The sequence below is a fragment of the Flavobacterium turcicum genome (assembly GCF_011365745.1).
GTDB lineage: Bacteria > Bacteroidota > Bacteroidia > Flavobacteriales > Flavobacteriaceae > Flavobacterium > Flavobacterium turcicum.
The window spans coordinates 1-115,343 of sequence record NZ_JAAOBY010000003.1 but is presented as its reverse complement, the minus strand read 5'-3'; the positions used below and the strand labels follow the sequence as shown (position 1 = coordinate 115,343).

107 protein-coding genes (1 of these 107 running past the window's edge) are annotated in these 115,343 nt (G+C 35.3%); 63 read left to right on the top strand and 44 right to left on the bottom strand.

What is annotated here, in order from left to right:
• From G9Q29_RS07310 to G9Q29_RS07290, 5 genes are all read left to right on the top strand, one after another.
• Positions 1 to 403: the end of a hypothetical protein gene (locus G9Q29_RS07310; RefSeq protein WP_166135002.1), read on the top strand. The gene continues 629 nt to the left of window position 1, outside the view; only the last 403 of its 1,032 coding nucleotides appear in the window; its start codon lies off the left edge, out of view; the stop codon is at positions 401 to 403.
• A 45-nt stretch (positions 404 to 448) separates the two neighbouring features.
• On the top strand, positions 449 to 2,026 hold the full coding sequence (locus G9Q29_RS07305) for an OmpP1/FadL family transporter (protein WP_166134999.1): 1,578 nt from the start codon (positions 449 to 451) through the stop codon (positions 2,024 to 2,026).
• 190 nt (positions 2,027 to 2,216) lie between these two features.
• Complete coding sequence (rimO, locus tag G9Q29_RS07300; protein WP_166134996.1) at positions 2,217 to 3,530, top strand: 30S ribosomal protein S12 methylthiotransferase RimO; 1,314 nt, start codon at positions 2,217 to 2,219, stop codon at positions 3,528 to 3,530.
• A 25-nt stretch (positions 3,531 to 3,555) separates the two neighbouring features.
• Positions 3,556 to 4,026, top strand: a complete 471-nt coding sequence (locus G9Q29_RS07295) for a hypothetical protein (protein WP_166134990.1) — start codon at positions 3,556 to 3,558, stop codon at positions 4,024 to 4,026.
• 30 nt (positions 4,027 to 4,056) lie between these two features.
• Positions 4,057 to 4,959, top strand: a complete 903-nt coding sequence (locus G9Q29_RS07290; RefSeq protein WP_166134988.1) for an N-acetylmuramoyl-L-alanine amidase — start codon at positions 4,057 to 4,059, stop codon at positions 4,957 to 4,959.
• Positions 4,960 to 5,036: 77 nt separating this feature from the next.
• Here the strand turns inward: G9Q29_RS07290 and G9Q29_RS07285 are convergent, their stop codons facing one another.
• A complete protein-coding gene (locus tag G9Q29_RS07285) occupies positions 5,037 to 6,086 on the bottom strand; it encodes an outer membrane beta-barrel protein (protein WP_166134986.1) in 1,050 nt (349 codons plus the stop codon).
• Between the two features lie 557 nt (positions 6,087 to 6,643).
• On the opposite strand from G9Q29_RS07285, the gene G9Q29_RS07280 reads away from it, so the two are divergent.
• Together G9Q29_RS07280 and G9Q29_RS07275 are read left to right on the top strand one after the other, a co-directional pair.
• Positions 6,644 to 6,973 carry a hypothetical protein gene (locus G9Q29_RS07280; protein ID WP_166134983.1) on the top strand — a complete coding sequence of 110 codons (330 nt, stop codon included), beginning with the start codon at positions 6,644 to 6,646 and terminating at the stop codon, positions 6,971 to 6,973.
• 18 nt (positions 6,974 to 6,991) lie between these two features.
• Entirely contained in the window at positions 6,992 to 7,471 is a 480-nt protein-coding gene (locus G9Q29_RS07275; RefSeq protein ID WP_166134980.1) for a YdgH/BhsA/McbA family protein, read from the top strand.
• Between the two features lie 88 nt (positions 7,472 to 7,559).
• Here G9Q29_RS07275 and G9Q29_RS07270 read toward each other — a convergent pair whose 3' ends face one another.
• From G9Q29_RS07270 to G9Q29_RS07240, 7 genes are all read right to left on the bottom strand, one after another.
• Positions 7,560 to 8,912, bottom strand: coding sequence for an NAD-dependent succinate-semialdehyde dehydrogenase (locus tag G9Q29_RS07270; RefSeq protein WP_166134977.1), 1,353 nt, complete (start codon positions 8,910 to 8,912; stop codon positions 7,560 to 7,562).
• An 85-nt stretch (positions 8,913 to 8,997) separates the two neighbouring features.
• Positions 8,998 to 11,121, bottom strand: coding sequence for an ATP-binding protein (locus G9Q29_RS07265; protein WP_166134968.1), 2,124 nt, complete (start codon positions 11,119 to 11,121; stop codon positions 8,998 to 9,000).
• Positions 11,122 to 11,439: 318 nt separating this feature from the next.
• Complete coding sequence (locus tag G9Q29_RS07260; protein WP_166134965.1) at positions 11,440 to 12,981, bottom strand: acyl-CoA carboxylase subunit beta; 1,542 nt, start codon at positions 12,979 to 12,981, stop codon at positions 11,440 to 11,442.
• A 53-nt stretch (positions 12,982 to 13,034) separates the two neighbouring features.
• The gene (accC, locus tag G9Q29_RS07255) at positions 13,035 to 14,474 is read right to left on the bottom strand and encodes an acetyl-CoA carboxylase biotin carboxylase subunit (RefSeq protein WP_166134963.1); all 1,440 of its coding nucleotides are present in this window, start codon (positions 14,472 to 14,474) and stop codon (positions 13,035 to 13,037) included.
• A gap of 96 nt (positions 14,475 to 14,570) precedes the next feature.
• Positions 14,571 to 15,056: an acetyl-CoA carboxylase biotin carboxyl carrier protein subunit gene (locus tag G9Q29_RS07250; RefSeq protein WP_166134961.1), complete on the bottom strand. Its 486-nt coding sequence runs from the start codon at positions 15,054 to 15,056 to the stop codon at positions 14,571 to 14,573.
• Positions 15,057 to 15,149: 93 nt separating this feature from the next.
• Positions 15,150 to 17,351: a B12-binding domain-containing radical SAM protein gene (locus G9Q29_RS07245; RefSeq protein ID WP_166134958.1), complete on the bottom strand. Its 2,202-nt coding sequence runs from the start codon at positions 17,349 to 17,351 to the stop codon at positions 15,150 to 15,152.
• Positions 17,352 to 17,556: 205 nt separating this feature from the next.
• Complete coding sequence (locus G9Q29_RS07240) at positions 17,557 to 18,831, bottom strand: MFS transporter (protein ID WP_166134955.1); 1,275 nt, start codon at positions 18,829 to 18,831, stop codon at positions 17,557 to 17,559.
• A gap of 112 nt (positions 18,832 to 18,943) precedes the next feature.
• Here G9Q29_RS07240 and bshC point away from each other — a divergent pair, with 112 nt between their 5' ends.
• Positions 18,944 to 20,533 carry a bacillithiol biosynthesis cysteine-adding enzyme BshC gene (gene bshC, locus G9Q29_RS07235; RefSeq protein ID WP_166134952.1) on the top strand — a complete coding sequence of 530 codons (1,590 nt, stop codon included), beginning with the start codon at positions 18,944 to 18,946 and terminating at the stop codon, positions 20,531 to 20,533.
• An 86-nt stretch (positions 20,534 to 20,619) separates the two neighbouring features.
• Positions 20,620 to 21,039 carry a nucleoside-diphosphate kinase gene (locus G9Q29_RS07230; protein WP_166134949.1) on the top strand — a complete coding sequence of 140 codons (420 nt, stop codon included), beginning with the start codon at positions 20,620 to 20,622 and terminating at the stop codon, positions 21,037 to 21,039.
• A 116-nt stretch (positions 21,040 to 21,155) separates the two neighbouring features.
• Here the strand turns inward: G9Q29_RS07230 and G9Q29_RS07225 are convergent, their stop codons facing one another.
• From G9Q29_RS07225 to G9Q29_RS07170, 12 genes are all read right to left on the bottom strand, one after another.
• Positions 21,156 to 21,452, bottom strand: a complete 297-nt coding sequence (locus G9Q29_RS07225) for a DUF721 domain-containing protein (protein WP_166134946.1) — start codon at positions 21,450 to 21,452, stop codon at positions 21,156 to 21,158.
• Positions 21,433 to 21,873: a hypothetical protein gene (locus G9Q29_RS07220; RefSeq protein WP_166134943.1), complete on the bottom strand. Its 441-nt coding sequence runs from the start codon at positions 21,871 to 21,873 to the stop codon at positions 21,433 to 21,435. Before G9Q29_RS07220 ends, G9Q29_RS07225 begins: the two co-directional genes overlap by 20 nt.
• Before the next feature lie 446 nt (positions 21,874 to 22,319).
• Complete coding sequence (gene ftsY, locus G9Q29_RS07215) at positions 22,320 to 23,300, bottom strand: signal recognition particle-docking protein FtsY (protein WP_166134940.1); 981 nt, start codon at positions 23,298 to 23,300, stop codon at positions 22,320 to 22,322.
• A gap of 128 nt (positions 23,301 to 23,428) precedes the next feature.
• The gene (locus G9Q29_RS07210) at positions 23,429 to 23,581 is read right to left on the bottom strand and encodes a DUF4295 domain-containing protein (protein ID WP_073370281.1); all 153 of its coding nucleotides are present in this window, start codon (positions 23,579 to 23,581) and stop codon (positions 23,429 to 23,431) included.
• Positions 23,582 to 23,676: 95 nt separating this feature from the next.
• Positions 23,677 to 23,859, bottom strand: a complete 183-nt coding sequence (gene rpmG / locus G9Q29_RS07205) for a 50S ribosomal protein L33 (RefSeq protein WP_007805817.1) — start codon at positions 23,857 to 23,859, stop codon at positions 23,677 to 23,679.
• Between the two features lie 27 nt (positions 23,860 to 23,886).
• Complete coding sequence (gene rpmB / locus G9Q29_RS07200) at positions 23,887 to 24,123, bottom strand: 50S ribosomal protein L28 (RefSeq protein ID WP_024980263.1); 237 nt, start codon at positions 24,121 to 24,123, stop codon at positions 23,887 to 23,889.
• A gap of 72 nt (positions 24,124 to 24,195) precedes the next feature.
• Complete coding sequence (locus tag G9Q29_RS07195; protein ID WP_166134937.1) at positions 24,196 to 25,449, bottom strand: CinA family nicotinamide mononucleotide deamidase-related protein; 1,254 nt, start codon at positions 25,447 to 25,449, stop codon at positions 24,196 to 24,198.
• Positions 25,450 to 25,665: 216 nt separating this feature from the next.
• Positions 25,666 to 26,010 (bottom strand): Hpt domain-containing protein, encoded by a 345-nt coding sequence (locus tag G9Q29_RS07190; protein ID WP_166134934.1) that lies wholly within the window; start codon positions 26,008 to 26,010, stop codon positions 25,666 to 25,668.
• On the bottom strand, positions 26,010 to 26,621 hold the full coding sequence (locus tag G9Q29_RS07185) for a fumarylacetoacetate hydrolase family protein (RefSeq protein WP_166134931.1): 612 nt from the start codon (positions 26,619 to 26,621) through the stop codon (positions 26,010 to 26,012). Before G9Q29_RS07185 ends, G9Q29_RS07190 begins: the two co-directional genes overlap by 1 nt.
• A gap of 39 nt (positions 26,622 to 26,660) precedes the next feature.
• A complete protein-coding gene (locus G9Q29_RS07180) occupies positions 26,661 to 27,437 on the bottom strand; it encodes a 3'-5' exonuclease (RefSeq protein ID WP_166134928.1) in 777 nt (258 codons plus the stop codon).
• 142 nt (positions 27,438 to 27,579) lie between these two features.
• Complete coding sequence (locus G9Q29_RS07175) at positions 27,580 to 28,881, bottom strand: dihydrolipoamide acetyltransferase family protein (protein WP_166134925.1); 1,302 nt, start codon at positions 28,879 to 28,881, stop codon at positions 27,580 to 27,582.
• A gap of 84 nt (positions 28,882 to 28,965) precedes the next feature.
• On the bottom strand, positions 28,966 to 30,153 hold the full coding sequence (locus tag G9Q29_RS07170; protein WP_166134922.1) for a glycosyltransferase family 2 protein: 1,188 nt from the start codon (positions 30,151 to 30,153) through the stop codon (positions 28,966 to 28,968).
• Between the two features lie 229 nt (positions 30,154 to 30,382).
• Here G9Q29_RS07170 and G9Q29_RS07165 point away from each other — a divergent pair, with 229 nt between their 5' ends.
• From G9Q29_RS07165 to G9Q29_RS07155, 3 genes are all read left to right on the top strand, one after another.
• Positions 30,383 to 32,245: an ABC-F family ATP-binding cassette domain-containing protein gene (locus G9Q29_RS07165; protein WP_166134919.1), complete on the top strand. Its 1,863-nt coding sequence runs from the start codon at positions 30,383 to 30,385 to the stop codon at positions 32,243 to 32,245.
• Positions 32,246 to 32,402: 157 nt separating this feature from the next.
• On the top strand, positions 32,403 to 32,801 hold the full coding sequence (locus G9Q29_RS07160; protein WP_166134916.1) for an NUDIX hydrolase: 399 nt from the start codon (positions 32,403 to 32,405) through the stop codon (positions 32,799 to 32,801).
• 90 nt (positions 32,802 to 32,891) lie between these two features.
• A complete protein-coding gene (locus G9Q29_RS07155) occupies positions 32,892 to 33,677 on the top strand; it encodes an O-methyltransferase (protein WP_166134913.1) in 786 nt (261 codons plus the stop codon).
• A gap of 65 nt (positions 33,678 to 33,742) precedes the next feature.
• Here the strand turns inward: G9Q29_RS07155 and G9Q29_RS07150 are convergent, their stop codons facing one another.
• Positions 33,743 to 34,414, bottom strand: coding sequence for a DUF6565 domain-containing protein (locus tag G9Q29_RS07150; RefSeq protein WP_166134910.1), 672 nt, complete (start codon positions 34,412 to 34,414; stop codon positions 33,743 to 33,745).
• Positions 34,415 to 34,750: 336 nt separating this feature from the next.
• Between G9Q29_RS07150 and G9Q29_RS07145 the strand changes: the two genes are divergently transcribed.
• From G9Q29_RS07145 to G9Q29_RS07035, 23 genes are all read left to right on the top strand, one after another.
• Positions 34,751 to 35,437, top strand: coding sequence for an ABC transporter ATP-binding protein (locus G9Q29_RS07145; RefSeq protein WP_166134907.1), 687 nt, complete (start codon positions 34,751 to 34,753; stop codon positions 35,435 to 35,437).
• 158 nt (positions 35,438 to 35,595) lie between these two features.
• Positions 35,596 to 36,453: an ATP-grasp domain-containing protein gene (locus tag G9Q29_RS07140; RefSeq protein WP_166134902.1), complete on the top strand. Its 858-nt coding sequence runs from the start codon at positions 35,596 to 35,598 to the stop codon at positions 36,451 to 36,453.
• A gap of 33 nt (positions 36,454 to 36,486) precedes the next feature.
• Positions 36,487 to 37,056 carry a cob(I)yrinic acid a,c-diamide adenosyltransferase gene (locus G9Q29_RS07135; protein WP_166134897.1) on the top strand — a complete coding sequence of 190 codons (570 nt, stop codon included), beginning with the start codon at positions 36,487 to 36,489 and terminating at the stop codon, positions 37,054 to 37,056.
• 162 nt (positions 37,057 to 37,218) lie between these two features.
• Positions 37,219 to 37,440, top strand: coding sequence for a DUF2795 domain-containing protein (locus G9Q29_RS07130; protein WP_007138072.1), 222 nt, complete (start codon positions 37,219 to 37,221; stop codon positions 37,438 to 37,440).
• Between the two features lie 85 nt (positions 37,441 to 37,525).
• Positions 37,526 to 40,867 carry a preprotein translocase subunit SecA gene (gene secA, locus G9Q29_RS07125; protein ID WP_166134894.1) on the top strand — a complete coding sequence of 1,114 codons (3,342 nt, stop codon included), beginning with the start codon at positions 37,526 to 37,528 and terminating at the stop codon, positions 40,865 to 40,867.
• 404 nt (positions 40,868 to 41,271) lie between these two features.
• Positions 41,272 to 41,400, top strand: coding sequence for a DUF4241 domain-containing protein (locus G9Q29_RS07120; protein WP_317164734.1), 129 nt, complete (start codon positions 41,272 to 41,274; stop codon positions 41,398 to 41,400).
• A 76-nt stretch (positions 41,401 to 41,476) separates the two neighbouring features.
• Positions 41,477 to 42,169: a DUF1003 domain-containing protein gene (locus tag G9Q29_RS07115; protein WP_166134888.1), complete on the top strand. Its 693-nt coding sequence runs from the start codon at positions 41,477 to 41,479 to the stop codon at positions 42,167 to 42,169.
• A gap of 25 nt (positions 42,170 to 42,194) precedes the next feature.
• Positions 42,195 to 42,893 carry a hypothetical protein gene (locus tag G9Q29_RS07110; RefSeq protein WP_166134884.1) on the top strand — a complete coding sequence of 233 codons (699 nt, stop codon included), beginning with the start codon at positions 42,195 to 42,197 and terminating at the stop codon, positions 42,891 to 42,893.
• A gap of 223 nt (positions 42,894 to 43,116) precedes the next feature.
• Positions 43,117 to 43,782: a hypothetical protein gene (locus G9Q29_RS07105; protein WP_166134881.1), complete on the top strand. Its 666-nt coding sequence runs from the start codon at positions 43,117 to 43,119 to the stop codon at positions 43,780 to 43,782.
• A gap of 188 nt (positions 43,783 to 43,970) precedes the next feature.
• The gene (locus tag G9Q29_RS07100; RefSeq protein ID WP_166134878.1) at positions 43,971 to 44,543 is read left to right on the top strand and encodes a Crp/Fnr family transcriptional regulator; all 573 of its coding nucleotides are present in this window, start codon (positions 43,971 to 43,973) and stop codon (positions 44,541 to 44,543) included.
• Between the two features lie 74 nt (positions 44,544 to 44,617).
• Positions 44,618 to 45,385: an MBL fold metallo-hydrolase gene (locus G9Q29_RS07095; RefSeq protein ID WP_166134875.1), complete on the top strand. Its 768-nt coding sequence runs from the start codon at positions 44,618 to 44,620 to the stop codon at positions 45,383 to 45,385.
• 170 nt (positions 45,386 to 45,555) lie between these two features.
• Positions 45,556 to 46,131, top strand: a complete 576-nt coding sequence (locus tag G9Q29_RS07090; protein WP_225872907.1) for a Crp/Fnr family transcriptional regulator — start codon at positions 45,556 to 45,558, stop codon at positions 46,129 to 46,131.
• Between the two features lie 76 nt (positions 46,132 to 46,207).
• Positions 46,208 to 46,816: a short chain dehydrogenase gene (locus G9Q29_RS07085; RefSeq protein WP_166134872.1), complete on the top strand. Its 609-nt coding sequence runs from the start codon at positions 46,208 to 46,210 to the stop codon at positions 46,814 to 46,816.
• 76 nt (positions 46,817 to 46,892) lie between these two features.
• Positions 46,893 to 47,414, top strand: a complete 522-nt coding sequence (locus G9Q29_RS07080) for a GNAT family N-acetyltransferase (protein WP_166134869.1) — start codon at positions 46,893 to 46,895, stop codon at positions 47,412 to 47,414.
• A gap of 203 nt (positions 47,415 to 47,617) precedes the next feature.
• On the top strand, positions 47,618 to 48,241 hold the full coding sequence (locus tag G9Q29_RS07075) for a CatB-related O-acetyltransferase (RefSeq protein ID WP_166134867.1): 624 nt from the start codon (positions 47,618 to 47,620) through the stop codon (positions 48,239 to 48,241).
• Between the two features lie 550 nt (positions 48,242 to 48,791).
• Positions 48,792 to 49,241: a MarR family winged helix-turn-helix transcriptional regulator gene (locus G9Q29_RS07070; RefSeq protein WP_166134864.1), complete on the top strand. Its 450-nt coding sequence runs from the start codon at positions 48,792 to 48,794 to the stop codon at positions 49,239 to 49,241.
• Positions 49,231 to 50,562 carry a serine hydrolase domain-containing protein gene (locus G9Q29_RS07065; RefSeq protein WP_166134861.1) on the top strand — a complete coding sequence of 444 codons (1,332 nt, stop codon included), beginning with the start codon at positions 49,231 to 49,233 and terminating at the stop codon, positions 50,560 to 50,562. Before G9Q29_RS07070 ends, G9Q29_RS07065 begins: the two co-directional genes overlap by 11 nt.
• Positions 50,563 to 50,865: 303 nt before the next feature.
• Positions 50,866 to 51,357, top strand: coding sequence for a hypothetical protein (locus G9Q29_RS07060; RefSeq protein WP_166134858.1), 492 nt, complete (start codon positions 50,866 to 50,868; stop codon positions 51,355 to 51,357).
• A gap of 2 nt (positions 51,358 to 51,359) precedes the next feature.
• A complete protein-coding gene (locus tag G9Q29_RS07055) occupies positions 51,360 to 52,088 on the top strand; it encodes an LVIVD repeat-containing protein (protein ID WP_166134855.1) in 729 nt (242 codons plus the stop codon).
• A gap of 151 nt (positions 52,089 to 52,239) precedes the next feature.
• Positions 52,240 to 52,734, top strand: a complete 495-nt coding sequence (locus G9Q29_RS07050; protein ID WP_166134852.1) for a hypothetical protein — start codon at positions 52,240 to 52,242, stop codon at positions 52,732 to 52,734.
• Positions 52,735 to 53,016: 282 nt separating this feature from the next.
• Positions 53,017 to 54,093 carry an AmmeMemoRadiSam system protein B gene (amrB, locus tag G9Q29_RS07045; RefSeq protein ID WP_166134849.1) on the top strand — a complete coding sequence of 359 codons (1,077 nt, stop codon included), beginning with the start codon at positions 53,017 to 53,019 and terminating at the stop codon, positions 54,091 to 54,093.
• 241 nt (positions 54,094 to 54,334) lie between these two features.
• Complete coding sequence (locus G9Q29_RS07040) at positions 54,335 to 55,372, top strand: aldo/keto reductase (protein ID WP_166134846.1); 1,038 nt, start codon at positions 54,335 to 54,337, stop codon at positions 55,370 to 55,372.
• A 53-nt stretch (positions 55,373 to 55,425) separates the two neighbouring features.
• Positions 55,426 to 56,340: a helix-turn-helix domain-containing protein gene (locus G9Q29_RS07035; RefSeq protein WP_166134843.1), complete on the top strand. Its 915-nt coding sequence runs from the start codon at positions 55,426 to 55,428 to the stop codon at positions 56,338 to 56,340.
• Positions 56,341 to 56,422: 82 nt separating this feature from the next.
• Here the strand turns inward: G9Q29_RS07035 and G9Q29_RS07030 are convergent, their stop codons facing one another.
• A complete protein-coding gene (locus tag G9Q29_RS07030; protein ID WP_166134840.1) occupies positions 56,423 to 57,085 on the bottom strand; it encodes a TrmH family RNA methyltransferase in 663 nt (220 codons plus the stop codon).
• Positions 57,086 to 57,307: 222 nt separating this feature from the next.
• Here G9Q29_RS07030 and G9Q29_RS07025 point away from each other — a divergent pair, with 222 nt between their 5' ends.
• The 3 genes from G9Q29_RS07025 (at position 57,308) to G9Q29_RS07015 (ending at position 61,789) form a co-directional block, all read left to right on the top strand.
• Positions 57,308 to 58,003, top strand: coding sequence for an SIR2 family NAD-dependent protein deacylase (locus tag G9Q29_RS07025; protein ID WP_166134837.1), 696 nt, complete (start codon positions 57,308 to 57,310; stop codon positions 58,001 to 58,003).
• Positions 58,004 to 58,118: 115 nt separating this feature from the next.
• Positions 58,119 to 59,465: an adenylosuccinate lyase gene (purB, locus tag G9Q29_RS07020; RefSeq protein ID WP_166134834.1), complete on the top strand. Its 1,347-nt coding sequence runs from the start codon at positions 58,119 to 58,121 to the stop codon at positions 59,463 to 59,465.
• A gap of 89 nt (positions 59,466 to 59,554) precedes the next feature.
• Positions 59,555 to 61,789 (top strand): cation:proton antiporter domain-containing protein, encoded by a 2,235-nt coding sequence (locus tag G9Q29_RS07015; protein ID WP_166134831.1) that lies wholly within the window; start codon positions 59,555 to 59,557, stop codon positions 61,787 to 61,789.
• Between the two features lie 143 nt (positions 61,790 to 61,932).
• On the opposite strand, the gene guaB is transcribed toward G9Q29_RS07015, so the two are convergent.
• The 5 genes from guaB to G9Q29_RS06990 form a co-directional block, all read right to left on the bottom strand.
• Positions 61,933 to 63,405, bottom strand: coding sequence for an IMP dehydrogenase (gene guaB / locus G9Q29_RS07010; protein WP_166134828.1), 1,473 nt, complete (start codon positions 63,403 to 63,405; stop codon positions 61,933 to 61,935).
• Positions 63,406 to 63,641: 236 nt separating this feature from the next.
• A complete protein-coding gene (locus G9Q29_RS07005) occupies positions 63,642 to 65,030 on the bottom strand; it encodes a DUF5723 family protein (protein ID WP_166134824.1) in 1,389 nt (462 codons plus the stop codon).
• Positions 65,027 to 65,578 carry a hypothetical protein gene (locus G9Q29_RS07000; protein WP_166134821.1) on the bottom strand — a complete coding sequence of 184 codons (552 nt, stop codon included), beginning with the start codon at positions 65,576 to 65,578 and terminating at the stop codon, positions 65,027 to 65,029. The genes G9Q29_RS07005 and G9Q29_RS07000 overlap by 4 nt, the downstream gene beginning before the upstream one ends.
• Positions 65,579 to 65,661: 83 nt before the next feature.
• Positions 65,662 to 66,525, bottom strand: coding sequence for a hydroxymethylglutaryl-CoA lyase (locus G9Q29_RS06995; RefSeq protein ID WP_166134818.1), 864 nt, complete (start codon positions 66,523 to 66,525; stop codon positions 65,662 to 65,664).
• Positions 66,526 to 66,588: 63 nt separating this feature from the next.
• The gene (locus tag G9Q29_RS06990; protein WP_166134815.1) at positions 66,589 to 67,608 is read right to left on the bottom strand and encodes a quinone-dependent dihydroorotate dehydrogenase; all 1,020 of its coding nucleotides are present in this window, start codon (positions 67,606 to 67,608) and stop codon (positions 66,589 to 66,591) included.
• A 283-nt stretch (positions 67,609 to 67,891) separates the two neighbouring features.
• Here G9Q29_RS06990 and G9Q29_RS06985 point away from each other — a divergent pair, with 283 nt between their 5' ends.
• From G9Q29_RS06985 to G9Q29_RS06975, 3 genes are all read left to right on the top strand, one after another.
• Positions 67,892 to 68,410 (top strand): hypothetical protein, encoded by a 519-nt coding sequence (locus G9Q29_RS06985; protein ID WP_166134812.1) that lies wholly within the window; start codon positions 67,892 to 67,894, stop codon positions 68,408 to 68,410.
• Between the two features lie 157 nt (positions 68,411 to 68,567).
• Positions 68,568 to 69,806, top strand: a complete 1,239-nt coding sequence (gene pepT / locus G9Q29_RS06980) for a peptidase T (RefSeq protein ID WP_166134809.1) — start codon at positions 68,568 to 68,570, stop codon at positions 69,804 to 69,806.
• A 207-nt stretch (positions 69,807 to 70,013) separates the two neighbouring features.
• The gene (locus G9Q29_RS06975; protein WP_166134806.1) at positions 70,014 to 70,493 is read left to right on the top strand and encodes a hypothetical protein; all 480 of its coding nucleotides are present in this window, start codon (positions 70,014 to 70,016) and stop codon (positions 70,491 to 70,493) included.
• 74 nt (positions 70,494 to 70,567) lie between these two features.
• Here the strand turns inward: G9Q29_RS06975 and yajC are convergent, their stop codons facing one another.
• The 3 genes from yajC to G9Q29_RS06960 all read right to left on the bottom strand — a co-directional run bounded on the left by yajC (position 70,568) and on the right by G9Q29_RS06960 (position 73,063).
• Positions 70,568 to 70,840, bottom strand: a complete 273-nt coding sequence (gene yajC, locus G9Q29_RS06970) for a preprotein translocase subunit YajC (RefSeq protein ID WP_166134803.1) — start codon at positions 70,838 to 70,840, stop codon at positions 70,568 to 70,570.
• Positions 70,841 to 70,866: 26 nt separating this feature from the next.
• Positions 70,867 to 71,778 (bottom strand): transcription antitermination factor NusB, encoded by a 912-nt coding sequence (nusB, locus tag G9Q29_RS06965; RefSeq protein ID WP_166134800.1) that lies wholly within the window; start codon positions 71,776 to 71,778, stop codon positions 70,867 to 70,869.
• 178 nt (positions 71,779 to 71,956) lie between these two features.
• Complete coding sequence (locus tag G9Q29_RS06960) at positions 71,957 to 73,063, bottom strand: Glu/Leu/Phe/Val family dehydrogenase (protein WP_166134797.1); 1,107 nt, start codon at positions 73,061 to 73,063, stop codon at positions 71,957 to 71,959.
• 203 nt (positions 73,064 to 73,266) lie between these two features.
• Between G9Q29_RS06960 and G9Q29_RS06955 the strand changes: the two genes are divergently transcribed.
• The 3 genes from G9Q29_RS06955 to G9Q29_RS06945 all read left to right on the top strand — a co-directional run bounded on the left by G9Q29_RS06955 (position 73,267) and on the right by G9Q29_RS06945 (position 76,391).
• Entirely contained in the window at positions 73,267 to 75,027 is a 1,761-nt protein-coding gene (locus tag G9Q29_RS06955) for an ABC transporter ATP-binding protein (protein ID WP_166134793.1), read from the top strand.
• A gap of 71 nt (positions 75,028 to 75,098) precedes the next feature.
• Positions 75,099 to 75,479: a PUR family DNA/RNA-binding protein gene (locus G9Q29_RS06950; RefSeq protein WP_166134790.1), complete on the top strand. Its 381-nt coding sequence runs from the start codon at positions 75,099 to 75,101 to the stop codon at positions 75,477 to 75,479.
• A 90-nt stretch (positions 75,480 to 75,569) separates the two neighbouring features.
• Positions 75,570 to 76,391: a sulfurtransferase gene (locus G9Q29_RS06945; protein ID WP_166134787.1), complete on the top strand. Its 822-nt coding sequence runs from the start codon at positions 75,570 to 75,572 to the stop codon at positions 76,389 to 76,391.
• A 6-nt stretch (positions 76,392 to 76,397) separates the two neighbouring features.
• Here G9Q29_RS06945 and G9Q29_RS06940 read toward each other — a convergent pair whose 3' ends face one another.
• Positions 76,398 to 76,736: a tRNA-binding protein gene (locus G9Q29_RS06940; protein ID WP_166134784.1), complete on the bottom strand. Its 339-nt coding sequence runs from the start codon at positions 76,734 to 76,736 to the stop codon at positions 76,398 to 76,400.
• A 141-nt stretch (positions 76,737 to 76,877) separates the two neighbouring features.
• Here G9Q29_RS06940 and G9Q29_RS06935 point away from each other — a divergent pair, with 141 nt between their 5' ends.
• Positions 76,878 to 77,756, top strand: coding sequence for an alpha/beta fold hydrolase (locus G9Q29_RS06935; protein WP_166134780.1), 879 nt, complete (start codon positions 76,878 to 76,880; stop codon positions 77,754 to 77,756).
• A gap of 110 nt (positions 77,757 to 77,866) precedes the next feature.
• On the opposite strand, the gene G9Q29_RS06930 is transcribed toward G9Q29_RS06935, so the two are convergent.
• From G9Q29_RS06930 to G9Q29_RS06895, 8 genes are all read right to left on the bottom strand, one after another.
• Positions 77,867 to 78,799 carry a peptidylprolyl isomerase gene (locus G9Q29_RS06930; RefSeq protein ID WP_166134777.1) on the bottom strand — a complete coding sequence of 311 codons (933 nt, stop codon included), beginning with the start codon at positions 78,797 to 78,799 and terminating at the stop codon, positions 77,867 to 77,869.
• 151 nt (positions 78,800 to 78,950) lie between these two features.
• Positions 78,951 to 79,313 carry an iron chaperone gene (locus G9Q29_RS06925; RefSeq protein WP_166134774.1) on the bottom strand — a complete coding sequence of 121 codons (363 nt, stop codon included), beginning with the start codon at positions 79,311 to 79,313 and terminating at the stop codon, positions 78,951 to 78,953.
• A gap of 237 nt (positions 79,314 to 79,550) precedes the next feature.
• Complete coding sequence (locus G9Q29_RS06920) at positions 79,551 to 80,042, bottom strand: hypothetical protein (protein WP_166134771.1); 492 nt, start codon at positions 80,040 to 80,042, stop codon at positions 79,551 to 79,553.
• 138 nt (positions 80,043 to 80,180) lie between these two features.
• Positions 80,181 to 81,047: a S41 family peptidase gene (locus tag G9Q29_RS06915; protein WP_166134768.1), complete on the bottom strand. Its 867-nt coding sequence runs from the start codon at positions 81,045 to 81,047 to the stop codon at positions 80,181 to 80,183.
• Positions 81,048 to 81,180: 133 nt separating this feature from the next.
• Positions 81,181 to 81,795, bottom strand: coding sequence for a hypothetical protein (locus G9Q29_RS06910; RefSeq protein ID WP_166134765.1), 615 nt, complete (start codon positions 81,793 to 81,795; stop codon positions 81,181 to 81,183).
• 96 nt (positions 81,796 to 81,891) lie between these two features.
• The gene (locus tag G9Q29_RS06905) at positions 81,892 to 82,512 is read right to left on the bottom strand and encodes an FEKKY domain-containing protein (protein ID WP_166134762.1); all 621 of its coding nucleotides are present in this window, start codon (positions 82,510 to 82,512) and stop codon (positions 81,892 to 81,894) included.
• A gap of 439 nt (positions 82,513 to 82,951) precedes the next feature.
• Positions 82,952 to 83,320, bottom strand: coding sequence for an AbiV family abortive infection protein (locus G9Q29_RS06900; RefSeq protein ID WP_166134759.1), 369 nt, complete (start codon positions 83,318 to 83,320; stop codon positions 82,952 to 82,954).
• Positions 83,321 to 84,065: 745 nt separating this feature from the next.
• On the bottom strand, positions 84,066 to 84,626 hold the full coding sequence (locus G9Q29_RS06895) for a tetratricopeptide repeat protein (protein WP_166134756.1): 561 nt from the start codon (positions 84,624 to 84,626) through the stop codon (positions 84,066 to 84,068).
• A gap of 389 nt (positions 84,627 to 85,015) precedes the next feature.
• Here G9Q29_RS06895 and trmD point away from each other — a divergent pair, with 389 nt between their 5' ends.
• The 8 genes from trmD (at position 85,016) to G9Q29_RS06855 (ending at position 94,250) form a co-directional block, all read left to right on the top strand.
• Entirely contained in the window at positions 85,016 to 85,693 is a 678-nt protein-coding gene (gene trmD, locus G9Q29_RS06890; protein WP_166134753.1) for a tRNA (guanosine(37)-N1)-methyltransferase TrmD, read from the top strand.
• A 238-nt stretch (positions 85,694 to 85,931) separates the two neighbouring features.
• On the top strand, positions 85,932 to 86,300 hold the full coding sequence (locus tag G9Q29_RS06885) for a four helix bundle protein (protein ID WP_166134750.1): 369 nt from the start codon (positions 85,932 to 85,934) through the stop codon (positions 86,298 to 86,300).
• Positions 86,301 to 86,631: 331 nt separating this feature from the next.
• Positions 86,632 to 86,982 (top strand): 50S ribosomal protein L19, encoded by a 351-nt coding sequence (gene rplS, locus G9Q29_RS06880; RefSeq protein WP_166134748.1) that lies wholly within the window; start codon positions 86,632 to 86,634, stop codon positions 86,980 to 86,982.
• A 266-nt stretch (positions 86,983 to 87,248) separates the two neighbouring features.
• A complete protein-coding gene (locus G9Q29_RS06875; protein ID WP_166134745.1) occupies positions 87,249 to 89,471 on the top strand; it encodes an NADP-dependent isocitrate dehydrogenase in 2,223 nt (740 codons plus the stop codon).
• 153 nt (positions 89,472 to 89,624) lie between these two features.
• A complete protein-coding gene (locus G9Q29_RS06870) occupies positions 89,625 to 91,997 on the top strand; it encodes a TonB-dependent receptor (RefSeq protein ID WP_394367679.1) in 2,373 nt (790 codons plus the stop codon).
• A 15-nt stretch (positions 91,998 to 92,012) separates the two neighbouring features.
• On the top strand, positions 92,013 to 92,855 hold the full coding sequence (locus G9Q29_RS06865; RefSeq protein ID WP_166134739.1) for a DUF4249 domain-containing protein: 843 nt from the start codon (positions 92,013 to 92,015) through the stop codon (positions 92,853 to 92,855).
• Positions 92,856 to 93,066: 211 nt separating this feature from the next.
• On the top strand, positions 93,067 to 93,729 hold the full coding sequence (locus G9Q29_RS06860) for a thiamine diphosphokinase (protein ID WP_166134736.1): 663 nt from the start codon (positions 93,067 to 93,069) through the stop codon (positions 93,727 to 93,729).
• A 29-nt stretch (positions 93,730 to 93,758) separates the two neighbouring features.
• A complete protein-coding gene (locus tag G9Q29_RS06855) occupies positions 93,759 to 94,250 on the top strand; it encodes a hypothetical protein (RefSeq protein WP_166134733.1) in 492 nt (163 codons plus the stop codon).
• Positions 94,251 to 94,374: 124 nt separating this feature from the next.
• Here the strand turns inward: G9Q29_RS06855 and G9Q29_RS06850 are convergent, their stop codons facing one another.
• Positions 94,375 to 95,238, bottom strand: coding sequence for an alpha/beta fold hydrolase (locus G9Q29_RS06850; RefSeq protein ID WP_166134730.1), 864 nt, complete (start codon positions 95,236 to 95,238; stop codon positions 94,375 to 94,377).
• Between the two features lie 153 nt (positions 95,239 to 95,391).
• Here G9Q29_RS06850 and rlmF point away from each other — a divergent pair, with 153 nt between their 5' ends.
• On the top strand, positions 95,392 to 96,336 hold the full coding sequence (rlmF, locus tag G9Q29_RS06845; protein WP_166134727.1) for a 23S rRNA (adenine(1618)-N(6))-methyltransferase RlmF: 945 nt from the start codon (positions 95,392 to 95,394) through the stop codon (positions 96,334 to 96,336).
• A gap of 58 nt (positions 96,337 to 96,394) precedes the next feature.
• Entirely contained in the window at positions 96,395 to 98,386 is a 1,992-nt protein-coding gene (gene uvrB, locus G9Q29_RS06840; protein WP_166134724.1) for an excinuclease ABC subunit UvrB, read from the top strand.
• Here uvrB and G9Q29_RS06835 read toward each other — a convergent pair.
• On the bottom strand, positions 98,383 to 98,784 hold the full coding sequence (locus G9Q29_RS06835) for a TerB family tellurite resistance protein (protein WP_166134721.1): 402 nt from the start codon (positions 98,782 to 98,784) through the stop codon (positions 98,383 to 98,385). The two genes, uvrB and G9Q29_RS06835, sit on opposite strands and share 4 nt — an antisense overlap.
• Positions 98,785 to 98,842: 58 nt before the next feature.
• Here G9Q29_RS06835 and G9Q29_RS06830 point away from each other — a divergent pair, with 58 nt between their 5' ends.
• From G9Q29_RS06830 to G9Q29_RS06810, 5 genes are read left to right on the top strand one after another with little or no spacing between them, the layout of a single operon-like run.
• Positions 98,843 to 99,646 (top strand): alpha/beta hydrolase, encoded by an 804-nt coding sequence (locus G9Q29_RS06830; protein ID WP_166134718.1) that lies wholly within the window; start codon positions 98,843 to 98,845, stop codon positions 99,644 to 99,646.
• Between the two features lie 21 nt (positions 99,647 to 99,667).
• Positions 99,668 to 100,729, top strand: a complete 1,062-nt coding sequence (locus G9Q29_RS06825) for a dipeptide epimerase (RefSeq protein WP_166134715.1) — start codon at positions 99,668 to 99,670, stop codon at positions 100,727 to 100,729.
• Positions 100,730 to 100,756: 27 nt separating this feature from the next.
• On the top strand, positions 100,757 to 101,221 hold the full coding sequence (locus tag G9Q29_RS06820) for a DUF1456 family protein (protein ID WP_166134712.1): 465 nt from the start codon (positions 100,757 to 100,759) through the stop codon (positions 101,219 to 101,221).
• A gap of 5 nt (positions 101,222 to 101,226) precedes the next feature.
• Positions 101,227 to 101,883: an NAD(P)H-binding protein gene (locus G9Q29_RS06815; RefSeq protein ID WP_166134709.1), complete on the top strand. Its 657-nt coding sequence runs from the start codon at positions 101,227 to 101,229 to the stop codon at positions 101,881 to 101,883.
• Positions 101,884 to 101,940: 57 nt separating this feature from the next.
• On the top strand, positions 101,941 to 102,456 hold the full coding sequence (locus G9Q29_RS06810) for a hypothetical protein (protein WP_166134706.1): 516 nt from the start codon (positions 101,941 to 101,943) through the stop codon (positions 102,454 to 102,456).
• 30 nt (positions 102,457 to 102,486) lie between these two features.
• On the opposite strand, the gene G9Q29_RS06805 is transcribed toward G9Q29_RS06810, so the two are convergent.
• Complete coding sequence (locus G9Q29_RS06805) at positions 102,487 to 104,052, bottom strand: protein adenylyltransferase SelO (protein ID WP_166134703.1); 1,566 nt, start codon at positions 104,050 to 104,052, stop codon at positions 102,487 to 102,489.
• A gap of 152 nt (positions 104,053 to 104,204) precedes the next feature.
• Complete coding sequence (gene sucC, locus G9Q29_RS06800) at positions 104,205 to 105,398, bottom strand: ADP-forming succinate--CoA ligase subunit beta (protein WP_166134700.1); 1,194 nt, start codon at positions 105,396 to 105,398, stop codon at positions 104,205 to 104,207.
• Positions 105,399 to 105,800: 402 nt separating this feature from the next.
• Between sucC and gltB the strand changes: the two genes are divergently transcribed.
• From gltB to lysA, 3 genes are all read left to right on the top strand, one after another.
• Positions 105,801 to 110,318 (top strand): glutamate synthase large subunit, encoded by a 4,518-nt coding sequence (gltB, locus tag G9Q29_RS06795; RefSeq protein ID WP_166134697.1) that lies wholly within the window; start codon positions 105,801 to 105,803, stop codon positions 110,316 to 110,318.
• Positions 110,319 to 110,320: 2 nt separating this feature from the next.
• Positions 110,321 to 111,775 carry a glutamate synthase subunit beta gene (locus G9Q29_RS06790; RefSeq protein ID WP_166134694.1) on the top strand — a complete coding sequence of 485 codons (1,455 nt, stop codon included), beginning with the start codon at positions 110,321 to 110,323 and terminating at the stop codon, positions 111,773 to 111,775.
• Between the two features lie 305 nt (positions 111,776 to 112,080).
• Entirely contained in the window at positions 112,081 to 113,301 is a 1,221-nt protein-coding gene (gene lysA / locus G9Q29_RS06785) for a diaminopimelate decarboxylase (RefSeq protein ID WP_166134691.1), read from the top strand.
• Positions 113,302 to 113,362: 61 nt separating this feature from the next.
• On the opposite strand, the gene pafA is transcribed toward lysA, so the two are convergent.
• Complete coding sequence (gene pafA, locus G9Q29_RS06780) at positions 113,363 to 114,976, bottom strand: alkaline phosphatase PafA (protein ID WP_166134688.1); 1,614 nt, start codon at positions 114,974 to 114,976, stop codon at positions 113,363 to 113,365.
• Between the last annotated feature and the right edge of the window lie 367 nt (positions 114,977 to 115,343).

The window sequence follows — 115,343 nt, the reverse complement described above, 5'->3', positions numbered from 1 at the left end:
TTATACCACTACCTCTAATAATTCTGGCCGAAGTGTAAACGCTTACAACCGAAGTGCTACTATCAATAATGGACGAAGAAGCGGTGAAACTTTCAACAGAAATGGCGAAACTTTAAATAGAAACAATACCACTAATTTTGGCCGAGGTTCAGCAACAAGATTTAGCAGAACAAACCAAACTGCTACACAAAGTGAATCTCGAAACAATACAGGAACCAATCGTAGAGGCTCCTATAATACTCAAAACCAAAGCGAAACAAGAACATATACACCGTCTAGAACCGAAAATAGTAGTCGATCTTACACTCCTAGCTCAAGCTCTTCAAGAGGTGGAGGTGGCAGCTACGGCGGTGGAGGAGGCGGAAGATCTACTGGAGGCGGAGGTCGTGGTGGTCGTGGTTAAAATGTGTAATGAAACAAAATAGATAAAAACAAATCTTTGATTTAGATGAAAAAATATTTTTTAGTAGCAGTTTTTGGTCTCACCGCAATTGCTACGCAGGCACAAGAAGTAGGAGATGCATTGCGCTACTCTCAAGACAATCTTACAGGAACAGCTCGATTTAGAGCGATGAGCGGAGCATTTGGAGCACTAGGAGGTGATTTATCTTCCTTAAATGTGAATCCTGCTGGGTCAGCAATATTTGCGAATAATCAAATGACTGTAACACTAAGCAACTTCAATAGCAAAAATAATTCTACGTATTTTGGCCAAACCAACTCCGAGAACACCAATACTTTCGACTTGAATCAAGCTGGAGCGGTTTTTATTTTTGGATCAAAAAATAATGACAATTGGAAAAAAATTGCATTGGGTGTTAATTACGAAAATACAAATAATTTTGACAATGGTGTTTTTTCAGCTGGAACCAATCCAACCAATTCGATAGATCAATATTTCTTAGCCTTTGCCAACAGAGGCAACAATGGAGCTCCTGTACCACAGCAATTTGTTAACAGAGAGCCAGGTGAAACAATAAGTGATTTGTACTCTTTTCTAGGAAGCAACTTACCGAACAATCAATTTCCTGGACTAAATGGTTTTGATGCACAACAAGCATTTCTTGGTTTCCAGGGTTTTTTATTGGATGCCGTTGATGAAAACAATGAAAATTCCGCTTATGTATCAAACGTTCCTGGAGGTGGAAATTATTTCCAAACCAACGAAGTATACAGTACTGGATACAATGGTAAATTATCTTTTAATTTATCCACCTCTTACAAAGATAAATTCTATTTTGGATTGAATCTGAATTCACACTTTACAGATTACACCAGATCATCCTCATTTACAGAAAGTAACAATGCACCTTTATCTAGTAATTATACCGTTTCAAGATTACGCTTCAACAACGACTTAAATACCTATGGAACTGGATTTTCATTTCAACTTGGAGCCATAGCAAAACTGAGCAACGAGGTTCGTGTAGGGCTATCATACGAATCTTCTACGTGGTATAATTTAACTGATGAATTATCTCAAAGTTTAACGGTAGTAAGCGCAAATACAAGTGGTGAATTGCCTGCTGACATTATTGCACCGCAAGTGATCAATGTATACGAACCTTATAAATTGCAAACTCCAAGTAAACTAACTGGTAGTTTCGCCTATGTATTTGGTAAAAAAGGGTTAATCAGTATTGATTATGCCTTAAAAAGCTATTGTACAGCCAAATTTAAACCTGCCAATGATTTATTTTTTAATTCATTAAATAACGAAATCAGCAATACACTTGACACTAGTGGAGAACTCCGTATTGGAGGCGAGTACAAAATAGAACGTTTGAGCGTAAGAGGTGGTTATCGTTACGAACAAAGTCCTTATGTTGACAATACTACTATTGGTAACCTTAATGGATTTTCGGGTGGTTTAGGATATAATTTCGGATCAACTAAAGTCGATTTATCTTATGCTTACGCCAAAAGAAATACACAGCAAGGTTTTTTCAACCAAGGGTTTACAGATGGTGCTAGTGTAGATGGGATAAACAATACCGTTTCGCTAACATTATTATTCGAATTATAAAAAAGATCTATTTTATAAATGAAATCTGTTTCAGTTACTGAAACGGATTTTTTTTTTAAACCAAACATAATCGTAATGAGATCCTTGTTTTTAGGATAACATCTAAAAATGAAAAAAACAGTAAAAAATAGCTGTTTGAATAAAAAAGTGTAATTTTGCAAAATTCCTAAAATATCAGGATTCTAATGTTATGAGAACGAAATCTTTAAAAAAGAACAAAATAAACGTAATTACCCTTGGGTGTTCAAAAAATGTGTATGATAGTGAAGTCCTTATGGGGCAACTTCGCGCTAATGGAAAAGAAGTAACACATGAGGCTACAGCAGCCGACGAAGGCAATATTATCGTGATTAACACTTGTGGTTTTATTGATAATGCAAAAGCAGAATCAGTTAATATGATTTTGGAGTATGCCGATAAAAAAGAAAAAGGATTGGTAGACAAGGTATTTGTAACCGGATGTCTTTCTGAAAGATACCGCCCTGATTTAGAAAAAGAAATCCCAAATGTGGATCAATTTTTTGGAACAACGGAACTGCCTCAATTACTTAAAGCACTTGGCGCCGATTACAAACATGAATTACTTGGAGAACGATTAACTACTACTCCAAAAAATTATGCCTATTTAAAAATTTCAGAAGGATGTGATAGACCTTGTAGTTTTTGCGCTATTCCATTAATGCGCGGAAAAAATGTTTCACAAACCATTGAAAAACTAGTTAAAGAAGCAGAAGGATTGGCTAGAGACGGCGTTAAAGAATTGATTTTAATAGCACAAGATTTAACTTATTACGGTCTAGATTTATACAAAAAAAGAGCTTTAGGCGATTTACTTGAAGCGCTTGTTAAAGTAGAAGGAATTGAGTGGATTCGTTTGCATTACGCCTTCCCTACCGGATTTCCGATGGAAGTTTTGGAAATTATGAAACGAGAACCAAAAATTTGTAACTACATTGATATTCCTTTGCAGCATATCGCAGATTCGGTTTTAAAGTCAATGCGAAGAGGAACTACACGAGAAAAAACTACTAAATTACTAAAAGACTTTCGTGCAGCCGTGCCAGGAATGGCTATCAGAACAACATTAATTGTAGGATATCCTGGAGAAACTCAAGAAGACTTTAATGTTTTGAAAGAATTTGTTCAAGAAATGAAATTTGACAGAATGGGTTGTTTTGCTTATTCACATGAAGAGAACACACACGCCTACTTACTTGAGGATGACGTTCCTGATCAAGTAAAACAAGATCGTGCTAACGAAATTATGGAATTACAATCGCAAATTTCTTGGGACTTAAATCAGGAAAAAATCGGTCAAACTTACAAATGTATTATTGACAGAAAAGAAGGCGCTCACTTTGTAGGCCGAACTGAATTTGACAGTCCTGATGTAGATAACGAAGTATTAATTGATGCATCTAAACACTATTTAAAAACAGGGGAATTCGCGATGATAAAAATCACCGATGCCACTGAATTTGATTTATATGGCGAACCAGCATAATGTTTATCTATTAAAAACAACTTATATGAAAGCAGTCTTTTACGGAATCGCATTAGTTACAACCTTATTGTTTTCGAACGAAATTTCAGCCCAATACGGGTACGGAAATGGGTATGGAAACGGCTACGGCATGAACAGACGTATGGCCGGTGGGATGGACCAACCCAGACAACCAGACAAACCGAAAGAAATCCCTGTGGAGGTTACCGTATCAAAAATCATGGAACGTTTAACTCCAGATCTTTCATTAGATGAGCTGCAAGCAATTGCTATAAGCAACATCGTTACCGAAAGCATAAAAGAACAAGGTGTTTTGCTTAAAGCTGAAGTTTCACAAGAAGAGAAAGCAAACAACATTAAGGTTCTTTCTGAAACTACTAATCGAAAAATAAACGACTTACTTAACGCTGACCAAAAAGAAAAATTTAAAGCGCTAAACAGTCAGCCTCAAGGCGCAAAAAAAGCCAAAAATAAAAAGAAAGCAGAGCAAAATTAATACTGCAATCTATCAATAAGTTTGTTCAACATGAAAATTACCCTGTATCATTTCCTTTTGTTAGTGCTATTTTTTTCTTGTGCACCGAAACCTTTTCCTGCCAACGAAAAAACATATGACACAAACTTAACTGCTCTAAAGGAAACAATTTCAAATAAAGAACCGCAGCCGTTGCCCGTGATTCCTTTTGTACCAATTCCGATTGATACACTATACACGCAGCAACTTCATACTTACAAGGATACTCTGTTTAAAATGAATGCAGCTAATTTGCAAAATGGCATTAATACAGAATGGATTAGCTCGGTAAACTTTAATCTGCGCAAACCTAATTTTGTAATTATTCATCATACGGCACAAGATTCGCTGCCGCAAACAATTAAAACTTTTACAAAAACTACTACACAAGTAAGTGCACATTATGTAATTGGAGACGACGGAAAAGTGGTTCAAATGCTTAATGATTATTTAAGAGCGTGGCATGCCGGAAATGGCTCTTGGGGCAAGAACACCGATTTAAACTCTTGTTCAATTGGCATTGAACTAGACAATAACGGTACAGAACCTTTCTCTGAGATGCAAATCAATAGTTTACTAGCGCTATTGACCAAACTAAAAAAAGACTATAACATACCGCAACAAAATTTTATTGGTCATGCCGATATAGCACCCACTCGAAAAAAAGATCCTAGCGCTTTGTTTCCATGGAGAATTTTAGCTGAAAAAGGTTTTGGGTTATGGCCAGATGAGTTTTTAATGACAGCTCCAATTGATTTCAATCCTGAATTAGGACTACGATTAATAGGATATGATACTAAAAATTTGGCCGCCGCAGTAGCAGCGTTTAAATTGCATTACATACAAAACGAAGTCAATAACTTTTTGGATCCAAAAACAATAAACACCATCTACTCCATCTACAAGCAACAATAAAAAGGAAATCGTGTTTTTTTAACACAAAAAAAACTGCCAAGAATAGTTGTTCCTTGGCAGTTTAAAAAAAAAAAAAATTAGAACGTATAAGTTGTAGCTAGCAGAGCGTATGCTGTAAGTCCCTTTGGAGCAGCAGCACTATTTGTAAATATATCTTCTGATGCAGTATCTACTCTAAACTCAGGAATAATAGTTAAGTTACCTACTTTGTAATTCAGCGATAAAGTATTCCCAACTACTGAAGTACCTGATAATAATCCTAGTGCCGGCGTAGCATCCTTTGCATCTAAATACTCCAATCTATAAGCCAGATTTAGTGATTCTTTCAATGAAACCGTTGCGTAGCCTACCAATGAAAACCATTCACCGTCCAGATCATTATCCAAATCGTCATTTGTCATTGCATACGTTCCGTTAAATCCAAGAGAAAAAGAATCACTTACTTTTTTTGTACCCACAAAATCAAATTGCGTTTTATTTTCAGTAGATGAAGGATTACTACTGCCAGATGTTACGTTAAAAAAGGCACTGCCTGTATCTCCTGCATAAGCCAATTGGCCAATAAATGTTTTTTGAGACGAACCCGCTTCAATAGCAGTTTTAAAATCAGTTGGATTTGAGACTCCCGCCATGAAACTAAATTTACCAGAGGTATATTGGGCTTTTATACCCGTATTAAAGAACGGACCGTATGTAAATGCGTACGACATACTATAGTTTTTATTATCAACTGCATCTACCAATTCGTAACCCAAATGAGTTCCAAAACTACCCGCAGTAACTTTAAACTTATCTGAAAATTCATAAGTAAAATTTAATTGTTTAATCATAAAACTAGTCGCCTCGTCATTATAAGTAAACTGTGCTGCTCTGTTACCAAAACCTAAGTCTACAAAAACTGAGGCCTTTCCCATTTTATGAGAAGCTTCAATAGAGGCCATTCCGAGTTCAAAAGAATTATGTGAATTTGTAAAGCTTGTTAAACTGTTGTCTACCTTGGCAAAATCATATTTGTAATAAGCATCTGCAGAACCAGCAAAAGTTGTTGCAGGTGTAGTAGTGGTTTCTTGTGCAAAACAAGATAAGGATATAAATAACGAAGCAATAATTGTGATTAGTTTTTTCATTTTTAGTTGGTTTTAATTAGTAATCAAGATTGGTAATCTTATGGATATGTTACTGCTATTACTGTCGCGAACCAATAGCAAAAAAGTATAAAAAAGAAAATAGTTCGATGCTATCTACTTGTGTTTTATGCTTTTATTTGAAGCGAATTTATTAACTTTTATTTACCAATAATTACGAATTAGAAGTTTTTTGACTGTCGGTATAGCAGAATTATGAATAACAGAAAATGAATAAAAATAAATAAGTATTCCCTATTTTAAAGTTTGTATTTTAAAAAATCAATAATTAATTTTTATATAAACACCCCCTTAAAATTCACAAAAAGATGTTTTAAAAATTAAAAAATTAAAATAAATAGATAATTTATTGTTTACAAAAAACACAAACCCCTCTTAAAAATAGGGTCTATTAAAAATTAATAAAAATATGAATAATCTAAAATAAAAAGAAAAATCACCACTATATCACTAAAGCAATTAATAAAAGACTCTTTACCTTTTTAGACTTTTATGAAAAGTTTAAAACAAAATAATTTCTCATTTTGTACTTTTACATAATGAAAAATCACTCATACAAAATACTCTTTTCGCTCCTGTTTTTTTGCTTTGCAACAGCGTGGCTTGCGAACAATTATGGTGATATCAAAAGTGATAAAAACAGATCCGAACAATCCGAAAAAAGTATAGAAGATAAATCTATTGAAGAAAAAGATAAAACCTACATCATCGATAGTAATCCGAAAAATCATTTTCAAATCACATTTCAAGAAGAAAAAACAAACCATTTAATTTACTACGATTTTATTATCAAAGAATGGTCAGCGATAACAGAATTGCCTCCTCCAAAAACATTGCAGCACTTGACAATGGCTACAAAGAATTCTTAATTTTAAAAAAATAAAAAAATGAAATATTTATATACCGCAGCACTACTAGCCGTTACGGCAATTAATTTTGCACAAACACATGAATTTATAAAACACAATGGCGAAAAACTTGAAGTAAATTATATCAAAACTGAAGAAAAATTGGTGCACTACTCTATACCAAACAGTGCTGAAGAAAAAACAATTAGCATGCTTGCACTAGCTCAAATACAAGACAACAACAAAAGCAATAGTAAAATTGTTACTGATAAGGTACATATTGAGAGTGCTTCTGATTACCGCAAAGTACAATCTGTAAGACTACAAGAAACGAGCGGACTTCAAAAAATAGGGAATGTTTCTAGTTTTTTGGGACAAGCAAAAGGTGAAACAAACCAAGCCTTTACAGATAACGCTCTTAAAAGACTCCAACAATTAGCTGCTAAAAAAGGCGCTCCTTTTATGGTCATTACATCCAATAAACCTCAAAACCTAAAAGCCGATTTATACTCTTACTAAATACAACAGTTCGAACTAAATATAAAAAAGCCGAAAAATAGAACTACACGATCTATTTTCGGCTTTTGTAATTACTGACATAAACGACTTAGCCTATAACTATCGATTTTACATTAAGAAATTCTTTCAGTCCTATCGCTCCAAGTTCTCTTCCATAACCTGATTTTTTGATTCCACCAAAGGCTATTTGTGAATCAGATCGTACTAAAGAATTAATAAAGACTGATCCCGCTTCAATTTTTTTGGCTAATTGCTGTGCTTTTTCTACATCTTCTGACCAAATAGCTGCCGCCAAGCCATATCGGTGCTGATTTGCGAGAGCAATTGCCTCGTCTTCATTTTTTGCACGAACAATTGCAGCTACAGGTCCAAATGTTTCTTCTCTAAAGGCGATGTTATTTTCCTGAACATGATCTATAATTGTTGGCTGAAAATTAAATTGTTCTCGCTCACCTCCTAAAAGTAATTGAGCACCTTGATCTAAAGAAGTTTTTAATTGTACTTCCAGTTTTTCTGCCAAATCGATGCGAGCCAAAGGCCCCATTTGATTTTTAGTATCCAGTGGATTGCCTTGTTGTATCTTTTTAACCTTTTCTACAAAAAGAGAAATAAAATCAGTTGCAATCGCATCCGTAATTATAAATCTTTTAGCACAAATACAAGCTTGCCCTGCATTGCCCATTCTAGATTGTGCAGCTACTGTAGCAGCGGCTTCTATATTAGCATCATCTAAAACAATAAAAGCATCAGAACCACCAAGTTCTAAAACTGATTTTTTAATATATTTACCTGCCAACGACGCAACAGCAGCTCCAGCGCCCTCACTTCCGGTCAAGGTAACACCACATACGATACTTGATTCAATTACTTCCTCTACTTGCGGCACATCAATAGTGAGCTCTTGAAAAACACCTTCGGGAAAACCAGCCTCAAGAAACAATCGCTCTATTGCCTTAGCACATCCCATTACATTTGGTGCATGCTTCAATAATGTAACATTTCCAGCCATTATTGTGGGAGCTGCATACCTAAATACTTGCCAAAAAGGATAATTCCATGGCATAATTGCAAAAACGGCACCTAAAGGATCGTAGACAGTTTTGCTACTAAAGCTAGTTGCGTTGATTTCTTCTTTTAATAATTGCTCTGCATGTTCTGCATAATATTCGCAATTTAGTGCTGATTTTTCGATTTCGGCCTCACTTTCAGCTAAAACCTTTCCCATTTCGGAAGTAATAAGCAGCGCTAGTTCGGTTTTATTTGACCGAAGTAAATCAGCTAGTCGTTTCATTTTGAGCGCTCGCTCTTGAAAAGAAGTTATTTTCCAATGATGAAAAGCATTATCTGCTAGATTTAATTTTTGATGGAGTTGCGTAGTAGTTAAAATAGAATGAGTCGCAATGATCTCCTGGGTATAAGGATTGATTGATTTGAAAATCATACAAGTATTTTTTCTGGTAAATTTAAGTCTAATTTATAAAACAAAAACCCAACAAAAACATAAATACTACCTGTAAAAGCTTATTCTAGTTACTTGCAGATTGCGTACAATCAGCAAAAATCGAGTCTAGAATATCAAATACTTTTTCTTTTTGAAGTGGTTTAGAAATGTAAGAAGTAAATCCAAACTGCATGATTTTCTCCTTATCTTCAACAGAAGAGTAAGCAGTATGTGCAATAACTGGCAAATCAGGTCGATTCATTCTAATTTGTTCAAATGCTTCATAACCATTAAGTACCGGCATTTTCAAGTCCATAAAAACTAAACTAATGTCTTTATATTCGAGGCACATCGTAACAGCTTCTTGCCCATTTTTAGCACGAAGAACAGTATATTTTTTGTGTTGAATTAATTTTTTCAATAAAAGATAATTTACATTATCATCTTCGGCTACTAAAATTACTTCGTCATCACTATGTTCTACTAAAGCAGGAACCTTTAAAGGCTCAATCGGTGCTAGATTTTCATCAAGTACCAATGGAATAGTAAAAGAAAAAATAGACCCTTTCCCTACAGCAGATTTTACTGCTATTTTACCTCCCAACATTTCTACGTAAGCTTTGGTGATCGAAAGCCCAAGACCTAATCCTGTTAATTCTGGAGATATTGTAGCTTCAATTTGGCGAAATCGATCAAAAATTACTTTAAGGTAATCTTTGCTTATACCATTGCCAGTATCTTCGACAGTGAATTCTAAAATACCTTTCTTTTTATGTACCGAATAACCAAAATTGATAGAACCTGACTCAGTAAATTTAACCGCATTAGTAATCAAATTGATCAGTATTTGCTTGAGTTTGGTCTCGTCTGTTAGGACTTTTTGGTTTAATGGTTTCGAAGCTTCTTTTATGTAAAAATCTATTTCTTTTGATGGCGGAATGGTTACTTTTAAAGAAGAATACAACTCTTTAATACAAACTTCAAGATCTATAAGTGCATAATTGGGAACTATTTGATTGGCATCAATTTTAGACATTTCAATTAAATCTTCAATAATAGAAACTAAGTTTGAACCACTGTCCTTGATGATTTTTAGATACTGTTTTTTCTCCTTTTCCGATAAACTGTCGTCCTCTAGTAAGTCACTGAACCCCATAATTGCATTCATTGGAGTACGAATTTCGTGTGACAAATTTGCAAGGAAAGACGATTTTAGTGTATCGCTTTCTTCCGCTTTTCGTTTCGCTTTTTCTAATTGTTTGCGTTGGGTATTATTTTCTTCAAATAAATTACCAATATAGCCAAATTCACCTTGTACTTTTTTCAAGGCAGTAATTGCAGGTTGATTGGTGGTTTCTAAGATGCTTTTAACTAGTTTCAAAGGGTCATATACCCATTTTTTTGTACAAATTACATAAATTAAAATATTCAGTAACGATACTAATAACACTACAAACAATATTTCTTTTGTATTTTTATAATTAAGGGTAAACGGTCGTTTAAAAAGTAACTTGCTTGTAGTTTGATTTTTCCAATCTTTCAAATCCACACCTACCACAATAAAATTGTCCTCTTTTTCGAGTATATGTTGAGAGTTTACAGAGACAACTTCTGAACTACTAATTCGTCCTAGAGAAGTAAAAAAAGCTTGGTCTAATAATCTGGCAATAATAAAATAACCCTCAGGTTTTGTTTTGTTCTTTTTCGGATCAGAAGCGGGATGAATCGTGGCAGAAAACACCTCAACAATACCTTCTGGCACCGACAAATAAAAGCGTTTCAACCTCGATTTATGTATTGATTTTAAAATTTCTGCTGAAATTTTAATCCCATTTTTCAATTTCTTTGTTGCTATTTTATTGATTAACTTTGTGTCTAACCCATAAATTCCAACATAATCAGCTTCGTAAGCTTCAAACTCTTTAACTATATTTTGCTGAAACCATCGCTCTTCTTTAGACTTTGTAAATTGAACTAATTCATCCCAATAGGTAACATCAATAATAGTAGCAGTTGTTATCTTTGAATTTAAACGAAAGAGTGATTTGACTTCTTTTTCATATTGTGTATAAGTACTGTCGTAAAAATGTCGTTCTTCTTGTACAGTGTAGAGATAAAGTGTAATGTATATAAATACAAAAAAAAGTGTTGTTGATGCAATCAACAATATTAACTTTGAGTAAGTATTTAAATGAAAAAATTTATTCATAGATTAGGAAAACCATTACAGCAAACTGATAAAACTGTATTTTTTTGTAAGATATATCACTTTTTTCAAAGCGTGCAAGTTAGCGCTTTTTGTGTTAAAAAAAAATAACTTTTGATTTTTAAAAAAAACTACTCCTAAATAACCTATTCCACATCAATTCGATAGCAAAACCCTAGCAATAGTTGAGGGTCACAAGACAAGGCTATTTTTTATTTTTTGTACGAAATAAAAAAATCCTCATTAAAAACCAGTATACTTCATCAAGTAAACTGGTTTTTAATGAGGAGAATCTTCTTGTTACCCCGCCAAATAAATTATCTAGAGCGGAATATTGCCGTGCTTTCTGTTAGGTAATACCACCTCTTTTGTTTCAAGCATACTAAAAGCTTTTAACAACTTTCGTCTTGTATCTTGTGGATGAATGACCTCATCAATAAATCCGCGTTGCGCTGCTGTATAAGGATTAGCAAACAAATTGGCGTACTCCGCTTCTTTTTCAAGTAATTTTGCTTCGTGGTCAGCCGCTTCATTTATTTCTTTTTTAAAGATAATTTCAGAGGCGCCTTTTGCTCCCATTACTGCGATTTCGGCAGTAGGCCAAGCAAAATTCATATCGGCTCCAATGTGCTTGGAGTTCATTACATCATAAGCACCACCATATGCTTTTCTAGTAATGACAGTAACCTTAGGCACTGTAGCTTCACTTAAGGCATACAACAGTTTGGCACCATGAATAATGATACCGTTCCACTCTTGATCTGTTCCAGGTAAAAAACCAGGTACATCTACAAGCACAAGTAATGGAATGTTAAATGCATCACAGAAACGAGTAAAACGCGCTGCTTTTTTAGAACTGTTCACATCTAAACAACCTGCCAAAACCATAGGCTGATTAGCAATGATACCAATGCTTTTTCCACCTAATCGTGCAAATCCAACTATAATATTTTCGGCATAATTTTTATGAATTTCAAAAAACGAATCGGCATCAATTACCCCTTTTATTACCTCATGCATATCATAAGGTTTGTTGGGATTATCTGGAATAATTTGCTCTAATTGTTCACGTAATTCCGTATCCAATTGATATGGTAAATCAGCTGCTTTTTCTTTATTACTTTGAGGCAAATAACTTAACAAACGCTTCAAATCATCCAAACATTGCACATCATTTGTAGAGGTGATGTGTGCCACACCAGATTTGGTTGAATGCGTACTTGCACCACCTAATTCTTCTGAAGTTACTGTTTCGTTTGTAACCGTTTTAACTACATTTGGACCGGTAACGAACATATAACTCGTATCCTCGACCATCATGGTAAAATCAGTCATTGCTGGAGAATATACCGCACCACCAGCGCAAGGTCCCATGATAGCCGATATTTGTGGGATAACACCACTTGCTTGTACATTACGGTAAAAAATGTCAGCATAACCACCCAAAGAGCGAACACCTTCTTGAATTCGAGCACCACCAGAATCATTTAAACCAATCATAGGTACGCTCATTTTAACTGCCATATCCATAATTTTACAAATTTTCTCGGCTTGTGTTTCTGACAAAGAACCTCCAAAAACAGTAAAGTCTTGAGCAAAAACGCATACCAATCGGCCATTAATGGTACCATAGCCCGTAATTACACCGTCACCGTAATACTGCTCTTTTTCCATTCCAAAATCGGTAGTACGATGCGTAACAAGCATCCCGATTTCTTCAAAAGAACCTTCGTCAAGCAAATATTCTACGCGCTCTCTCGCTGTAAGCTTTTTGTTTGCGTGTTGTTTGGCAATTCTGTTTTTACCTCCACCCAAATGCGCTTCGGCTATTTTATCGTTTAAAATTTTTATTTTGTCTTTCATTTTTATCTTTTTTAGCTCGAACTAATATTTCTTCTTTAATCACAAACGAATCTTTAGTTCGGCAATCGTACCATTTTTTGATCTTCAAAATACTGTTTCAAAGCTACTAAGGCTGCAATTTGAGCTTCTTTTTGAGTTTGATCTTTTAACTTTTCAGGACTGTAATATTTTTTAACAAAATGAGTATCAAAATCACCCGAACGGAAAGCTTCATGCTCAAAAACAAATTTCCCAAAAGGCAAGGTAGTTTCGACTCCTTTAACTTGATAATCGGCTATGGCTTTGATCATGATTTGAATAGCTTCTTCACGTGTTTGACCGTAGGTAATTAATTTAGCCAACATGGGATCATAGTAAATAGGAATATCCATACCTTGTTCAAAACCATTATCAACACGTACACCTTCGCCTTCAGGCAATTGATATACTTCTAAATTTCCTACGCTTGGCAAAAAGTCATTCAAAGGATCCTCAGCATATACGCGCAACTCCATGGCGTGACCTAAAATTTTTAAATCTTCTTGTTTCATAGCCAAAGCCTCGCCACGAGCTACTTTTATTTGAAGTTCAACTAAATCAGTGCCCGAGATCAATTCTGTAACCGGATGCTCTACTTGCAAACGTGTATTCATTTCAAGAAAATAGAAATTTAGGTTTTCATCCAATAAAAATTCAACTGTTCCTGCACCCAAATAATCACAAGATTTGGCTACCAAAACAGCAGCTTCTCCCATTCTTTTTCGCAATTCAGGCGTTAATACTGATGAAGGAGCTTCTTCAATTACTTTTTGATGGCGGCGCTGAATGCTGCACTCTCTTTCAAAAAAGTACAATACATTACCATGACTGTCTGCCATGATTTGAATTTCGATGTGTCGCGGTGAGCCCACGTATTTTTCGATAAAAACAGAACCATCACCAAAAGCCGCTACTGCCTCACTGATAGCGCGATCCATTTGCGATTCAAAGTCTGATTCTTGCTCTACCACACGCATCCCTTTTCCTCCGCCACCTGCAGAGGCTTTGATTAAAATAGGAAAACCAATTTCTTGAGCAACTAATTTGGCTTTTTCAACATCGGTAATAGCTTGATCATATCCTGGCACCATGGGGATATTGTATTGTTTAACAGCCTCTTTAGCCGCTAATTTGCTTCCCATTACATGAATTGCTTTTGATTTCGGGCCAATGAATATGATATTATTTTTTTCACACTCTTCAGCAAAATCAGCATTTTCACTCAAAAATCCATATCCTGGGTGAATAGCATCTACTTGAAGTGAAAGCGCTACTTCAATGATTTTATTTCCCAATAAATAAGACTCACTTGATGGCGCAGCGCCTATACAAACGGCTTCGTCAGCAAACTTAACATGAGGTGCTTTACGATCTATGGTAGAATATACGGCTACTGTTTTTATGCCCATTTTTTGTGCGGTTTTCATCACTCTAATAGCAATTTCACCTCTATTGGCAACTAGTATTCTTTTCATTTTTTAGATTTTAACGGAGTAATTAGTTTTAAAATATATCGCAACAGACTTTTAAGCTGTGCAAAATTTTAAGCTAGTAAAACTTTTGGTAGGTACTTATTCAAATTCAATTAATAGCTGTCCTTTATCAACCGCATCACCTGTTTGCACAGCAATGGTTTTAATCACTCCATCTCTTGGCGATAAAAAACTGTTTTCCATTTTCATGGCACCTAGAATGATCAAATTATCATTTTCTTGGACCGTTTGACCTACAACAACGTTAATTTCGAGGATTAATCCCGGCATTGGAGCTTTGATAGCATTAATTTGTTTGGAGAGTCCCGTTTCAAAGCCCATCTCCTTAATCAAAGTATCAAGTGGATTAGCAATATCGACTTCGAAAACCGAATTATTGACTTTGACAGTGTATTTTTTTTGAAGAAAATCAGCAGCTAAAATAGCTACTTCATAAGGTTTGCTATCGTGTAAAACATGATATGCATTAGAACTTAAATGCACAGCATCAAGTTGATTCGTACTTTCCTGATCCAAATCAAAAAGGAAAGTATCATTTACGTTCACTTTATAAATAGTACTCATTGTTTACTTTTTTAGAATCGTAAAAATAAGTAAAAGAAAACGTTTTCGTAAACCAAAAAATCACTTTTCTGGTCGCGTCATGAAGGTTCTTTTTTAAAGCACAAGCAAGCCGTAATCGCGCAGTGTTTTAATTGGTTTGGAGAACCAAAAGAGTTCAAAATCTTCAAGAGCATGTTCAAAATCGGATTTTATTTCTTGAAAAGTATAAACTCTAGTTTGAGACACCGAAATTCTTTCAAGGAACTGTTGTAACCATTCTCCTTCTTGGGCACTAGTTTGAATTGAAAAACTTTCTTTTTTATCGTGAAAAGTGAAAGACATCATATTCCATGTTCGACCTTTTTTAGACTTAGTAAATGCTTCTGCAAAAGGTTTTCCTCCCAGCCAAACGACTTTTGCCGTAGGCTTAGTAGAAAAATCCTCTGCTTCATTCAAAGCATTAAAGATGAAATCAGGATGGATTTTGGTTTTCGGAATTTTGAACTCAAACCAATCTTGTAATGGATAATCAAAACAAATACCGTGCATAAAATTGAAAAGGGATTTCTTTAATCCGAAACTAAATTTATCATGGTCAATCCCCGTAGCATCCGTATAATTGATATCGTTGTTGGCAAAAGTACCAATAGCTTCCGTTTCCTTTTTTACACCAAATTTTTCGGGATACATCCCAACAGGACTGTGAGCTGTCATGGCAAATTGGTGCCAAAATCCTGATTGTAAAATTCCCGCTTCGAACAATTGACGCACCATTTCAAGACTATCAATCGTTTCTTGAACCGTTTGTGTAGGATAGCCATACATTAAATACGCATGTACCATTACTCCTGCTTCGGTAAAATGGCGTGTAACTCGTGCTACTTGCTCTACCGTAACTCCTTTATCAATCAATTTTAGCAATCGATCAGAAGCTACTTCGAGTCCGCCCGAAACCGCAATACAACCTGATGCTTTGAGTAGTAAACACAAATCTTTGGTGAAACTTTTTTCGAAACGAATGTTTGTCCACCACGTCACTGACAATTTTCTACGCAGGATTTCTAGAGCCAATGCTCGCATTAAAGCTGGCGGCGCTGCTTCGTCAACAAAGTGAAAACCATTTTCGCCTGTTTGTAAAATCATTTCCTCCATTCGATCGCATAGTAATGCTGCGGCAACGGGTTCGTAAATTTTGATGTAATCTAATGAAATATCACAAAAAGTACATTTGCCCCAATAGCAACCGTGCGCCATGGTAAGTTTATTCCATCTGCCGTCACTCCACATGCGGTGCATCGGATTGACAATTTCGATTACCGAAATATATTTATCCAAAAGTAAATCAGAATAATCAGGCGTACCCACTTGGGATTGCTTGTAATCAGGTTTAGCGGAATTATTTTTATAAACTACTACCCCATCTTCTAAAAGGAAAGTTCGTTTGTATTGTTTTTCGACTGCACAAGATGAGATAGCGTTGATTAGTTCTTCAATAGGTGTTTCGCCATCATCTAACGTAATAAAATCAAAAAACTCAAAAACGCGCGCGTCAGAAAGGGATCGCAATTCAGTATTTGGAAAACCGCCTCCCATCGAAATTTTAATCTCAGGAAAATGCTTTTTAACCCATTGCGCACAACGAAAAGCCGAGTATAAGTTCCCTGGAAAAGGCACCGATATCAAAAATAAAGTGGGCTGTACTTTTTCAATTCTTTCTTTTAGAAGAGAAAACAAAACCAAATCGATGTAAGTAGGCTCCTGCTGCAAGGCTTCGTACAATTCGTCAAAAGAATTCGCGCTTCGACCCAATCGTTCGGCATAGCGACTGAAACCAAAATTAACATCAACACATTCAACTATAAAATCAGAAATATCTTCGAGATACAAAGTAGCTAAGTGCTTCGCTTTATCCTGAGTTCCCATTGTTCCGAATGCCCAATCGAGTTCCTCTAATTGTGTAAAGCGTGAAGCTTCTGGCAAAAAATCTTCTTGGCATATTTGAAGTGCTAAGGTTGGATTCTTGCCTTGTAAAAAAGCAATTACGGGATTAATCGTTTTTAAGTACTCGTCTTGTAACGCAAAAATTCGTTTGGAATTATCTGAGATCTCTCCATCTTTAAACTTTTGACTTCCTACCTCAAACAAATCTGTTAATCCTTCCTTCGAAAACAATTTCAGAATCACCTCTATACCCAAATCTGCCTGAACAGACTCAATATTTTTGGTATTCAGAAAACCTTTAATATACGCCGTCGCCGGATATGGGGTATTCAGTTGAGTAAAAGGTGGCGTGATGAGAAAAAGTTTCGTTTTCAAGTGGAATTATTTTGTGCAAAAATAAGGGATAATTGTGGTGTTTTAGGAAAAATATTTTGGATTCAAAATGCGAAACACACAGTGCTACTTTTATCAGAAACCAGCAGTCAAATGAAATTACGATAACCCACTTTTAAATCTCTTAAAAACTATACAATAAACTCTCATTTCAATTTCAAATAAATCAAAATTAAATTATTCCTTACTAAAACTCCTGCTTGTCTTTTTTAATAATCAAAAAAGCAAGTAATGAAACGGTCGCTGTAGCAGTCAAATAAAAACCCACATAAGTTAAATTGTAAGTAGTGGCCAGCCAAATTGCAATCATTGGTGCAAAAGCAGCGCCTAAAATTCCAGCCAAATTAAAGGTTAACGAGGCACCTGTATAACGCAACTGAGTTGGAAAAAGCTCCGAGAGAAAAGTTCCTAAAGGTCCATAGGTAAATCCCATCAAGGCCATACCCATGCAAACAAAAGTTGTGATCAAACTGTTTTGTCCCGAGTTTAAGAAAAACGAAAAGAAAAAACCAAAAACTGCAATTAGCGCGGTGGCTAACATGAGAATTTTTCGGCGTCCAAATCGATCAGCTACCACAGCCGAAACAGGAATACAGATTGCAAAAAACAATACCGAAAACAACTGAAGCAACAACGCATCTCGCTTGCTGTAACCCAAGTCGGATGTGGCCCAGCTCAAAGTAAAAACGGTCATTAAATAGAAAACCAAAAAAGTGGTTACCGCAGCTAATGTTCCAAAAACAAGTTGGTTTTTATAGGATTTAACTAGGCTGAAAAACGGAATTTTCACAGCCGCTTGCTCCTTTTTTGAATTCTCAAACGAAGGTGTCTCCGTAATTTTGGTCCTAATATAAAAACCAACTAATACCAACAGAGAACTCGCTATAAATGGAATTCGCCAGCCATAACTCATAAAATCTTCGTTGCTCATCGTGTCAGTTAGTATCAAAAAAGTTCCTCCAGAAAGTAATAATCCAACTGGAGCGCCTAATTGCGGAAACATTCCGTACCAAGCTCTTTTATTGGGAGGCGCATTTTCAATAGCAAGCAATACAGCACCACCCCACTCGCCTCCCAAACCTACACCTTGACCAAAACGACATAACATCAACAACAAAGGAGCAGCAATACCAATACTAGCATAGCTTGGTAAAAAACCAATGGCTACCGTTGATATTCCCATGGTTAACAATGCTGCGACCAAAGTAAACTTACGTCCAATTTTATCACCATAATGTCCAAAAAAAGCCGAACCAAGCGGACGCGATAAAAAAGCAATTGAAAAAGTAGCCAATGATTGTAAGGTAGCCAATGTAGCATCCGAACTCGGAAAAAACAACTGCGGAAACACCAAAACGGCCGCATTAGCAAAAATATAAAAGTCAAAAAACTCTATTGTAGTTCCTATCAAGCTCCCAAAAAGCACATGTTTTACGGTATTTTTTGTTGGTTTGTTGGTCATATTCTTTATAAAAACGTTAATATTATTAGATAAAAGTGATGCTATTTTTCGAAAGTAACAAATAAAAAATTCCAATAATAAGTGGTATTTTAGCAACATATAAAATTAAATTATGCCAACCGACTGTATCAGCTATCAGCACTCTGGATATTTTTCTGCTTTAATGAATGATTATTTAGATCAAAAACCACAATTATCTGCTCTTTACAACAGGTTTCCAGCTCTCGAAAACTTTGAAGAACAAATCGCTGAAAAACAAAATAATTTTAATCACAGCTCTCGAGCAAAACTTGTAGATGCACTTTTACAACAGTACAATAGCTGTGAGACGAGTGAAGCTACAAATGCAAACATCAAATCACTAGCCTTAAACAATACTTTTACAATTACTACAGGGCACCAACTGAATTTATTTACAGGTCCGTTGTACTTTTTGTATAAAATAATTTCTACAATTAACTTAACCAAAAAACTTCAAAGTAAATATCCTGAACAGCATTTTGTTCCCGTTTATTGGATGGCTACCGAAGATCACGATTTTGAAGAAATCAATTACTTTAATTTCAAGGGTAAAAAATTCAGATGGAACCAAGAGAGCACGGGTCCTGTAGGCCGTTTGAGTACCGAAGGCTTAAATGAATTTTTAGAAGTATATCAATTAGAATTAGGCGGCAGTAGCAATGCAACTACATTAAAGAAGTTCTTTGAAGATGCGTACATCAAACACAATAATTTAGCGGATGCAACGCGCTTTCTGGCAAATGAACTATTTGGAGCCTACGGTTTAGTAATTATTGATGCTGATTCCGCATCATTAAAACGTCTTTTTATCCCACATGTAAAGCAGGAGTTGCTACAGCAAACCGCTTTTGAAAAAGTGACAGCCTCAATTGCTTTACTAAAAGATTATACTGTACAAGTAAACCCGAGAGAAATAAACTTGTTTTATATCGAAAATGACCTTCGCGAACGCATCATTTTAGAAGATGGCTTATACAAGGTAAATCATACTAAGCTTTCATTTTCAGAGACTGAGATTTTGGCTCTTTTAGAATCAAATCCTGAAAAGTTCAGTCCCAATGTAATCATGCGCCCGTTGTATCAAGAAGTAATTCTACCAAACCTCTGCTACATTGGCGGTGGCGGAGAAATAGCGTATTGGTTGGAATTAAAATCATATTTCGAAGCTTCGAACATTACCTTTCCAATGCTATTATTGCGTAATTCTGTAGTATTAGCAAGCGAGAAACAAGCAAAAAAGGCGGATAAATTACAATTATCTTGGACCGATTTATTCAAAAAGCAAGCCGATTTAATCAATCAAAAAACGATTGAATTATCTGAGTTTTCTATCGAATTAACAGACTTAAAAACGCAGTTACAAACACAATTCAAACAATTGTACGACATAGCTGAGAAGACTGACGAATCTTTTATCGGTGCTCTTAAAGCACAAGAAACCAAACAAATTAAAGGACTTCAGCAACTAGAAAAACGCCTGTTAAAAGCGCAGAAACGAAATTTGAGTGATATTCTAGACCGTATAAGCGACATTCAAAATGAATTGTTCCCAAACGGAAGTTTGCAAGAAAGACAAACGAACTTCTCAGAGTTTTACCTAGAATACGGCGAAAATCTTATCCCAAACTTAATTCAAAAATTAGATCCATTAGATACTAAATTTGACATCATTGTACTTTAGTGAAATATTACGGGATTGAATGTTATATTTGTAAAAATAATAGATAAAAAAATCCTATTTTTGCACAAAATTTAAAAATTTACACAATGGCTACAAATAGAACATTTACTATGATTAAGCCTGATGCTGTTGCTAACGGACACATCGGAAACATTCTTGCAATGATTACAAATGCAGGATTCAAAATCGTATCTTTAAAATTAACTCAACTTACTGTTGCTGATGCACAAGCATTTTACGCAGTACACGCTGCAAGACCTTTTTACGGTGAATTAGTTGAATTCATGTCAAGAGGACCAATCGTTGCTGCTATCTTAGAGAAAGAAAATGCAGTTGAAGATTTCAGAACTTTAATTGGAGCTACAAATCCAGCTGAAGCTGCTGAAGGAACTATCCGTAAAGCTTACGCAACTTCTATCGGAGAAAACGCAGTACACGGATCTGACAGCGACGAAAATGCTGCTATCGAAGGTGCATTTCACTTTGCAGGAAGAGAGCAATTCTAGTAATCAGTTCTCAATTTGAGAGTGACAGATTATAATAAAACAGAAAATCCCGTTTCAAATTGAAACGGGATTTTTTATTTCCAATCTAGCTGAAAACTGCGACTAAAAACTGAAAACTACCTCAACACCACATCTTTCACTACATCCCGTCGCAATTCCTCATTAATCATAGCCACAATTTTAGACTTTCCGTGGCTTAACTCCTCTCTCAATACTGATGAAGTGAGCTCTACATATAAGGTACTTCCTTTCAAAACTACATTGTTCGTATAGCTATTTACACCATTACCCATTAGGTTTTTCCACGCATCTTTCACATCAATTTGATCCATGCCTGGTTGCAACTTATTGGTTTGAATAATCTGCTTGAGCACATCACCAACCGTGCTTTCATTATTTAACCTCTTTGCCATCTCCTAATAAATTTATCGCTGTTGCTCTTTTATAATGATATTCCCCTCTTTCTTTGTTCAACAAAACCAATTCCTCATTTGTCAAACCAATAATTTCCTCACTCCATTTCATATAAGGCGTCACATAATCTAAAAATATGCCATCTGACGTATAACGCACCGAAACTTTCTCGAAAACATCATTCACTAAAAAAGTACCATTAAGTTGCGGCATTACTTTTTTGCGAATCCCTTTATTATTCTCAATTTTGAAATAATCATAAACCTCATTCATGCGGTATTCCTTATCGTCTATGGAGTCAAAAACTACTTTCTCTACCTCCCAATACCCATTCAACAAGGCAACATCTTCCTTTTTAATCTCTTGTTTGCAACTAGTAATTACCAAAATCAATACGGCAAAAATCAAATACTTTTTCATGTTCAAAATTATTTTTTTTTTAGGAGCTATTTCCTGCTGTCCGCTGTATCTTTTTCTGGCCAACTTCCTACGTCAGCTTTGGCCAAAAAAAGGATGCCGCTTCCATCAGGGCTAGTCCATTCTACTTAAATTAAGATATCTAATTTTCAGTACTCTAACCAAAACGCGGAGTACAAAGAATAAAAAAACCAACAATTGTTTAGCAACATGTTGGTTTAAATCAACCGCTTCATGAAACGATTTCTATATCAATTACAACCTACTGTTTTGATTTAATTCGCAACAAAAAACCAGCAACACAACACATAACTCCCACAAGAAGTAATGCATAGTAAAAACTAATTGTTTGATCGCGAACAACATTTGCAAGTACAAAGCAAATCATACTCACTAAATAAAAATACAGAGGCGAAATATTTTTTAAAGAAGAAAAATTCATAGTGCTATTATTTAAAAAAACTATCTACAAACTCATATTTGTTAAAAACCTGCAAATCATTAATACCTTCACCCACTCCAATATATTTCACAGGAATTTGAAACTGATCCGAAATACCAATCACCACGCCACCTTTGGCAGTACCGTCTAATTTAGTAACGGCCAAACAACTTACTTCAGTTGCTGCGGTAAATTGTTTTGCTTGTTCAAAGGCATTCTGACCAGTAGAACCATCTAGTACCAAAAGTACATCATGAGGCGCATCAGCTACAACTTTCTGCATCACACGCTTCACTTTTGACAATTCGTTCATCAAGTTAATTTTATTATGCAAACGACCTGCGGTATCAATAATAACAATATCTGCCTGTTGCGCCACTGCTGATTGCAAAGTATCAAAAGCCACAGATGCTGGATCACTACCCATTTCTTGGCGCACAATAGGCACACCTACACGATCAGCCCAAATTTGCAATTGGTCAATAGCAGCTGCTCTAAAAGTATCTGCAGCACCTAAAACTACTTTGTAACCTTGATTTTTAAACTGATGCGCCAATTTACCAATGGTTGTTGTTTTACCCACTCCATTAACGCCCACCACCATAATTACATACGGCGTAGCATTAGATGGCTTTACAAAACCTGTTGCATCATCTGTATTTGTTTCAGATAATAATCCAGCAATTTCATCACGTAAAATATGATTCAGCTCCGCAGTACCCAAATATTTATCAGCTGCAACTCTCTTTTCAATTCGAGATATAATTTTCAAGGTAGTATTTACACCTACATCCGAAGCAACCAAAACTTCTTCAAGGTTATCTAAAACCTCATCATCAACTTTTGATTTTCCGGCAACAGCTTTGGTAAGTTTAGAGAAAAAGTTAGTTTTCGATTTTTCAAGTCCTTTATCCAACACCTCTTTAGCTTGTTCGCTAAAATTTGGGTCTTTTTTATCAGATGAAAATATTTTTTTAAAAAAACTCATAATATAAATAATATTAAGAATGAGCGCATTAGAAGTTCTTCGCCCATTCATTTTCGGCACCGTAAATATAGAAAATAAAAAAGCTACTTCCGAGTGAAAGTAGCTTTTCTATATAATGTATTTGTTAATTATTTCTTTTTCAAGAATTCATCAACAGCTTCAGGAGCCATAATAGATTCTACGAATGTATATGCACCTGTTTTTGGAGATTTCACCATTTTGATGGCTTTTGATAATCTCTTAGAAGATGTTTGTAACGATGCTACGGTTTTCTTTGCCATGATTCAAATGTTTTAAAAATTAGAATAAGTGTCTCAAGTATAATGCTTTACATTTAAAAGGCAGTTCTTGAGATTATTATTAAAATCTCGTGTTATTATTTAATTTCTTTGTGAACAGTTACACGCTTCAAGATTGGATTAAATTTTTTAATCTCTAATCTATCTGGAGTATTTTTCTTGTTCTTAGTAGTGATGTATCTTGAAGTTCCTGCAACACCAGTAGTCTTGTGCTCAGTACATTCTAAAATTACCTGGATTCTATTACCTTTCTTTGCCATCTTGCTATTTTTTTATTTTGGAACAGATTATTTAATAAATCCTTCTGACTGTGCTTTTTTCAAAACAGCAGCGATTCCATTTTTATTAATTGTTTTTATCGTAGATGCAGCTACTCTTAGAGTAATCCATCTATCTTCTTCTGGAAGATAAAAACGCTTTTTAACTAAGTTCACAGAAAATTTTCTCTTAGTTTTGTTCATAGCGTGAGAAACGTTATTTCCTACCATCGCTCTTTTACCTGTAAGGTCACAAACTCTTGACATTATACTTATCTTTTATCGTTATTCAAAATCAGGGTGCAAAGAAAAGAAAAATAAACCTATAAAGCAACATTCTTAACGCACATTTTTTAAAATTTCTTTCTGAAGCAATTCTAAACTTTTTATTACCGCTCTATCTATCACTTTTTCACGGGGTTGGCCAAAATTGAACTCTTCTACAATAATTTCGCTTGGTCCCGCAATTGCAATAAAAACAGTTCCTATTTCAGCCTCAGAGTCTCCTTTTGAAGGTCCTGCATTGCCAGTTGTAGCAATTGCAAAATCTACATTTAATTTGGCTTTTGCTTGTTGCGCCATGGCTTCGGCTACTTCCTTACTAACAACGGAATATTCTTTTATCAATGCCTCAGGAACTCCCAAAAGATCCACTTTTAGCGCCGTAGCATAAGTAACCACTCCTCCTTTAAAATAAGCCGAAGAACCAGCAACACTTGAAACAAGCTGCGCAATTTTACCACCAGTGCAACTCTCGGCGGTTCCTATACTGTATTTTTGTTGTGCTAGCAATCGTCCAACCACAACCTCAATAGTGCCCTCTTCATCGAAACCAACAATGATATCACCTATTAAACCTTGTAAAGTTTTTACATTTTCGGCTAAAGCATTTTGCAACACTTCTTTATCCGTGCCTCTTGCAGTTAATCGCAGTCGTACTCGACCTGGAGCTGGTAAGTAGGCCAACTTTATAAATTCTGGTAAATTATCTTCCCAAGCTTCAATGCGTTCAGCTACTAAACTTTCACCCTGCCCATACGTAAGCACAGTTTGATGAATAATATACGGTCGTTCGTATTCACGAACTATTTTGGGCACAATTTCCTGCTCGACCAAATACTTCATTTCATACGGAACACCGGGAAGCGAGATAAAAACAGTAGCCTCTTTTTGCATCCACATTCCTGGCGCAGTTCCTACTTGATTATGCAAAACGGTACAAGTTGAAGGAACCAATGCTTGATCTTTATTAACTTGCGAGGCAGGCCTATTCATTACGCGTTCAATCAAAGCAATTACATGCGCTTCTACAGCCTTATCAACAACTAGGTAGTCATCAAAATAAGAACAAAATGTTTTTTTAGTGACATCATCTTTCGTAGGACCCAATCCTCCTGTTACAATGACAAAATCTACTTTATTTTGTAAAGCCGCAAACGTGTCTAAAATATGATTTTGATCATCACTAATCGAAAGCATTTCTTGTACTTGGACACCAATTCTATCTAATGCCTTTGCAATAAATCCCGAGTTGGTATCAACAATTTGACCAATTAAAATTTCGTCTCCAATAGTAACTATAGCTGCTTTCATTTATCACATGTATTTTATTCTATTCCTAAAAAAAATGCCAGTGTACCATTTACTATTCTTTTACTTTAAAAAATAGCAAATGTTACATTGACAAAACATTAAAAGCGCTTCTATCTTTAAAAACACCTTATCTTATATTTTCACTACTATATTTGTAAAAAACTAACTTCAATAGAGTAGCTTCTTTAAAAAAATATAGCATTCAAATTTCAAAAACTACAATTCGAAATCTTTTTTTATTTCTTTAATCGCCTCGTTTACCTGACTTTTTACACTTTTGAAAGTTTCTTTAATATCTTTTTTCTTTCCTTCGGTCTTGGTCCAAGCTTCAATTTGCAGAATTTCTTCAAATGCTACATTCATGCCCAACAAATCAAGAGTAGGTTTGATTTTGTGCGCATAAGCATAAGCATGTTTGTGATCCTTCTTAGTGATTCCTTCTTTAATCTGAACCATATCCATAGGAACTTCAGTTACAAAGAGCGTTAAAATCTCATTAACAAACTCTGGATCGTTATCTGAAAGTGCGTACACTTTCGAAAGGTTGTAATGTATAGCCATTATTTTACTTGTATTCTTAATAGTTGTTTTCCCTCTAAAAATCCTTCCAAAACATCATCCGGTTGCACCGCAGCAACACCTTCTGGAGTTCCTGTAAAAATAATATCACCAATTTTTAATGTAAAGAATTGCGAAACGTATGCAATAAGTTCGTCAATTTTCCACAGCATCAAATTAGAATTTCCCTTTTGCACCGTTTGTGAATTCTTGGTTAATTCAAATGTAAGATTTTCTAAGGAAGTAAATTCACTTTTAGGTAAAAATTCTCCAATAACTGCCGACCCATCAAATGCTTTGGCTTTCTCCCATGGCAAACCCTTTGCTTTTAGTTTATCCTGCAAATCACGTGCGGTAAAATCGATTCCTACACTAATTTCGTCGTAATATTTATGAGCAAATTTTGGCTCGATGTACTTACCTACTTTACTAATTTTTACAATAAGTTCAATTTCGTGATGCACATCATTAGAAAATTCTGGAAGCACAAAAGGATGCTGCTTTAATAAAACAGCCGAATCTGGTTTCATAAAAACAACAGGCTCCGTTGGACGTTCGTTATGTAATTCTTCGATGTGATTGGTATAATTTCTACCGATACAGATTATTTTCATTTCTTACTTAAAAAAATTAATGGTTGAAAGATTCAAAAATTAGCTTAATTTATTATTCAGTTTTCGAAGTTTAATCGCCGTCAAAACTTTCTTGGTATATAACGGAAAGTCGGCATTTTGAATCCAACTAAAATAACCTGGTTCACTTTCAAGTACTTTCTCTACTTTTACTCCTTTGTGTTTCCCGAAGGTAAAAATCTCTTCATCATCTTTATCAAAAGCAATCATACCTGCAAAATCAGCGATCTTTTTACGAGTAGTAAATTCCGATAAGGTCTTTATGTCGTTTTCTAATTCAGGATAACGATCCAATTGCGCTTTCAAAATTTCGTAAGTAGCCATGGTATCTGCTTCGGCTGAATGTGCATTTTCGAGTGTTTTACCACAATAAAATTTCAAAGCAGCACTCAAAGTACGCTCTTCCATTTTATGAAAAACAGTTTGAACATCTACCGAAACTCTATTTTTCATGTCAAAATCGACTCCAGCACGCAACATTTCTTCGGCCAATAACGGAATATCAAAACGATCTGAATTAAAGCCCGCCAAATCACTATCCTTGATCATAGCGTAAACTTGCGCAGCCAAATCTTTAAAAGTAGGCTCATTCGCCACTTTTTCATCCGTAATACCATGCACAGCCGTAGTTTGCGGCGGAATTGGAATGGTTGGATTTACCAACCACGTTTTGCTTTCTTTGTTTCCGTTAGGAAAAACTTTAAATATTGAGATTTCTACAATTCTGTCCTTTCCGATATCAATTCCTGTGGTTTCTAGGTCGAAAAAGCAAATTGGTTTATTGAGTTTAAGTTCCATTTTATATGTGTAAGAAGGCAAAGATAGAAATTTGTTATGGAAATTAAAGATAGTTACCAATCAAACTTATGTTGAAAAGCTACAAACAAAAAACCCGATAGCTTGGTAGCCATCGGGTTTTTATTTTATTTCAATTTGTGAATTAAAAATCTCTGTTCACATCAAAAGCTTCTAAATATTCAGCAACTCGTTTTACAAAACTACCTCCAAGTGCTCCATCTACCACACGATGATCGTAAGAATGAGACAAGAACATTTTTTGACGAATACCGATAAAGTCACCTTCAGGCGTTTCGATAACAGCAGGCACTTTGCGAATAGCTCCCAAAGCTAGAATTCCAACTTGTGGTTGATTAATAATAGGAGTACCAAAAACACTACCAAAAGTTCCTACGTTGGTTACTGTGTATGTTCCGCCTTGCGTATCATCTGGTTTCAATTTTCCAGCTTTAGCACGATTACCAAGATCGTTTACTGCTTTAGCCATTCCAACTAGGTTCAATTGGTCTGCATTTTTGATTACAGGAACAATTAAATTCCCGTTTGGTAAAGCTGCAGCCATTCCTAAATTGATGTTTTTCTTTTTGATGATATAATCGCCATCAACGGAAATATTCATTCCAGGAAAATCTTTCAATGCTTTGGCAACAGCCTCCATCATAATAGGTGTAAAAGTAAGTTTTTCACCTTCGCGTTTTTCAAAAGCATCTTTTACTTTATTTCTCCATTTTACGATGTTAGTCACATCTACCTCGATAAAGGATTGCACGTGCGCCGATGTTTGTACAGAAGCCACCATGTATCCAGAAATCAATTTACGCATGCGATCCATCTCAACGATCTCATCACCTCCGTTTACTGATACTGGAGCTGCTTTTTGCGCTACTGCAACAGGTGCCGCAACCGGCGTTGGAGCTGATGCGACAACAGGTTGTGCTACTGGAGCCGCTGTCCTGTTTTTTACATAAGCTAAAATATCGTTTTTGGTCACTCGACCTTCTTTACCTGTTCCTTGAATAGTTGCTAATTCAGCGACAGAAACACCCTCTTCTTTAGCTATATTTTTAACCAACGGAGACAAAAATTGTTCTGAGGTCGAAAAATCTACGGCAGTAGGCGCAGGAGCACTTACACTCTCTTGTACCGCAGCAATTGTTTTTTCAATCACAGCAACTTCTGGTGCTGGAGTACTTGCAGCATCACCTTCAGTTTCAATGATAGCAATGGTTTGTCCCACTTGCACTAAATCATCTTTACCAAAAAGTTTTTCTACCAAAACACCCGAAACCTCACTTGGCACTTCACTATCTACCTTATCAGTAGCAATTTCAAGTACTGCCTCGTCCGCTTCGATTTTGTCGCCAACTTCTTTTAACCAGTTTGTAATGGTTGCCTCAGCAACGCTTTCTCCCATTTTCGGAAGTTTTAATTCAAATCTTGCCATATTGTTAACCTAAAAGGTGATATTGATTTTCAGTTTGCGAAATTACTAAAATTTACAAATATAATTTACACTTAATGTAATTTTTTATACTATTTCTATAATCTCACCTCTGCTATTACTATTGTTGCTTCCTATTAAGAAATTAGCGCTTTTAGGTAGAATTTTAAATGTAAATCCCTTATTTCTTGCAGATTCGAGAAACGATATACATTCTTTAAAGGACATATGTTCCGAATCAAGAATAATTTCTACCTGTTTTTCGCTTTTTTCAGTAAACGAAAATACCATTTTTTCTGGGGTAATATCATGAAAAACGACATTGTTTTGTAAAATACTAGCCAGTTTATTGGCTAACATTTTATTTTTTGAAAACAAAATATACCCATCAGGAGTCTGCATCTGTTGCCATTTGTCCGCAGAAGAACCTTGTAGCATTTTTATAAATGAGAAAAAGGAAATCCCTACTTGCATTAAAAAACGAAACAAGAACGACACTTTAAAATGCTTCTGATAAAAAAAAGTCATCGCCTCTTGAAAGCGCTTCATATAAGATGCATCTTTAATCGTGCTTTCTCCCTTATAATGAATAACGGTGGTTTCGTGAAAATAAAAATTGCTTTTTCCAGCCAAGAGCGCGCGATACGATAAGTCAATATCATCCGAATACATAAAACAGCTTTCATCAAATCCCTTTAATTCTGTATACAAATCCCTTTTTAAAACCATGAATGCTCCAACCAGAATAGATACTGGACCTGACTCATTTTCATTTAAATGCTGTGCATAATATTTGCCAAAAAGCTGTTTTGACCATTTGTAGTGTGGAAAAATGCGATACAATCCCACAATTTTAGTGAACGCAACCCATGGCGTTGGCACACCGCGCTTGCTTTCTGGTAAAAAATTACCAGCACCATCAATTAATTTAACGCCTACAATTCCGCAATTACTTTGCTTTTCGGCGAAAGCTAAAACTTTTACAAAAGTATCTTCGGACACAACCGTATCTGGATTCAAAATACAGACATAGTCGCCTTGAGCAACTGCTACACCTACATTATTACCCTTTGGAAAACCCGAATTTTCAGTATTTTGAATGAGTTTTACAGTAGGAAAACGTTCTTTTATCATGGCCACACTATCATCTGAAGAATTATTATCAACTACAATAATTTCGGCGTCAAGGTGCAGCAAAGCGCTTTGTACACTGAGCACACATTGCTCCAAAAAATGGCGCACATTGTAATTGAGAATAACAACTGATAACTGCAAAGGTGATTTTTTTGATTGATTAAGAAACTTTGTTTTTCCTATTTATAGGTTGGTTCAAAACTACATTCTTTTCTTCATATCTAAAAATAAGCTATGACTTCTCTTTAATCAAAGTGCTAATTGGTCAAACCATTAAAAAAAAATAAAAAAGACTATCTATTTACAAGCACAGCTCGTTAATGGCGACTACTTCGTTGAAATAATGTACTTTTGCCAAAAATAGAGACTCGTGAATTACCTTTCAGTAGAAAACATATCAAAATCCTTTGGAGAACGCACCTTGTTTAAAGACATTTCGTTCGGGATCAATAAAGATCAAAAAATTGCTTTTATAGCCAAAAACGGTTCGGGAAAAACCACAATTATGAGTATTCTAAATGGTTTGGAAGAATCAGATACGGGTCAAGTAGTGCTTCGTAAAGGAATCAAAATGGCTTTTTTGTCGCAAAACAACAATCTACAAGATGAATTGACCATTGAAGAGAGCATTTTTGCATCGGATAACGAGACCTTGAAAGTAATTGAAGCTTACGAAAAAGCACTAGAAAATCCAGAAGACGAAGAGGCTTACCAAAAAGCTTTTGACGGCATGGACCAGCACAATGCTTGGGATTTTGAAACTCAATACAAGCAGATTTTATTCAAATTGAAGTTAGAAAATTTCAAATTGAAAGTAAAAAACCTTTCGGGTGGACAAAAAAAGCGTTTATCACTAGCCATCATTTTGATCAACCGTCCTGATTTGCTAATTCTGGATGAACCTACGAATCACTTAGATTTAGAAATGATTGAATGGTTAGAAAGCTATTTTGCAAAAGAAAATATTACCCTTTTCATGGTTACACACGACCGTTTTTTCTTAGAGCGTGTGTGTAATGAAATCATAGAATTAGACAACGGAAAATTATACCAATACAAAGGTAACTACTCCTATTATTTAGAGAAAAAAGAAGAACGTATTGCCTCTGAAAACTCTAGTGTAGATAAAGCCCAAAATCTATTTGTAAAGGAATTAGAGTGGATGCGCCGTCAGCCGAAAGCGCGAACCACCAAATCAAAATCTAGACAAGATGATTTTTATGTGATCAAGGAAAAAGCACAAAGCAGACGCCGCGAGAACAAAGTGGAGCTTGAAATTAACATGGAGCGCATGGGAAGCAAAATTATTGAGCTTCACAAAATTTCAAAAAAATTCAAGGACCATGTCATCATGGATAATTTTAGTTTTGATTTTCAGCGTGGCGAACGCATTGGAATTATTGGTAAAAACGGAACTGGTAAATCGACTTTCTTAAATCTTTTGACAGGAACTTTGCCACTAGATTCTGGAAAAGTGGTAGTTGGCGAAACCATTAAAGTTGGGTATTACACACAAAGCGGAATCAATCCTAAACCGGGTCAGCGTGTAATTGATGTGATCAAGGAATACGGCGAATTTATTCCGTTGATGAAAGGAAAGTTGATTTCGGCATCGCAATTATTGGAACGATTTTTATTTGATGCGAAAAAACAATATGATTTTGTAGACCGATTGAGTGGTGGCGAATTGAAACGCTTGTATTTGTGTACTGTTTTGATTCAAAATCCAAACTTCTTGATTCTTGATGAGCCGACGAATGACTTGGATATTGTAACACTAAACGTTTTAGAAAGTTTCTTACTTGATTATCCGGGTTGTCTTTTGGTAGTTTCGCACGATAGGTATTTCATGGATAAAATTGTAGATCACTTGTTCATTTTTAGAGGTGACGGTGTGGTAGAAGATTTTCCGGGTAACTATTCTGATTTCAGAGCTTATGAAGACAGTGCCGATGTCGCTCAAAAAGAGGAAAACAAAGCAGAGAAGAAAGATTGGAAACAAAACAATCCTACTGGAAATTTAACGTTCAATGAGCAAAAAGAATTCCAGAAAATAGAACGTGAAATCAAAGATTTAGAGGTAGAAAAAGCCAAAATTGAACAACTTTTTGCAGACGGAAAAGTAGCTGATGCTGATATTGAAAAGAAAGCTAAAGAATTAGAAACTATAATTACCAAGATTGAACTTAAAGAAGAGCGCTGGTTTGAATTGAGTGCTAAAATTGAGGGTTAGAATCTAGTCTCTGTTTGCAATCTCTGTTTGCAGTAAATACAAATAGCGTAAAAAAAGCTAAAGCATAAAATTTATAAACCCACAACAAAATCAAAATTTTGTTGTGGGTTTTTTAAAATTAGATAACTAGTACAACTGAATAAAAAAAGTAAAGCAAATGACCATTATTGACAAAATAGCATGGATTTTCATTGAAAATCGCCGCATCCTTTCAACCAAAAGCTTTGGTAAAGACAAATATTATCTGCCGGGCGGAAAACGAGAAGGAAACGAAACGGATCAGCAAACCTTGGTTCGAGAAATCGAAGAAGAATTAAATGTGATAATCAACCAACAAAGCATTAATTATTTTGGCACTTTTAAGGCGCAAGCACATGGTCATGCTTCAAACATATTGGTACAAATGATCTGCTACAAGGCGGATTACTCAGGAACTCTGCAAGCAAGCTCTGAGATTGAAGAGGTTAAATGGTTGCAGTATTCTGATCGAGAACATATTTCTGCTGTCGATCAAATCATTTTTGAAGAATTAAAAGCCAAAAACGAAATCGACTAAAATTGTCAAAAATTAATTCAAAATGCGAGTCAACTAAAATTCGCAATGTATCTTCGCATTGATTTTATTTCAATTTTGTTTACAACTATTATGCTTTTTCAAATACAAGCTTACCTGCGCTTTTTATGGCACTCTAAGAACGAACACGCCGTGCATTCGCCATTTGTTTTTAATTTGCTTACCAAATGTTTTTACGATACTAAAAATCGTGCTGCCTATGATGTTTTTAAAAAGTACCGCCAGCAACAATTGAACAATAAAAACACTTTACACATCACCGATTTTGGTGCTGGATCTCGCGTATTTACTTCCAACAATCGAGTAATTAGCAAGATTGCCAAAACAGCAGGAATCAGTCAAAAAAGAGGTAAATTACTAGTTCGAATAGTAGAGTATTTCAATCCAAAAACAATTTTAGAACTGGGAACTTCTCTCGGAATTGCTACCTCAGCAATGCATATTGGAGCTAATATAAAGAATGAAATCACAAAAATAATTTCACTCGAAGGTTGTCCAGAAACAGCGAATTATGCTCGTACACAATTACAAGAATTTGACTTCAAGAACATTGAAGTTGTTACAACAGAATTCAACAGTTATTTTAAACAATCACAACCACAAAACTTCGATTTAATTTATTTTGATGGCAATCATTCTAAAAAAGCGACCTTAGAATATTTTGAACTTTTATTACCTACAGCACACAATGACAGTGTTTGGATTTTTGATGACATCCATTGGTCTAAAGGGATGGAGCAAGCTTGGGAGCTAATCCAACAACATCCAAGAGTATCTGTAACTATCGATACTTATCAATGGGGATTTGTTTTTTTTAGAAGAGAACAACCAAAAGAACATTTTATAATTCGAGTATAAAAAAATGACAGCCCTTGCGGACTGCCATCTTCACCTTGCATTAGTAACCAAATCGTTTTTGTTGTTTATTGTTTTGCTTTTTGCATTTCACCAGATTTGGCTCCCATTCTGTTCAAGGTATACATAGGTGCAAACTTCAATTTTAAACCTGCTATTTTACGGTTATCATCACTTGACAATCCTTCGTTTTCAACAGTGTTTTTACGACTGTCTAACGCCTCGTACATTAGTTTAATTTCGTCCCAATCTTCACGAGAATATCCATCTTTATTTTTTTGAACTGCGTCAACAAATTGTTGGTAAACAGCTAGGATGTTTGTTTTATTTACCCAACTAAAGTTCATATCCTCTCCTACTCTTCCTTCACCAAAAAGTGTATTTCTAATTTTTTGTTGCGGACTTGCAGACATGGCAACTAGAGCTGCAGCTTTTTGAGCAGCAATTTTAGTTTTCAAAGTTTCGTATTTCGCTCTCGCAGCCTCAATACGCGCTTTGGCCTCTCCATTTTCACCTAAATCTTCCATAGATTCGTCAATACTTGCGCTTTTGGTTTCGTAGGCTGTTTCAATAGCATCCCAATTTTTTTCTACCTCGTTACCTGTAACATTTTCAAGTGAATCTACATACATAACGTAACTTTCTATTTTTTTTTCTGCAAGCTCTTGCTTTTCATTCTTACATGAAGTTATACTCAATGCAAGTGCAAGTAATCCTAAACTAAATTTTAAACTTTTCATATCGTGTGATTTTATAATTTTACTATGGATCAAAAGTAATACACACTAGAACCAATTCAATATAAATCAAATAATTATGAAAAATATACCCAAAATTCTACAAAATCGTACTCAATACCATTAAAAAAGTATAAATTGTTAATTAAATTCTGTAAAATCAGGAGCAACGATCAACCAAAATTACATCATGACAAACATTAACCAAAAACGTCGCCATAAATTTGTAACAAATCACAAAATGAGCTACTAACCCAATAATCAAAAGTTTTTGTACTTAAAAAAAAGCAAACTTAAATACCGCCGAAGTTACGACTAAGGTTTAAATCATCAACTACAATGGCAAACCCGTTAATTAAAATAAGTGATATTAAAAGAAACTTTGTACTAGGTAATGAAATTGTTTACGTACTTAAAGGAATCGATTTAGAAATTAACAAAGGAGAATATGTAGCCCTAATGGGACCATCTGGATCAGGAAAATCAACCTTGATGAATTTACTAGGCTGTCTTGACACACCCACATCAGGAAGCTACGTACTTAATGGCAAAGACGTCAGTAAAATGCGCGATGACGAGTTAGCCGAAATTCGCAACAAAGAAATCGGATTCGTTTTTCAAACCTTTAACTTGTTGCCAAGAACAACCGCCCTTGACAATGTGGCCTTACCAATGATTTATGCTGGCTACTCAAAATCAGAACGCAACAAAAGAGCAACTGAAGTATTAGAACAGGTCAATTTATCAAATAGAATGGATCACCAACCTAACCAGCTTTCTGGAGGGCAGCGTCAGCGTGTAGCCATTGCCAGAGCATTGGTCAACAAACCCTCAATTATCCTTGCCGATGAGCCAACCGGAAACTTAGATAGTAAAACATCTGTCGAAATCATGAAGTTATTTGGCGATATTCACGCCCAAGGCAACACCGTAATTTTAGTAACACACGAAGAAGAAATTGCCGCCTACGCCAACCGTGTCATCAGACTTAGGGATGGTGTAATTGAAAGCGACACTTCAAAATAATTTTTTCAGGAGCTAATCCGGCTATACGCTTCAATCTTTTCTAAAACCTCACAGCCTTTTAAAGGCTGTAAGGTTCTACAAAAGGATTTCCACTGCTATCCGGGCTATGTAATCCTGCTGCTGAACACGTTTAGCATTATCATTCAAAATCCATTACAATGAAAATCGCACTACTAACTTGCGAAAAACTACCCCTATTAAATCCCGAAGACCAACCGTTAATTCCTGCTTTGGCACATCATGGCATTTTAGCAATGCCTGTCATTTGGAGCGATAAAACAATCGATTGGACTACATTTGATTATCTGATCTTCCGCAATACTTGGGATTATTTCGAAAAAGAATCTGAATTCAGAGCTTGGCTGGATCACATCGAACAATTAGGTATTAAAACCCTAAATCCAATTGAGCTGGTCAAACAAAACATTCATAAGTTTTACCTACGTGATCTGGAGGAACAAGGAGTAACTATTTTACCCACTGTGTTTATAGATCGCACTGCTAATCAAGATTTGGCTGCGCTGCTTCCAGCCTCTTGGAAACAAGCCGTAATAAAACCCGCTTTTTCAGCAGGATCGTACTTAACAACGGTTTTTGATGCAGAAGATGTCAATGGCATCAACGAAGAATATGCCAATATTGCAACTCAAAAAGAGCTGTTACTGCAAGAGTTTCGCCCAGAGATTCAAACCATTGGCGAAACGTCATTTATTTTTTTCAATAAACAATTCTCACACGCCGTAAACAAAAAACCCGTTGATGGCGACTTCAGAGTGCAAACGCTATTTGGTGGCAAATACACTTTGGTAAACCCATCAGAAGATTTAATTGCAAGTGCTCAAAAAATCATAGCAAATTTTCCAGACCGATTACTTTACGCCCGCGTTGACGGCATCATCATTAACGACCAGTTACAGTTGATGGAAGTAGAATGCATTGAACCCGATTTGTATTTTAACTTAAGTCCAACAGCATTGAGTCAGTTTGTTGCTGCAATAGTAAAATTAATAGCCTAAATTTGTCTTTTCAACATATCAATAGCATTTTACATGAAAGTATATACTAAAACGGGCGACAAAGGAACTACATCATTATTTGGTGGCACAAGAGTTCCCAAAGATCACGCACGTATTGAAAGCTACGGAACAGTAGACGAATTAAACTCATACATCGGACTCATCAGAGACCAAGAAATAAACACCAGCTACAAAGCTATTTTAATCGAAGTGCAAGACCGCCTTTTTACAGTAGGTGCAATTTTGGCTACTCCACCTGAAAAGGAGGTTAAAAAAAATGGGGAATTGCGTTTGCAAAATTTAGGAATTGTACCCACTGATATTGAATTACTCGAAAACGAAATCGATCAAATGGAAGAATCACTTCCGCCAATGACCCACTTTGTTTTACCAGGCGGACATACAACCGTGTCATATTGTCATATCGCTCGGTGCGTTTGCCGCAGAGCTGAGCGCTTAGCAGTGCATTTAAGTCACAATGAACCTGTTCCTGAAATTGCTATCACGTATTTAAACCGACTTTCTGACTACCTTTTTGTGCTGGCACGAAAGTTGTCTCATGACCTACAAGCGGAAGAAGTAAAATGGATTCCAAGAAAGTAGTATTCAGTTTACAGCCGTAGTTTTAAGCACAAAAACTTAAAACTTGAAACCTAAAACTTTAAACCAAAAAAAACGTTCTTAACTTTAACCAAAAATAAATCGTTTTTTACTTGTATTTTTCAGTAAAAAATTTATTTTTGCACAAAACTAAATCGACAACAGATGTATTGGACATTAGAATTAGCATCGTATTTAAGTGATGCACCGTGGCCTGCGAACAAAGACGAATTAATCGACTACGCCATTAGAGCAGGAGCTCCTTTAGAGGTTGTAGAAAACCTTCAATCTATTGAAGATGAAGGCGAGATATATGAATCAATGGAAGAAATATGGCCAGATTATCCTACAGACGAAGACTATCTTTGGAATGAGGATGAATATTAAAAGGTAAACCAATAAAAAGTCTCAAAAGAGGCTTTTTTTTGGTTTAAATGTATAGAATAAAACAATTTAGAAATAAAAACATATCATGAGTTTCATCAACAGTATTATCAAGATCTTTGTAGGCGACAAGTCTCAAAATGATGTCAAAGGCTTACAACCGTATCTTTCCAAAATAAAAACCTTCGAAACTGCCCTTAAAGCATTGTCTCATGATGAATTGAGAGCAAAAACGGCTGAGTTTAAAGAAAAAATCAAACAAGCACGCGCCGAAAAAGACAGCAAAATCGCTACTTTAAAAGCCGATGTTGAACTCATCGAAGACATCGATAAAAGAGAAGATATTTATGTAAGTATTGATGCTTTAGAAAAAGAGGCCTACGAAATCTCTGAAAAAGTGTTGATGGATATTTTACCTGAAGCTTTTGCTGTGGTAAAAGAAACAGCAAGCCGTTTCAAAGAAAACACACATATCGAAGTAACCGCTACAGCTAAAGATCGTGAACTTTCTGCTACCAAAACCTACATCACGCTTGAAGGCGACAAAGCCATTTGGGCCAACTCATGGAGCGCAGCTGGTAAAGAAATTACTTGGGACATGATTCACTACGATGTACAATTAATTGGTGGAATGGTTTTGCACCAAGGAAAAGTAGCTGAAATGCAAACGGGTGAAGGTAAAACGTTAGTAGCAACCTTACCTCTTTACTTAAATGCACTTACTGGCAATGGTGTACACTTAGTAACCGTGAATGATTACTTGGCTAAACGTGACAGCACATGGAAAGCACCTTTATTCGAATTCCATGGTATGTCAGTTGAATGTATTGATAATTACCAACCAAGCTCTGAAGGTCGTAAAAAAGCCTACGATGCTGATATTACTTATGGTACTAACAACGAATTTGGTTTTGACTACCTAAGAGACAACATGGCGCACTCGCCAGAAGATTTGGTACAAAGAAAACACAATTACGCTATTGTCGATGAGGTGGATTCGGTTTTGATTGATGATGCAAGAACGCCATTAATTATCTCAGGTCCTGTACCACAAGGTGACCGCCACGAATTTGTTGAAATGAAACCAAAAATCGAAAACTTGGTGAGTTTACAAAGACAATTGGCTAACGGTTTCTTGGCAGAAGCTAAAAAACTTATCAAAGAAGGAAATACCAAAGATGGTGGATTCCAACTTTTAAGAGCTTACAGAGCATTACCTAAAAACAAGGCTTTAATTAAATTCTTGAGCGAAGAAGGAATCAAACAATTGCTTCAAAAAACAGAAAATCAATACATGCAAGACAACAAAAGAGAAATGCATAAAATTGATGAAGCATTGTATTTTGTAATCGAAGAAAAAAACAATCAAGTAGAGTTATCTGATAACGGTATCAAATACCTTTCTGGTGATACGGACTCTGACTTTTTCGTACTTCCAGACATTGGAACTGAAATTGCAGCTATCGAAAGCAGAAAATTAGATAAAGATCAAGAAGCAGAAGAAAAAGAAAAATTATTCCAAGATTTTGGTGTAAAAAGCGAGCGAATTCATACACTAACGCAACTGTTGAAAGCTTACACCTTATTCGAAAAAGATGTAGAGTACGTAATCATGGACAACAAAATCATGATTGTAGACGAGCAAACGGGTCGTATCATGGACGGTCGTCGTTACTCTGATGGATTGCACCAAGCTATCGAAGCCAAAGAAAATGTAAAAATCGAGGCTGCTACTCAAACATTTGCAACAGTAACTTTGCAAAACTACTTCAGAATGTACAACAAACTGGGCGGAATGACGGGAACAGCCGTTACTGAAGCTGGGGAATTGTGGCAAATCTATAAATTAGATGTAGTTGAAATTCCTACCAACAGAGGAATTGCACGTAAAGACAAAGAAGATTTCATCTATAAAACAACACGTGAAAAATTCAATGCTGTTATTGAAGATGTAACCGAATTATCGAAAGCTGGAAGACCAGTTCTTATTGGAACAACATCGGTTGAAATTTCTGAATTGTTAAGCCGAATGCTTAAAATGCGTGGCATCACTCACAATGTATTGAACGCCAAAATGCACAAGCAAGAAGCGCAAATTGTAGAAGAGGCAGGTAAACCAGGCGTTGTAACCATTGCAACCAATATGGCCGGTCGTGGTACCGATATCAAATTATCTCCAGAAGTTAAAGCTGCAGGAGGTTTAGCCATTGTAGGTACTGAGCGTCATGACTCTCGTCGTGTTGACCGTCAATTACGTGGTCGTGCCGGACGTCAAGGTGATCCAGGAAGCTCGCAATTTTACGTATCGCTTGAAGACAACTTAATGCGTTTATTTGGTTCTGAAAGAGTAGCCAAAGTAATGGACCGCATGGGATTACAAGAAGGCGAAGTAATTCAGCACTCTATGATGACCAAATCGATTGAGCGTGCTCAGAAAAAAGTAGAAGAAAACAACTTTGGAGTACGTAAACGTTTGTTAGAGTACGATGATGTGATGAACGCACAGCGTGAGGTAGTTTACAAGCGTCGTCGCCATGCTCTATTTGGTGAGCGTTTAAAACTTGACATTGCCAACATGTTGTACGATACCTGCGAAGTTATTGTAAGCCAAAACAAAGGAACAAACGATTTCAAAAACTTTGAGTTTGAATTAATTCGTTACTTCTCTATCACGTCGCCAATTAGCGAAAGTGACTTTGCAAAAAGTAATGAAACAGACATAACTAACAAATTATATAAAGTAACTTTAGAGTACTATACTGAGAAAACAGCTCGCAGCGCACGTGAAGCTTTCCCAATTATTAAAAGCGTTTACGAGGATCAAAACAACCAATTCGAGCGTATTGTAGTGCCATTTACTGACGGTATCAAATCACTAAATGTAGTAACCGACTTGAAAAAAGCATACGAAACTCAAGGTTCGCAATTAATAGCTGACTTCGAGAAAAACATCACACTAGCCATTGTTGATGAAGCTTGGAAAAAGCACTTACGCAAAATGGACGAATTGAAACAATCTGTACAATTGGCCGTGCATGAACAAAAAGATCCGTTGCTAATTTACAAGTTAGAAGCTTTCAATTTGTTTAGAGCCATGATTGATAATGTAAACAAAGAGGTAATCTCGTTCTTGTTCAAAGGTGATTTACCTGCACAAGAAAACCAGCGTATTCAAGAGGCTATTGATGTAACGCCAGTTGAAGATTACACCGTTTCAAAAGACGAAATTGTAAGCAGCGAAGCCGCCAATCAAGAGGCAATGCAAACACAAACCCGTCAAGTAACAGAAACCATCACACGCGATCAACCAAAAATCAATCGCAATGATAACGTGACCATTCAAAACGTGGCCAACGGACAAATTCAAGAAATGAAATACAAAAAAGCCGAAAGCTTAATCGCCTCAGGACAATGGGTTTTAGTAAACTAATCCTTTTATTTCAAAATATATCAAACTCCACTGCGCAAGTAGTGGAGTTTTTTTATGCTATATTTTTTCGGGAGCTATTCCTGCCATACGCTACAAGCTATTGGGTTGCCAACTCTTTTAATTGGCGCTTTCAGGAGCTTCCTTCGGTCGCTCTGCCAGACACCATAAAAAGTAGTTGGCAACCGGCATAGGCTTTTCGCTGCTGTCAGGGCTACAACCCACAGCAACTTCGGTAGTAAACTTGTCTGAAAAATCAAAAACAGTTTGAAAACAAGAAAAATAATCTTGTTGAAACTAATTTCACTAATTTTGAAACTGAGCTTAAGAAAAATGCCGAACCTAAATACAATCCTAATGCAGTAGGAAATTGGATAAACTATTCCTTGCCATAAACCAACTTAAACATTGCCATGTTTCAATCTGACTATGGAGATGACTATTATCCTGCTTACTGGAGAATTGACGAAAATGGCGTCGTTACCTCATTAGTACTTGATTTTTTTGTTATAGATTTACCTAGCACCAATAATTGATTTACATGAGCAACAAATCAACTACTAATTTCTTTTCCACAACCTAAAAAAGTCGGGAAACTAAATACAAAACACTATGAAAACCAGCAAGATTAGCAATTTAGAAATCAAAAAGGGAGAAGAAATACTCGGACGCGATATCCGAGAAGGGATTTTCAACCTCATACAAACCGAGTTCCCGAATTTTACTTTAAACGATGCTATAACTATTGAAGAATTGAATCGATACCGACGCTTGTATTTGACCTCGTTAATCCAACAAGAAAAAGGAGAAATTGCAGCTATCGACCAAGATGTAATGAACGCCATAAAAAACAACTCAATTCTTTCGGAAAACATTCAAGACGAAATTGAAGCCGAACTTACCTTCGGTCAAAAACTAGCTGACGGTGTGGCTGCCTTTGGCGGAAGTTGGGCCTTTATCATCACTTTCTTTTCTTTCATATTAATTTGGATGATCATTAATATTTGGTTTTTAACCAGCAAACCATTTGACCCCTTCCCTTTTATCTTACTCAATTTAATACTTTCTTGTTTGGCAGCTATTCAGGCACCAATTATTATGATGAGCCAAAACCGACAAGAACAAAAAGACCGTCAACGAAGCGAACACGACTATAAAATCAACTTAAAAGCCGAGCTAGAAATCAAACTTTTAAGCGAAAAAATCGACCATTTATTAGCCCATCAAAACAAAAAACTGCTTGAAATTCAAGAACTACAAACCGATTATTTAGAAGATTTAATGAAAGAATTAAAAAGGTCTTGATAAATTGCTATGAAATAAATAAGGCATGAATCAAGTTAAATTTGGATATGGGGTCATATTTTTGTTACTAACTGCACCGATGTTGTTAATTGAACATTTTAATAATCCAAAGCTAATAGTTGTGAGCAACCCAAAAAGAAACATCGTGCAAAAAAGATACGAAATATTAAAATCCTTACCGGTTTATGGAGAATTGTATATTCCAATTTCAGAAGACAATGAACCTTTTTATTCTGAAGGATTTGTAGTGAGGTTTTTCAAAAAAGATGGGAAAAGCTGGGATGCGAATTTCAAACTTGGCTGGACAAATTTTAATACTGTTTATGAATTCAATAATGAGGATTTAGTTTTGGTAATTGCCGGAGGTAGAGGTTATTTGATAAACCCTGAATCCACAAAACCTGTAAATGTTTTTGGAATTGGATTCTTAGGCGCAATAAAATCCGAGAGTAATAAAATTATATTGCAAGATATAACTGATTTGACGATCATTGAACCTAATGGTGAAAAATGGCATACTGAGAGAATATCTTGGGATGGAATTAAAAATTTAAAACTTGAAGGAAATATTGTGAGTGGTCTTTCATTCGACCCTATAAATGACCGTGATGAATGGGTTGAATTTATAGTTAATCTCGAAAATCGAAATGTTCAAGGTGGAAGTTACAGACAGTATGAAATCAAATCTATTGAACGAAAAAACAAGTGGTGGAAATTTTGGTAAATGGGCTGACTCACAACAGCTAATAAGCAATAGTCGGGAATTAGGCTTAATGGAAAAATGGTTTTGTATTTGGTTTATTTACTTCGCTACCGCTCGCTTGGTAAATCCGAAAATAATTCTTCATTTAAGTATCTACCACTTTTAGCAGGGAAAAAAATGAGTAATTATCCAGAATTTCACATAAAATAAAGTTTAAAAATCAAATCTAATTTCCTTAAGACATATGATTGAACAATTAATAAAGCTGACAAACGAAAAAGAATTTTATCAAGAGGGGAATATCAACTTAATAAGCACAAAAAGTGAAATTGGATTTTTAAATATTTCTGAATTCAATTTTGCAGTCGAAGACCGCGATAAGGAAAGTAATCTACAAAAAGTAACATATTGGAAAATCATAGCTCATAGGACAATCGAAATTAGAAATTTCCAGAATAGCGTTCTCTTACCATACGTTAAATTGAAAATTTTAGAAAATCATCCTTTACTTTGGAATTATAGAGAAGAAGATTATGAATGTAAATTAATAGGTTTTCCTGAAAAGCCAATAGAATTCATCGGAAATTTGTTCTTTGAATTTGAAAAACTAACGGGTAATTGGTTAAACCTAACTGAATATATTTATAACATTAACCAATTTTATAAAAAAAACAATTCAGTAACCATATCAATTCCAAAACCTTTGATAGAAGTGTTTGAAAAAGTTTGCTTAAAACATAATGTCAAGTTTAAAGTTGAAAATATTATAAATTTGTACAATAAAGGATACAGAAATCGTCCAAATGCAAAACTTTTAATATTTGGAAATGAAGATGTAAGTCCAAACGATTTTAATTTACAGCAACCTTATATTATTGCTGACTATTTTATGGCAACTAATATCGAATAAAAGAAGCAGCTTTTAACGGCCAGTATAACGAATTTGGGTATTTGTCTTGGCGGTAGAATGGTTTTGTATTTGGGTAATTTGCCTCGCCCGTCCGCTATCGCTCGAGTGTGAAATCCACAAAATAGCGTACTTTAGCTCCAATCCCGACCAACCCCGCAAGGGTGTTTCTTAAAATGATTTAAACACAAATGACAACAACCGATAAGCTCTCTTTATTTTTCAGCAATGAGTTTCCTTTTAACAAAGAAGGTTTAGAGGAATTTGTAAATACTTTTGTCATCAAATCATATAAAAAAGGGGAAATCATTTTACAAAATGACACTGTCGAAAATGAACTCCGATTTTTAGATCAAGGCATCATTCGCGAATATTATGCTAGCAACGAGAAGGAAAAAAATATAAATTTCTATACCAATCCGACCTTCATTACTGATTTCAGTTCCTTTACCCATGCTACTCCAACAAAAAAATATCAAGAATGTTTAACTGATGTCGATTTGAGAGTTTTATCGAAAGAAAAATTCTTGGCTTTTACCAATCAATACCAATGTGGCAAACTATTTATTGAAACTATTTTTCAAAGGATTGTTGTTAATAAAGAAACCGAAGAATTCAACCATTTTGTAAATACTGCAGAAGAGTTGTATCTCGATATTATGAAAAATAAACCTGATTGGTTGTTACAAATTCCTCAATATCATATTGCTTCTTATTTAGGAATCACACCCGAAACATTGAGCCGAATCAGAAAGAAAATGTAACTTCTTGATTTCAATCAATGGAAATTGTTGTGGTACGTGGCAACTTTGTATTTTCAATTTAAAACATCAAAAAAATGAAAATACATCATTTACGAAATGCCACCATGGTAATAGAAACGGGAGACAAAGTAATTTTAGTTGACCCAATGCTTGGAAAAAAAGGAACTGCTGGCCCTACATTTACACTTTTCCGTTTTAAACCTCAACGAAATCCTATTGTGGATTTACCAAACAATGCAATGGATATTGTTGAAAAAACAACCCATTGCTTACTTACACATTTGCACCCAGACCATTTAGACAAGGAGGCTGAAAATTTTCTTCGCTCCAAACAAATTCCTGTTATTTGTAGTATTAATGATAAAAAACAATTGATAAAAAGAGGATTGAACGTTACGCAAACAGTTGACTATTGGCTGTCTACGCCATTTTTAGACGGAGCAATTTTAGGAATTCCAGCGGTACACGGTTACGGATTTGTCGCTAAACCAATGGGGAATGTTATGGGCTTTTATATCAAATTACCAAACGAAAAATCAATCTACCTGAGCGCAGATACCATTTACACTCAAGATGTACACCGAGTACTCACCGAACTAAAACCTGAAGTTGCTGTTGTAGCTTGTGGAACAGCACAACTGGATATTTTTCAGCCTTTATTAATGCGAATGGATGACATTTTGAAGTTTGTAAAAAACGCACCAAACCAAGTTATCGCCAATCATTTAGAAGCCGTCAATCATTGCCCGACGACACGACAACAATTAAAAGTAGAAGTTTCAAAAATTGGACTTTCTGATAAGGTTTTTATTCCAAATGATGGAGAAAGTAAAGTCTTTTGATAAACTAAGTATAAATGATCTTATAGAAAAACAGCCAGTAAATCAATGTCATATTTTTTAAATCATCAATGATTTGAAAGGGATTTAAAACTCTACACTTGTAATTGCTAACTTTGCAAAGCAGCAAAATATAAATACGAATTATAGAATTAAAGCCTAAAACAAGTACTATGTTTAAGAAAAATCAACTGTTGGAATACTTAAAACAATTCAATTTATTTACAGATAGTGAAATAAATGAATTTATAAGTTTAGCGACTATTTCTACGATAAAAAAAGGAGATTTTTTCATTAAACAAGATGAAATCTGTACCGCGCTTTCCTTCGTGAATTTTGGTATTTTTCGATCATTTTATTATTCTAATAATGACGAAGAAATAACCTATTGTTTTACCTTTCCTAATACATTATTAGTGGCTTATTCTTCATTTATTACAAAGAATAAATCAGAAGAAAATTTACAAGCTTTAACCGATTCTGAAATAATTTCAATTTCAAAAAAAGAATTAGAAAACCTTGCGGAATCAAACAATAGATGGTTGAATTTTTTAAAAATAATTGCTGAAAAAGAATATGTTGAACTCGAAAAATGGATATTTAATCATCAAAAATCCAATGCCCAAAAACGATATGTAGATTTGATACATAACCATCCACAATTTGTCCAACAAATTCCACTTCACTATATAGCGTCCTATCTTGGAATTACTCAAAGACATTTAAGTAGAATAAGAGCATCGATTTAATTATTAGACAAATGTCCTACGTGCTTAGTAGGGCAGGAGTGTAATTTTGCACTTCAAATTAAAAATAATTAAATATATGAAAACAGTAATTTTAATAGGTGCCAATGGGAAAATGGGAAAAGCAGCACTTACAGGTTTAGGAAAACACAAAGTGATTACAGCAGGTCGCTCTCAAGACGGTTGCGACTACCATGTTGACATTACCAGTGAAGAATCTTTGAGAAAATTATTCAAGGAGGTCGGTCACTTTGATGCAGTTGTGAATACAGTTGGCGTATGTGAATATGCAACCTTCGAGGAAATGACTGAAGCGCAATGGATGACTACAGTAATGAGTAAAATGATGGGGCAAATCAATATTGTTAGAATAGGTCAGGAATACATTGCTGATAAAGGTTCCTTTACGCTTATTACAGGTATACTAAATTTAAAGCCTATTCCTTTTGCTATTGCAGATGCAACTACAAGTGGTGCCATTGATACCTTTGTAAAATGTGTAGCCTTCGAAATGCCAAGAGGTATTCGTGTAAATTCAGTAAATCCAACAGTTTTAGCGGAGGCTTGGGAAGTTTATGGCGATATGATGCCCGGATTTCAACCCGTACCAAGTGCATTGGTTGGTAAAGCGTTTGAGCGCTCGGTTGATGGATTTATTACTGGTCAAGTGATACTTGTTGATGCATAATTAACAAAAATTACAGCATATAGTCTTTTCAAAAAAGAAATTGACTATATGCTGTTTATTTTAAAATAAAAAGAAAATGAACTTTCAAATACAAAATAGCAACAGTAACGATACCGACGAAATTTTCCGTATGTATAAAATCGCGACTGATTTTCAGAAGACGAGATTTACCCATCATTGGCCAGAATTTGACAGACGACTTATTGAAACTGAAATTTTAGAAAACAGACAATGGAAAATAGTTGTAGATGGTAAAATTGCTTGTGTGTGGGCGACAACTTTTGATGATCCACAAATTTGGGAGGAACGCAACGAAGATCCAGCTGTTTATATTCACCGCATAGCAACCAATCCTGATTTTCGCGGACAAAATTTTGTAGGTAAAATTGTCGAATGGGCAAAAATTTATGCCAGTGAAAATCAAAAACAATTCATTAGAATGGATACTGTTGGCGATAATTCAGGATTGATTACTTACTACACAAAATGTGGCTTTGAGTTTTTAGGTTTATTAAAGCTTAAGAATACCGAAGGACTTCCTGCACATTATGAAAACGCAACGGTAAGTTTATTTGAAATTGACTTAAGGTCTAAATAAAAAATAGGGAATCTGAACTGCGTTGATTTTTAACATGTTCCTAAAACCGCTTCCAAAAGATCCCCTATTTTTTTGACAATTTAGAAGAAGCTTACAAAACACGTTCTCTCGATCTCTATTTTTAAAATAATAGTATATTTGATCAGTGTTGCTGTTCATGTAAACAAAGCATTCAATAAAAGCTAATTTTAAAAATCCGAAAAATGACAGGACCTGACAAGGATAGTGTTTTTCCTCTAGCCAATTACGACCGACTGTGTTTTTTAAAAAATACAATCACAAATCCGAATATCATCGTGGGCGATTATACATACTATGACGACTTCGAAGATGTGTCTAATTTTGAGAAAAATGTAAAATACCATTTCGATTTTATTGGCGATCAACTCGTTATTGGTAGATTTTGCATGATTGCCTCAAGTGCCACTTTTATTATGAATGGCGCTAATCATTTGACCAACGCACTTAGCTCCTATCCGTTTGCAATTTTTGGTAACGGTTGGGAACATGCCATGCAAGATAAAAGCTATCCGAACAAAGGAAACATCAACATTGGTAACGATGTTTGGATTGGTTACAACGCCACGATAATGGCCGGTGTTACCATTGGCGATGGCGCTATTATTGCAGCAAATGCTACCGTGATAACTGATGTTCCGCCCTATACCATTGTAGGAGGAAACCCCGCTCGAGAAATTAAAAAACGATTTCCGGATGAGGTGATCACAAAACTACTAGAAATTCAATGGTGGCATTGGCCTATTGAAAAAATAACCCGAAATGTAGAACACCTAACAGCTTATGATTGGGAAAAATTAATCGAATAACATAAATTTAAATCTCAAATATGATCTCAGAATTATTCGAAATTATCGGCTTACTTTCATCATCAAATACTCACGAAATAAAGCAAAGTCGTACTGAAAAAGTAATACTTTGCTTTTCCTATTTTACTTTGTCTGTTGCTGGGATTTTTGTCATACCACTCTGCGAAATGGCTTTTCAATTAGGAATTACTACTGTCGAATTTTGCTGGTTTATCATAGCTTCGGTTGTACTTATAGCTATCAGTTTACTGCTTTTCAAAACCAAAAATTGGCTTTCCAATATTCGGTTTAGTACGTTCGTGATGCTTTTGGCTGCTTTACTGCTTTTATTTTTTTTCGTTTTAATTTTAGCTTATAATTATCTGGTTTAAACTTTTAAAATCTACATCGCCGCGAAATATTACTAGAAAATCTAGCCGTTTTTGAACTAGTGAAACAATGCAACCCATAAACGTAAGGGCAGGAACACCTTTAAGATTCTAAAAAATAAATCAAAAAAAATATTAATTTATTTGATATATCAATTATATTTACATCAAATAGCAAACAGATGACTAACACAAATCCCACGGGCACGGTACTTTATACCTTAGAACAGACTATCAAAGAATACCGAAAAATGGCTCAAAAAAATATAAGCTCCATTGTACATGATATCACCGTTGACCAATGTTTGGTGCTCATTATTCTTCACAAAAACCCTCAGTATTCGCAAAAAGAGGTAGCAGAAATGATTTTCAAAGACAATGCTTCGATAACAAGAATTATTGATTTGATGGTAAAAAAGGACTATATCAGTCGGAAAATTCATGAGACGGACAGACGTAAATTCAATCTTGAAATTACTGAAAAAGGAATTGAAACCATTGCTTTACTCACTCCTACCATACAAAAAAACAGAATAGATGCTCTAGCCGGATTGTCTGAAAATGAAATTATTCTTTTGGACCAACTCTTAAATAAAGTACTTACCAATTGTAAAGCGGATCATGAAAAATAAAAATCAAACTAGTGTAAGTATCACAGTGCTCCTATTCACAATTTTGCCAACGATTCTTTTTTGTCAAGAAAATACAGCTACAGCTATTGAAAAATACATGCAAGCACAGTCTGACATTAACCAGTTTAGCGGTACTGTTTTAGTATCAAAAAACGATACTGTACTCTTCAAAAAAGCCTATGGATTTGCTGATTACGAACAAAAAATTAAAAATACGATTGATACTAAATTTCAATTGGCATCGGTTACTAAACAATTTACAGCGGCGGCCATCCTTCAATTAGTACAGGAAGGAAAATTATCTCTTGATGATCGGTTAAGTCGTTATATTCCTGACTATCCTAAAGCAGATCAGGTTTCCATACACATGCTGTTGTCTCATTCGTCTGGATTAGCCATGGGTTTCAAAAATATTGCAACAAGTACCCTATCTGCTGATTCAGCCTACAACGAAATTAAAAAAATGCCCTATGAATTTGAACCCGGCACAAACACAGCCTACAGTAATATTGGCTATTATTTGTTAGCTAAAATTATAGAAGCTGTTTCTGGTGAAAAGTACAGCACCTATCTTCAAAAACATATATTTAAAAAAGCTGGCATGTACAACTCGGGTGTGATTACTAATGATGCATTAATTCCTAAAAGAGCTAAAAACTACATTAAAGAAAAGGACCGCTACGTTAGTAACCCATATATCAATTGGGACATCAACTATGGACATGATGGGGTGTATGCAACGGTTGAAGATTTGGCTTTTTGGGACAAAGCGCTCTATGGCACAACCCTTTTATCCGAAAAAATGAAACAACTTATGTTCACACCTTATAGTGCACAAAATTGGGGATATGGTTTTGTAATCAATCCATTTTACAATCAAGGCCATGAACTGATTGCGCATGACGGAGGCTTTTTTGGAGCTATGACATCCTTCAATCGGTTTACAAAAGACCGCGTTTTGGTCACTGTGCTTTCCAATAATGAATCTCTTTCACATATCATTGCCTACGGACTTTCGGCTATCGTTTTTCAAAAAGAGGTTTCACTACCCTACAAACACAAAAAAATAAAGGCAAACCCATCTAATTATAAGCACTACACAGGGCAATTTGGTACAATTGAAATCATAAAGGTGAGTACCAAACTCTATTATAACAGTATGGAATTAGAACTCATCCCTGAATCAAAAACAAAATTTTTTAGATCAGATGACAATGACAGAACAGTAGAATTTTTAAGCGACAAAAATGGCAAATACAATTCAATTGTGGTCACTAAAGGAGGTGTGAAGGAAATCTTCACTAAAAACAACCCAAAATAACAACTACAAAGAACAAAAATTATGGTCTAGTAAATAAAAAACAATGCAAGTATATGCTACACCAACTATAAATACACCGAGAAATTAGATACTATTTTTCTGTTTGGCGCCAGTAAAACCGAAATTTTGAACTTACTTGTTTACACAAAGCTTTGGCCAGAGAACGAAAAAATCGATTTGTTAGAAAACCTCTTTGAATTAAACAAATAGATTTTTGATTATTAGCTTATTGCGTATCTAAATTTAACCTAAATGTAACGCAACCAAAAGTTAAATTAGTTATCTTTATATAAATATTTCCCTATGAAAAAAACAGTACTTCTCCTACTGGTTTCAATTTTGCTGGTATCGTGTTGGCCTCCAAATGAACCTAATGAATTTCCGAGACAAGAATACCAACCAGTAATAATCACTCGTAGCGCCCTCGAAACCTCTATCGCTTTTCAAAACGCTCAGCCCATTGTTAAATCAGGAAAAATATACATTAAAGGAGATTTAATGTTTATTAACGATGTCAACAAAGGGTTTCATGTATACGATTATGCAAATCCAAGCAAACCTGAACGACTCTATTTTATAAAGGCGCCAGGAGCTACTGATTTAGCTATTAAAGGCAATACCATGTACATCAATCAAGCTGTAGATTTGGTCACAGCTACCTTCGATCCCACCACAAGAATTTTTAAGGTCACCAACCGCAACAAAAATGTGTTTCCGCAAAAGCAAGCACCAAACGGTATATTTGGCTACACAAAAGACGATGAAATTATAATTGACTGGAATTTAAAAAAATAATCATGAAAAAAATTATATTCATTTTCCTTTTAGCACTTTCAATCAGTTGCGCTGACAGTGATAGCGCATCAAACGATAGTAACGGACAAGGCGGCTCACTCGCTGTTTTTGCTCTAAAAGACAACTATCTTTACAGCGTAGACCACATGAAATTAAATGTCTTTTCGCTAATTAATGGCGAAAAACCAGTTAAAGTGAATGATATTCCTATTGGCTTTGACATCGAAACGCTGTTCGCTTATGGAGACAACTTATTTATTGGTTCTAGAAACGGAATGTTTATTTATTCGATTAGCAATCCTGAAAACCCAACCAAATTATCAAGTGTACAACACTTTACCGCTTGCGACCCTGTTATTGCCAATAGCACACATTCCTTTGTAACATTGAATTCAAACGCTACTTGTGGGAATAATACAAACGTTTTGCAAGTTTACGACACTAAGGACCTTAGAAACCCGAAGTTAGTTCACAGTAGAAACCTTATGCAACCGAAAGGAATTGGATTTTATACTGCAAAATACCTATTGGTTTGCGACGATGTAATAAAAATTTTCAACATCGAAAATCCGGTAGAACCTATTTTGGTTCATGCTATTGACAAAAATTGTTTTGACGTAATAATTCGAGACAATACCTTATTTGCTGTTGGAGATAAAGGCGTGTATCGCTACAAAATGAATCCAAACGACATTAAAGACATCCAACTAGAGAGCGAAACAAATTTTTAATTTTTCTCCTTCGAGGAATAGTTAAAACGACTTTTTTTAAAGTCGTTTTTTTTATGTAAAACAAGTACATCCGCCTTAATTAAGAGGTTAAACTTTCGAATTATTTTTGTAGTTATAAAAACAATTAAAACAAAAAAACGAATAAACCAAAATGCCCGAAATTATCATAATAAAAAATAAACCGAATTGGATTATTGCCATAGTATTCCCTCCTATACTATTAATTTTAATCGTAATAATGTTTCTTCTATTACCAATTTTATCGGCAAGCAATACGTATTTACTATCTATTATGAATTATATATTTGCTTTAATTCCGTTCCTTGGATTCTTTATCCTCTTCCTTTACATTTGGTTATGGAATACTTTCGGTAAGGTGATTTTAGAGATTTCTCCTGAAAAAATAAAGGTCACGAATAAAAATAAACTTTTCGACAAGCCAAAAGAATATCTTAAATCTGAAATAGGAAAAATTAGCATAGTAAATTTTGACATAGAGAAGACAAGATATTTTATTCGCATGAATTTTCTATTTTCAAATTCAAACTACTCCATTACGATACAAAAAGGCAGCCATAATATCAGAATTGTTGATTGGCTGAATCATGAACGCGCAAATGATATTCTTGAGAAGCTAAATCGGTAAATTTTAGCACATTCCAACTACTGCCGGCGTTAACTTAATCGTATAACTCGTACCGACAAAGAATAAAAACTCTACGAAAACTAAGGTCCGATAGCCCGGATTTGCAAGCTGTTTACACAACCGTATTCAAAAACACTACTAACAATTTAGTAATTTGTGAGAAAGTCACAAAGTATCATTCTTCAAATCTTAAACTAAACAATAGCTTCAAAAAAGATCTAAAAATTGCAACCATTTTCAAATCACATTTTTTAACGTAAATTGCTTAAAATAAAATTTGATATGCGATTACTATTTATTTTGATTTGTTTGTGTTGTTTTAGTTGTACGAGTAAAAAAAATGTCAAAAATCCAGCAGCAGTATTAGCACTAGAAAAGAGAGTTAGGCCTGTTCATGATACGATTGGTTTTACAAAATACAGTTGGCAATTAGATTCTATTTATAACCGTTTAGGTATTAAGGATTCTAAAAATAAGATGAAATGGAAAGCAGCTATAAGTCCGCATGACGATTATAAATACGCCGGGCGGTTGTATTACGAATCGCTTAAAGGAATTAATGCCAACACAATTATTTTAATTGGTGTTGCACATCGCGCTCGCAACTTTACCCTTCAAGACAAAATCATCTTTGGAGATTTTACACATTGGCAATCGCCTTATGGTGATTTAAAAGTGTCTGATTTAAATGCGGAAATCATGGCGAAACTTCCAAAATCTTCCTACCTGGTTCATAACGATATGCAAGAGTTAGAACATTCATTAGAAGCTATAGTTCCTTTTTTACATCGCAAAAACAAGAACCTACAAATTATTCCGATACTGGTGCCATACATCAATTACGAAACAATTGACAATATTAGCAACGCACTTTCTGATGTTGTATCAAAAATTTTAAAAGAAAAGCATCTTAAGTATGGAAAGGACGTAGCAGTTGTCGTTTCGAACGATGCCGTACATTATGGCAATGAAGAATGGAGTGGCGATTTAGCCCCTTTTGGAGTTGATGATGAAGGCACCAAAAAAGCTAGGGCTTTGGATATGGAGATTATCGAGAAGTGTTTAATAAACGAAATTAGTACAGAAAAAGTAAAAAACTTTACCGAATACACCGTCAAAAATACAGATTACAAAGAATATAAATGGGTTTGGTGTGGTAGATATTCAGTGCCATTTGGAGTGAGTTTTGCCATTAAATTAAATCTGGCATTATCCAACAAACCACTAAAAGGAACTTTTTTAAATTATGCATCAAGCATTGATCATGAACTTATAAAAGTAGAAGATTTAAGTATGGGAACTACGGCTATAGCTACTCAAAAACACTGGGTAGGTTATGCAAGTATCAAATACGAATAGAAATAAAATCTTGAGGGTTAAGAAATCTCTTTTTGCGTTCTGCCCGTTTTTATTTCCATTTCAAAAAACATACATGCTAGATACTCGTGTTTATTATAGATCATAATTTCACAAAAACACTAAAGTTTTAAAATTCAGAAAAACTAAAACAACTTCATTTTGAACACAAGTAACTTTGGTTTGGATACAAGCTTCATGTGAAAAGCGATGAACTTTGCTGCTTAACATTAAGTAAATAGAAATGAAGTACAATATCTTAGGAAACACTGGATTACAAGTTTCGAGTTTGTGTTTAGGCACTATGAATTATGGCGGTAAAGGATTTTTTGGTTACATGGGAAATCTGGACCAAACAGCGGTTGATGAACAAATAAAAATGGCAATTGATGCTGGTGTAAATTGTATTGATACCGCCAATATTTATTCTGAAGGACTTTCAGAAATAATGATTGGTAATGCCATTAAAAATCTGGGAATTGACAGGAATGATTTGGTTCTAGCTACAAAAGTTAGAGGTACAACAGGAACGACGCCCAACAGCTTGGGACTTTCTAAAAAACACATTCTCCAAGAAGTAGAGGCAAGTTTAAAAAGACTTGGGACAGATTATCTTGATTTGTACCAAATTCACACTGCAGATCCTTTAACGCCCATTGAGGAAACCCTGCGCACTTTAGACGATTTGGTTCGAAGTGGTAAAATTCGATATTTTGGAGCAAGTAATCTTAGTGCTTGGCAAATGATGAAAGGTTTGTCATATTCGCAATACAATGGTCTCGATCGCTTTGCATCATTGCAGGTTAATTATTCCTTAGACGTGCGAGATGTTGAACGAGAAATAGTACCCATGTTGCTAGACCAAAAAATCGGGATGATGGTTTGGAGTCCTTTAAGCGGCGGTTTACTCACGGGAAAATACAAAAGAAATGGTCAGAAAGACGAAGGCCGATTGAACAGTTTTCCCTTCCCTCCTTTTCACGAGCAAAGAGCTTATGATGTGCTAGACGTATTGGTGCCTATGGCTGAAGAAAAAAACACATCAATTGCACAACTTGCCTTGGCTTGGGTCATGCAGCAACCCGCAGTCAGTACTGTAATCATCGGAGCTACAAAACCTCATCAATTGCAGGACAATCTTAAAGCTACAAATGTTATATTTACTCCTGACGAATTAATCCAATTAAATAAAGTAAGTGATTTACCAATAGAATACCCAGGAAATGTGCTTGATATCATGACTTTGGACAGAAGATCTGGAATTGACTTTCAAAAAAGCTAAATTTACCATTTAATTATGCAGGCGACCTAAAGCGTTGCCTGCTTGTTTTGACTATGAAAAATACCAGCTCAAATATCATTGCTATTGCCTCGGTACAAAAATTACACGACTTTTTAGGCCTTTCTAGTCCTTTGAATCCTTTGATTACCGTGATTGATCATGCTTCAACCTCAGAATTCAATACGACGACTAACGATAAACTAAACTTAAATTTCTACAATATTTCTATTAAAAGAAGCTTTAAAGGGCAATTAAAATATGGTAAAAACACCTATGATTTTGATTCAGGCAGCATGTCATTCATTGCACCCAACCAAATTATAGGACTGGATAACGCCGAAAATATAAACCAAGACGGATGGTCTTTACTCTTTCACCCGGATTTGATTCGTGCATATCCTTTGGGGAAAGTCATTAAAAATTATGGGTATTTCAGCTACGAGGAAAACGAAGCCTTACATCTTTCAGAGGAAGAAGAGCGCACCATAGAATCTATAGTAGACAACATCAAAAAAGAAATACACGCTCGTTTAGATCGTTTTAGCCAGGATGTTTTGGTGTCTAACCTAGAATTGTTACTTAGCTACGCTAACCGATTTTACAACAGACAATTTATTTCCCGAAAAATGGCTTCGAACGACTTACTCAGTCAATTTGAACTGCTGCTTACGCGCCATTTTGCCCCAGAGACAGTAACTAAAATCCCAACTGTTGAAGAATTAGCAGTACAACTACATGTTTCCGCTGCTTATTTAAGTGATATGTTACGGAGTACAACAGGTCAAAATACCCAGCAACACATTCACAATCAAATTATTGAAAAAGCCAAACATATTTTAACCACGACTAATCTGAGCAGCAGTGAAATTGCTTATGCACTAGGGTTTGAGTATCCGCAATCTTTTAGTAAATTATTTAAAAACAAAACGACTTTCACCCCTACTTCCTATCGTAAAAGTTTCCATTAAAAAGATCAAATTCAGGGGTAGCTTTAAAAGAGAAGTTATCTGTGTAGCTATATTTTTTTACTCGTTTTTTTTTGGTTTTGACTTAGGAAGGATTCTCTTCAAAATACCGTTTTTCAATTCTTTTGATATCTTTAATAGAATTTTTGGCCCAAGCCAAACGTTTTTCTAGGATTTCATTTTCGGTTAAGTGCCAATCAATAGTAGAACTTCGCAATCTATTGGTTAAATTTTGGATAATGATTGCAGCCGAAACGGAGATATTCAAACTTTCGGTGAAACCCACCATGGGAATTTTTAAATAACCGTCGGCACGTTGCAAGATTTCCTCAGATAAACCATCGCGTTCGGTGCCAAAAAATAAGGCGCTGGGTTTAGATATATCAAAATCTTCCATCAAACAATCGTTATCATGTGGCGTGGTAGCAATGATTTGGTAGCCTTTATTTTTTAAAGTGTCCACACAAGTGGTTACACTGTCAAACGTGTTAATGTCAACCCATTTTTGGGCTCCCATGGCAATTTCTTTATCGATACTTTTTCCGTAACGCTGTTCAATTACGTTCAGTTCTTGAATTCCAAAAACCTCGCAACTGCGCATAACAGCACTAGTATTGTGCATCTGGAACACATCCTCAACAGCTATGGTAAAATGTTTGGTTCTGTTTTGCAATACTTTAAGGAATTTCTCTTTGCGATTATTTGTGAGGATATTTTCAAGAAACTCGAGATATTTTAAATCGATCATGTGGGATTATTTTTTGGCAAAAATAGTAAAAAAGACTAGTTTTATCTTTTAAAGAACAGCTAGTATTAGTCTCTTACCGATTGTACTTTAAAAGAAAAAAAAAGTACACTTACGGGATTTGCGTGAGGGATTGACGCGGCATCCTTTATGGGCTTTTTTAGCCCATAAAGATAGAGCAGAAAGCCCGGTCGCCACGGCGAACACGCCCAAAAAAAATAGAACATGAAAAAGAAATTAGTAGTTTTGACTGGCGCTGGAATTAGTGCGGAAAGTGGTATTAAAACGTTTCGGGATAGTGATGGACTCTGGGAAGGGCATAACGTTCAAGATGTGGCCACGCCCGAAGGTTGGCATAAAAATCCGGCTTTGGTACTTGATTTTTACAACCAAAGACGCCGACAGCTCAAAGAGGTTACTCCGAACGCTGCTCATTATATTTTAGCAGAATTGGAGTCGGAATTTAATGTGCACATCATCACTCAAAATGTAGATGATTTGCACGAGCGTGCTGGCAGTACGCAAGTATTGCACCTGCACGGGGAATTGTTGAAAGTGCGTAGTACGCGCAACCCTGATTATATATTAAACTGGACCGAAGATTTGAATTTTGGCGACTTTGATGAAAATCAAAATCAATTGCGCCCGCACATTGTATGGTTTGGCGAAGAAGTTCCTGCACTTGAAGAAGCTGTTTTAATTACAGAAACTGCTGATTATTTTGCCGTGATAGGCACCTCGTTACAAGTGTATCCAGCGGCAGGTTTGATTGATTTTACGAAAGTGACAACACCACTGTTTTACATCGATCCCAAACCGATTAAGATTCCGAATTTGAGAAATCAACTGCAAGTAATTCCTGAAATTGCATCAAAAGGAGTTGAAATCTTGAAAAATAAATTACTACATAAAATACAATAAGAATGGCAATAGCAATGGCAAGAAATCAATTATTAGAGCAATAAAAGTCTAAACTTATAATCCATTACTTGTAACTTATAACTATTTTTGTGCCTTTCGAACAAACAACTAAACAATGACTACTTTAAACGAATTGAATGCTATTTCTCCAATTGATGGAAGATATAGAAGTAAAACCCTTTCTTTAGCTCCATTTTTCTCTGAAGAAGCTTTAATTAAATACCGCGTACTGGTTGAAATTGAATATTTCATTGCTTTGTGCGAAGTGCCTTTGCCACAACTTGCTGGGGTAAATTCGGATTTATTTGAAAGTTTACGCAACATTTACCAAAACTTTTCAACTGAAGATGCACTTTGGATTAAAGAAACAGAAAAAGTAACCAACCACGATGTAAAAGCGGTAGAATACTTTATAAAAGATGCTTTTGAAAAACTAGGTTTGTCACAATACAAAGAGTTCATTCATTTTGGGTTAACTTCCCAAGACATTAATAATACTGCAATTCCATTATCGACTAAAGAGGCTTTTGAAAAAGTATACATGCCTTCGTTAATTGCTTTGACAGCAAAGTTGAAAGAATTAAGCGTAGAATGGAAAGACGTCCCAATGCTGGCACGCACGCACGGACAGCCCGCCTCACCTACTCGATTGGGTAAAGAAATTGGCGTTTTTGTAGAACGATTAGAGGAGCAAATGCGTTTGTTATTCAATATTCCGTTTGCAGCTAAATTTGGTGGCGCTACCGGAAATTACAATGCACACCATGTAGCTTACCCACAAATTGATTGGAAACAATTTGGAGGAAAATTTGTGGAAGATATTTTAGGATTACACCACTCCTTCCCAACCACACAAATAGAACATTACGATCATTTTGCAGCGTTTTTTGATGCGTTAAAAAGAATAAACACTATTATTATTGACTTGGATAGAGACATTTGGACGTATGTTTCAATGGAGTATTTCAAGCAAAAAATAAAAGCAGGTGAAATAGGATCATCAGCCATGCCACACAAAGTAAATCCAATTGACTTTGAAAACTCAGAAGGAAACTTAGGCATTGCCAATGCTATTTTTGAGCACCTTTCAGCGAAATTACCAATCTCAAGATTGCAACGTGACTTAACTGACAGTACTGTTTTAAGAAATGTTGGCGTACCAATAGGTCATACTATCATAGGATTTGAAGCTACCTTGAAAGGATTGAACAAATTACTCTTGAACGAACCTAAATTTCACGAAGATTTAGAAAAAAACTGGGCCGTTGTTGCTGAGGCAATTCAGACAATTTTGCGTCGTGAAGGATATCCAAATCCGTATGAAGCCTTGAAAGGGTTGACACGAACTAATGAAGCGATTGATAAAAACGCCATTCATGGTTTTATTGCAACATTGGATGTATCTGAAGCGATAAAAGGCGAATTACTTCAAATTACACCAAGCAATTTCTTGGGAATCTAAACTTCGATATTGTTATACTTTTCTAAAATCTGCTTTTGTCACTTGATAAAAGCAGATTTTTTTGTTATTTTAGTCAAAATTCAAAATTTATGTTTCCCTTTTTATCCGCTTCAATAGTTCATTTACCCGATTTAATAACTGATTTAGGTTTAATCCTAATCACTGCTGCTATAGCTGTATTGTTATTTCGAATTATGAAACAGCCTTTGGTTTTAGGGTACCTTGTAGCAGGATTTTTAGCTAGTTCTGAATTTGATTTTTTTCCTACTGTAAAAGATGTTAATAGTGTGAAGGTTTGGGCCGAGATAGGCGTTATATTTTTACTGTTCAGTTTAGGGCTTGAGTTCAGTTTTAAAAAATTGGTAAAAGTGGGCGGTACGGCTTCTATCACTGCATTTACACAAATAATTACACTCGTCACACTAGGCTTTTTTACGGGTCAATTTTTGGGATGGAGTAAAATGAATAGTATTTTTCTCGGAGTAATATTATCTATTTCATCCACTACCATAATTTTAAAAACCTTTGATGAACTGGGGGTAAAATCGCAAAAATTTGCTGGAAACGTAATTGGTTCTCTTATTGTTCAAGATATTATTGCCATTTTGATGATGGTTTTGCTCTCAACAGTTGCGGTGAGTCAGCAGTTTTCAGGAATGGAATTGGTGCAATCCGTTTTTAAACTGATTTTCTTTTTGACAATTTGGTTTGTAGTAGGAATCTTTTTTATACCAACACTATTAAAAAAAGCCAAACATTTATTAACCGATGAAATGATGTTGATTATTTCGTTAGCCTTGTGTTTACTAATGGTGATTTTTGCTGCCAATGTTGGGTTTTCGCCAGCTCTTGGTGCCTTTATCATGGGATCTATCATTGCTGAAACTACGCAAGCAGAACACATAGAACATCTAGTAAAACCTGTAAAAGACTTATTTGGTGCGGTGTTTTTTGTATCTGTGGGAATGTTAATTGATCCGAATACACTAATAGAATATGCTTTTCCTGTCGCTGTTTTAACATTAATTGTAATCTTTGGGCAATCTATAAGTTCTACAATAGGTTCTTTGCTATCGGGACAACCGCTTAAACAATCCATACAATCCGGAATGAGTTTATCTCAAATTGGAGAGTTTTCATTTATTATAGCCACATTGGGAACCACCTTAAAAGTAACTAGTGATTTTTTATATCCTATTGTAGTCGCCGTATCTGCCATTACCACTTTTACCACACCTTTTATGGTCAAGTTTGCCGAACCGTTTTCGGTTTTTGTTGAAAAGAAACTTCCTAAACGATGGGTAAAAAGAATTCAACTCTACAGCTCAAATACCGAAGAAATAAAGTCATTAAGCAATTGGCAAATTGTAATGCGAAGTTATCTCACACAAGTAGTACTACACTCTATCATTATTGTTGCTATTATTTTACTTTCGTCAAATTTTATACTTCCGTTAGTAGAAGATTCAAAATTTGGAAATGCTATTGCTGCATTGATCACACTGATTATATTATCACCCTTCTTGTGGGCACTTTCATTAAGAAGAGTTGCTGTAAAAGAGGTTCAAATTTTATTGGAGCAAAAAAAGCATTATGGCCCAATTATCATGCTAGTGCTTTTTAGAATTGCTCTTTCACTATTTTATGTGGGTTTTATTTTAAATACTTTTTTCTCTGCAGGGATTGCTGCAATTGCGTTTTTAATTGCCATAGGTGCTTATATATTATTCCCAAAAAAATTACATGCCGTTTACCATAAAATTGAAGATCATTTTATGACCAACTACAATGATCGAGAAATTAAAAAAGAAAACAAACGTCAAAATACGCTCTCTCCTTGGGATGGTCACATGACAGAGTTTGAAATTGCCAAAGAATCTAATTTAGCTGGGAAAACTCTTGAAGAATTAAAAATTAGAGAACAGTTTGAAATCAACATCGCATCAATTAAAAGAGGAGAGGTAGTAATTAATATTCCTTTGAAAACCGAAAGATTGTTTCCTGGGGATGAAATAAGTATCATCGGAACGGATAAACAAGTTAAGGAATTTAAAATCTACTTGGATAAAAATGAAATTGATGTTGCCCAAAAAGTGGTTGAGACTGACATTATCCTTCAAAAACTAGAGCTAAAAAACCGCGTTTGTATTGGCAAAAGTATTCGAGAATCGCAAATTCGAGAAAACACTCATGGTATTATTGTTGGTATTGAACGCAACGGAAAACGTATGTTAAACCCTGAATCTCACCTGGTATTAGAGGAAAGTGATATTTTATGGATTGCAGGCGAGAAGAAAAAAATCGCCGCCTTTTTGAGGGCTTAATTTAACTTCAATAAAAAACCATTAAGAAAATTAAGATACATTAAGTTTTTAAATCCTTAATTTCCTTAACTTTCTTAATGGTTTAAATTAATATTTTTCAAACGGAATGACAAATTGTATACTTCGACTGAAAACTAAAAAAACTAGCGAGAGTAATTCGGAGCTTCTTTTGTAATGGTCACGTTATGTGGGTGACTTTCATTAATTCCACTAGCAGTAATGCGAACAAAACGACCAGTTTCTTGCAAAGTAGGAATATCTTTTGAACCACAATATCCCATTCCGGCACGAAGACCACCTATAAATTGTTGCATACTTTCGTTCAGCTCTCCTTTGTATGGCACACGACCTACAATTCCTTCCGGAACTAATTTTTTTACATCATCTTCTACATCTTGAAAATATCTGTCTTTTGACCCTTCTTGCATGGCTTCAACTGAACCCATACCACGGTAGGATTTGAATTTACGTCCTTCAAAGATGATTGTTTCTCCCGGAGATTCTTTTGTTCCTGCTAAAAGTGAACCAAGCATTACGCAATCAGCACCAGCAGCAATCGCTTTTGGAATATCACCAGTGTAACGAATTCCACCATCAGCAATTACTGGAACTCCAGTTCCTTTGATAGCAGCAGCTACCTCAAGCACAGCAGAAAATTGAGGAAAACCAACTCCTGCAACGATACGAGTAGTACAAATTGAACCAGGTCCAATTCCTACTTTGACACCATCAGCACCATTTTCAACTAAATAACGTGCTGCTTCAGCAGTAGCAATATTACCAACAATTACGTCGATCTGTGGGAATTTAGATTTTACTTCTTTTAAAGTATTCACTACACCTTCTGTATGTCCGTGAGCGGTATCAATAATAATAGCATCTACACCTGCATTTACAAGTGCTTCGGCTCTTAAAACTGCATCACCGGTTACACCAATAGCAGCAGCAACGCGCAAACGTCCGTAAACATCTTTGTTAGCGATCGGTTTTTGGGTTAATTTAGTAATATCTCTAAAAGTGATTAAACCTACCAATTTATAATCTGCATTTACAACAGGTAATTTTTCAATTTTATAACCTTGTAAAACTACTTCGGCTTGTTCTAATGAAGTTCCTTCTGCAACAGTAACTAGATTTTCGCTAGTCATCACCTCAACAATTGGTCGAGAACCATTTTTTTCAAAACGTAAATCTCTATTGGTAACAATTCCTTTTAATATTTTATTTTCATCAACAATTGGAATACCACCAATACCAAATTCTTTCATGGCATTTTTAGCATCGGCAACAGTAGAACTTAATGGTAAAGTTACCGGATCAATAATCATACCCGACTCCGCACGCTTTACTTTTCTAACTTTTGCCGCTTGTTGCTCGATGGTCATGTTTTTATGTAAAACACCAATTCCACCTTCTTGAGCCATAGCTATTGCCATAGCACTTTCGGTAACTGTATCCATAGCAGCAGATACAATTGGAACATTTAGTGTAATATTTTTAGAAAATTTTGATTGAATACTCACTTCGCGGGGAAGCACATTTGAGTAGTTAGGAACTAATAAAACATCATCGTAAGTTAAGCCTTCACCGATAATTTTAGAGTTGTGTGCGATCATTGCAATTGTAGTTGGTGTTTAATTGCGTGCAAATATAGACAATCTTAGACTAAAAATAAAGAACAAAGCTTATAATTGCTAAAAAAACTATTAATTAACAACATCTTAAGATAAAAAATAGTTCTTGCCCTTGGTAGAAAAGAACTGATTATTCACTGTTACATGCTTAAAATAATACCTGCACATTTCTTCAACGATAAAGTCGAACTTCATTTAAAAAGAAGTAAAAAGGACAACTATCGGACCAAAACATTGAGACCAAATTGAAAACCAAGACTATTTGCTTTAGTTACATCCCGATACTCTAATAAGTTATCTGCGAGAATATAAAAATTTACAGGACCTGCTTGCGTCGCAATTCCTAAACCTAAATTAGAATAAGAATACGAGTCTAACGTATAAGTTGCTTTGGCATGAAAACCTTTTAAAATTTTACGTTGGTAATAAGCTGTCAATGCCATCATGGGAGTTTTTGGCAAAGTCATCATAAAAAATTGGGCTCCAAAAGCGCTTTTGTACGTTGGTTTTTCATTGCCATCAGTACAATTACATTCATCAGAGCGTTCCTCCTCAAATGAATATTGAACGGAAGTATTGAATTTTGCTGGACGCCAAGTGGTGTATTTTACATTTAAAGTGTCTAAAGGAATGGCATCTTTAAAATCTTGAAAAACAGTTCCCGGATCGTTTTGCTGGTTAAAATTAGGGACAACACCTTTGTATGAATAAGTTCCATTTAGGGTATAACTTTCTACATCTTTGCTATGTTTAATAAAACCAACATCTATTATACTTCCTGTAATTTGTAAATTATCTTTCGGATAATAGGTGAATCCTAAATCAAAACCCAAGCCCAAGTTACCACCCAGTAATGTTCTTTTGGTAACGTCTTTTTGAACATCAACGTTATTATTTGAATCAAAATAACTAGCTAATCCGGATGTATTTAATTGCAATTGAGAGTAAATTTGCTGCTCGTATACTGCATCTGAACCTGGAATTGTGTAAATGTAACCACTATTATTTGTGCTACTAGCGTTGTAAATACTCGAATAAATCTTCGCTCGACCTCCAACAATAACATTAGACTTTATTTTGGTTTGATATCCCACATGAAAAACCGAGAGTAACTCTGCTTTCATGTTAATGTCACTTAAATCAAAAACTTTACCTATGTAATTTTGATTGCCCTCCAAAGCCAAAATAAGTGGATCTTTTGGGACATAAGTCAAAAAATCAAATTCTTGATACAAACCAAATGAAAGATAGGAATCAGTCTCGTCTCCCAAAGAGGATTTCAATTTAAAACCACCGCTTAAGATTTCTAATTGCTCATTGATTGCCATTCTATCTTTTGCTGTAGTAGAAAAGATAACATTTCTTAATTTGGTATTGAAATCGACACCATTATCGGCTAAAAGATCATACGCAGAGAATCCAGTGGAGCCGAAATTTGCCGAAACTCCAGATAAAAACGGAATCCCCGCATACCATTTATACGACACATCAGCGCCGGGATTATACATTGCAGACTGCGGAATTGCTGCAAAATTGTATAGTATTTGCTTATTTTGAGACCATGAAACGACAGATATTAGCAAAAGGAAGGTTACTATCTTTTTCATTCGACAACTAAATAAGTAGTGGCACTTGAACGCAATATTAAATTCCCTGGGCTTGAAGGCGTAAGTGCCGGTCCTGCCAACATTTGAACTCGAAAACCAATTCTGCGGGTTCTTTTTAGTAAATCGAGTTGCGCATTTTCAAAAATTTCGGTTCGGCTTACTTTATTAGTACTACCAGTGTAGGCTGGAACATTAAAATTTGTACTGTAAACTGCTTGATTATTTACATCTAAAAAAACCACATCAATACGATACTGTCTTGCAATTGTATTTTCTAACTCAATAAAAATTTCAGCTTTCTTGAGTCTTTCTCTAAAAAATTTATCATTAAAAAAATCAACAGTTGGAATGTCCGCCAATACGGTTTGCTCTTGTCCGTTACGAATGAAATCAGGTGCAGCAAGATTAAAGTATGCCAAATTTGCAACAACAACGGGCTCAATTTTAATATCATTAACTTGATCAAAATCAAGATCACTAGCACACGATAAGGAACAAATCCCGATAAAGAGCAAAAACACAAAACGATTCAAGCTACTAATTTTCATAATCAATTCTAAATTAAAAAGGTACAATATATTTTAGTAACGTAGCATCAACACGCTTATTGTAAAATTTACCAAAGGACGCCTTAATGGTATTCGCCAAATAATTTTGATGCTTCATTATAAGCACTCTCAAAACTCATCGGACTCATGCCAGAATATTCTTTTTGAGCGGTAAAATAGGATAAGAGTTTCTCAGTTGGCATATTTCCTGTTAATTGATCTGTTGCCATCGGGCAGCCGCCAAAACCTTGAATCGCACCGTCAAAACGGCGACACCCTGCTTTGTAAGCAGCATCAATTTTTTCGAACCATTTATCTGGAGTGGTGTGTAAATGTGCTCCAAACTCTATTTCTGGGTATTGCGGAATGAGTTCTGAAAACAAATACGAAATTACATCAGGAGTTGAACTTCCAACAGTATCAGAAAGCGATAAAATTTTTACTCCCATCGAAGCTAATTTTTGGGTCCACTCGCCCACAATTTCTACATTCCAAGGATCACCATACGGATTTCCAAAACCCATCGAAAGATAGGCTACAACCTCTTTATTAGATTGATCGGCAATATTTAAAATTTCGTTTAAAGTGATCAAAGATTCAGCAATAGTTTTGTGGGTATTGCGCATCTGGAAGTTTTCAGAAATTGAAAATGGAAATCCTAAATATTGAATTTCAGGATGAGTTGCTGCGATACTTGCTCCCTGAGTATTCGCAATAATAGCCAATAGTTTACTGTTGGTTTGTGATAAATCCAACTGAGCCAAAACTTCGGCGGTATCTTGCATTTGAGGAATCGCTTTGGCTGAAACGAAACTACCAAAATCAATACTGTCAAATCCAACACGTAACAGTGCTTGTAAATAACTTACTTTTTTTTCGGTAGGTATAAAGGGCTTGATGCCTTGCATGGCATCACGCGGACATTCTATAATTTTTATTGGCTCCATAGAAAATCAAAGATAAAAAAACAATTAGGATTAAAAAACGAAACTGCTATCCGATTTTTAAACTTAATTATTTTTAAGAAGCTGCTTATTTATGGCCTTGATTAAAGCAGGACCTTCATAAATAAAGCCCGTATACAATTGCAATAAACTAGCGCCTGCCTCCAATTTTTCAATAGCATCTTCAACAGTATGAATGCCTCCCACGCCAATTATAGGGAATGCTTTATTACTCTTTTCACTCAAAAAACGAATTACTTCTGTAGCTCTTTTGGTTAATGGTTTACCGGATAAACCTCCCATTTCAGATTGATTTTCAGACTGTAATCCTTCTCGAGAAATGGTGGTATTCGTTGCAATTACTCCAGCTATTTGAGTCTCGGCAACAATATCAATAATGTCTAAAAGCTGCTCATCTGATAAATCTGGTGCTATTTTCAACAGAATTGGTTTCTGTTTGGACATAGCCTTATTTTGATTTTGAAGCGTTTGCAACAGCGCTGTAAGAGGCTCTTTTTCTTGCAATGCTCTCAAATTAGGTGTGTTTGGTGAGCTCACATTTACCACAAAATAATCTACATGGTCATAAAGTGCGGCAAAACAATATTCATAATCTGAAGTAGCCTCTTCATTAAGCGTTAATTTATTTTTACCAATGTTTCCACCAATTAAAACTCCATTGTTACGTTGCAATCGCAGTACAGCAGCGTCTACTCCACCATTATTAAACCCCATTCGATTAATAATTGCTGAATCTTCTTTTAAACGAAACAATCTTTTTTTAGGATTACCATCTTGCGCTTTTGGCGTTAGGGTCCCAATTTCTATGAAGCCAAATCCAAAATGAGACAACTCTTTGTACAATTTGGCATCTTTATCGAATCCCGCAGCAAGACCGACAGGATTTTTAAACTTAAGACCAAAAACTTCTCTTTCGAGTCGTTTATCCTCTACGGCATACAATTGTTTAAAAAACCATGACATGGCAGGGATTTTCGATAAAAAGCGAATAGCAGCAAAGGTGAAGTGATGAACTTGTTCTGGATCAAACCAAAAAAGTATTGGGCGAATGATAATTTTGTACATAAATAAAGTAGTTGTGTGGTAGCAAAAATAGAATTATCTGACCGATTTTTACCCATCCATGCAAAAAAATACACAAGGATATAGTTAGAATAACTTGTTTTAGCAATAAGTAATTTTCTTAACTGCAGGAATAACTTTCTGAATAACAAATAGAAACAAAAAAATATGTAAATTAGTGGTTAAAGAACCTGACATGTGCCAAAAATGGCATAGTTATAGTTATTTATAAGGAAGTATCTTAAAAATAAGATGCAATTGTTTAATTCATTTAAAAATAAACACCATGAAAATTAAAATCATAACCACTTTAGTATTATTGTTTAGTATTCAATTATTTTTTGCTCAAGAAGTTAAAACGGATAGTATTCCTTCAAAAGCAACAATTCTCGCAACGAATGACAGTATTAAAAAAGCTACTGCGGCAACTGAAAAAGCATTACGAGTAGAAGCTAAAGAGTTAAAAAAACAACTTAAAGAAGAAAAATCAGCTTTACGAGAAGCTAAAAAAGAAGAAAAAGAGCAAAAACGATTTGAGAAAGAAAAAAAGCAATTTGAAAGAAAACAAAATCGTATTGTTGCTGCTGAGAAATCCGTGAATAAAATTAAGACTCGAATTGTAAAAGCTGAAAAAGATTTAATTTCGAAAACTGAAAAATTAGAAAAAAAGAAAGCTCGTAATAAATTCGACTCAACTCAAGTTAAAAAAGAGAATATCAAAATAAGTAAACAGCAAATAAAAATTAACGATTTGCAGGCCAAACTCGCTAAAGCTGAAGAAAAACTTAGCAAACTAAGATCTTAATATAAAGCCACCTTCGGGTGGTTTTTTTTTTGATTTGTATATCCTTGATGCACTTTTAAAAACAGCTGAGAGAACATTATAAAAGATATTTTTTTGCTACTGAAAGACTACAAATCCTCATAAAAAAAAGATTATATTTGCACAAAAACCAACAAAAATGCAACATATAATAGACCGTTTCATCAGTTACGTTATTATAGATACAGAGTCTGATGCGAACTCACCTACTACACCAAGTACCCCAAAACAATGGGATTTAGCCAACAAATTAGTCGAAGAATTAAAATCAATTGGCATGCACGATGTCACCATCGATGACAAAGCATACATCATGGCAACATTACCAAGCAATGTTTCGCATCACGTGCCTACTATCGGGTTTATTTCGCATTTTGACACCTCGCCTGATTTTTCTGGCGCCAATGTAAAACCTCAAATTATACCTAATTATGACGGAAAAGACATTGTATTAAACGCCGAAAAAAACATCATTTTGTCGCCAAGTTATTTTAAAGACTTACTACAATACAAAGGACAAACTTTAATTACCACTGACGGAACCACTTTATTAGGCGCCGATGACAAAGCTGGAATTACAGAAATTGTATCTGCAATGGAGTTTTTAATTCAGAATCCTGAAATCAAACACGGAACTATCAGAGTAGGATTTACACCAGATGAAGAAATTGGTCGTGGTGCTCATCATTTTGATGTTGAAAAATTTGGCGCAGACTGGGCATACACCATGGACGGCAGTCAAGTGGGCGAACTAGAATATGAAAATTTTAATGCTGCTGGAGCAAAAATTACTTTCAAAGGTAAAAGCGTGCATCCTGGTTATGCTAAAGGCAAAATGATCAATTCGATGTTGATTGCTAATGATTTTATCAATCAATTACCCGCAGGAGAAACTCCCGAAGAAACTAAAGGTTATGAAGGTTTTTTTCATGTGCATCATTTGAACGGGACTATTGAAGAAACCGTTTTGGAACTTATTATTCGTGATCACAACAAGAAAAAATTCGAAAAACGCAAAGAACTAATTGAGAAAATCGCTCGCAGAATAAACAAGAAATTTGCCAAGCAATTTGGTGAAGATATTGTAATTGCAGAAATCGCAGATCAATATTATAACATGAAGGAAAAAGTACTTCCTGTAAAATATATTGTTGATATTGCTGAAAAAGCAATGAAAGAACTCAAAATTAAACCATTAATTAAACCAATTCGCGGTGGTACTGATGGCTCTCAATTATCATACAAAGGATTACCATGCCCGAATATTTTTGCTGGAGGTCATAATTTTCACGGAAAATACGAATACGTACCTGCTGAAAGCATGCAAAAAGCAGTCGATGTAATTGTTAAAATAGCCGAATTAACAGCAAAACAATAACTGTACTATCTAATTCAAAATATTAAAGTCTCCAAAATAATTGGAGACTTTTTTTTTGATGTAAAGCATATTGACAAAAAAGAAACGTAGAACATGAAAACTTAACATTGAAGAACGATTATAATCATTATATTTACTAACGTTCAGATAACAATTTGTTAACATTAAAGTAAAATCAACACTAAACAGTAATAAACTACTTACTCTATGACACCACAACAAAACGAAACAAACCTCCAACCAGAATCTACACCAAAACCTGAGTCGCCAAAGCCTGCAAGAGCAAGACGCACTCCAGCAGCAAAAAAAACGCCTACTTCAGCAACAACAGAAAACCCATCTGTTGATAGTGATACCACTGATATTGAAAAACCAGCATCAGAAGAAGAAGCTACAATTTCTCCTGTTGAAGAAACGCTGAACGAAGAGGATATTAGCGAGAAAAAAGACAAAAAGAACAAAAAAGAAAAGAAAAAAAACAAAGTAAAAATGAAGGATAAAGAAAAGAAAAAAATAGCAAAGGCAAACGCCAAAGAGAAAGCTAAAGCCAAGGCTAAAAAAGCAAAGAAGGCAAAAAAAGAGAAAGCAAAAAAAGCCAAAGCAAAAGCGAAAATAAAAGCTAAAAAAGCGAAAGCCAAATCAAAAAAGGCTAAGAAAAACAAAAAGAATAAGAAGAACAAAAAATAAGAGTTCCTCATAAACGCAAAAAAGTCCCAAATTAAAATTCTAATTTGGGACTTTTTTTTTTAAAATCTTGGCTATTATTTTTTCAATAAAGCTGCACTCATTTCCATTGAAATTGCTGAACGCTCCATTTTTAACTTACCTGACATTGTTTCAATAATTACAGTAGTGTCTGCTAACTCTGAAACTTTACCGTGAAGGCCACTCTTGGTAATAATTTTATCTCCTACTTTTAAGCTACTCTCAAATGCTTTTTCATTTTTAGCCCTTTTTTGCGCAGGCATAATCATGAAGAAATACAGCACAGCAAAAATTAATAAATAAGGTGCAAACTGTTGTAATTGTTCCATAATGCTTTTGTATTTGTGTTTTTGTATTACATCAAGCCACGACCAGCTTTGACGATTCGTTTGTTTGTATTTAATTCTTTTACCAAATTATCTAGAATTCCATTGATAAAAATACTACTTTTTGGAGTAGAATATTCTTTTGCAATTTCTAAATATTCGTTCAATGTTACTTTAACAGGAATTGATGGGAATTTCAAAAATTCGCAAATAGCCATTTTTAAAATAATAGTATCAATTTCGGCGATACGCTCACTGTCCCAATTTGGAGTTTTATCCAAATATTCTTTTGCTAAATCCTTTTCATTCAAAACTGTTTTGCGAAACAAATCGCGACCAAAATCACGGTCTTCGATATCTTTAAACAATTTAGGAACTCTAAAATTATAGTCTTCACCGTCCTTAATTGCCTTTAATTGCTTGGTAATTTGCGTGTTCACAACAGGAATATCATCTACCCATGTCAATTTATCATCTTCAAGGTAGTCGTATAACTTTTCATTAGGAACAATAACTTCAGCAAAAAGGTCTGCTACAAATTGACGGTCTTCTTCAAAGGTATTTACTGAATTACGCATGTAGTTGGCATACAACTCGCTCGCTTTTACCTCATTCAACAACAATAAAATATAATCGTCGTTAAGTGACCAATTGTTAATTTTACGATTTTCTAGAGCAATACTTAAGGAATTGTTATCAGCTAGAATTTGAAAAATCTTGTTTTTAATAAATTTCTCGTTTGGTTTGCGTTCCTCTGGAGTTGCGAGATGTTTCAAGCTTGATTTATGCAAATAAACCGCTTCGGTTTTACATATTTCGATCAAGGAAGAAAGCATTATTAGGTATAAATCTTGAATATTATCGATACTGTAAAAAAGGAATTTTTCTTCTTTTTCCAAATTATCTGAACCGCTTTGATGCATCGCATATATGGATTGCATAACTTTTACGCGAATGTGTCTTCTATTTACCACCTGATAAGAACTTTTTAATTAGGGCGCAAAAATAAGTATTTCCTTTTTTAAAATAAAATTTATCCTTGCTTATTTTAGAGGTAATCAGTGCCCAGTCGCAGCTATCAGTAAAACCTAAATACCGCGACTGAACACTAAAAACTAACTATTTTGTACTATTTTCAATTTTTCTTTGATTGATTCTGTTTTGTGCAATAGTCAAAGCAGCATGATGCGTAGTCAGGTTGTTAGCTGTTGCAAAATCAAAAATCTCTAAAGTTGTATTGTAAATATTTTCTGTTTTACGCATGATTTCTTCTTTACCATAGTGCGCTAACTCAGCATAAACATTGATAATTCCACCCGCATTAATCAAGAAATCAGGTGCGTATAAAATTCCTCTTTCTTGCAAAATAGCTCCATGAACATTTTCATCAGCCAACTGATTGTTTGCTGCACCGGCAATAACTTTTGCATTGATTTTATAAACTGTGTCGTTGTTAATGGTTGCTCCCATTGCACATGGCGCATAAATATCAACATCAGCAGTGTAAACATCTTCGCCACGGTAAATTTGAGCTTGGTATTTTGAACTAACCTCAGCTAATTTTTCTTCGTTGATGTCAGCTATTGTAACTATTGCGCCCTCTTTCGATAAATAATCTACAAGTGATTCTCCAACGTGGCCAATTCCTTGTACCAACACTTTTTTACCACTCAACACATCAGATCCAAATTGTTGCTTAGCCGCTGCTTTCATTCCAAGATACACACCGTAAGCCGTAATTGGGGAAGGGTTTCCAGCACCACCACGTGACTCAGAAATACCAGTTACATAAGGCGTAACATCTCTTACCAAATCCATATCAGCAGTTTCCATACCTACATCTTCAGCCGTAATATAACGTCCGCTTAATGAATGTACAAACTCACCAAATTTACGCATCAACTCAGGTGTTTTTTGTGTTTTGGCATCACCTATAATAACAGCTTTACCTCCACCAATATTCAAACCAGTGATTGCTGATTTAAAAGTCATTCCTCTTGACAAGCGCAAAACATCATTCAAGGCATCCCACTCATTGGCATAATTAAACATTCTAGTACCGCCCAAAGCAGGTCCCATTACTGAATTATGAATACCAATAATTGCTTTTAAACCCGTATCTTTGTCGTTGCAAAAAACAATTTGTTCGTGATCATCAAATGACAATTGACCAAATACCGGATCCATTTTTTGAAGTTCCTTTCCAGTTGTGAAAGCTGCATTCATAGTGTAAGTTTTTATAGTGATAAAATTATGAATTTGTCAAAAAGACATTTCAAATGTAAACAAATTATACAAAAACCATGCATTTTGATATAAAAAACAGCAAATCAGCAATATTATAGATTTAAAAAATAAGCAACACTATCAACTAAATAAGCATTTTATCACAAGATAAAATCCATTTCAACACAGAATTTTAAACAAAAATGAAAGAATTACGTTATTTAAATAAATATTTCGTCAAATACAAATACAGCTTTTTATTGGGAATTCTCTTTACGATCATTGCCCAAATTTTCATGTTGTACACCCCAAAACTTATCAGTCAATCTTTTAAAGCGATTGAGGCTTTCGCCAAAGATACAACGGTAGCCAAAGACGTAATTTATGATGAGTTAGTTTCTAATATCCTGATGATCATCGCAACTACAATTGTAGCTGGGTTTTTAACTTTTTTGATGCGCCAAACGCTTATTGTGATGTCTAGGCATATCGAATTTGATTTAAAAAATGAGGTTTTTCGACAGTATGAAAATTTATCTCAAAATTTTTATAAACAAAACCGAACTGGCGATTTAATGAACCGCATAAGCGAGGACGTTTCTAAAGTACGTATGTACGTGGGCCCAGCGGTGATGTACACCATCAATACCGTTTTTAGATTTGCCATTGTGATTGTGTACATGTACAACGTTTCGCCAACTTTAACATTGTACACCTTGTTACCGTTGCCGATTTTGTCCTATGCCATTTTTAAATTGAGTTCTGAAATCAACGTTCGAAGTACCATTTTTCAGCAGTATCTTTCTAAAGTATCTAGTTTTTCACAAGAAATTTTTTCTGGTATCCGTGTCATAAAAGCCTATTCACTCGAGGAACAACATCAGGCCAATATGGTCGATTTAGCTACCGAAAGTAAAAACAAAAGCTTGAGCTTGGCCAAAGTACAATCGTTATTCGGTCCGTTAATGTTAGCCTTAATTGGAATCAGTAACTTGGTGGTGATTTATTTCGGCGGGATGATGTATATCGATGGAACAATAAAAAGCATTGGTATAATTGCGGAATTTATCTTGTACGTAAACATGCTGACTTGGCCTGTAGCTTCATTAGGTTGGGTATCGTCAATGGTGCAAGAAGCAGAAGCTTCGCAAAAGCGACTCAATGAATTTTTAAAAATTGAACCTGAAATTCAAAACAATACGACTCAAAAATCAATTATCGAAGGTGCCATTGTTTTTGACAATGTGAGCTACACCTACGAAGACACGAATATCACAGCATTGCATAATATCTCTTTTACGGTTAAAAAAGGAGAAACCTTGGCGATTTTAGGAAAAACAGGATCCGGAAAGTCGACCATTTTATCCCTTATTTCACGAATGTACGATGTAACGAGCGGTAAAATTTCTATTGATGGCAATGAAATTAGCACCGTTAACTTATTCGACTTACGAAACAGTATTGGTATTGTTCCTCAGGATGCGTTCCTGTTTTCGGATAGTATCAAAAACAACATTAAGTTTGGAAAAGAGAACGCCACTGATGACGAAGTACAAAATGCAGCCAAAAGCGCCGTGGTGCATGACAATATTATGGGCTTTAACAAACAATACGATACCGTTTTGGGCGAGCGTGGAATTACACTTTCAGGTGGACAAAAACAGCGCGTATCGATTGCGAGAGCCATCATTAAAAACCCACCTATTTTACTGTTTGATGACTGCTTATCTGCGGTAGATACAGAAACGGAAGAGACTATTTTGAACAACTTATTTCAAATTTGCAAAGACAAAACAACAATCATTGTGAGCCACCGTATTTCATCTGCCAAAAATGCCGATAGAATTCTGATTGTAGACAACGGACAAATCATTCAACAAGGTTCTCATAATCAATTGATAAATGAAGAAGGCTATTATGCCGACTTATATTTGAAACAACTTTCAGAAAAAGAAATGCTGTAAATGTTGGATAATCCATATTTTTTATAGATTTTTGAAAGCTAGTTAACAACCATAAATTGACTGAAAGGATTATGAGAGAACATGACATGTTAGAAAAAGAGGAGATTTTTTCTAAAGTTTTAAGAGCTGGAAGAAGAACTTATTTCTTTGATGTGAGAGCAACTAAAGCAGACGATTACTACATTACCATCACTGAAAGTAAAAAATTTACTGAAGAAGACGGTTCTTTTCATTTTAAAAAACACAAAATTTACTTGTACAAAGAAGATTTTGCTGCCTTTGCAGAGATTTTAGAAGAAATGACCTCTTACGTTTTAAACCATAAAGGCGAAGAAGTAATTTCAGAAAGACATCAAAAAGATTTCAAAAAAGAATATGCAACAGAACGTTTTGAAGACGATGCATTACCACAAACATCAAACTTTACCGATTTAGATTTTGATGATATTTAATTTTCAGTTACTTACTTACCCAAAAAAAGTCCAAGAAATTCAATTTTTTTGGACTTTTTTTATTCTCACACTAATCTATTTTAAAGACTCATGACAACACCTTTAGTAAGTGCACAGTGGCTTTTGGAGCACTTGCACGATCCTGACCTTATTTTACTTGATGCTACGGCCAATGAGAATCAGGCACAGCTACAGCTTGATCATACCGAAATAGAAATTGAAGGCAGTCGTTTTTTTGATCTCAAAAATAACTTCAGCAAAAAGGACAGCTCTCTTCCCAATATGCTGCTTCATCCTGATGATTTTGAAAAAGAAGCGCGTGCACTTGGAATTAATAATTCGAGTAAGATTGTAATTTATGATCGTTTAGGAATCTATTTTAGTCCCAGAGTTTGGTGGATGTTCTCGATCATGGGAGCACAACAAGTAGCGGTATTAAACGGCGGTTTACCCGAGTGGATTAAAAATGGTTTACCTACAAAGGCAAAAAACAAAAATCCGAGGTTTGCCACCGGCGATTTTACTGCACAATTCTGCGAGAATGCCGTTCGTAGTAAAGAGGAAATACTTGCCAATCTGAACATGAAAACTGAAATTATCATCGACGCCCGCAAAGCAAATCGATTTGAAGGAAAAGTACAAGAAACTCGCAAAGGACTTCGGTCGGGCCACATTCCCGAGTCAATAAATATTCCTTACACAAACGTACTGAAGGATGGGAAGTTCAAAACAATTCCAGAATTGAAGCAAGTGCTACTTCAACTTAATAAACCTGCCATTTTTAGTTGTGGATCCGGAATCACGGCTTGCATTACCTTGCTCGCTTTTGAACTTATTCAACAAAAAAATAATGCGGTTTATGATGGTTCTTGGACAGAATGGGGTTCAAACAATGATTTACTAATAGCATAAAAACACTTAACCAATTCGCAATCCATTTTCAACCTTAAAATCTGGCGCAAGCAAAACAATATCGCCCTCAGCTCCTACTGATCCTAAAACTAAACATTCGCTGAAAAATTTCCCAATTTGTTTTCTAGGAAAATTGACTACCGCAACAATTTGTCGGTGTAGTAAATCTTCTTTTTGATATCGATGGGTAATTTGCGCCGATGATTTTTTAATACCAATTTCGCTACCAAAATCAATTATCAATTGATAAGCCGGTTTTCGTGCTTCTGGAAAATCGTTTACTGCGGTAATTGTGCCTACACGCATTTCTACTCTTTCAAATTCGCTCCAATTTAATTCCTCCATAGTTACAATCTGTTAAAATACTGAATAACAAACCTATAAAATTTACAACTAATTAAACTAATTCTGTAATACTTTTTTTTCAGAACAAAGCTAACTTTACAAATGACGAAAACTAAATTCATCTTTTAAATTGTAATTATTATGGAAATGAGTCAAATGAATGATAGCACAAAACGAAAAGAAAACAATTCTGGTATCGATATGTATATTGAGACAGCCCCAAATGTACAGTTGTATGTGAAAGATTATGGGCAAGGAAAACCTGTAATTTTAATTCATGGCTGGCCTTTATCAAATGAAATGTGGGAATACCAAATTGATGCTTTGATAGAAAATAACTTTAGAGTGATTACCTATGACCGCAGAGGTTTTGGAAAATCGTCTCAACCTTGGGACGGATATGATTACGACACCTTGACTGATGATTTGAAAGCGATTATTGAACATTTGGATTTAAGTGATGCCGCGCTTGTTGGGTTTTCGATGGGTGGCGGAGAGGTCGTACGCTATTTCAGTCGTCATGGCGGAAAAGGAATTTCAAAAGCTGTTCTGATTGCATCAGTAACTCCTTTTCAGTTACAAACGGATACGAATCCAGACGGAGTCCCTCAAGAAAAATATGACGGAATGGCGGAACTAATTAAAGCTGACCGAATCGATTTTCTGGATAATTTTGGAAAAACATTTTTCGGACAAAGTTTTTTGAATAAACCAATTAGCACTCCATTATTAGATTATTACAGAATGCTGTGCTCTTTTGCTTCGCCTCGTGCCACTTTACAATGTGCCGTATCCTTTTCAACAACCGATTTTCGATCAGAAATGGCAGCAGTAAATGTTCCTACCTTAATTATTCACGGGAACGAGGATAAAACGGTTCCTATTGCAATCACATCCGAAATAGCTGCAAAATTAATTCCTGATAACCAATTTATCATTTATGAAGGAGCGCCACACGGATTGTTTTATACCGAAAAAGATAAATTAAACAACGATTTAATCGCATTTTTAAATCCATAACTCTGAATCTAAACGGATTACTAACTAATCATAAAGTTAATAGGAGCCATAAAAAAACCCAAAACTAAGTTTTGGGTTTTTCATTTTATAATAAAGTTAAATAGTTCGAACTATTTTACATCCATTAATTCTACATCAAAAATTAGGGTAGCATTTGGTGGAATCACTCCTCCAGCTCCTCTTGGTCCGTAACCCAAATCAGATGGAATTACAAAACGAGCCTTATCTCCTACTCGCAATAATGCAATACCTTCGTCCCATCCTTCGATTACTTGACCTTGACCCAATTTAAATTCGATTGGTTTTTTTCTTGGGTATGATGAATCAAAAACTTTACCATTGTCTAATGAACCTTGGTAATGAACAGAAACTGTTTTTCCGTTTTCAGCTTGTTTTCCGTCTCCTTTTTGGATGAATTGGTAACGCAAACCACTTGCTGTTTTTTCAAAACCAGCAGCTAACTTTTCCATTGCCGCCTCTGCTTCTGCTTTCAATGCTGCGTCTCTTTTGTTGCGCTCTCCTTTAAAAGTAATAAAAGCCTCAATTGGATTCCAATTTTTAGCTTCGTCACCTTCGCGAATAATTTCAATTGACTCTAATGTATCGCCTTGAGCAACAGCATCAACCACCTCTTGTCCTTCAACAACATGACCAAATACAGTGTGTTTGTTATCCAACCAATCTGTATTCACGTGTGTGATGTAAAACTGAGAACCATTTGTTCCAGGTCCTGAATTGGCCATAGCCAAAACTCCCGGACGGTTGTGCTTTAAACTTGGGTGAAATTCATCATCAAATTTATAACCCGGATCTCCTGTACCTGTTCCTAACGGACAACCACCTTGAATCATGAAATCAGGAATAACGCGGTGAAATTTTAAACCATCGTAAAATTTAACTCCTTGTGGTTTAATTTTATTTTCTAAATTTCCTTCTGCTAATCCTACGAAGTTACCTACCGTTCCTGGTGTTAAATCGTGTGTGAGTTTTACTAAAATAGCACCTTTTGTGGTGTTGAATTTAGCATATATTCCGTTTTCCATTTTTTATGATTTTTATTGAAGTGCAAATTTACGAAAATAAATTTAAAAAGGGAATTGGCGATTATTTGATTAAAAAGCCACAAAGAAAGCCACGATTACCGCCATTTTAGTTTGGATTTGATTTGCAGTATAATTACCAGCAGCGCGATTCTTATTTGTATTTTTGTTCGTTTTCGTCAACCCTAAAAAGGACTATTTTTTCAATCAAATCATAAGGAATTGGTTGATTTAACGGAAACTGTACAGATCCTTTTCCTTGCTTGTATTTTGACAAAGCTTCTCTAAATGCTGCGTGACCAGTTGGTGTGGCATAAAAGCCTATATGATTTTTGAATCCCGCAAAATATACTAGTGGTTTGCCGAATGTTTTGTAAGCAGGCATTCCGTACGAAATACTTTGAACAGCTGTTGGCGCATTTTTAATAATTATCAGCCGAATATTCTCCAGAAGCAATTGAATAGCTGGAGGAAATGATTTTATGTACTCTTCTACAGATTGAAAATCAGTTTTCATGTTTTCTTTTCGTGATGATATTCGCATTTGATGTTGCTAATGCCAAATTAAGATTTATTTTGTGGCACTATAGCGGGTTTAAGACTAAATTAGGTTCTATTTTCGGATCTACCACTCGCTTGATTGTGAATATTCGAAGCAAATTATCCCAAATACAAGACTATTTCTCCATTAATCCAATTACCCAAATCCGTTGAAGTGGCAGTTATAAGTTCGCTTTTTTCCTTCCATTTCTTTCTACTTATAATTTTCATCTTGCATTTTTCTAAACTCTTCTTTTGAAAATTTAAATTTCGAATTTGAATATGGACTTAATTGATTTAGCATAAAAATTTTAACTGGCTCGCTCAAGAGAACGTCGTAATAATGTCCTTTAACCAAATCGTAGTCGTTTAAGTGTCTATTAAATATTTTTCTAATATTTACATAGTCTCTTTCGACTAAAGTTTTAAAAGCAATACAACGTAACAAAGGAACTTCACATTCTGTAATTTGCACTAATTCAATATCAGTTAAATTGTTGCGGAAAAGTTCATATTCTTTGTTTTGTTTTCCACTTCTATTAATTTCAATATTGGTAAGTCTAAAATCCCAAATTATATTCTTTACTCGTTCATCTTTTATTATTTCTTTTAAAAGTATGGTTGGTTGAAAATGTTTTTCTTTTTCATCTTTTGTTGCGCAGTTAAAAAACAATAAAATCATTAAAATCAATAAAATTCTTTTCATCAGAAGCTGTTTTTAAATCCAAAAGTATCTCTCTAAATGCTTCGGTAAAGTGATGCCTAATTTGTAGCTATTGCTTATTTTTTTAATAAAACACTGACTTAAAATCAAATATAAACCCACCCCATTCTTAAATTGCTATCAATTCAATTTTAATTCATCTAACTTTTTTTCGACAATTTTTAGCCACTCTGATTCTTTCTCATTGTTAAGAAGAAATTCTGGTTGTACACCTACAAACTCATATTGTAATCTTTCCGTATACTTTTTTGTAGTACTGACAAATGTAAATCCACAATTTGGAGTTTTATATTCTTTAATAAAACCATAGGCAAAACCTCCATTTGTATTTGTTCCAAATGTTTTTATGTTCTTATTCTCAGTTAAAATTAATGCAACTTCCTCACAAGCGCTTGCACATTTGTTATTGTAAACTACTGCGATTTTAATCTTCTTAGCGTTTGACTTCAGAATTTTTAAAAGTTGATTATACATTCTTTCTCCACCGCCGCCATTATTTCTAATGTCAACAATTATCTTCTGTTTTGTTTTAACAATTGGAGCTATACTATCATAAAAGTTATCCAATTCTTTCCATAGTGTGTAGTTAAAACTGGGTATTTTTACATAGGCTGTTTCGTTTTCTAATTCTTTATATTGTGGTAAATTTTTTGCGGCAAAATTCTTTTGATATTCTGCTTCATTTATTACGATGGGATCATAAATTTGCAAGTGTTTGTCTTTGATGAAACTTATGTATTTCTTGATAATTTTTTGACACAATTCTTTTGATAAATTAGCTTTATTTGTTTCCGTAGTTAAACTATCCTTTAAACTTTTATATTGTTGGATATTTTTGTCTGTCACATTTATTGAAAAACCGGGATGTTCCTTTTCGATTTTCTCAATAACAAAATTTAAATCTGCATTACAATTACACATTTCCTGTCCAACCATTTTAACATTTAAAATTATTATCAATGCAATCAGTAAAAGCTTTTTAGTCATATCTAGTTTATTTTTTGTCTGCAAATAAAACTCAAGAACTAAGGTAAGATTTTTTTGTAGATTTGATAATTTATTAGAAAAACAAAACTAAATTTACTTAAAGCCAAATTACGAAAGCTATTTTGGGTAGTTTTTATTTCTCGAGTTCAGCGATTAAATTGTCAATTTCAGAATTAATTTCAGTGATTGAAACTTTGCTTCCGTTTCCATAAAAGTATAAATCGTGAGATATTTTTACCAATTTCCCCACTTGCGTACGTTTATCTGGAGACCAAGTTTTTCCAATTTTCACAGCTCCTCTATCGTCAGTTGTCAAAAAATAAAAGGATTCGCCGTCCGTGTAATAGGGCTCTAATTCATAACTTTTAGTCTGTTTGGCTAATAGTTGGAATAAATACCCGATTTTATGATAAAACTTTTTATTAATTCTCCTTTTTTTTGTTTCGAATTTGACATCTTCCTTACTTTTTGCTCTCCAATAACTCTCAGACAATGTAATAGAAATTAAAAAGTAATTTTGATTTTCCTTTTCAATTGAAAATGCATATTCTTTTGAAAATGATGGGATAGCGATAAATCTTGCGTACGGATTTGAGGACATTCCATCAAAACACAAAGAAATTATGTTACGATAATAATTTTCTAAATCTCCTCCAACAAAAAAAGTTTCGGGTTCCAGATGTTGCTTTTGTCCAAAGCTAATTAAAGTATTGAAAAAAAGCAGAGCTAAAATTACTATTCTTTTCATCTTGGTTCTTAAATATTGCAAACAGCGTTTTGTCTGGCGATGCCTTTTATCCATACTCCAAAGCCAATACTTTTTACAAACTTCTAAAAAACATATTTATTTTACTCCGAAAGGTTTTGAGTTCAATTCACTTAACCATTCCGTTCCATATTTTTGGTTCAAATAATCGAAAATCATTTGGTTATTTTCTGTTGCTTTTTTGAAAGACAAAGGATCAAGAACACAATTCTTTTTGATTACTCCAATACCATATTTTTCTTTGAATTTTAAATAGTCTTCGGGTATTGTGTTATCAATTCCGTGCATTATAAAATTTAAAGTCCCTTTTGCTAAGCGGTTTTCTATTTGCTCAGCGGTTAATTTACTATCCGAGTTAGTAGCAAAAGAGCGTGTTTCAAGATTTTTTAATTCGTTTTTTTCTTTAAGCCGAATTGTAATTGTGTTTTTATTTTTATTTATCCTCGCCGGATAAAAAGTGTACGCTATAAAGTCGTTTGAGACAAAACTGAATTGGTATTTTCCTTCTTCCGGCAAGGTGATTTTGAAACTTTCAGCTTTAGTAATTTTAGTTGTTTTGTTTAAAGTAATAATCGTAAACTCTCCCAATATTAACTCCTTACTTGTTAAGTTTTCAAAAACAACAGTTGCTTCAATTTCAGCTGCGAAAGCCATTGGAGTGCACAAGGCAAATAACAAAGACAAAATCAGATTTCTCATAAGTTCTAGTTTTTAAAGATTATTGTTGATTTTTATACTGTGTCATTTAGTTTTTAAATGTTTGGCAACGCTTCTTTGTTTTGGTTTGAGATTTAATTAAACTTTGCTTTTGCATTTGTTTCTCGAGTGATTGCGAAACGTCGAAGCAAATGTTCCTAAATCAAAACCAGCTTTAATTTAAACTTAAAACCTAAATTGGACTAAAGGCTAATTGGAAGTGCCGATATTATTTCTTTTCTTTTTCCATTTTTATAATTTCAGTAATTATTGTGTCAGTCTTTGAAATTTTTAAAGTTTTATATATTTCAGCATCATTTTCCATTAACTTAATAGAAATTGATGGAAACAACTTTACATAATTTAATGCTACATTCAATTTTTCTTCAGCATTTTTTTTGTCATATACTTCGCTCGGCAAAACAAATTCATTTTCATTAGACTAGCTTACATAAAGTGAATCATTCTTTGACGTATTTAAGATGTCAATTTGTTTGTCCAAATCAACTAAATCATAATCCTTTTTATCGGTTAATATTTTTAACAATTCAAAATTCTTGATTTTTTCTTTATGACTTGAATATCTTTTTCTAACATTTTTAATATCAATTTCTTCTTCCCAAATATTAAAGGCTATTAATTTCAATAGCATTGCGCATTTAGAACTTTCTTCAATTGCTATATGACTTAATAAATAAGTTCTAGCATACTTTTCATTGTTAAATAAAATTTCAGCTTCATCTATAAGTTCTTGAGAATTTCTTAAGTTTTTAATTATCCCAATTTTCAAAGTATTTAAGTCCAACTTCATCCAAAAATTTATTTTAAAAGGTGCGTGAAATAAACAGTTAAACTCTCAATCGATTAGCGAGGTTATTAACTACGGAAACGATTATTTACTATTAAGGAAATAATTTCTAGCGAAACATCATCAAAGATTTACCATGAAATTTGCAATCTTACCAAATGCCATTTAGAGATGGCTTTTATTTATTGCAATGTTTTCTTGAACACTTTCTTGCAAGTTTTTGTCAAAAATCTTAAAATTCAGAGATTTCGAATTTTCTTTTTCAACAATTTGAAAACAATGAAATTTATTCCACAATAAAGCATTTTTTACGTAATTAACGCTAGTTATATTTTGTCTATTTATTATAACTTTCCTTTTTTTTAGAAATAAATCAAAATATTCTAATTCAATTATTTCCTCATTCATTTTTAAGTTTGACAGATATTTTTTTTTCTCCGAAAGTAATTCATAAAGCCAAATAAAAGCAGTAATTACAAGAAGTTGTACAAAATTATTTTTTCCGTACACTAAATACTTGAAGACCGATGAAACAGCAAAAATTATTAAATATAAGTAGTAATTTTCAAATAATATTCTGTTCTTCATTTTGCAGTTTCATTTAACTTTTTGACAACGTTCTAATTCGATAACAAGTTTGGTAATGTAAAAAAGGTCATTCTTTAGATTTGCAAAATCTTCCCAATACAAACCAATATCAAATTAAGTATAATGTTCAAATTACTTTTAGCATGTATTAGAAGATGTATTATTTACACACACCATCTCTCAAATGAGTTTTTGCTTCTTCATCACCTAATTTTGCGGCTGTTTTTAAATCTTCGCAAGCTCCCTCGAAATCATCTAATTTAGTGTATTTTAAAAGTGCTCTATTTGAATAAGCATACCCAAAATCTTTATTCAGATAAATGGCTTTGTCAAAATCTTCTTTGGCATTTTTCAAACTGTCAATCTCATAATAAGCTCTTCCTCTGTATGCGTAAGGCTTTTCATTTTCGGGCGATAACTTAATCGCTACTGTATAATTAGCGATAGCCTTATCATATTTTTTTAAATCAAGATAAGCACTACCACGAGATATATAAGCTGTGGGATACTTACCATCTAATTTAATTACGTTATCATAACTTTTAATTGATGCTTCTAAATTTCCATTTCGTTGTTCAATATAACCTTTCCAATAATAAAACTTTTTTGAAGGAAAATTTGAACCATATACCATCATTGAAATTCCTATGAGAAAAAGACATGGGATTGTACATCCAACAAAACTTAGAAATATGACTTTTACAATTCTATTTTTCTTCATTAGACAAAGTTTTTAAGATATTTCTACTAATTTTTGAATAGAGAAGAAGTTAGTATTTCAAACCAAAACAACTTACACCGTCCAAAGAAATAAAATCATCATATCCAACTCCCCAAATATATAAATAATTAGTTACAAATCAAGAAACTATGTTTACATCAAAAGAATAGTTTTCATACTTGTATAAATGGAAACTATCTTGAAATACGCACGCTCTAGCCCAGATAGCAGTGGAAATCCTTATGCGCCGGCTTTCGGCGTATAAGATTGTAACGTATAGCTGGATCAAGCTCCTAAAGAAAAGTTTAATGGTTGAATTGGGTATTTGACTATTAGAAAACCTTAGCAACTTTGTATCTTTGTCGCTTAGAACCTTTTTAAGAAAAATTATGCGCATTGATATTGTTACCGTTTTGCCTGAGTTGTTACGAAGCCCGTTTGAAGCTTCGATTATGAAACGTGCTATTGATAAAGGTTTGGTGGAAGTTCATTTTCATAACCTGCGCGATTACACAACTAACAAACAAAAAAGCGTTGACGATTATCCGTACGGTGGCGGCGCTGGAATGGTGATGACGGTGCAACCTATTGATGCTTGCATTTCACACTTAAAAAGCGAACGTACCTATGACGAAGTGATTTACATGTCGCCCGACGGTGAAACGCTCAACCAAAAAATGGCAAATACGATGTCATTGTATGAAAACATTATTATTTTGTGTGGCCACTACAAAGGTGTAGACCAACGCGTGCGCGATCATTTTATTACCAAAGAAATTTCTATTGGTGATTATGTTTTATCGGGTGGTGAATTGGGAGCTTTAGTATTATCTGATGCTTTAATTAGATTGATTCCTGGTGTTTTGAGTGATGAAACTTCGGCTTTGACTGATAGTTTTCAGGATGGATTACTTTCGGGACCTATTTACACACGACCTGCAGACTACAAAGGATGGAAAGTTCCTGAGGTTTTAACAAGTGGTAACTTTGCTAAAATTGACCAATGGCGCGAGGATATGGCCTATGAACATACTAAAAATAGAAGACCGGATTTGTTGGAAGATTAGGATAGTGCGCAGTCGCAGTCACAGTAGGCAGTCGCAGTTTTCGAGTTATTGGTGAAAGTAGACAGCTTGCAGTCACAGTTTTCAGTTTTCAGTTTTCAGTCGCAGTTCTTGAGTTAATGATAAAAGTGGACAGTGGGCATTCGTTCTTATATTTTTAGTAATTCTACTACACAACACAAACTATAAACTGAGACTGTAAACTGAATACTAAATGAATGTAATTTAAATAAATAAAATCATGGATTTCAAAGAATTAGTTGCGTTTCAGAAGTCGTTTACCCTAGCAATGAATATCTTTACTTTATCAAAATCATTCCCAAAAGAAGAAAAATACGCTCTTACAGATCAAGTGCGCCGTTCTTCAAGAAGTGTTTCTGCCAATATTGCTGAAGCATACCGAAAAAGGCGCTATCCGAATCATTTCATCAGCAAATTAACCGATAGCGATGCTGAGAATTCAGAGACAAGTGTCTGGCTTGAATTTGCATTAAATTGCGAGTATATAGACCTAGCAACGTTCACTGAATTAAATAACCAAACCATCGAAATTGGAAAGTTAATTAATTTCATGATCAACAATCCAGGTAAATTTGGTTGCAAAATTTAATTCTCTCACTACACAACCTTACAATATTTTGACAAAAAACTGTAACTGATTACTGTGACTAATCACTGCAAACTGAGACTAAATACTGTAAACTGTTAATGTGACTGATTACTGCAAACTGAGACTGATTACTGTGACTTAATACTGCAAACTGAGACTGACAACTGAGACTGACAACTGAGACTGTGACTAAAAACCAAGATCTTCTAAACTTTAAACAAGAAAAACTTTAAACTTTAAACATTTTTATTTACTTTTGCACCCACATTAAGTTAACCTCTGGCGAGATCCGTGAATGTTGACCTAAATTAAACCATAATAAAATAAAATCATGGCAGATTTATTGAAATTCGTTCAAGACGAGTTTGTAACAAGAAAAGATTTCCCAGTTTTTGCAGCTGGAGACACAATCACTGTTTACTACGAAATTAGAGAGGGTGAAAAAACAAGAACTCAATTCTTTAAAGGTGTGGTTATTCAAAGAAGAGGTTCAGCTAACACTGAAACTTTCACCATCCGTAAAATGTCTGGTTCAGTTGGTGTAGAGCGTATTTTCCCTGTGAACTTACCTGCATTACAAAAAATTGAAATCAACAAAAAAGGTGCAGTTCGTAGAGCTAGAATTTTCTACTTCAGAGAACTTACTGGTAAGAAAGCAAAAATTAAAGATAAAAGAAGATAATTTTATCTCTTTGAATCATAAAAGTCCCAACTCGTTTTGGGACTTTTTTTTGCTTTAATTTGACCAAATTCACTAGGAAACAAACACCAAAGGCAAGAGTAAATATCACAATCCAAAACGAACACGTTATAATCTGAAAATTCATGTTTTTCTCGAGTAATTCGGGCCTCAATTACATCTGATTTTCATATCTTTGTGCGCCTTATTTCAAGACTAAACCTTTAAATAAGCTACTTTTAACGCTATTGGATTATAAAAATAAAAAAATGACACAGAAATCAAAGATTTTTTACACGCTTACTGACGAAGCGCCATTATTGGCCACTTATTCATTTTTACCTATCGTTCAAGCCTTTACAGGTACTGCTGCTATCGAAATTGAAACAAGAGACATTTCATTAGCCGGTAGAATTATTGCCAACTTCCCTGAGTTTTTGACAGATGCTCAAAAAACCAACGATGCTTTGGCTGAACTGGGTCAATTAGCAACTACGCCAGAAGCAAACATCATAAAATTACCAAACGTATCAGCCTCTGTGCCACAATTGAAAGCTGCTATTGCTGAGCTTCAAGCACACGGATACGCTGTTCCTAGTTATCCAGAAGAACCACAAAACGATGCAGAAGCGGCTATCAAAGCTAAATTTGCTAAAATTTTAGGATCTGCAGTAAACCCAGTTTTGCGTGAAGGCAACTCTGATCGTAGAGCACCAAAAGCAGTTAAAAATTATGCAAAAGCAAACCCACACAGTATGGGTGCTTGGAGTGCAGATTCAAAAACATACGTAGCCTCAATGGAAAGTGGTGATTTTTACGGAAGTGAAAAATCAGTAACCATTGCAACTCCAACTGACGTAAAAATCGAATTGGTTGCTGAAGATGGTACCACTACAACATTAAAAGCGAGTACACCATTAAAAGCAGGTGAAATCATTGATACTGCTGTACTGAATGTAAATGCATTAAAATCATTTGTAGCGCAAACGATTGCTGATGCTAAAAAACAAAACATTCTATTATCAGTGCACTTGAAAGCGACGATGATGAAGGTATCTGACCCAATCATTTTTGGCGCTATCGTAGAGGTTTACTTTGCAGATGTTTTCGAAAAATACGCAACTTTATTCCAAGAATTAAACATTGATACTCGCAACGGTCTTGGCGATGTTTATGCTAAAATCGCTGGAAATCCATTGCAAGCTGAAGTAGAAGCCGCATTAAACGCAGCTATCGAAAATGGTCCTGCATTGGCAATGGTAAACTCTGATAAAGGAATTACCAACTTACACGTTCCATCTGACGTAATCGTAGATGCTTCGATGCCAGCTATGATTCGTACTTCTGGCCAGATGTACAATAAAGAAGGAAAACAACAAGATACTGTTGCACTTATTCCAGACCGTTCTTACGCTGGTGTGTATACTGCCACTATTGATTTTTGTAAAAAACACGGTGCTTTTGATCCAACTACCATGGGAAGTGTTCCTAACGTAGGTTTAATGGCTCAAAAGGCAGAAGAATACGGATCACACGACAAAACTTTCCAAATTACAACTAACGGAACCGTTCGTGTTGTAGATACAAATGGCGTTGTTTTGATGGAACAAGCCGTTCAAACTAATGATATTTTTAGAATGTGTCAAGCAAAAGATGCTCCTATTCAAGACTGGGTAAAACTAGCTGTAAACAGAGCGCGTTTGTCAAGTACTCCAGCCGTTTTCTGGTTGGATGACAAAAGAGCACACGACAGAGAATTGATCGTAAAAGTAAATCATTACTTGAAGGATTTTGATACCACTGGTTTAGATATTCGCATTTTGAATCCAGTTGATGCCACTCAATTTACTTTAGAAAGAATTGTACAAGGTTTAGATACTATCTCAGTTACTGGAAACGTATTGCGTGATTACCTAACTGATTTATTTCCAATTTTAGAAGTTGGAACTTCTGCCAAAATGCTTTCTATCGTTCCGTTGATGAACGGTGGTGGATTGTTTGAAACGGGTGCAGGTGGATCAGCTCCAAAACACGTTGAGCAATTTACAGAAGAAGGCTATTTGCGTTGGGATTCATTGGGTGAATTTTTAGCACTAGGAGCTTCATTAGAGCACTTAGGTCAAACTTTAAACAATACCAAAGCTATTGTCTTAGCTGAAACTTTAGATGTAGCTACTGAGAAATTTTTAGCCAACGACAAATCTCCTGCTCGTAAAGTAGGCGGAATTGACAATCGAGGATCACAATTTTACTTAGCTATGTACTGGGCTGAAGCTTTGGCAGCACAATCAAAAGATGCTGAATTACAAGCTACTTTTGCTCCAATTGCAGCAGAACTTTTAAGTAACGAAGCTACAATTAACGCTGAATTAATTGCAGCACAAGGAAAAGCGCAAGAAATTAAAGGTCATTACCACCCAATTCCGGAATTGACTAGCAAAGCGATGCGTCCGAGTGCAACATTTAATGCTATTATCGCAAAAATTGCATAATTAAATGCACAAATAAGGATACCTATAAAAGACAACTCACTGAGTTGTCTTTTTTTTTATTAGTAATACCTTAACATCCGTTATAATAAAATTAAGAATACAAAGTTTGTTCTTTGTAGCTTATAATTCGTTAAACAACTTTTTATGGATTTTATGAAAAAATACTTATTGCTCTTCCTTTTATGTGGTGCTTTGCCAGCTTTGGCCCAAGAAAAATTCACACTTAGCGGAACTGTTATTGATGGCAATAGCAATGAAACGTTGATTGGAGTAAATGTTGTGGTTACCGAGTTAAAAACGGGAGTTACTACCAATGAATATGGTTTTTACTCGATTACATTACCCAAAGGCATTTATACCTTACAAGTGAGTTATTTAGGATACAAAACCATTGAACAAACTTTAAATCTGAATCAAAACGTTAAAAATAATTTCAATTTATTTGGTAACGAAACCACTTTGAAAGAAGTTATCATTACCGATAACAAAACCAAAATCGACATCAAAAAACCCGAGATGAGTGTTAACAAACTCTCGATTTCAGCCATCAAAAAAATGCCTGTTGTTCTCGGTGAAGTAGATGTTTTAAAATCTATTTTGTTATTGCCAGGAGTTACAAACGCGGGCGAAGGCGCCTCTGGTTTTAATGTTCGTGGTGGTGGTGCCGATCAAAATTTAATTTTACTAGACGAAGCAACCATTTTTAACTCCTCGCATGTTTTTGGTTTTTTCTCCGTTTTCAATCCAGATGCCATAAAAGACTTAAAACTTTACAAAGGCGGAATTCCAGCGCGTTTTGGCGGAAGAGCTTCTTCTGTTTTAGATATTTATCAAAAAGATGGCAATAGTAAAGATTTTCATGTAAATGGTGGAATTGGATTAATCAGCAGTCGCATTCTTGCCGAAGGACCTTTGGTAAAAGATAAAGGTTCATTTTTAATTGGCGGTCGCAGCTCTTACGCCCATTTATTTTTAAAACTTTCCGAAGAACAAAAGGACAATGCAGCTTATTTTTATGACCTCAACACCAAATTAAGTTACAAACTAAATCCCAACAACAGTTTGTATTTATCAGGCTATTTTGGTCGTGATGTTTTCAGTTTAAGAGATAGTTTTTCTAACATTTACGGAAACACCACAGTCAACTTGCGTTGGAATCATTTATTTTCTGAAAAATTATTCTCCAACCTTTCCTTAATATATAGTGATTACTATTATGGTTTAGATCTTGATTTTGTTGGTTTCAAATGGGATTCTGGCATTAAAAACTACAACATCAAATACGATTTCAAAAACTACATTTCGGATAAATTCAAATTGAATTACGGAATGAACAGTATTTATTACGAGTTCAATCCAGGAACTATAAGGCCATCTAAACCCGATAGTGGAATTAACTTTGCACAATTAGATAAAAAATACGCTTTCGAACCTGCGTTATACCTCAATGCCGATCATGATATTACCAACAAAATTTCACTTTCTTACGGATTGCGATACAGCATGTTTTACCGTTTGGGTGCATCGGATGTTAATCTTTACCAAGACAACAATCCGGTATTGTTTAACCCTGAGTTGAAAATTTACGAAAAAGCAACGCCTATCGGTCAAAAATCATTTTCTCGCAACCAAGTAATTGAAAGCTTCAACTACCTTGAACCGCGATTTTCTGCAGCCTATCAAATAAATGATGAGCAATCCATAAAAGCGAGTTACAACCGCATGGTGCAGTATTTGCAACTCATCTCAAATACCTCATCTCCTACTCCGCTTGATATTTGGACACCAAGTGATAATTTCATCAAGCCTCAAATTGCCGATCAAGTTGCCTTAGGATTTTTCAAAAATTTCAGCAACGACCAATATTCTTTTGAAGTAGAAACCTACTATAAAAAAGTACAAAACCGTTTGGACTACATTGACGGAGCCGATTTAATTGCCAACAATGCCATCGAACAAATTATTCTTAACGGGCAATTACGTTCCTACGGACTCGAACTTTTACTTCGTAAAAACGAAGGAAAGCTGAACGGTTGGATTTCTTATACCCTATCGCGTTCAGAGCAACAAACACCAGGACGAACTCCGCTTGAAACCGGCATCAACAACGGTCAGTGGTACAATTCTGTTTATGACAAACTGCACAATCTAGCTGTTACTTCTTCTTATACCTTGAATGACAAATGGTCTTTTGGAGCTAATTTTGCATTACAAAGTGGCCAACCAGTAACCTTCCCAACGGGTCAATACGAGTACTTGGGTATCGTGGTTCCTAGTTATGGCTTGCGTAATAAAAATAGATTGCCAGCGTACCACCATTTAGATATTGCCGCGACTTTAACACCAAAAAGTAATGCTAACCGCCAGTGGAAAGGCGAATGGGTTTTCAGTATTTACAACCTATACAACAGGCGCAACGCAGCCTCTATTAATTTCAGACAAAACGCTGATACAGGCGCCAATGAAGCCGTTCGAACCTCTATTTTTGGAATAGTTCCTGCTGTGAGTTATAATTTTAAGTTTTAAATTCTTTTTGACACCATGAAATCAACAACAAATATTCTCAAACAAAGCTTTCTTTTTCTTGCACTTGCACTCTCCTTTTTGGTGAGTAGTTGCGAGGATGTAATTGCAGTTGACTTAGATGAAGCCGATCCAAAATTAGTGATCGAAGCAGCTATAAACTGGCAAAAAGGCACCTCAGGAAATACACAAAAAATAAAATTGACTACTACAACTGGCTTTTACAGTGCCCAAATACCAAAAGTAAGCGGCGCCAATGTGACTATCCGAAACAGTCAAAACACGGTTTTTATTTTCAATGAAGTAGGAACAACAGGCGAGTACGTTTGTAGCAATTTTGCACCAGTAATTAACGAAACTTATACCTTAACCATCATCAGTAACGGCAACACCTACACTGCAATGGAGACTCTGAAAGCGGTCGCACCAATTAGCCGACTCGAACAAAACGACCAAGGCGGTTTTACAGGAAACGAAAAAGAAATTAAAACCTACTATCTTGATCCTGCCGGCGAACCTAATTATTACCTGTACAAATATTCGTATTCCAACCAACGCAAGTCAGACTTTTACGTAGACCGTGACGATTTTTTTGATGGCAACGAGTTTTTCAGTATTTCCCAAAACGATGAACTAAAAAAAGACGATAAAATCGAGGTTACTCATCACGGCATTTCACGCGCCTATTACAACTACATGAGCGTGCTCGTGAGCATTGCAGGCAACAGCGGCGGCGGCCCATTTCAGTCACCACCGGCAACCGTGCGCGGCAACATTGTCAATACCACCGCTCCTGAAAATTTTCCACTAGGCTTTTTTAGTCTAAGCGAGATTGCAGTTGCCAATTACACGGTACAATAATTAGTAGCTTTTCCAGCTGTTCATTACAACCCACAACCGCTCTTGAACTGTTTTGTAGCATGTAAAAGGAGCTTCCTATGGTCGCTCTTATACAAGCACAAAACAAATGTTCAAGAGCGGTTCTTGGTTTTCATTTCCATCTGGGCTAGGGCATTCGGCAATAACAGAACTTTTATTTACTTTTACAATCCTATTTCAAAACCGCAATACCATGTCTTCACATCACATCGTTCGAGACGATCAAGAACCCGCTTTAATCATTGCCAATGGTGCCGCTTGTAACCCTGAACTTTTGGGGCAGTTGTTAGAGTGGTCTCCGCTTGTGATTGTATTGGACTCGGCCATGGAGCGCGTGATGGACTTGAACATAAAAGTTGATGTTTTGTTGGGCGATTTTGATCGTGATTTCAATACTGAGCGATACCAAACCTTGCAATACCCAATTGATATCATTCATACGCCAGACCAAAACAAAACCGACCTCGAAAAAGCTTTTGATTACCTAATTGAACGCAAAATTCCCGCTGTAAATGTAGTTTGGGCCACCGGACGAAGAGCCGATCATACCATAACCAATATTACCAACATTGTCCGTTACAAAGACCTCATTAAAATTGTAGTGCTTGACGACCATTCGAAAATTTTTCTTCTACCAAGACAATTCGAAAAATGGTACACGGCCAACACTCCTATTTCTCTCATTCCCGTTGGTGAAGTGGCAGGAATTCATTCCAGCAATTTGTATTATCCATTGCAAAATGACACCCTTACTATCGGGTACCGAACCGGCAGCAGCAATCACGTGGCCAAAGATGGACTAGTAAGCATTTCGCATCAATCAGGCGATTTATTATTAATGGAATGTATTGATTAGTTATCCTTGATTATTAAAAATCACATTGAATGATACAGCCAATTGTAGGATTTGCAGCTTTCATCTTCGTAGTTTTCATTGTAATTCGTTCGGCAAATAAATCCCGAAAAGAACAATATGAAAAGTTGATTGAGGGTTTAAAAACAGAAACAGAGTTTTTTATTGAGCAGACTAAAAGTTCAACAATGACAATTGGTCTAAATAATCGAGAATTTCTATTTAATCGTTGCGATCTATACTTAACCAAAAACGCAATTATAATTTTAGGATTTACAAAAGATAGTATTTTCAAACAGCTCTCACTACCTATAATATTAACAGGGGAGCTTAATGAATTCTCAGATAGATTTCCATTCGCTTATGTAAAAAAAGCAAACAAAATAAGTTTCGAAAATAACATAGTGAAGATTAATTTCAGAGAAAAAGGAATCACGAAAACTGAAGTCATACTAAAGTTATATTCTTTAAATGATAATGAGAAAAACAAAATCGAACAACTAGCCGAAAAAAACTGCTGGTAGCAGCAACTCCAATGGCTTTGGTCAATTGACTTAAAGAAGAACTAGTTTGATATTTGGCTGTATAGCGATTAACGAAAAATTGATTTTATTTTAGAACAGAACATCTTTATCTTCAGAATCTTTACTACAACTTTAAAATAACATCTCTCACGATGTCGTAATGACTCCACGGAATAAAATGATTGGCATTTTCAATCACAATGGCATCTAAACTTGCTGCATTGCTAAAATTTTCTTTCATAAAAGCAACATTACTAAACGGTACCAAATCATCTTTGGTCCCATGAATAATTGTAACTCCTGACGTAATCTTGGGCAACTTTGGTTTCAAAGCGATCAAATCTTTTTTCAACCACCACAATTCATCGTTTGATGGTCGCAACGCACCCGGAATCAAATACCGTAACGGTGGCGACAGAATCATTGTGCGCCATTTTTCTGGCTTCTCAGCAGCAGGATCGAGCGAGCCCGCTAAAATAACTAAGTGTTTGTATCTATTGGGATAATCGGCTGCTAGTTGCGCTATAACCGGTCCGCCCATCGAATGACCAATCAAGACAACCTCTTTTTGATTACTCATCTTCGAAATAAATTGGGCAATGTATTTTGACTGAACAGCTAAGTTTTCAGCCATCCCAAAATCGCTATACCCAAAACCTGGACGGTCAATGGCAATCATTCGGTATTTTTTCAGCAATAAAGTGTCTTTTAAATAATCTTTGTAGGCGTTCCAACTTCCTGGCGAACCGTGAATGAAAAACAACGTAGGTTTCGCAACATCACCAGTTTGAATATAATGTATTTGGTGGCCGTCTATACTAAGGTACTTATCTTGAAATTGAATTCCGCTTTCTGTAAAAAACTGCTTTGTTTCCTTGGCACTGTAGCGCATTCGCATACACGACTGACTCATTACCACATAACTCAAAAACAAGACATAGGCAACATAGCGTTTTTTAAATCGGAATCGGTTCAACGTAAAATTCATTAGTGTTTTTGTTATAAAAGTAACCGTTTTTTATGGCAACTAAAAGCCTTGCCACTACAATTTTTACACCAACTCAAAATGCTATTTTCTCTTAAACAACCGCCTAACCATTTACAAGTTAGGATTGACTATCTTTGCACTGAAATTAAAAAAATGAAAGCAACAACAAGCATCCTTAAAACAAATTTACATCCTCGAAATCTTGATCGTGAAGGGTATAATTTTGAACAATTGTCGGCCGTAAATCCTGAGCTTAGCCAGCATGTATTTGTGAATGAACATCAAACACAAACCATCAATTTTAGGGATCCTCTAGCCGTAAAAGCGCTCAATAAAGCATTGCTAGCTTTTCATTTTAACATCAAAAATTGGGATATACCAGCCCAATACCTTTGCCCGCCAATTCCGGGTCGCGCAGATTACATTCATTACCTAGCCGATCTATTGGCTTCAAGCAACAACGGGGTAATCCCTGAAGGTGATTCCGTACTTGGCCTTGATATTGGTGTAGGTGCTAATTGCATCTACCCTATTTTAGGAAACGCTACTTATGATTGGAATTTTGTCGGTACCGATATTGACCTAAAAGCGATTGAAAATTGTAGCAGCATTTTGAGTGACAATCCAAAACTTGGTGAAGCTATTAGTTTGCAACAGCAAACAGAGTCTCGATTTATTTTTAAAAACATCATTACTCCCGAAGATCGTTTTACGTTTACGATTTGCAATCCGCCTTTTCATGCCTCGGCAGATGAAGCTACCAAAAGTAGTCTTCGAAAAGTGAATACACTCGAAAAATCAAAAACTAAAGAACTCGTTCTTAATTTTGGCGGACAAAATGCCGAATTATGGTGTGCTGGTGGCGAATTAGGATTTTTGACCCAAATGATTTTTGAAAGTGCCAAATATCCAATGCAATGCTTGTGGTTTACCACTTTGGTCTCTAAAAAAGAAAATCTTTACAGCTTAAACAAAACCTTACAAAAGGTAAGTGCTGTAACGGTGCGTACCATTGACATGGCTCAAGGACAAAAAACAAGTCGTATTTTGGCTTGGACGTTTCACAGCGAAGCCCAACAAAAAGCGTGGAAATTTTAGTTTTTAAAAACCGTTTGTCAAATTCCTTAGTATCTTTGTGAACTAGCACTGTACCCACATGAAGTTCCAAGTAGTATCCGATTACCAGCCCAAAGGCGACCAACCTGTAGCCATTCAAAAATTAGCACAAGGTATCATTGATGGCGATCCTTTTCAAACCCTTTTGGGAGTTACAGGATCCGGAAAAACATTTACAGTAGCCAATGTAATTCAGGAAGTGCAGCGTCCAACCTTGGTTTTGGCACACAACAAAACCCTAGCGGCACAGTTGTACTCTGAGTTCAAACAGTTTTTCCCGAATAATGCAGTAGAATATTTCGTATCCTACTACGATTATTATCAGCCAGAGGCTTTTATGCCGGTGACCGGAGTTTTCATCGAAAAAGATTTATCTATCAATGAGGAATTGGAGAAAATGCGTATGTCGACAACGGCTTCGCTACTTTCCGGTCGTCGTGATATTTTAGTCGTAGCATCTGTATCTTGTTTGTACGGTATCGGAAACCCAATTGAATTTCAGAAAAATTTAATTCCGCTTGAGCGAGGTCAAATGATTTCGCGAACTAAATTGCTTCATCAATTAGTACAAAGTTTGTATTCCAGAACTGAGGCCGACTTTAATCCTGGCAGTTTTAGAATCAAAGGTGATACTGTTGATGTGTACCCAAGTTATGCTGATGAAGCCTACCGAGTTCATTTTTTTGGTGATGAAATTGAAGAAATCGAAAGTTTTGATACCAAAACATCTCAAGTTTTAGAAAAATTCGAACGATTGACAATTTATCCTGCCAATATGTTTGTTACCTCGCCCGATGTGCTGCAAAATGCCATTTGGGAAATTCAGCAAGATTTGGTCAAACAAGTAGATTATTTTAAAGAAATAGGCAAACATCTAGAAGCAAAACGTCTTGAAGAACGTACTAATTTCGACTTAGAAATGATTCGAGAATTGGGTTATTGCTCCGGAATTGAAAATTACTCACGTTATTTAGATGGCCGTTTGCCAGGCACAAGACCTTTTTGCTTATTAGATTATTTTCCGAAAGATTATTTGATGGTGGTTGATGAAAGTCACGTTACATTATCACAAGTTAGTGCTATGTACGGAGGCGACCGCAGCCGTAAAGAAAACTTAGTGGAATATGGTTTCCGACTTCCCGCTGCGATGGACAATCGCCCATTGAAATTTGAGGAATTTGAAGCCATGCAAAACCAAGTCATTTATGTATCTGCTACTCCAGCTGATTATGAATTACAAAAAACGGAAGGTGTTGTGGTAGAGCAAGTAATTCGTCCTACTGGATTATTAGATCCTATTATTGAAATTAGGCCGAGTTTAAATCAAATTGACGATTTAATTGAAGAAATTCAACAACGAGCCGAACAAGATGAACGCGTTTTAGTAACCACTTTGACAAAAAGAATGGCTGAAGAGTTGGCTAAATATTTAACTAAAGTTCATATTCGTTGTCGTTATATTCACTCAGAAGTAGATACTTTGGAACGAATTGAAATCATGCAAGATTTACGAAAAGGAATTTTTGATGTCCTAATTGGTGTCAACTTACTGCGTGAAGGACTTGATTTACCTGAAGTTTCTCTTGTTGCAATTTTAGATGCCGATAAAGAAGGTTTTTTACGTAGCCACCGATCATTAACACAAACTATTGGTCGTGCAGCGAGAAACCTGAACGGAAAAGCCATCATGTATGCTGATAAAATTACAGACAGCATGCAAAAAACAATTGATGAAACCTCATACCGCAGAACCAAACAAATCAATTACAACGTTGCAAACAATGTAGTACCGCAAGCGCTGAACAAAAAAATCGAAAGCGCATTTACCAAAAATACTTTGGTAGATTATGAATTGGGTAACAGTGCACCAATAGCTGCAGAGCCTGTAAATGCCTATTTATCGAAACCAGAAATTGAAAAATTGATTCGAGAGAAAAGAAAAAATATGGAAAAGGCGGCCAAAGAATTAGACTTTATGCAGGCAGCCAAATTCCGTGATGAAATCAAGGCATTACAAGAGCAACTTAGTTAATTGTGTTGCTCTTGAAAAATAGTCAACAGAACTTCGCTTTCAATAACAGAGAAAGGTGATTTTTCCATTAATTTTAAAATGCGCTTTGTAGCGTGCGGATTTAACCCCATTTTAATAGCAATTTGCTGAATGGCAGCTAATTCTTTGTCATGTAAAACGCCATCGCAGTGCATAAGTAAAGCCAATCGATAAAATTGTTGTATGCGCATAAACTCTGAGCGAATTGGAAGCTCTGGCAATTCTTCATGAAATAGTGCTTGAAAATCAGCGGTATTAAAACCTAATTCAACAGCCACAATTCGCAAGAACTCGTATTCTCTTGGATGTAGTTTACCATCAACGGTAGCAAAAGCAATTAATTCTAAAAGTAAACTTCTCTTTTCTTCGAAAGTAGCCATCAAATTCCTATTTTTAGCTAAATTATTGTTTTTAGATCACATACACAAAATCACTTTTATGACAGTGAAATTTTTATCCGTTTGCTTGTTGTTATTATCTACAGTAATAGCTCAAGGTCAATCAAGTACCGCATCCCAACAAGTGAGTACTTTTGAAATTAAAGCGCCACAATTACAAACCACCAAAAAAATCTGGGTATACTTGCCTAAAAATTACAAAAGTTCCAAAAAGAAATATCCCGTGATGTACATGCACGACGGTCAAAATTTATTCGATGCTGCAACTTCTTATAGTGGCGAGTGGAATATTGATGAAAAACTCGATAGTTTGCAAACACAAATTATCGTTATCGGAATTGCGCATGGCAATGAAAAACGACTAGACGAACTTACGCCTTTTAAAAACGAAAAATATGGTGGCGGCAAAGCAGACGAATACCTAGAATTCATCACAAAAACACTAAAACCTTATGTTGATCAAAACTTTAGAACTAAAACCGATAAAAATCATACACTGATCATGGGAAGCTCTTTGGGTGGACTCAACTCCTTTTACGCCGTTTTAAATTATCCTGAAATATTTGGCAAAGCAGGCGTTTTTTCACCTTCGTTTTGGTTTTCAAAAGAGATTTATACGTTCATGGAAAGCAGTAAAAAAACGAAAGCCAAAATCTATTTTCTTTGTGGAGACAATGAAAGTCCAGAAATGGTTGCTGACCTTAACAAGATGGAATACCTTTTGAACTCCAACCGCTGTTATTGCTTAAACAGAAACGAGAAAAAAATAGTTAAAGGTGGCCAACACAACGAAAAACTGTGGAGAGATAATTTTGTAGAAGCGCTTTTGTGGCTTGGCTATTAATTTTGAAAATGATTGAAACACATGAAACTTTTATTGCATCAATACGATTTAAAACTCAAACATACTTTTACCATTTCGAGAAAATCAATCAACACGCAGCCTACATTAATTGTCGAATTACAAAGTGACGGTTGCTCTGGTTATGGTGAAGCTACCGCAAATCCGTATTATAACATTACAGTACCCATCATGGTCGAAGACTTAAAGAAGTTAGAGCCATTTTTAGACACACTTGCACCTTGCAAACCAGAAGATTTTTGGACTCAATTAGCACCTTTTCTAACACATAATAAATTTGCATTGTGTGCTTTAGACAATGCTTACAACGATTGGTATGCACGATCAAAAGGTTTAAAACTATACGAATTATGGAACTACAATACTGCAAATAATCCGCTGAGCAATTACACAATTGGAATTGATTCTATTGACAAAATGATTGCAAAAATGGAAGAATTGCCTTGGCCGATTTATAAAATTAAACTAGGCACAGCTGAAGATTTGGCAATCGTAAAAGCACTTCGCAAACATACCAATGCAATTTTTAGAATTGATGCAAACTGCGGATGGACCGTTGATGAAACACTTAAAAATGCAAAGGAATTGCAACATCTTGGCGTAGAATTTTTAGAACAACCTTTACCTGCCAACGATTGGGAAGGTCATAAAAAAGTATATGAACACTCCGTTTTACCTATTATTGCTGATGAAAGTTGCATTGTTGAAACAGATGTAGCGAAATGTTACCAACATTTTCACGGTGTAAATATCAAACTAACCAAGTGTGGCGGCTTAACTCCTGGCCGACGAATGCTAGCTGAAGCCAAGAAACTAGGAATGAAAACTATGGTTGGTTGTATGACCGAATCAACCGTGGGCATCTCCTCTATCGCGCATTTACTCCCTGAATTAGATTTTGTAGACATGGATGGCGCATTATTACTGCAAGAAGACATCGCTACCGGAATTAAATTAGAATTCGGCAAAACTATCTACGCTGCCACTGCTGGAAATGGTGTGCAACTTTTGTACACTAGTAATGGAAAGAGACTATTAAAAAAAACAACCGCTAATTACTTATAAACCGTACCTTTGCTAAAAATACATATCATGACAAATAACGATATCTTCAAAAAACTTCGCGTAGCATTGATGTTGCGTGATGATCAAATAGTAGAAATTTTAGAATTAGTTGATTTTAGAATTTCAAAATCAGAATTAGGCGCTTTTTTTAGAGATGAAAAGCACGAAAATTATATGGAATGCGGAGATCAAGTGTTGCGTAATTTCTTGAACGGCTTAGTTATTCACTTGCGTGGAACGAAAGAAAACCCGAAGAATCCAAAAGACGTTTTAGCCAAACACAAAGCGCAAATTCCTGTGAAAGACGGTGCCGAAAACAGACCGGAATTTAAAGCAAAACCAAGAGACACGGAAGGTTCACGAGGAGATGAAGCTCCTGCTAAAGCAAAACCGGCTGCTAAAAAACCATTCAAAAAAACTTTCGCAAAAGGAACTCCTAAAGTGCAAGTGGTTGAAAAAGTAAAATACAACTTCGGTAAAAACAAAAAATAAACCGAATGAAAACAGCGATCGTTATTGGAAGCACCGGATTGATTGGCTCTGCTTTAGTACAACTTTTATTAGAAAGTGCTGATTACAGCAAAGTAATTACTTTCGTAAAAAGAGATACAGGCTTGCAACATCCTAAACTCGTGCAACATCAAATTAATTTCGATGCACCAGAAAGTTTCCAACAGTACATCGTGGGTGACGATTTGTTTTGTACTATTGGAACGACTATCAAAAATGCAGGAAGCCAAGAAGCGTTTAGAAAAGTAGATTTTGAATACCCAAAACAGTTTGCAAGCATTGCTGTAGCACAAAATGTAAAGCAGTTTTTATTGATTTCATCGTTGAACGCATCGGCAACATCAACTAATTTTTACCTCAAAACCAAAGGTGAAATTCAGGATTTTTTAAAAACCTTACCCTTTGAGAGCGTTGCTATTCTGCAACCTTCGCTATTGCTTGGTCCAAGAACTGAATTTAGATTTGGAGAAAAAGTAGGTGCTCTTTTTATGAAAATATTCTCCTTTGTATTTCAAGGAAACTTAAAAAAATATAAAGCCATACAAGGCGCTACAGTTGCCAAAGCAATGTACACATTAGCGCAGAAAAATACTCAAGGTTTCCATATTTATGAATCGGACGTACTAGAAGAACTCGGTAAATAAAGCTCATTCAAAATCCTGATAATCCATCAGGATTTTTTTTAATCAAAATCAAATCCTATGAAACGGCTATTTTCTTTACTTTTTGTATTTTTTGCACTAAATCTTTCTGCTCAAACTAAAAAAGTTGCCGATCCAGCTTTCTTTTTTGATGGCAAATTGGTTTCGCAGGAAACCATAGCTTACATCGAACCCGACCTTATTGCAACCGTTAATGTCATAAAAAGAGATACAACAATAAACAATGTCCGTTTTGAAGGTCAACTTTTTATTCAATCCAAAAATCCGAAACAGTTTGACTTCATGACTTTGGAACAAATAAAAAATGAATATACCAAAGTCAAAACCAAAAGTGTGGGATACGCAATCAACGGTGAAATAATTAAAGACGGAATCGAAACTTTACAGTTAAATCGCAATTATATCTTAGAGGTCATTACAACCAACACCACCGAATTTTACAATTTAAGTTCTGGAGAAATTCAATCAGACATCATTCACATTCTCGGAAAAACTGCAAAAAACATCAAGGATAAAAAGGAGCAAATTTTAAAAAATGCTTCAAAAAAAGAATAAAACTAAAAGTAAAAAATTTTGGTTTGCGGTTTACGAACTACAACTCAACATACTACAACCTACTTTTTCACGAGCCCAATCTGGTCTTTTTGCAAACCATTTCTCAAATTCGGGTTGTTCCTCGTATGGTTTTTGAAGCACATTAAATAATTCTATTACAATTGAATAGTCTCCTTTTTCGGCGGCATCAATAGCTAATTGCGCCATATAATTACGTAACACATATTTCGGATTACAAGCATTCATTTTGTTTGTTCGCTCTTCATCTGAAATAGTTTCCTTTTGTAAACGATTCAAATAATTTTGCAACCATTGCTCCCACTCGCTTCTCACATTCTGAGGCAATTGTGCTTCATTATAAAAAGCAATTCGAATAGTCTCAAAAGCTGCTTCACCAGCGTTATCTTTTGTGATTTTACTCAACATTCTAAAAAAGAGAGTCATATCCGTTTCTGCCTTTTCTAATAATTGCACCAAAGTGCCAATTAAAATCAAATCATTTTCGGCATCGCCCGTTAATCCCAATTTATCCTGCATCATTTGTAAATAATCCTTTTCGTAATTGGATTGAAAAGACTCTAAAACAGCTTCTAATGGCGCGGCTTCCTCAATAAGAAGAAATAAAGCATTTGCCAATTGATACAAATTCCACAACGCAATTTCGGCTTGATTACCAAATCGATATCTTTTGTATTGGGCATCAGTCGTATTGGGTGTCCATCCTGAATTGTAATCCTCAAGCCAGCCGTAAGGTCCATAATCAATCGTAATTCCGTGAATAGACATGTTATCGGTATTCATTACACCATGCACAAAACCCACGCGCTGCCAATGAATAATCATGGTACGAGTCGCTTTTGCAACAGCACTAAAAAGGGCAACATATTTTGACACACCTTCTTCTTTTATATCCGAAAAATGGTGTTTGATGGTATAATCAGTCAATAATCTTAGATTTTCAAGATCATTGCGGGCGGCAAAAATTTCGAAGCTTCCAAAACGAATAAAAGAAGGCGCTACTCTGCATACCACTGCACCTTTTTCATAAGCAGGATTGCCATTGTATAAAACATCACGTAAAACCGGATCACCTGTTTCCATCAAAGATAAAGAGCGCGTTGTAGGAACTCCCAAATGATGCATGGCCTCAGCACACAAATATTCACGGATAGACGAGCGCAAAACAGCAAAACCGTCTGCATTTCGAGAGTACGGTGTAGGTCCGGCACCCTTTAATTGAAGAGTATACAGCTGATCATTATTTATAACCTCAGTCAAATTTATAGCACGACCATCTCCCAACTGCCCAGCCCAATTGCCAAACTGATGTCCTGCATAACACATGGCATACGGTTTAGTTCCCGAATAAACTGTTGATCCTGAAAAGACCTTTAAAAACTCAGGACTGTCCAAATCAGTTTGTGATAAACCAATAATGTCTGCAACTTCAGCAACGGCATGAATTAACACAGGTTTAGATGGCACTACCGGTTGCACATATGAAAAACAAGCTTTTTCTACTTGACGCGGAATGTTATTTTGATCTTTATCAGCTGGTAATTCCGTAATAAAGCTATTGTGTATGTGAAGTTTCATAAACTGTTTTTTGTAAAGACAAAGGTAAATCAAAGGGCTAACAAATCAGTTACTGTTACAATTTTATTAGCAATAGTTTAGGACAAAGTAAAAGCAAAAAAAAACCTGTTTGCCAGAAACAAACAGGTTTGTAATATATAACAAAAAATAAATTAAGAAAGTGCCGCTTGTACTTGATCAGCTGCTTCTTGGAATTCAACAGCAGATAAAATTGGCATTCCTGAATTATCGATTAATTCCTTTGCAATAGCTGCATTGGTACCTTGTAAACGAACAATGATTGGAACTTTAATAGCATCACCCATATTTTTGTAAGCGTCAACAACACCTTGCGCCACACGGTCACAACGTACGATTCCACCAAAAATATTAATCAAAATCGCTTTCACGTTTTGATCTTTTAAGATAATACGGAACGCAGTTTCAACACGTTTTGCATCAGCAGTTCCTCCTACGTCAAGGAAGTTAGCAGGCTCAAAACCAGCATATTTTATTAAATCCATAGTTGCCATTGCAAGACCTGCACCGTTAACCATACATCCTACAGTACCGTCAAGGTCAACATAGTTTAATCCTACTTCTTTTGCTTCAACTTCGATTGGATTCTCCTCACGAACGTCACGCATGTCAGCATATTTTGGTTGTCTGTATAAAGCATTATCATCGATATTTACTTTAGCATCAACAGCCATAATTTTATTATCAGATGTTTTCAAAACCGGGTTGATTTCGAACATAGATGCATCTGATCCGATGTATGCATTGTATAAAGAGTCGATGAATTTCACCATTTCTTTAAAAGCATTTCCAGAAAGACCTAAGTTAAAAGCAATTCTTCTTGCTTGAAAACCTTGTAATCCTACAGAAGGATCAATTTCTTCCGTAAAAATCAAGTGTGGTGTGTGCTCAGCAACTTCTTCAATATCCATTCCACCTTCAGTAGAATACATGATCATGTTACGTCCTGTAGCTCTATTCAATAAAACAGAAACATAAAATTCAGAAGTTTCACTTTCACCAGGATAGTATACATCTTCAGCAATTAATACTTTGTGTACTTTTTTACCTTCAGCAGAGGTTTGAGGCGTGATCAATTGCATTCCGATGATTTGTTCTGCAATTTCTTCTACTTGCTGTAAATTTTTAGCAAGTTTAACTCCTCCACCTTTTCCACGTCCACCTGCGTGAATTTGTGCTTTTACCACATACCAACTTGTACCGGTTTCAGTTGTTAATTGTTTGGCAGCAGCTACCGCTTCAACTGGGCTATTAGCAACGATTCCGCGTTGAATACGCACTCCGTAGCTAGCTAAAATCTCTTTTCCTTGATATTCGTGTATGTTCATAATATAGAATTTGTCTGGCTTCTGAAATTTTTTCAGATTATAAAGTGGCACAAAAATAGCAAAATTATGTGTAACTGCTCTTTTTTTTACTAAAAAATTGGGGAATTATTAGTGATGAAAGACTACCTAAACCGTGTCAACCAAAACAAATTTAAGCTTCTGTTATAATTTTGTTATATTTTTTTACTCCCCGTTGAAAATCAGCTTTGTTTATGCTTTTCCACTTGCGATTTGTCTATTTGTAGACTCGAATTTTATCGAAAAAACAAATCACCTCCCTTTAAATCACGTTTTTATATTTTTCACAACGTTTTTCTGTTATTACTATAAAAAATACTCGTATTTAACCAATTTGACTAATATTCCATACTAAATATTTAATTTTGAAGAAAAAAATTAAGCATGAAAGTTAAAGAACAAGGTCTGTATTTGCCCGAATTTGAACACGATAATTGCGGAGCAGGATTTATTTGTAATCTAAATGGAATTAAGTCGAACGATATTATTCACAAAGCACTTGACATTTTAATCAAGTTAGAACACCGCGGTGCCGTGAGTTCTGACGGACGCACAGGAGATGGGGCTGGAATTTTATTTGATATTCCTCACGCTTTTTTTAAAAAAGTCTGTGATTTCGATCTACCTGAAATAAGAGAATATGCAGTTGGAATGTTGTTTATGCCTAAAAGTGCGAACCAACTTTTATTTTGTAAAACTACTTTTGAAAAAGCCATTCAAGATCAAAACTTATCTATTTTAGGCTGGCGTACCGTTCCAGTTGATGTTACTAATTTAGGTGCAATTGCCGCCGAAAAAGAACCTAATGTAGTTCAAGTTTTTGTGGGTAAAAATGGGCAAGATTTGACAGAACAAGCCTTCAATGCCAAAATGTTTGCTGCAAGAAAAATAGCAGAGCATACCGTATTAAATTCCAGAATATCCGAGAGCTATCGTTTTTATTTCTCCAGTTTTTCTACCACTACCATAATATATAAAGGTCTATTAATGCCCGAAGACATCAGCAGGTATTACACCGATTTACTCGATGATGACTTGGTAACTCGCTTGGCGCTGGTTCACCAACGTTTTTCTACCAATACTTTCCCATCTTGGGAACTCGCGCAACCCTTTCGCTATATGTGCCACAACGGAGAAATCAATACACTCCGCGGAAACATAAGCCGCATGCGTGCCCGTGAAGAGTTGATGAAAAGTGATGTTTTTGGCGAAGACATCAAAAAGCTTTTCCCAATTATCTTGGAAGGAAAATCAGATTCTGCCTCAATGGATATGGTTATTGAATTGTTACTGATGACAGGACGTTCCTTGCCTGAAGCCATGATGATGGTGGTTCCTGAAGCTTGGGAAAAACACCAAACGATGTCAGAAGATAAGAAAGCTTTTTACGAATACAACGCCTGTATTATGGAACCTTGGGATGGTCCAGCCTCTATTCCTTTTACAGATGGTAACGTTATTGGAGCGCTATTGGATAGAAATGGTTTGCGTCCTTCTCGATACACCTTAACCAAAAGTGGTTTCGTAATTATGTCCTCTGAAATTGGTGTATTAGATATCAAACCAGAAGATGTGATTCAGCACGGTCGATTAGAACCAGGGAAAATGTTTTTAGTTGACATGAATGAAGGCCGAATTATAGAAGATGACGAAATCAAAAATGCAATTGTCACCAAGCGCCCTTACAAACAATGGTTAGATGAAAATTTACTTCCGTTAGCGCAAATTCCATATACTGACAATCCTATTCCTGTTGAAAATATTGATTTTGAAACCAGACAGCGCTTATTTGGATATACGATTGAAGATTTAAAAACCATCATCAACCCAATGGGTGCCGAAGGAGCCGAAGCGCTAAGTTCAATGGGGAATGATACTCCTCTCGCAGTATTATCTGATCAGCCTCAATTGTTGTATAATTATTTCAAACAACTTTTTGCACAAGTAACTAACCCTCCGTTAGATGGTATTCGCGAGGAAATCATTACTGATATTAGCTTGGCCATTGGTGGCGATTATAATATTTTTGATATTGTTCCCAAGCATTGTAAAAAACTAAAAATCCAAAATCCTGTTATCTCCAACGAAGATTTGGACAAAATTCGAAACATCGATCATGCCGATTTCAAGTCGGTCACTATTTCAATGTTGTACGAGATCAAAAAAGGCGTAAACGGCTTAGAACGCGCACTTGAAAAAGCAGTGCAAGCCACCTACAAAGCAGTTGCAGAAGGCTGCAATATTGTAATTTTGTCAGACAGAGGTGTTAGTGAAAAAATGGCTCCTATTCCAATGTTATTGGCGTGTTCGTATATTCATCATTCGCTAAACATTCTTAAAGTTCGATCAAAATTTGGGATTCTTATTGAATCGGCAGAACCACGCGAGCCGCATCATTTTGCCCTATTATTTGGTTACGGAGCAAGTGCCATAAATCCATATATGGTCAACGAAATCATCCACAATCAAGTAAATGCAGGATTTATCACTGGTGTAAAAGCTGATTATGCCATTAAAAATTACAACAAAGCCATCGCAAAAGGTATTCTGAAAATCATGAATAAAATCGGAATTTCTACTTTGCATTCGTACAGAGCGGCACAAATTTTTGAAATCTTAGGACTGAACAAAACTTTTAGTTCTAAATATTTCCCATACACACCATCTCGAATTGAAGGAATTGGCTTGATGGAAATTGAAAAAGAAGTCAAAAAAAGATACCAAAAAGCCTTTCCAAATTCCAAAGTAAGTAATTTACTTCCACTCGAAATTGGTGGTGTTTACAGATGGAGAAGATCAGGTGAAAAGCACATGTTCAATCCAACTACTATTTCTAAATTACAACAAGCAGTTCGTTTAAATAGTCCTGAAAGTTATAAAGAATACTCTAAAATGGTCAATGATCAAAGTGAAAATTTGATGACCATAAGAGGCTTATTTGAATTCAACAACTTAGATCCTATCCCTTTGGATGAAGTGGAGCCTTGGACTGAAATTGTAAAAAAATTCAAAACAGGTGCCATGTCATATGGATCCATCAGCCAAGAAGCACACGAAAACCTAGCCATTGCCATGAACAGAATTGGTGGTAAAAGCAATTCTGGAGAAGGAGGAGAAGATCCAAAACGTTTTCAAAAAGACTTAAATGGAGACTCGAGAAATAGCGCTATCAAACAAGTTGCTTCTGGCCGTTTTGGGGTTTCAATCAACTATTTGACCAACGCTCGTGAAATACAAATCAAAATGGCACAAGGAGCAAAGCCTGGTGAAGGTGGTCAATTACCTGGTGAAAAAGTAGTGCCTTGGATTGCCGAAACTCGAAATTCAACACCATATGTTGGCTTAATTTCGCCACCACCTCACCATGATATTTATTCAATTGAAGATTTATCGCAGTTAATTTTTGACTTAAAAAATGCCAATCGCGAAGCTAGAATTAATGTCAAATTAGTTTCTGAAGTTGGTGTAGGTACAATAGCCGCTGGAGTTGCAAAGGCAAAAGCAGATGTGATTTTAATTTCAGGATACGATGGAGGAACTGGAGCCGCTCCGTTAACTTCATTAACTCATACCGGAATTCCTTGGGAACTTGGTCTTGCAGAGGCGCAACAAACATTGATTTTGAACGATTTACGAAGCCGCATCGTTTTAGAATGTGATGGCCAACTAAAAACGGGTCGCGATGTAGCTATTGCTGCCTTACTTGGAGCAGAGGAATTTGGTTTTGCAACAGCGCCATTAGTAGCTTCAGGTTGTATCATGATGCGAGCCTGTCACTTGAATACATGTCCGGTAGGTATTGCAACACAAGATCCTGAATTGAGAAAAAATTTCAAAGGAACGCCAGAGCACATTATCAACTTCATGTATTTTATTGCCGAAGAATTGCGAGAAATCATGGCGCAATTAGGCTTTAGAACATTAAAAGAAATGGTTGGTCAATCACAAAAACTGAATGTAAACAAAGCCATCAAGCATTACAAAGCTAGTGGATTAGATTTGTCTTCCATTTTATACAAGCCAGAAAAAGCAAAAGAAGTTCCCAATCACAATACAACTACTCAAGATCATGCTTTAGAACATGTTTTGGATTTTGATATTATCAAAGCGGCGATTCCATCAATTTACAGAAAAGAAAAAACAAGAGTCACCTTCGATATCAAAAACACCGATCGATCTGTAGGAGCCATATTGAGTAACGAAATCTCAAAAATTTATGGCGCACAAGGATTACCTGAAGATACTATTTTAGTTGATTTTACAGGATCGGCTGGACAAAGTTTTGGGGCTTTTGCAACAAATGGTTTATCATTTAAAATTCATGGCAACTGCAATGACTATCTAGGCAAAGGGCTTTCTGGCGGAAAACTAATTATTAAAGTTCCTCCTACTGCTACTTTCAAACCCGAAGAAAACATCATTATTGGTAACGTGGCACTATACGGGGCTATTACTGGTGAAGCCTACATTAATGGTATGGCAGGAGAACGTTTTTGTGTTCGAAATTCTGGAGCAACTGCCGTTGTTGAAGGAATTGGAGATCATGGCTGCGAGTACATGACAGGTGGAACTGTAGTAGTTTTAGGAAAAACTGGAAGGAATTTTGCAGCCGGTATGAGCGGTGGAATTGCGTATGTTTTCGATCCCAACAAAAAATTTGATGCACGAGTTTGTAACATGGAAATGGTTGGCTTGGAATCTTTAGAAGAGGACGACTTCACTAAACTACGTCGTTTGATTAAAAATCACTCGCTGTATACGAGTAGCCCTCTAGCAAAAAGAATTTTAGAGGATTGGGAAAATCAAAGTCTGCATTTTGTAAAAGTAATGCCTACAGATTACAAAAAAGCGTTGCAGCGCTTAGCCGAAGAAAAAGAAATTAAAGAACTAATAGCATCATAGTCATGGGAAAAATAGGAGGATTTAAAGAATATTCTAGAACCGACGAAAGTAATGTTGCAGTTCCAGAAAGAGTAACAAATTATAATGAATTTACAATTCCATTAACCAAAGATAAAATAAAAGAACAAGGTTCCAGATGTATGGATTGCGGCATTCCATTTTGCCACAGCTCGTGTCCGTTAGGAAACTTAATTCCTGATTTCAACGATATGGTGCATCAAGAGGAATGGGAAAGTGCACTGAAAATATTACAATCTACTAATAATTTTCCTGAGTTTACAGGAAGACTTTGTCCAGCTCCTTGCGAAAAATCATGTGTTCTAGGAATCATTAGCGAGCCAGTTGCTATCGAAAATATTGAAAAAAATATTATTGAAAGAGGCTTTGCCGAAGGTTGGATCAAACCACAACCTCCAGGGGTTAGAACCGGAAAAACAGTTGCCGTAATTGGATCTGGACCTGCTGGTTTGGCGGCAGCACAACAATTAAACCGCGCCGGACATACCGTTACAGTATTCGAAAGAGACAATGCCATTGGTGGATTATTGCGTTATGGAATTCCAAATTTCAAACTAGAAAAAGGGATTATTGATAGACGTATAAAAGTTTTAGAAGCGGAAGGAATTACATTTAAAACCAATGTCAATGTGGGGATAAATTATGAAATTTCAGAACTCAATAATTTCGATTCTGTTGTATTATGCGGTGGTGCTACAGAGCGTCGCAGTTTACCAACAAAAGGAATTGAAAGCAAAGGTGTGGTGCAGGCAATGGACTTTTTAACACAGCAAACCAAAGCATTATACGGTGAATCGATTCCTAATCAAATCAAAGCAACTAATAAAAATGTTATCGTTATTGGCGGTGGAGATACCGGATCAGACTGTGTAGGAACGTCAAACCGTCATGGTGCCAAATCAGTTACAAATTTTGAAATTTTACCAAAACCTCCAGTAAGCCGAAGCGAATCAACTCCATGGCCTTTTTGGCCCTTGCAATTAAAGACGTCTAGCTCTCATGAAGAAGGTTGCGACAGAAACTGGCTCATCAATACGAAGGAATTTATAGCCAATGAAGCTGGAGAACTGGTCGGCTTGAAAACCGTTGAAGTCGCTTGGAAAATGACACCTGGTCAGCGACCTGAATTAATTGAAAAAGAAGGTTCCGAAAAAATCTGGCCTTGTGACTTGGCACTTTTAGCACTCGGTTTTACAGGCCCTGAAAAAACATTAAGCGAGCAGCTAGGTATCAAAATTGACTCCCGTAACAACTATCAAGCTACCAATTACCAAACCAATATTCCGCATATTTTCACTGCAGGCGACATGCGTAGAGGGCAATCCTTAATTGTTTGGGCAATTTCTGAAGGTCGTGAAGCCGCCAGAGAAGTAGATAAATACTTGATGGGTTATACCAATTTACCAACCAAAGGAAATGGCGATTTGCCTAGCCTATAAATTGTTTTAAACAATCAAAAAATGACTGCCAATTTAATTAATGGCAGTCATTTGATTTTTTAGGAGGTGCGCCTACCTCCACTATCGTTGCGGTAGCGTCGGGCTGTTCACTTCAAGTCCGCGCCGCTTTCGTAAAAACTACAGCGTCTGTGGGCTATCCGCTACCATCCCTCACCCAAAGTGAAAATTCGTATCTAAAACACTAATTTGTTTAAAATATAACTTTTTGTTACAATTTGTTAGAATTCATATCTTCCCTTGTAGGACTAAATAAAGAGTAATAAATTTGTTCAAAATTAATAATTATGCAATCAAAAGACTTAGTACAATTAGCAGAACAATTTGGTAGTCCATTATACGTATATGATGCCGAAAAAATACAATCTCAATACAACAGACTATCCAAAGCTTTTTCTAAGGTAAAACAGTTGCGCATCAATTATGCAATGAAAGCCTTATCAAACGTGGCGATACTTCAATTGTTACGAGAAATGGGTTCAGGTTTAGATACTGTTTCTATTCAAGAAGTACAATTAGGCTTGCACGCAGGCTACGAACCGGAAAAAATATTTTATACTCCAAACGGTGTTTCGCTTGAAGAAATAGAAGAGGTTGCAGCAATGGGAGTTCAAGTAAACATTGATAATTTATCAATTTTGGAACAATTTGGAACAAAATATCCAAACGTACCAGTTTGCATCCGAATCAATCCTCACGTTATGGCAGGCGGAAACGCCAATATATCTGTAGGTCATATTGATAGTAAATTTGGAATTTCAGTTCACCAATTACCACATTTAGTTCGCATTGTAGAAAATACAAAAATGAATATCGTAGGTATACACATGCACACTGGTTCCGATATTTTAGATATTGAAGTGTTTTTGTATGCAGCTGAAATATTATTTGATGCCGCAAGAAATTTCAAAAACTTAGAATTCTTAGATTTCGGAAGTGGGTTTAAAGTGCCTTACAAAAAAGACGACATCGAAACAGATATTGAAGAATTGGGTAAAAAATTATCAAAAAGATTCAATGCTTTCTGTGATGAGTACGGTAAAGAATTAACATTGATTTTCGAACCAGGAAAATTCCTTGTAAGTGAAGCTGGATATTTCTTAGCAAAAGTTAATGTCGTTAAACAAACAACTTCAACCGTATTCGCAGGAATCGATAGTGGTTTCAATCACTTAATTCGTCCAATGTTTTATGGTTCTCAGCACCATATCGAAAACATCTCAAACCCAAAAGGGAAAGAGCGTTTTTACTCTGTAGTAGGATATATTTGTGAAACGGATACATTTGCAAACAACAGAAGAATTGCAGAAATCAAAGAAGGCGATATACTTTCATTTAGAAATGCAGGAGCCTATTGTTTCTCTATGGCATCAAACTATAACTCCAGATACAAACCTGCTGAAGTTTTATGGATGAGCGGCGAAGGACATTTAATCAGAGCCCACGAAACCTTTGAAGATTTATTGAAAAATCAAATTCCATTACCACAAGCAATAGCAGCGGTTTAAAATAGAAAATCCCATTTACAGTCAATCAGATGTAAATGGGATTTTTCAATTCAAAAAACTATTATTTATCAAGTAAAGTTTCTAAAACTTCTGACTCAGTGCCATTCGTAAACGGAATTTTTAACATTTGCGAAAGTGTTGGTGCAATTTGAGTGATATATTTCTTTGCGTGTAACTCACCTTTAGGAACATGCCATCCATAAAAAAGAAGGGGTACATGAGTGTCATAACTATTTGGAGATCCATGTGTTGTGCCCGTAGCCTGATATTCCATATAGCCAGTCTTATCAAGAATAACTAACTCACCGTTCTGCTTAGGATCATAACCTTTAGCTATGGAACTCAAAAAATAATCATCACCAGACGAAGCTAAAATTTCTTCCTCAGTGTACACTCTTTTGATGTGTTCTTGTGTCATCAAAAATCCTTTGAATCTCTCTTTTACTTTTGTTAATTCTAAACCTTTTTGTTTTACCAAATCCATATTAAAAAATACATTGAAATTAGAATAGTCCAAGATAAGATCTACTCCAAAAGTTTCATTTGAAAATTTCTTTAAAGATTCAACAAAACCCTTAGTAGGTACATTTTTTACATTGTATTTATTATCCTTTAAATAATTTGGATTTTCTGCCCCAGCATGATCAGCAGTTAAAAAAACCAAATAATTATCTTTTCCAACTGTCTTGTCTAAGTAATTTAAAAATTGATCTATATTTTGATCAAGGCGTAAATAAGTATCTTGCAGTTCTATAGAACGAGGTCCAAAAGTATGACCAACATAATCTGTAGAAGAAAAACTAACCGTTAAAAAATCCGTTACATCATCTTTTCCTAACTCCTCTTTTTCAATAGCTTTCATAGCTAAATCTGCTAAAATATCATTACCAAAGGGTGTAGTTCGTAACACATCAGCTCCTTTATCTTTATAGATCTTAGCTAAATCATAAGGAAAAACAGGACCATTAGCTTTATCTAATTTCCCCTCGTATGGATTATCATCAGCTAAACTTTCATTATAGGTTGCTAATGGCTTCAATAAACTCCAACCTTTATTTACATAGTTCATAAACCGTTTTTCTTGGTTGAATTCAGTTACCCAATTAGGCAAATTTGCACCATAAAACGTACTTGAAATGAAGGAACCTGTTGAACTGTACCAAAATGCCCAATTAGCAAAATGTCCTGCTGGTAAAATAGCACCACGATCTTTAATACTCAATCCGATTACTTTACCTCTAAAATTAGTTGCCATACGCAACTCATCTGTAATAGTAGTACTTAAAAGATTTCTAGGTGACATTGCACCCTCTTTATCCGTACCATCACCTATTGTTTTAACAGATGCATCGTCAGTACAATACATATCTTTTCCCGTCGCTTTATTGAACCAATCATTTCCAACAATACCATGCGTTGATGGAGTTGCTCCAGTATAAATACTGGCATGACCTGGCGCAGTATAAGTTGGCACATAATTATAATGCATATTATGAAAAGTATATCCATTATTCATCAATCTTTTAAATCCATTTGCAGAAAAATCATCTGAAAAACGATATAAATATTCCATTTTCATTTGATCTACTACTATGCCTACTACCAATTTAGGGCGTTGTTGAGCTTGTGAGTTTAGAGACAAAACAACTGTCAAAAACAAAAAAATTTTCTTCATATTATAAATATATTTTATACAAAAATACAACATAAAGTTTAAACCCACTGTTGACAATTACCTCATGATACTAATTTAATAAATTATTAACCCGATAATAAATTATAAGATAGACTCCATAATAAATAGAATAATATTTTAGAAGACAACACCGCTTAAAAATGCCTTTAGAAAGCTGACTAAAATAAATTTTAAGAATATCCTATATTTTTAAAGTTCTCAAAATTTAAATTTACTATCATTTAAACGCAAAAAACCCTCCCACACATTAGTGTAGGAGGGTTTTTATCTGTACTCAGAGCGGGACTTGAACCCGCACGAACATTGCTGTTCACTGGATTTTAAGTCCAGCGTGTCTACCAATTTC

Bases quoted from the DNA above. Each gene is read 5' to 3' on its own strand.
- G9Q29_RS07250 (WP_166134961.1), bottom strand. From the start codon at position 15,056: ATGAGTACTATTTATAAAGTGAACGTAAATGATACTTTCCTTTTTGAT.
- G9Q29_RS06855 (WP_166134733.1), top strand. From the start codon at position 93,759: ATGATACAGCCAATTGTAGGATTTGCAGCTTTCATCTTCGTAGTTTTC.
- G9Q29_RS06820 (WP_166134712.1), top strand. From the start codon at position 100,757: ATGACAAATAACGATATCTTCAAAAAACTTCGCGTAGCATTGATGTTG.
- G9Q29_RS07035 (WP_166134843.1), top strand. From the start codon at position 55,426: ATGAAAAATACCAGCTCAAATATCATTGCTATTGCCTCGGTACAAAAA.
- G9Q29_RS06885 (WP_166134750.1), top strand. From the start codon at position 85,932: ATGGATTTCAAAGAATTAGTTGCGTTTCAGAAGTCGTTTACCCTAGCA.
- G9Q29_RS06955 (WP_166134793.1), top strand. From the start codon at position 73,267: ATGAAAGAATTACGTTATTTAAATAAATATTTCGTCAAATACAAATAC.
- accC (WP_166134963.1), bottom strand. From the start codon at position 14,474: ATGAAAAGAATACTAGTTGCCAATAGAGGTGAAATTGCTATTAGAGTG.
- G9Q29_RS06940 (WP_166134784.1), bottom strand. From the start codon at position 76,736: ATGGAGGAATTAAATTGGAGCGAATTTGAAAGAGTAGAAATGCGTGTA.
- G9Q29_RS06860 (WP_166134736.1), top strand. From the start codon at position 93,067: ATGTCTTCACATCACATCGTTCGAGACGATCAAGAACCCGCTTTAATC.
- G9Q29_RS07260 (WP_166134965.1), bottom strand. From the start codon at position 12,981: ATGAAAGACAAAATAAAAATTTTAAACGATAAAATAGCCGAAGCGCAT.
- purB (WP_166134834.1), top strand. From the start codon at position 58,119: ATGACTACTTTAAACGAATTGAATGCTATTTCTCCAATTGATGGAAGA.
- G9Q29_RS06930 (WP_166134777.1), bottom strand. From the start codon at position 78,799: ATGGAAAACGGAATATATGCTAAATTCAACACCACAAAAGGTGCTATT.
- G9Q29_RS06935 (WP_166134780.1), top strand. From the start codon at position 76,878: ATGGAAATGAGTCAAATGAATGATAGCACAAAACGAAAAGAAAACAAT.
- rimO (WP_166134996.1), top strand. From the start codon at position 2,217: ATGAGAACGAAATCTTTAAAAAAGAACAAAATAAACGTAATTACCCTT.
- G9Q29_RS06825 (WP_166134715.1), top strand. From the start codon at position 99,668: ATGAAACTTTTATTGCATCAATACGATTTAAAACTCAAACATACTTTT.
- G9Q29_RS06960 (WP_166134797.1), bottom strand. From the start codon at position 73,063: ATGAATGCAGCTTTCACAACTGGAAAGGAACTTCAAAAAATGGATCCG.
- G9Q29_RS07305 (WP_166134999.1), top strand. From the start codon at position 449: ATGAAAAAATATTTTTTAGTAGCAGTTTTTGGTCTCACCGCAATTGCT.
- G9Q29_RS06805 (WP_166134703.1), bottom strand. From the start codon at position 104,052: ATGAAACTTCACATACACAATAGCTTTATTACGGAATTACCAGCTGAT.
- G9Q29_RS07175 (WP_166134925.1), bottom strand. From the start codon at position 28,881: ATGGCAAGATTTGAATTAAAACTTCCGAAAATGGGAGAAAGCGTTGCT.
- G9Q29_RS06990 (WP_166134815.1), bottom strand. From the start codon at position 67,608: ATGTACAAAATTATCATTCGCCCAATACTTTTTTGGTTTGATCCAGAA.
- G9Q29_RS06985 (WP_166134812.1), top strand. From the start codon at position 67,892: ATGAAAATTAAAATCATAACCACTTTAGTATTATTGTTTAGTATTCAA.
- G9Q29_RS06870 (WP_394367679.1), top strand. From the start codon at position 89,625: ATGAAAAAATACTTATTGCTCTTCCTTTTATGTGGTGCTTTGCCAGCT.
- G9Q29_RS06945 (WP_166134787.1), top strand. From the start codon at position 75,570: ATGACAACACCTTTAGTAAGTGCACAGTGGCTTTTGGAGCACTTGCAC.
- amrB (WP_166134849.1), top strand. From the start codon at position 53,017: ATGCGATTACTATTTATTTTGATTTGTTTGTGTTGTTTTAGTTGTACG.
- G9Q29_RS06950 (WP_166134790.1), top strand. From the start codon at position 75,099: ATGAGAGAACATGACATGTTAGAAAAAGAGGAGATTTTTTCTAAAGTT.
- G9Q29_RS06910 (WP_166134765.1), bottom strand. From the start codon at position 81,795: ATGAAAAGAATAGTAATTTTAGCTCTGCTTTTTTTCAATACTTTAATT.
- G9Q29_RS07085 (WP_166134872.1), top strand. From the start codon at position 46,208: ATGAAAACAGTAATTTTAATAGGTGCCAATGGGAAAATGGGAAAAGCA.
- G9Q29_RS07275 (WP_166134980.1), top strand. From the start codon at position 6,992: ATGAAATATTTATATACCGCAGCACTACTAGCCGTTACGGCAATTAAT.
- G9Q29_RS07075 (WP_166134867.1), top strand. From the start codon at position 47,618: ATGACAGGACCTGACAAGGATAGTGTTTTTCCTCTAGCCAATTACGAC.
- uvrB (WP_166134724.1), top strand. From the start codon at position 96,395: ATGAAGTTCCAAGTAGTATCCGATTACCAGCCCAAAGGCGACCAACCT.
- ftsY (WP_166134940.1), bottom strand. From the start codon at position 23,300: ATGAGTTTTTTTAAAAAAATATTTTCATCTGATAAAAAAGACCCAAAT.
- G9Q29_RS07090 (WP_225872907.1), top strand. From the start codon at position 45,556: ATGTTTAAGAAAAATCAACTGTTGGAATACTTAAAACAATTCAATTTA.
- G9Q29_RS07230 (WP_166134949.1), top strand. From the start codon at position 20,620: ATGGCTACAAATAGAACATTTACTATGATTAAGCCTGATGCTGTTGCT.
- G9Q29_RS07060 (WP_166134858.1), top strand. From the start codon at position 50,866: ATGAAAAAAACAGTACTTCTCCTACTGGTTTCAATTTTGCTGGTATCG.
- lysA (WP_166134691.1), top strand. From the start codon at position 112,081: ATGCAATCAAAAGACTTAGTACAATTAGCAGAACAATTTGGTAGTCCA.
- G9Q29_RS07100 (WP_166134878.1), top strand. From the start codon at position 43,971: ATGACAACAACCGATAAGCTCTCTTTATTTTTCAGCAATGAGTTTCCT.
- secA (WP_166134894.1), top strand. From the start codon at position 37,526: ATGAGTTTCATCAACAGTATTATCAAGATCTTTGTAGGCGACAAGTCT.
- G9Q29_RS07050 (WP_166134852.1), top strand. From the start codon at position 52,240: ATGCCCGAAATTATCATAATAAAAAATAAACCGAATTGGATTATTGCC.
- G9Q29_RS07015 (WP_166134831.1), top strand. From the start codon at position 59,555: ATGTTTCCCTTTTTATCCGCTTCAATAGTTCATTTACCCGATTTAATA.
- G9Q29_RS07005 (WP_166134824.1), bottom strand. From the start codon at position 65,030: ATGAAAAAGATAGTAACCTTCCTTTTGCTAATATCTGTCGTTTCATGG.
- G9Q29_RS06925 (WP_166134774.1), bottom strand. From the start codon at position 79,313: ATGAAAACTGATTTTCAATCTGTAGAAGAGTACATAAAATCATTTCCT.
- G9Q29_RS07160 (WP_166134916.1), top strand. From the start codon at position 32,403: ATGACCATTATTGACAAAATAGCATGGATTTTCATTGAAAATCGCCGC.
- G9Q29_RS07220 (WP_166134943.1), bottom strand. From the start codon at position 21,873: ATGAAAAAGTATTTGATTTTTGCCGTATTGATTTTGGTAATTACTAGT.
- G9Q29_RS06900 (WP_166134759.1), bottom strand. From the start codon at position 83,320: ATGAAGTTGGACTTAAATACTTTGAAAATTGGGATAATTAAAAACTTA.
- G9Q29_RS07080 (WP_166134869.1), top strand. From the start codon at position 46,893: ATGAACTTTCAAATACAAAATAGCAACAGTAACGATACCGACGAAATT.
- G9Q29_RS07285 (WP_166134986.1), bottom strand. From the start codon at position 6,086: ATGAAAAAACTAATCACAATTATTGCTTCGTTATTTATATCCTTATCT.
- G9Q29_RS07290 (WP_166134988.1), top strand. From the start codon at position 4,057: ATGAAAATTACCCTGTATCATTTCCTTTTGTTAGTGCTATTTTTTTCT.
- G9Q29_RS07180 (WP_166134928.1), bottom strand. From the start codon at position 27,437: ATGGAACTTAAACTCAATAAACCAATTTGCTTTTTCGACCTAGAAACC.
- G9Q29_RS07270 (WP_166134977.1), bottom strand. From the start codon at position 8,912: ATGATTTTCAAATCAATCAATCCTTATACCCAGGAGATCATTGCGACT.
- pepT (WP_166134809.1), top strand. From the start codon at position 68,568: ATGCAACATATAATAGACCGTTTCATCAGTTACGTTATTATAGATACA.
- G9Q29_RS06790 (WP_166134694.1), top strand. From the start codon at position 110,321: ATGGGAAAAATAGGAGGATTTAAAGAATATTCTAGAACCGACGAAAGT.
- G9Q29_RS06815 (WP_166134709.1), top strand. From the start codon at position 101,227: ATGAAAACAGCGATCGTTATTGGAAGCACCGGATTGATTGGCTCTGCT.
- G9Q29_RS07280 (WP_166134983.1), top strand. From the start codon at position 6,644: ATGAAAAATCACTCATACAAAATACTCTTTTCGCTCCTGTTTTTTTGC.
- G9Q29_RS06915 (WP_166134768.1), bottom strand. From the start codon at position 81,047: ATGACTAAAAAGCTTTTACTGATTGCATTGATAATAATTTTAAATGTT.
- guaB (WP_166134828.1), bottom strand. From the start codon at position 63,405: ATGATCGCACACAACTCTAAAATTATCGGTGAAGGCTTAACTTACGAT.
- G9Q29_RS07030 (WP_166134840.1), bottom strand. From the start codon at position 57,085: ATGATCGATTTAAAATATCTCGAGTTTCTTGAAAATATCCTCACAAAT.
- G9Q29_RS06920 (WP_166134771.1), bottom strand. From the start codon at position 80,042: ATGAAAAGAATTTTATTGATTTTAATGATTTTATTGTTTTTTAACTGC.
- G9Q29_RS06875 (WP_166134745.1), top strand. From the start codon at position 87,249: ATGACACAGAAATCAAAGATTTTTTACACGCTTACTGACGAAGCGCCA.
- pafA (WP_166134688.1), bottom strand. From the start codon at position 114,976: ATGAAGAAAATTTTTTTGTTTTTGACAGTTGTTTTGTCTCTAAACTCA.
- G9Q29_RS07115 (WP_166134888.1), top strand. From the start codon at position 41,477: ATGAAAACCAGCAAGATTAGCAATTTAGAAATCAAAAAGGGAGAAGAA.
- yajC (WP_166134803.1), bottom strand. From the start codon at position 70,840: ATGGAACAATTACAACAGTTTGCACCTTATTTATTAATTTTTGCTGTG.
- G9Q29_RS07210 (WP_073370281.1), bottom strand. From the start codon at position 23,581: ATGGCAAAGAAAACCGTAGCATCGTTACAAACATCTTCTAAGAGATTA.
- G9Q29_RS07225 (WP_166134946.1), bottom strand. From the start codon at position 21,452: ATGGCAAAGAGGTTAAATAATGAAAGCACGGTTGGTGATGTGCTCAAG.
- G9Q29_RS07040 (WP_166134846.1), top strand. From the start codon at position 54,335: ATGAAGTACAATATCTTAGGAAACACTGGATTACAAGTTTCGAGTTTG.
- G9Q29_RS07150 (WP_166134910.1), bottom strand. From the start codon at position 34,414: ATGAAAAGTTTAAAATTTAGTTTAGGATTACTTGCACTTGCATTGAGT.
- rpmG (WP_007805817.1), bottom strand. From the start codon at position 23,859: ATGGCAAAGAAAGGTAATAGAATCCAGGTAATTTTAGAATGTACTGAG.
- G9Q29_RS07110 (WP_166134884.1), top strand. From the start codon at position 42,195: ATGAATCAAGTTAAATTTGGATATGGGGTCATATTTTTGTTACTAACT.
- rpmB (WP_024980263.1), bottom strand. From the start codon at position 24,123: ATGTCAAGAGTTTGTGACCTTACAGGTAAAAGAGCGATGGTAGGAAAT.
- gltB (WP_166134697.1), top strand. From the start codon at position 105,801: ATGAAAGTTAAAGAACAAGGTCTGTATTTGCCCGAATTTGAACACGAT.
- G9Q29_RS07140 (WP_166134902.1), top strand. From the start codon at position 35,596: ATGAAAATCGCACTACTAACTTGCGAAAAACTACCCCTATTAAATCCC.
- nusB (WP_166134800.1), bottom strand. From the start codon at position 71,778: ATGCAATCCATATATGCGATGCATCAAAGCGGTTCAGATAATTTGGAA.
- G9Q29_RS06835 (WP_166134721.1), bottom strand. From the start codon at position 98,784: ATGGCTACTTTCGAAGAAAAGAGAAGTTTACTTTTAGAATTAATTGCT.
- G9Q29_RS06865 (WP_166134739.1), top strand. From the start codon at position 92,013: ATGAAATCAACAACAAATATTCTCAAACAAAGCTTTCTTTTTCTTGCA.
- G9Q29_RS07240 (WP_166134955.1), bottom strand. From the start codon at position 18,831: ATGACCAACAAACCAACAAAAAATACCGTAAAACATGTGCTTTTTGGG.
- G9Q29_RS07055 (WP_166134855.1), top strand. From the start codon at position 51,360: ATGAAAAAAATTATATTCATTTTCCTTTTAGCACTTTCAATCAGTTGC.
- G9Q29_RS07105 (WP_166134881.1), top strand. From the start codon at position 43,117: ATGATTGAACAATTAATAAAGCTGACAAACGAAAAAGAATTTTATCAA.
- G9Q29_RS06850 (WP_166134730.1), bottom strand. From the start codon at position 95,238: ATGAATTTTACGTTGAACCGATTCCGATTTAAAAAACGCTATGTTGCC.
- G9Q29_RS06905 (WP_166134762.1), bottom strand. From the start codon at position 82,512: ATGAGAAATCTGATTTTGTCTTTGTTATTTGCCTTGTGCACTCCAATG.
- G9Q29_RS06995 (WP_166134818.1), bottom strand. From the start codon at position 66,525: ATGGAGCCAATAAAAATTATAGAATGTCCGCGTGATGCCATGCAAGGC.
- G9Q29_RS07000 (WP_166134821.1), bottom strand. From the start codon at position 65,578: ATGAAAATTAGTAGCTTGAATCGTTTTGTGTTTTTGCTCTTTATCGGG.
- G9Q29_RS07265 (WP_166134968.1), bottom strand. From the start codon at position 11,121: ATGAATAAATTTTTTCATTTAAATACTTACTCAAAGTTAATATTGTTG.
- rplS (WP_166134748.1), top strand. From the start codon at position 86,632: ATGGCAGATTTATTGAAATTCGTTCAAGACGAGTTTGTAACAAGAAAA.
- G9Q29_RS07295 (WP_166134990.1), top strand. From the start codon at position 3,556: ATGAAAGCAGTCTTTTACGGAATCGCATTAGTTACAACCTTATTGTTT.
- G9Q29_RS07135 (WP_166134897.1), top strand. From the start codon at position 36,487: ATGAAAGTATATACTAAAACGGGCGACAAAGGAACTACATCATTATTT.
- G9Q29_RS07025 (WP_166134837.1), top strand. From the start codon at position 57,308: ATGAAAAAGAAATTAGTAGTTTTGACTGGCGCTGGAATTAGTGCGGAA.
- G9Q29_RS07070 (WP_166134864.1), top strand. From the start codon at position 48,792: ATGACTAACACAAATCCCACGGGCACGGTACTTTATACCTTAGAACAG.
- G9Q29_RS06895 (WP_166134756.1), bottom strand. From the start codon at position 84,626: ATGAAGAAAAATAGAATTGTAAAAGTCATATTTCTAAGTTTTGTTGGA.
- rlmF (WP_166134727.1), top strand. From the start codon at position 95,392: ATGAAAGCAACAACAAGCATCCTTAAAACAAATTTACATCCTCGAAAT.
- G9Q29_RS06810 (WP_166134706.1), top strand. From the start codon at position 101,941: ATGAAACGGCTATTTTCTTTACTTTTTGTATTTTTTGCACTAAATCTT.
- G9Q29_RS07065 (WP_166134861.1), top strand. From the start codon at position 49,231: ATGAAAAATAAAAATCAAACTAGTGTAAGTATCACAGTGCTCCTATTC.
- G9Q29_RS07145 (WP_166134907.1), top strand. From the start codon at position 34,751: ATGGCAAACCCGTTAATTAAAATAAGTGATATTAAAAGAAACTTTGTA.
- G9Q29_RS07130 (WP_007138072.1), top strand. From the start codon at position 37,219: ATGTATTGGACATTAGAATTAGCATCGTATTTAAGTGATGCACCGTGG.
- sucC (WP_166134700.1), bottom strand. From the start codon at position 105,398: ATGAACATACACGAATATCAAGGAAAAGAGATTTTAGCTAGCTACGGA.
- bshC (WP_166134952.1), top strand. From the start codon at position 18,944: ATGCCAACCGACTGTATCAGCTATCAGCACTCTGGATATTTTTCTGCT.
- G9Q29_RS06830 (WP_166134718.1), top strand. From the start codon at position 98,843: ATGACAGTGAAATTTTTATCCGTTTGCTTGTTGTTATTATCTACAGTA.
- trmD (WP_166134753.1), top strand. From the start codon at position 85,016: ATGCGCATTGATATTGTTACCGTTTTGCCTGAGTTGTTACGAAGCCCG.
- G9Q29_RS06975 (WP_166134806.1), top strand. From the start codon at position 70,014: ATGACACCACAACAAAACGAAACAAACCTCCAACCAGAATCTACACCA.
- G9Q29_RS07095 (WP_166134875.1), top strand. From the start codon at position 44,618: ATGAAAATACATCATTTACGAAATGCCACCATGGTAATAGAAACGGGA.
- G9Q29_RS07195 (WP_166134937.1), bottom strand. From the start codon at position 25,449: ATGAAAGCAGCTATAGTTACTATTGGAGACGAAATTTTAATTGGTCAA.
- G9Q29_RS07155 (WP_166134913.1), top strand. From the start codon at position 32,892: ATGCTTTTTCAAATACAAGCTTACCTGCGCTTTTTATGGCACTCTAAG.
- G9Q29_RS07190 (WP_166134934.1), bottom strand. From the start codon at position 26,010: ATGGCTATACATTACAACCTTTCGAAAGTGTACGCACTTTCAGATAAC.
- G9Q29_RS07185 (WP_166134931.1), bottom strand. From the start codon at position 26,621: ATGAAAATAATCTGTATCGGTAGAAATTATACCAATCACATCGAAGAA.